This is a genomic window from Mesorhizobium sp. WSM4841 (assembly GCF_055811515.1).
Map to the genome: position 1 here is coordinate 1 of NZ_JBVVQC010000024.1, position 105,009 is coordinate 105,009.

Here is a 105,009-nt window from a genome sequence, read left to right on the forward strand (position 1 = left end):
GGGGGGGCAGCGCGCCCCCGGGGGGTGGCCGGGGGGGGGGCGGGGCGGCTGGGCTCTACGTCAGCCGCCCCCACCCGCCTCGCTCCGCGAGGCACCCTCCCCTCAAGGGGGAGGGAGAGCGTTCATTTTCGCCGCGATATCGCGCAGGATTGCCTCGTCGGCCGCCGCACGCGGCTTCCGCGACGCGACGAGGCAGGCTTGCGAGCGCAGGATGACGCCGTCGGCCAGCACCTTCAGGTGATTGGCGCGCAGTGTCGAGCCTGACGTGGTGATGTCGACGACGATATCGGCCAATCCCGCCGCCGGCGCGCCTTCGGTGGCGCCCAGACTCTCGACGATGCGATAGACCTGGATGCCGTGCTTTTGCGAAAAGAACTGCTGGGTCAGCCGCCAGTATTTGGTGGCGATCCTGAGCCGCCTGCCGTGGCGCTGGCGGAAATCGGCGGCGACATCGTCGAGATCGGCCATCGTATCGACGTCGAGCCAGATGTCGGGCACCGCCACCACGACGTCGGCATTGCCGAAACCGAGGCGGGCGACGATCTCCGCGCGCGCCTCCCAGTCGGCGAGGCTTTCGCGCAACAGATCCTCGCCGGTGATGCCGAGGTCGACCGAGCCCTGGCCGATCTCGCCTGATATTTCGGACGCCGACAGAAACGCCACCTCGACGCTCTCCACACCTTCGATGCGGGCGCGGTATTTGCGCTCGTCGCCGGGCAGGCTGACGGCAAGCCCGGCCTTGGCCAGTACCTCCAGCGCCTGCTCCTTGAGCCGGCCCTTCGACGGGATCGCCAGCGTGATCATTGCGCCTTCTCCCGCAACGCCTCGATGCGGTCGAGCCAGACGGAAAAGCCGACGCCGGGGATCGGCGTTTTCGCGCCGAGCAGCGTCAGCAAGCGGTCGTAGCGGCCGCCGCCGGCCAGCGGGCGGTCGCTGTTTTGCGCCGCGATCTCGAAGACCAGACCGGTGTAGTAATCGAGCGGACGGCCGAAGGCGGCATCGTAGCGGATTTTTGCCGCGGGCAGGCCAAGAGATTCGATCGCCTTGGCGCGTGCGGAAAAATTGTCCAGCGCCGCACCCAGCGAAAGGCCGGCTTCGGCCGCGAAGGTTTCGAGCGCCAGTGCGGCGCCGTCGAGCGCCACATCGATCGCCAGAAAATCCTTCAGCGCCGAAAACGCCGCTTTCGACAGCCGGACGCTGCGCAGTTCGGCCTTCTCGATCAGACGGCGCGCAATGTCGGCCGGCGAGCGTCCGGCCGACGCCGACAGACCCGCTTGCTCCATGCCGCCGGCGATGTGCGACGAAAGCGCTTCCAGATCGCCGTCGATGACAAGCGCGGCGACCGGGCCGGCGAGCTGGCCGTTGCGCGGCGGGTTGGCAAGGTCGGCAAGCGCTGCCTCCAGCATCGCCGCCGAACCGAAGGCCCGCGCCAGCCGCATGCGCCAACCGCGCGGCAGGCCGAGCGCAGCGAGTACCGCTTCGAATATGGTCTGGTCGCCGAGCGTGATCGCCAGTGCCTGGTCCGGCAGCACCAGCGAAAGCAGCGCATGCGCATCGGCCAGCGAACGCGCATCGGCGGCGGCCGTGTCGCTATCGCCGAGATCCTCGATGCCGGCCTGGAAGAACTCATTGCCGCCCTCGCGGCGCTGGCGAAACACCTCGCCGAGATAGGAATAACGGCGCGGCGTGCCGGCCTGGCTGGCGATGTGGTCGAGGCAGACCGGAATGGTGAACTCGGGCCGCAGGCAAAGTGTGAGGCCGGTCTCGCTTTCGGTGAGGAAAATGCGGCGGCGCAGATCCTCTCCCGCCATGTCGAGGAATGGGTCGGCCGGCTGCAGCACCGCCACCTCGACCGCATGGGTGTTTCGCGCGGCGAAGAGTTTTGTGATGTCTGATGCGATGGCGGGGTAGCGGGAGGTCATGGCAGGCGCCCTTCCCTTCTCCCCCTGTGGGAGAAGGTGGATTGGCGCGAAGCGCCAAGACGGATGAGGGGTGCTGGACGGAGCACCGGCGTTGAGTTTCTTCCAACACCCCTCATCCGACCGAGCTTCGCTCGGCCACCTTCTCCCACAAGGGGAGAAGGGAAGACTGGCGTCCTACTTGCCACGCGCCCGCTCCTCGGCCTGCGCCGCAAGTATCTTCCTGACCTCGGCGACCAGCTCGCTTTCCGCCGCCGTCACCTGCGCCGGCCGTGCCGCGCGCCATTCGGCGTTGTCGGCGATTTCAGCCGACATGCGGGCGCCTTCGATCAGATCCTTGATCTGCACCTCGCCTTTGGCGCGCTCGTCGCCGCCCTGGATGATGGCGACCGGGCTGCCGCGGCGGTCGGCATATTTGAGCTGCGCCTTCATGCCGGCGCCGCCGAGATACATTTCGGAGCGGATGCCGGCGGCACGCAGCCCGGCCACCATCTTCTGGTAGCGGCCGAGGCTGTCCGTATCCTTGTCCATGGTGAGCACGACGACCGGTGCGATCACATCTGACGTATCGAGCTTGCCGAGGTTCTTCAGCGCCGTCATCAGGCGTGAGACGCCGATGGAAAAGCCGGTCGCCGGCACCGGCTCGCCGCGGAAGCGCGAGACAAGGCCGTCATAACGGCCACCACCGCCGACCGAACCGAAGCGCACGATTTTTCCCTCTTCATTGGGGATCTCGGCCAGGAGCTCGGCTTCGTAGACCGGACCGGTGTAATATTCGAGGCCACGAACGACCGAGGGATCGATGCGGATGCGGTCCGGACCATAGCCGGCAGCCAGGACAAGCGCTTCAATCTCTTTGAGTTCAGCAAATCCTGCTTCGGCGGTGTGGTTGGCCTCTAGTGCCCTGTTCCATTTTCCTACATCGTTTTTGAGCCTAGCCTCAACGTGTTGGTTGTGAAGAACGACGGCGACAACGAACGCTGCTTGGACTTCGTCTAGCCCAGCCCCCTTTGTGAAATCCCCCTCGCCCTCTTTACCGCCGTCCCAACGACCTTTGCCCAGCAAAAGCTTGACGCCTTCCGGTCCAAACTTGTCCAGCTTGTCGATCGCCCTGAGCACCTGCAACCGGCGACCAATATTCTCATTGCCGCCAAGGTTGATCGCCTCGAGCACGCCATCGAGCACCTTGCGGTTGTTGACGCGGATGACGTAGTCGCCGCGTTTGATGCCGAGCGCCTCCATCACGTCGGCCATCATCATCGCCATCTCGGCGTCCGCCGCCACACCCGGCGTGCCCACAGTATCGGCGTCGAACTGCATGAACTGGCGGAAGCGACCGGGGCCGGGCTTCTCGTTGCGGAACACCCAGCCGGAGCGGTAGCTGCGATAGGGTTTCGGCAGGCGCTCGTAATTCTCGGCGACGAAGCGCGCCATCGGCGCCGTCAGGTCGTAACGCAGCGACAGCCACTGGTCGTCGTCGTCCTGGAACGAGAACACGCCCTCGTTCGGCCGGTCCTGGTCGGGCAAAAATTTGCCCAGCGCATCGGTGTATTCGATCAGCGGCTGGTCGACCGGCTCGAAGCCGTACAGCTCATAGACCGAGCGGATCGTCGCCATCATCTTCTCGACGGCGCGGATATCGTCTGCGCCGCGGTCGACAAGCCCGCGCGGCAGCCGCGCTTTCATCTTTTCCGATTTGTCGGCCATGGCATGGGTCTTTTTGCTAAGTAAAAACTGACTTATTTCGAGTGGGCGTGTCCTAACCGATGGGGCTTGGCGCGGCAAGGGTTTGCCGCCCTGCCTTCTCCCCCGTTCGGATGAGGGGTGCTCCAGCTTGGCATCGACCGCGCTCCGTCCAACACCCCTCAACCGTCTCGGCGCTGCGCGCCGATCCACCTTCTCCTACAAGGGGAGAAGGAAAAAGCTGAAACAATTCCGCCATGAGCGCGGCATCGTACCGACACACTCGCAGCCGATAAAGCACGCCGAAACAAGGGGTTCGGGCCATGACCACGGCACGGAAATTCGACATCATCGACAGCGGCGCCCGCGAGCTGCTCCGGCTGCGGCCGGCCGATCATCATGCACCGAGACCTGCAGCCCAAATGGCGGGACCATTCGAGGTTGCCGCAGACAAGCGTACGGGACCGACCATGCGCGATGCGCTGATAACTGGCCTGCTGGTCATCTATCCGGCCTTCGCCACCGTGGCGGCCATCGTCGCCGGGCTCGTTCTCGCGGGCGCCAGCGGCGCTTGAGTTTTTGAGTGCTCCTTTCCTTCTCCCCTTGTGGGAGAAGGCAAGAAGGATGCTACTTCGGCCGCTTGAACGCCTTGCGCTCCGCCTCGACCTGCTCACGGCAGACGCAGCCCTCCAGATGGTCGTTGACCAGCCCCATGGCCTGCATGAAGGCGTAGACGGTGGTCGGGCCGACAAAGCTCCAGCCGCGCTTTTTCAATTCCTTCGAAATCCGCACCGAGACCGCCGTGGTCGGGTTGGCGCGCAGATGGGCGAGATCGACGATTTCGGGCCGTTCGTCCGGGCTGGGTTCGAACTTCCAGAACCAGGCCGCCAGTGAGCCGGCCTCGTCGGCCAATTCACGCGCGCGCTTGGCGTTGTTGATAGTCGAGACGATCTTGCCGCGGTGGCGGATGATGCCGGCATTGCCGAGCAGGCGCTCGACATCCTCGTCGGTAAAGGCGGCGATCTTGTCGACATCGAAGCCGGCGAACGCCTCGCGGAAGTTCTCGCGCTTGCGCAATATGGTCAGCCAGGACAGGCCCGATTGAAAGCCTTCGAGACAGATCTTTTCGAACAGCCTGCGGTCGTCGGTGACCGGCCGGCCCCATTCATGATCGTGGTAGTGCAGATAATCCGGCAGATTGCCGTGCCAGAAGCAGCGCGCGATACCATCGGGGCCGGCGAGCAGGCCTGTCTTCTCATCCATGGCGGAATTCCATTCGTTAATGCGCCTCAGCGCTGCCTTTACCGCGGCTTTACCAGATTCCTGAACCGGCCGGTAACCACACCGAAAGCTTTACTGACAATGGAGCATTTTACGCATTCCGATTCATGTTTCGGTTGCTGCTCCGCGCCCAATGTCCGCGAACCGGGGACGCTTTTGCGCCCGGCGTGTTCGACGATCAAGGTGCGTTCCGATGAAGACATTTTTGTTCCCGCTGCTCGGCGCGGCAGCCGTGCTGGCCACTGCCGCTACATCCTCCAGCGCCAACGACCGCTATGCTGACAGGCCGCCGGTGATGGTGAGCCCCGACCTTTCGGCGCCCTGGGTGCTGCAGCTTGGCCGCGCGCCGGGCATCGTCCGCCAGAACCGGCAAGAGATGCAAAAGCCGCAGCGCCGTTCTCAACGGCAGGCGCAACCGGCTCAGCTGCACACGGCGGCGATGCAGGCGCCGGCCAAGAAGCGCCTGGTGGCGCGCCCGCAGATCAACCCGATCTACCTGCCGCAGGAAGTCGCCTATGACGGTCCGGAGAAGCCGGGCACGATCGTCATCGATACGAGGGAGAATTTTCTCTACCTAGTCGAGAACAACGGCAAGGCGCGGCGCTATGGCGTCGGCACCGGCAAGCCGGGCTTCGAATGGGCCGGCACGCACAAGATCAGCAACAAGCGCGTGTGGCCGGACTGGCGCCCGCCAGCGGTGATGATCGCCCGCGAGGCCGCCAAGGGCCGCTATCTGCCGACCTATCTTGCCGGCGGCATGGAAAACCCGCTCGGCGCGCGCGCGCTTTATCTCGGCTCGACGGAATACCGCATCCACGGCACCAACCAACCCTGGACGATCGGCGGCGCGGTGTCGTCCGGCTGCATTCGCATGCGCAACGAGGACGTCGTCGACCTCTATGAGCGGGTCGATGTTGGCACGACGGTTGTGGTGATGTAATCTGCAGTTGATTTTATCGTCGATTCTGTCCAGAAGACTCTGGATCATCGGATACGGGGGACGGGCCGTGTGGGGATGCGGTCAGTCACGAAAGGGCAGCGCGGTTTGCCGCGCTGCCCTTTTTGTTTCTGGGAAACGATAGGATCAGGCGTGGCGGGATCAGGCTTGGCCGGTACGTCGCGCCAGAGGTATGGCGGTTCGCATTCTCGCTGCCATTCTTCTCGTTATTTTGCTATGTCGGCTGCAACGCTTCCAGACAAAGGCCTATCTCCATGTCCCTGTCCGATGACAGCCGCTATCTCAAAGGCGGCCCGGTCGCCCAACGCATCATCGCTGCCGTGCGCGAGGATGCAGCGGTCGCCACCGCCGAAGGTTTTCCGCCCAACCTGATATCGATTACCGTCGGCGACACAGCTGCAGTCGATGTCTATGTGCGCAACCAGCGCGCCAAGGCGGCATTGGCCGGTATCGGCTTCGAGGAAAGGCGGTTTGCCGCCGACATCACCGCCGGCGAACTCGAAGCGGCGATCCACGGCCTGAATTCCGATCCGCGCGTCACCGGTATCATCATCCAGCGGCCGGTGCCGGCGCATATCCCGATCAAGATCCTTCAGGCGGCGGTGCATCCGCTCAAGGATGTCGAGGGCATGCATCCGGCTTCGATCGGCAACATCGTCTATAACCAGCTCGACCTCGCGCCGTGCACGGCGGCAGCCTCGGTCGAACTGCTCAAGGAGACCGGTCTCGATCTGAAGGGGCTCGAGGTCGTCATCGTCGGTCACTCCGAGATCGTCGGCAAGCCGATCGCCTTCCTGCTGATGAGCGAGGGCGCGACGGTGACGGTCTGCCATCACATGACGCGCTCGGTGGCAGCGCATGCGCGCCGCGCCGACGCGCTGTTCGTCGCCGTCGGCAGGCCGCGGCTGATCAAGGCCGACATGGTCAAGCCTGGTGCAGCCGTCATCGACATCGGCATCAATGCCGAGACAGGACCGGACGGGGAGAGCCGCATCGTCGGCGACGTCGACGCCGAGAGCGTCAAGGAGGTGGCGTCATGGATCACGCCGGTGCCAGGCGGCGTCGGCCCCATCACAGTGGCGATCCTTTTGCGCAACACGATGGTAGCGCTCAGCCGGCAACGCGCGCGCTACCAGGCGACCTACGGGACGGCGGAGAGGCTCGCGGCGGAGTAGCTGGTGGCGTCACGTGTATTGCGGCAGATGGCATGTGATCCGGCTATCCTCATCCCAAAAGACGTAAAGCATCCCACCGCTGCCCCAGCACAAGCCGGCGAGTGAATCGAACTGAAGAAGAAATTTCATTTTCCGGTCCGTTCCGGGAACGACTGGAAACTGGGGCCCCTGAATCCATGAGGGCAGCCCGCCAAGCCGAAACAGGTTTTGCCTTGAATTGCTTATCCCGTACGACTGCCTGAGCCATCGCTGCGGCGTCGGCGCCAGACGGGCGATGCTCTCCTTGGTCGCTCGTTCGGAAGCGAAGTCATCGGAGGAATGGAACGGCGCGATCGGTGTCGGCACCCCGGCGGCGTTATGGGAATAGTAGGTCGGCTCGAGAGACCCCTCGCAAGTTTCAAGGCGGAGCCGAGGAAATGCGCCTCTTTGCCCTCCAAGATCGTTCAAGGTGACGAGATGCACCAGCCTGTTGCCGCAAGCCGGACAGGTGGCCATCCCCTCGCCGCCAACCGCAAATTACGGTCCTGCCTCCGGCAGGTGCCAGGTGGGATGGTTGCGATGCGTCGGAAACGACATGTCGCTCGGAGCGCCCTCCTCAAAGATGAAGTGATGGCACGCGGGCGGCGAATGAGGATCATCATGCGTCAGCCAGTCTGCGAAATCGGGAATGTCGCCCAAGGTGCTGGCTGGCAACAATTCCGGCGCCTGCAAGGCGACGTGAGCAACCAGATCCTCGACGTCTATTTCGCGTTTCACTTTTCCTTGCAGAAAAAATGCCAGACGGGCCAAATGCGTGTCGTCGAGAAACGAAATCACGTCGTCAATCAGATTGGTCTGGTGAACGTCGGCTTCGACTGCTGCCTTTATCAGCTCAAATAGGAATTCGGACCCGTCCTTGAGATGCAGAGCGATGATTGTCTGGCATTCGCTATAGCGGGCCTGGATCGTCGTGCGCGACCCGTCCGATAGCAACCGAACGATGGTTTCAATCTCTTCGGACTCTGAATCGAGCACTTCTGCATTCTCATTAGTAGGTGGGCCGCAATCAACTCATTCTTGGTGGTTCGCCACCATAGGCCCAGTCGAGCAGTTTTATCGTGTGCACCACCGGCAGCTTCGCAGCCGAGGCGATCTGGGTGATGCAGCCGATGTTGCCGGTGGCGACGATTTCTGCACCCGTCGCCTCGATATTCCTGACCTTGCGGTCACGCAGCTGAGCCGAAATCTCGGATTGCAGGATGTTGTAGGTGCCGGCCGAGCCGCAGCACAAATGCCCCTCGCGCGGTTCGCGCACGATGAAGCCGGCTTTGGCCAGAAGCTCCTTCGGCTGGCGGGTGATTTTTTGGCCGTGCTGCATCGAGCAGGCGGAGTGATAGGCGACGATCGTGCCGGGCTTGCGCACCGGCTCGGGCAGGTCGAGGCTCACGAGATATTCGGTGATGTCCTTGGCCAGCGCCGACACCCGCGCCGCCTTTTCGGCATAGGCCGGATCGAGGCGCAGCATGAAGCCGTAGTCCTTGATCGTGGTGCCGCAGCCGGACGCGGTGATGACGATGGCATCCAGCCCGCCCTGGTCGATCGCGCGTGTCCAGGCGTCGACATTGCGCCTGGCCGAGGCAAGGGCTGCCTCCTCGCGCCCCATGTGATGGACCAGCGCGCCGCAGCAGCCCTCGCCCTCAGGAACCACGACATCGACGCCGAGCCGCGTCAGCAGCGCGATCGTCGTGTCGTTGATGGCGGGATCCAGCACGGATTGTGCGCAGCCGGTGAGAATGGCGACGCGGCCGTTTTTTGTTGCGCCCTGCCCGGCATGGATGCCCGGCGAAGCCATTGGCGAGGCCGCGGGAATCGACGCCGGGGCGAGCTTGAGCATCGCGCCCAGCGGCATCAGCGCCTGGATCTTTTCGAACAGACCGGCGAATGGCTGCGCGAGCCTCGCCAGCTTGAGCGCAGCGCGAAAGCGCGAGGGATAAGGCAGGACCAAGGCCAGCATGGCGCGCGTCAGCCGATCGGGCAGCGGGCGCTTGTACGTCTCCTCGATATGGGCGCGGGCATGGTCGACCAGATGCATGTAGTTGACGCCTGACGGGCAGGTTGTCATGCAGGCGAGGCAGGACAGGCAGCGGTCGATATGGGTGACGATCTCCTTATCGGCGGGGCGGCCGTTCTCCAGCATATCCTTGATCAGGTAGATCCGCCCGCGCGGCGAATCCAGCTCGTTGCCAAGCGTCACATAGGTCGGACAGGTGGCCGTGCAGAAGCCGCAATGCACGCATTTGCGCAGGATCTTTTCCGATTCCGCGACATGCGGATCGGCAAGCTGGGCAGCTGAGAAATTGGTCTGCACGCAAAAAGTCCTTACCGTTTGAGCATGATCTTTTCCGAAAACCGGTTCCCACTTTTCGGGATCATGCTCTACAATCCGAGGAACCAACTTTCCGGGTCTTTGACCGCCTCGCCACGCTGCAGCGCCTGCAGGCCGAGAATGCAGCGGGCGATGAACCAGACGACGACGGCGAAAATCAGCACGACGCCTATCGCCACCATCATCAGCACAACCGAAATCAGGGCATAAAGCAGGCCGATCCAGAAGGTGCGGATCAGGAATGTGTAGTGGCTCTCGACGAAGCCGCCAGCCTTGCCGCGGTTGATATAGGTCAGAACGATGCCGACAATACCGGTGACGCCGATGACGAGGCTGGCGAGATAAAGGATGTAGATGACCAGTGCGTTGGTCGAACCCGGCTCCAGCCAGCGGTCGGTCTGGCGCGGTGCGGGCTTTTTTGAATCAGCCGGGCCTGAATCAGCCGGGCCTGGATTGATGTCGCTCATGATGCTGCTCCCTCGGTTGCCGGGCCAAGAGTAGCAGAGCTTGCCGCCGCCGCCATACGGCCGGGATTGAGGATATTCTTGGGATCGAATTCGGCTTTGAGCCTGGCCGACAACGCTGCCAGTTGCGGCGCCTGCGGCTCGAACACCGGCACAGCGGCGCGATGCGAAGGGGCGGCGCGCACCAGCGTCGCATGGCCGCCGCCATACTGCCTCAGCAGTCCGCGCAGAAGATCGGCTTCGGGATCGCCATGCTCCATGCGCAGCCAGATCAGTCCGCCCTGCCAGTCATAAAAGGCATCGACGGCCGCCTGCATGCGCAGCGCCAGCACCATCTGGTGGCCTTGCGCCGGCGCCATCGACACGCGCCACACCGGCTTTTCGCTGCCGTCGGCAAACGGCGCACAATCGCGGATATCGAGCCAGACGGAGCGCGAGATCTCGCCCGAAATTTCCTTGAACGGCCCGGCTTTTCCGAGCAGGTCTTTCAGCGCGGCGATGCGGTAGGCAACAGACGGACCGAAGCCCTCGATGCGCAGCAATGTCGCCGCGGCGCTGCCGAGACTGCCGCCGGCGACCCGTGCGGCAACGCGTTCGGGAAGATGGGCAGCGCTCGACACTTCGGCGCTGGAGCCGAGCGCCAGCGCCATGGCGGCAGCGGCATGATCGTCGAGCAGGCCGCGCAAAGCGAGCGTGACTTCGGTCTCGGCTGATGGCAGCACCTTGAAGGTGACGTCGGTGAGGACGGCAAGCGTGCCCCAGCTGTTGGCCATGAGCTTGGAGAGGTCGTAGCCGGTGACGTTCTTGACCACGCGACCGCCCGACTTGAACGCCTCGCCCCGACCCGAAACCGCTGCTATGCCGAGAATATGGTCGCGCGCCGCCCCGGCCTTCAGCCGGCGCGGGCCGCAAAGGTTCGCGGCCAGCACGCCGCCGATCGTGCCGCTCTTGCCCCCTTGGCCGAGTTCGCCGCCGAGCAGCGGGCCATAATCCAGCGGCTCGAAGGCGAGCTGCTGGCCGTTTTCGGCGAGCAGTGTTTCGATCTCTGCGAGCGGCGTGCCGGCTTTCGCCGACAGCACCAGTTCGGCCGGTTCGTAGAGCGTGACACCGGAAAGTTTCGACAGGTCGAGCGTGTGTTCGGTCTGCAGCGGACGGCCGATGCCGCGCTTGGAGCCATGGCCAAGAATTTCGAGCGGCGATTCTTCCGCGGCAGCCCAGGCGACGGTGGCGAGGGTTTCGGCGGTGCTGGAGGGGGTGAAGGTGGTCATGGTGAACCTGGGCGCGCATCGACCGCAGACCCCCTCTCCGTCTCGGGCTTCGCCCGAGCCACCTCTCCCCCGCTTAGCGGGGGAGAGGAACCCTTATCCCGGAACGACATTGTCTGAAAATCTTGGGTTCCTCGCCCCCACAGAGTGGGGGAGAGGTGGTTTGCGAAGCAAACCGGAGAGGGGGCAATCATAGGGCGTCACCCCCAATCTTCTTGGCCGCAAAAACGAACCTCAGGTCAGGGGCAGACACGTCTTTAGCCAATCGCCCTTCCAGTGCCGCGAGAATGGTCTCGCAGACGCTCCTCGGTTTTTTCAGAACGTCGAAGTTCCAGAATCGTATCACCGAGAACCCTTCACCGCGCATGAATTCATCGCGCCGTCGATCGTAGGAACTGTCGGCATGCTGACTTCCGTCCAACTCCACGACCAGCCGTTCGCTCCGGCACGTAAAGTCTGCGAAATACGGTCCAATCGGCATCTGGCGTACGAATTTGTACCCGCCTAGCCTTTTGGCCTTCAGTTCGTTCCAGAGGGTCGCTTCCGCCTGATTATCGCCGCGCCGAAGTGCGCGGGCGCGGGCGATTTTTTCCGGTGAACGCCGGCTAGGCGCATCGGTCGCCCCCCTCTCCGTCTCGGGCTTCGCCCGAGCCACCTCTCCCCCGCTTTGCGGGGGCGAGGAACCGCCATTCCGCGACGCTACCATCAAAACCTCGGAATGTCCGGAAACGCCGTCTGGCCGCGATGCACGTGCATGCGTCCGAGCTCGGCGCAGCGCCGCAGCTGCGGAAACACCTTGCCCGGATTGAGCAGATGGTTGGGGTCGAAAGCGCATTTGACCCGCATCTGCTGGTCGAGGTCGATCTGGTTGAACATTTCCGGCATCAGGTCACGCTTCTCCACCCCCACGCCGTGCTCGCCGGTCAGCACGCCGCCGACCTTGACGCAGAGCCGCAAAATGTCGGCGCCGAAACTTTCCGCCTTGTCGAGCTCGCCCGGCACATTGGCGTCATAGAGGATGAGCGGATGCAGATTGCCGTCGCCGGCATGGAAAACATTGGCGACGCCGAGCCCGTATTTTTCGGAGAGTTCGCGCATGCCGTGCAGCACCCGCGGCAGTTCCTTGCGCGGGATGGTGCCGTCCATGCAGTAATAGTCTGGCGAAATGCGGCCGACCGCCGGAAAGGCAGCCTTGCGGCCGGCCCAGAAGCTCAGCCGCTCCTGCTCCGATTGCGAGATGCGGCATGTGGTCGAGCCGTTCCTATAGGCGATCGCCTCAACCAGGCCGATCAAATGATCGACCTCGACGCCCGGCCCGTCGAGTTCGACGATCAGCAGCGCCTCGACATCCATGGGATAGCCGACATGGACGAAATCCTCGGCCGCGTGGATCGCCGGGCGGTCCATCATCTCCATGCCGCCCGGGATGATGCCGGCGCCGATGATGTCGGCGACGCATTGGCCGCCCTGCTCGCTGGTCGGGAAGCCGATCAGCAGCGCGCGCGCCGTCTCCGGCTTCTTCAGTATGCGCACGGTGACCTCGGTGACGACGCCGAGCAGCCCTTCGGAACCGGTCATCACCCCGAGCAGGTCGTAGCCTTCCGCATCGAGATGCTTGCCGCCGAGCCGCACCACCTCGCCGTTCATCAGCACCATCTCGATGCCGAGCACATTATTGGCGGTGAGGCCGTATTTCAGGCAATGCACGCCGCCGGAATTCTCCGCGACATTGCCGCCGATCGAGCAGGCGATCTGGGAGGATGGATCGGGGGCGTAATAAAAGCCCTCCTGCTCGACGGCGGTGGTGATGCCGAGATTGGTGACGCCCGGCTGGGCGACGACGATGCGGTTGGGAAAATCGATCTCGAGAATGCGGTTGAACCTGCTCATCACCAGCAGCACGGCGTCTTCCAGCGGCAGCGCGCCGCCGGACAGAGAGGTGCCGGAACCGCGCGGCACAACGCGGATGTTGCGGTCGTTGCAATATTTCAGCACGCGCGAGACCTGCGCCACCGTTTCGGGCAGCACCACGACCAGCGGCAATTGCCGATAGGCGGTGAGGCCGTCGCTCTCGAAGGCGCGCATCGAATTGGTCGCGTCGACGACGCCCTCGCCGGGCACGATAATGCGCATATCGGCGACGATCTCGTCGCGCCGGCGCATCGTGGCGTCGTCTGGCTTCGGCATCAGCAGGCCGGACATCAACAGTCTCCTTCGATCGACTGGTAAAAATCTTTTACCAGCGGCAGGCGCCTGTTGCAAATCCTGCTTTGGCCGAAATCGGAGCCGACACCTGCACCGCCTTCCGCGGCGACAATCTGCCGCTGCAGTTTTACCCTCTCCCTTGTTTGGACCGGGACATCGCGAACAGGTGTGCGAGGACATCGCGAACAGTTTGGCGCGCTTTGCGCCGGGAGGTTCGAGATGCCATTCGAGGACACGAGCGCGATGTCCCGGTCCAATCACCCCCCTTGTGGGGAGGGTCGCGAACGAAGTGAGCGGGTGGGGGTCGGCGAGAGGGACGCGCTTTATGAGCATCCCCACCCCGTTTCGCAAACTTCGCTTCGCTCAGCTTGCTCGCCGACCCTCCCCACAAGGGGGAGGGTAAGGCTTTTACTCCGCTGCCTGCTTGGCGGGTTCGGAGTGCAGGCGGCGCACACGGCGCACGCCCCACCAGACCAGCAGGATGGCGAGCGGCACCGAGGCGGCGGTGACGACCTCGGGCGCGAAGGCATGGCCGAAGATCGAGGCACCCTTGGCGACGTAGCCGATCAGGCCGACGACATAATAGGAGACGGCGGCGACCGAGAGCCCTTCCACCGTCTGCTGCAGCCGCAATTGCAGGCGGGCGCGATTGTTCATCGACGCCAGCAGATCGCGGTTCTGCTTCTCGACCTCGACGTCGACCCAGGTGCGCAGCAGCGTGGTGGCGCGGGTGAGCTTCGTCGACAGATTGGCCTGACGCTCCTCGACCGAACGGCAGGTGCGCATGGCTGGGGCGACGCGGCGCTGCAGGAATCCGCCCCAGGTGTCGTAGCCGGGCACCGCCTCTTCTTCCAGCGCCTCCAGCCGTTCGCGGACGATGCCGTCATAGGCGCGGCTGGCGCCGAAGCGATAGAGGCTGGAGGCTGCATCGGCCTCCAGTTCGGCGGCAAGCTCGGTCAGGTCGGCAAGCAGCGTCTGGTTGTCGCGGGTTTCGGCGACTTTCATTTCCAGTGTGGTCTGTGCCAGCCTGTCCTCAATGCGGCGCGCGCGACCGGACAGCATCAGCGCCAGCGGCAGGCCAAGCATGGCCAGCGTGCGGTAGGTTTCGATATCGATCAGCCGTTGCGCCAGCGCGCCGGTGCGTGCCGGCGTCAGGCCGCGGTCGAGCACCAGCATGCGGGTCATGCCGTCACCGTCCTGGCGGAAATCGGTGACGATGGCGGCGTTGCCGCGCTCGACCAGCGAATAGCACAGGCTGGTCGGGTCGAAGCCGGCGATCAGCCTTTCGCTCGCCTGCGTCCATTTGCGGATTTCGAGCCTGATGCCGGAAATCACCGTTCCCGGCGGCGAAAACCCGTTGCCGAAAGGCGAACCTTCCTGGCGCTGGCCGCTCTCCGAGAGCGGTCCTTCCCACAGATAGGTGGAGAATTCCGTGTGCCGTTCCCAGCGCAGCGAGCCCTTGCCCCACTTCATCGCGTGGTGGCGGGCATGAGGGTCAGGCACGGCGATGCCGAGGCGCCGCGACAATTCGGAAAGCACGGCTTGGTCGACGCCGGACCCAGCTTCGGTCATGAACGAAAGCTGCACCAGCACGCGCGGTTTCTCGACCAGCGGATGCGGACGGGCGTGAACCTCGCCGAGCGCGCCAGGCCGTCCCTCATGCGCGGGAAAGCCCATGACGCTGCCCTCGACGCGCGGCTGAAATTCGAGATTGGACGGGTCATCTGCCACGGCTGGTCCCCCGGGCTCGGTGCACTCGCGTCCCTCTAGAGCCAATTGCCGGGGGACGCAAACGACAAGTTAGCCGAAAGCGATATGCCTCGACGGGGCTGGACCCGGCCAAGCGGGCGAATTGGATAAATAATTTGACCAGTTGCTGACGCTGGCTTTATCTTGCGCGTCACCGGTTCAATCCCCAGGCATCCCCGTTGAGCGACATTTTCTCCAGGATCGAGCATTCCCGCACCGCCGACGAGGTGGTGCAGCAGATCGAGAGTCTGATCCTCGAAGGCGTTCTGCGCACCGGCGACAGGCTGCCGGGAGAACGCGAGCTGGCGCGCCGGTTCGAGGTGTCGCGGCCGATCCTGCGCGATGCGCTGAAGGCGCTGGAGGGGCGCGGGCTTTTGACCACGCGGCCAGGCGGCGGCACCCATGTCGCCGACGTCATCGGCCAATTGTTCACCAAGCCGGTGACGGACCTGATATCCATGCACCGCAAGGCGGCGACCGACTATCTGGAATACCGCCGCGAGATCGAGGCGGTGGCGGCCGAGTATGCGGCGCGGCGCGTCACATCAGACGACCTGGCGCTGCTCGACCGCATCATGGCGCGCATGGACGAGGCGCACCGGACCGGCAATTTCGACGACGAGGCGGAAGTCGACGTCGAGTTCCACCACGCGATCTGCGAATGCGCGCACAACATCATCCTGTTGCACACGCTGCGCTCGTGCTACCGGCTGCTGTCGGAGGGCGTCTTCCAGAACCGGCTCCTGGTGTTCAACGTGCCGGGCGCGCGCGAAGCGCTGCTCTCGCAGCACCGGGCGATCTACGCGGCGGTGAAGGCCGGCGATCCGGCGGCCGCGCGGCAAGCGGCGATGGACCACATCACCCATGTCGAACGCACCATGGCCGAGGCCGAGCGCAGCGGCGACTGGCAACGTGTGTCGCGGCTGAGGCTGATGCAGCGCTCCGAAGCCGCCGACAGCGAGCCGGCAAGAAAACGCTCGTGAGAGCCGGCTAAGAATTACGACGAATTAACGAACAATCAGCGGGAAGCCCATGAGCATGATCCTTACCATCGCCGATCTCAAGGACCTGGCGCGCCGCCGCGTGCCGAAGATGTTCTTCGACTATGCCGATTCCGGTGGATGGACCGAAAGCACCTACCGGGCCAACGAGGAGGATTTCCAAAAGATCAAGTTCCGCCAGCGCGTGATGGTCGACATGAGCAACCGCTCGCTGGAATCGACCATGATCGGCGAGAAGGTGGCGATGCCGGTGGCGCTGGCGCCGACCGGCATGACCGGCATGCAGCACCCCGACGGCGAGATGCTGGCGGCGCAGGCGGCGGAGGAATTCGGCGTGCCGTTCACGCTGTCGACGATGAGCATCTGCTCGATCGAGGATGTTGCATCAGTGACCAAGAAGCCGTTCTGGTTCCAGCTCTATGTGCTGCGCGACCAGGATTTCGTCCTCAGTCTCATCGACAGGGCGAAGGCGGCGAAGTGCTCGGCGCTGGTGCTGACGCTCGACCTGCAGATCCTCGGCCAGCGCCATAAGGATATCCGCAACGGGCTTTCGGCGCCGCCGCGCTTCACGCCGAAACACATCTGGCAGATGGCGACCAGGCCGGGCTGGTGCATCGGCATGGTGGGGACCAAGCGCCGGACCTTCCGCAACATCGTCGGCCACGCCAAGGGCGTCGGCGACCTCACCTCGCTGTCGTCATGGACGACGGAGCAATTCGATCCGCATCTGTCGTGGAAGGACGTTGCCTGGATCAAGGAGCGCTGGGGCGGCAAGCTGATCCTGAAGGGCATCCTCGACAAGGAAGACGCGCTGATGGCAGCCAAGACCGGCGCCGACGCGATCATCGTCTCCAATCATGGCGGACGCCAGCTCGACGGTGCGCCGTCGTCGATCGAGGTGCTGGAAGAGATCGCCGACGCGGTCGGCGACACGATCGAGGTGCATATGGATGGCGGCATCCGCTCGGGCCAGGACGTTCTGAAGGCGCTGTGCCTCGGCGCCAAGGGCACCTATATCGGCCGGCCTTTCCTTTACGGCCTCGGCGCGCTAGGCAAGGAAGGGGTCACAAAAGCCTTGGAAATCATCCGCAAGGAGATGGACATAACGCTGGCACTGTGCGGAAAGCGTCTGGTAACCGACATGGGCAAGGATCAGCTTCGGCGTTAGACGCCCGTGACGGCATGATCACGGAGATGGACGCATTGACCACCCCCGGCATCCACTTTCTCGACGCGCGCGGACCGGAAGGCATGCGCATCTATGCGGTCGGCGACGTGCATGGCCGGCTCGACCTGCTCGCCGCCATGTACCGACGGATTGCGGTCGAGATCCGCCAGGCGCGGCCGGCCGACTGGCGTGTCATCCATCTCGGCGACTATGTCGACCGCGGCCCGGACTCCAAGGGCGTCATCGATTTCCTGATCGAAGTGCGAAAACGCGACCCGCGCCACCTGATGCTCGCCGGCAACCACGATATCGGCTTTCTCGACTTTCTCGATAGCCCTGATCCGGACGGGCTTTTCATACGCTATGGCGGCATCCAGACCGCGCAATCCTATGGCGTGGCGATCAATGAAGGCGGCGGCGCGTGGTTTGGCAGGTCCGAGGCGGCACTGCGGCAAGGCCATGCCGCGCTGGTCGAGGCCGTGCCGAAAAGCCATGTCGACTTCCTGCAGTCGCTGCCGTTTTCACTGACGTTCGGCGACTTCTTCTTCTGCCATGCCGGCATCCGGCCAGGCATTGCGCTGGAAAGTCAGAGCACGCAGGACCTGATCTGGATCCGCGATGTCTTCCACAACCATTCCGGCCTGCATCCGAAGATCGTGGTGCATGGCCACACGCCGGTGCCCGAGGCAGAAGTGATGGTCAACCGCGTCAATATCGACACGCTCGCCTACCAGACGGGGAACCTCAGCGCGCTCGTTGTCGACGGCGCCGACAAGCGTATCCTGGTGGTGTCAGGCGAGAAGGCTTAAAGCGCGTGGCGCTTCAAGGCTTTGTTTTTCGCGGTCCTGTATCACGCGGGCATATTAAGCCGGTGACACGTTTTCATGGCTGAGCACCATAGCGGCAATCAGTCCTGCTCTTTCAATCATCGTCTGCGCCCCCTGCCGTGTCATTCAACCACCATACAGCCGTCTGTTCTGTTAGAAACATCCTTCTCCAAAGGAAATAGGTCACCAGCTCCAAGCAGGCCAATAACTTTGTCGTCTTTATTGCTTACAGCGGTCTGCTCTGTAGGGTAGACTATATCCCTCATTGCAAAGTACGATTTCGCGAGAGCGCCATTTTGATCCGGATGTATCAATATTGAGAAGGACGACGTTGTGTAATAGCAGACCTCCTCACCAACAGCGTAATTTTCTCTCATGCACGAGACAGATCGGCAGATCGAATTCTCTCCTGCTACTATAATAGCCAGGATCGCCAAGACCCATAAATTTGTTTTGAAGCACCGTCCAATTGTCATTGTTGCACGCGCAGGCCCTTTAGCGCTTGTGAATAAACCTGGTGTCTAGCCCGAAGCGGCATGAGAGTCGTCTAGAACGGACGGGTAAGCGCATCGAAAAAAGCAACTCTTGGGTCACAAGCAGCACGAAGATGGAGCGATTTTACCGCAGAGTCTGAAACAGGCACGAAGCTCTGGGCGAAGTATGACCAGTTATAGAACTGGTTCCCGCCGCCCTTTCTGACCACCAGGACTGCGTGAAACGCGAACTGGTAATCCTCGGAACCACCACCGTTTGTGAACGGCGTTTGCATCCTCAGGCCCGTCAATTCAGCCGATTGCGTGACTGTCTTGGCCCGCCCAAGGTAATCTGCGGGTATCTGTATGCAGTAAGGATATGGACCGGCTACGGCAAGTGCACGCCACTCCACGATCTTCTCGTTGAGGGCGGACCAGAGAAACAGGCCGACAACAGGTCCCGCAACCGACACCACCATCGACGTATGGAGCAGCCTCCCCGCGATCGGGTCATCAGCCCTGCTTGGCGCAAGCACAAGGATCGGCAGATCGACGAGTGCGGCCACCAACATGAATAGTCCGGAGACGTAGCCAAGGTGGGATGTGGTCAATCCCACCAGAGCAACAATCAGACTTAGCCAGAAGTGAACAGCGACGGCTCGCTTCATCAACCGAGATGATGCCGCTTTTCCCAGATGAAGTGCGCCGACCGAGACGGCAAAAGCGATGAGCGGCCCGGAAAACCACAACAATCCCATAAGGACGACGTTACGTGCCCAGCCATAGTCCGCTACCGGGTGGATTGACCAAACAAATATCCATGTCATCCACGTACACCAGCCACAAAGCAGGCTTATGCGGAGTAGCAAAGGTGCAGCCATGTTTCTTCGAGGTTGGATAGCCTCTTTCGACGTGGGGATATTGAGGCTCCGCATGGCTCTGCCATTCTTTCAGACCTCTAACTTGTTATATCCACACAACGTTCACTTTCATCGGAGATATCTTTTGTAAAAGGAGTGACTGCGCCTCTCTCCAAAACTCCAATCACCTTGTATCCTTTGCGAACCACAGTCTGCCAGATGGGAAACGTCTGCCTTATTGAAAAGTAAATTTCAGCAAATCGACCATTCTCTCGCTCTCCTATCAAGTACAATGAGCTTGTGGATTCATAGCAAATCCGGTCGCCGACTTCATATAAGTTTCGCATGCAGGCAACTGATCGGCAAACAGACATTTCTCCAGCGATGATAAAAGTCGCGATAAAAACAATGACCCAAAAAAGCGGGCGAGTTGGGATGAGTGCTTTCATTTTTGTCATACTGGCAGCCCCACATTGCGCATCTTCGCGGACAGTTCCAGCGTATGGCCGGCGTTTACATCGCCGCGCAGGAACTGACTGATTTTTGCATTGAGTTGATCGGTGAGGCTTCTCAGCGAGTAATCATGCCTGATCAGGCGTGGTTCGAGATCATCGACGTGACCCGTTAGAAGCGGCTCCCGGGGGGCAAGCGGACATTTGGGCGGCGATTACCGAGCAATCCCGATTTATAGGGCACGCCCTAGCGAAGCGCGGCGGTGACGCCGTAGCCGTCGACAGCGTTGTGGTTGTTGGCTGCGTCGCCGGCGTAGGTGCCGAAGCCGCACAACACGATGGCCGACAACATGACAAAGGACAGAAGCGCTGCTTTCACGGACGTCATCTCTTGTTGAGCTTTCTGCATCTGTGCACGAGGCGGGTTACGAATGGGTTGAAACGGAAAATGCGTCTCAAGGTTTCGACGATTTCGCGCTTCTAGGCGGTCTCTGTATCGGCGGTGTGTCGCGCGAGTGACACAAAAGGTTCATCGCGTTGCACGGACGATGCAGAGCGCGTGCCTTCTAGGGGAGCGGGCGGCCACAAGCCAAGGAGGAAACATGCCGTCCACAGCGGATTTTTGCCGGCGTGCCAAATATGCAACGTCGGCACCGACAGCCGTCAGATCGTCGCCACCCAGGCGCGGGCGATGGCCAGCCCGGCGGCATCGGCATCCGCTCCGTTGCGGGCCATTTCGTCGTCGAGCCGGTCGCTCCAGTCAGGGTGCCGCTCGGCTATGAGCGGGGCGAAGGCCCGGCTCCAGTCGCGGACCATCGGCCGGTCCGCCTCGAAATGGAACTGGAAGCCATAGACGGCCCGGCCAATGCGAAACGCCTGGTTCTCGGCGACTTCGTTGCCGGCGAGCCGCACGGCATCTTCTGGCAGCACAAAGGTGTCGTCGTGCCACTCGAAGATGGGGAAATTCTCGGGCAGCGCGGCGAACACCGGATCGGCCTTCGCCGCCGGAGTGAGCGAGACCTTGTGCCAGCCGAATTCCGAGGCGCCGCCGATCCGGTTCTCGCCGCCGAAGGCGCGAGCCACCAGCTGGCTGCCAAGGCAGATACCGAGCACGGCGCGATCCTTGCCGGCAAAATCGCGCGTCAGGTCGAGCAGTTCAGGAAAATACGGGCAAATCTCGTCGTCCAGCGCATTCTGGGCGCCGCCGAGCACGACCATGGCGTCGTGCCCAGTGCTGTCGTGCGGCAGCGCCTCGCCACAATAGGGCCGGCGCAGGTCGATATCGGCGCCCGCCTCGACAAGAGCTGCGCCGATCTGGCCAAGGCCCTCACTGTCGAAATTCTGGACCACCAGCACCCGCATCGACAAACCTGCTGACATGAAAATGATGCGACGAGCGATATCATGCTGCCGTCATTCCGGCCAAGATGCGTATTCGGGGAGAAAGCTATGCCACTGCAGAATCGGGTCGACCCGTTCGGCGTCATCCACGCCGTGCCGGAGCGCGGCCTGTTCATGGGCAATCGCGGCATCATCCATGACCCCGAAACGAAGACGCTGCTGAAAAAGCGCTGGGCGCTGCAGGCCTGGATCATCTGCGTCTGCGAATTCCGCGATGTACGGCGCGAGCCGATGGGCCGCAACAGGAATGGTGGCAAGGCCGGCTGGACCGAGCTGTTTTTCCTGGACGAGGTGACCGCGCTCTCGGCCGGGCATCGGCCTTGCTTCTTCTGCCGGCGCGACCGGGCCAGCGATTTCGTCCAGCGCTTCGGCATGGCCTTCGGCATTGCCGAGCCGCGTGCGCCGCAAGTCGACAAGCGCCTGCATAAGGAGCGGCTGGCGTCGGGTGGGCCGGCACCGGTCGTATCTGCAGAAGAGCTTGCCGGGTTGCCGGACGGCGCCATGGTTGCGGACGGCGGCAACGCCTACGCGATGCGCGGCGGCAAGGCACTGCGCTGGTCGTTCGCAGGCTATGGTGATCGCGTGGGGGGCGAACCGGTAGCGTTCGGCGGCTTCGCCGACCGCCCAATCCGCCTGCTCACGCCGACAACCACCGTTTCCGTGCTGAGGCAAGGCTACGAACCGGTCTGGCACGCGAGCGCTGAGGCTTGACGTCAAGGTTTGGCTCGCCCATTCCTCGGCGATGCGCGCCAATTACAAGATGCAGCGGCTGTTCGTGCCGGACGACCTCGGACCGGATATCGAGTTCGAGGCGAGCCCGCAGCATAGCCACTACCTGATGCATGTGCTGCGGCTCGGCGAAGGTGCCGAAGTCCTGTTGTTCAACGGCCGCGACGGCGAATGGTCGGCGGCGATCGCCGCCAAATCAAAAAAGGCGGTACGCCTGAAGGTGCTGGCCTTGCAGCGGCCGCAGCCGCCGCTGCCAGATCTCGTCTACTGCTTTGCGCCGATAAAGCAGGGTCGGCTCGATTATCTGGTGCAGAAGGCGGTCGAGATGGGCGCCGGCGTCCTGCAACCGGTCATCACCCAGCACACGCAAGTGGCAAAGCCCGGCATCGAACGCGTGCGTGCCAATGTCGTCGAGGCCGCCGAACAATGCGGCATCCTGGCGGTGCCGGACGTGCGCGAAGCGGAAAAATTCGAACGCCTGCTGGCCGGCTGGGACAAGGAGCGGCGGTTGATCTTCTGCGACGAGGATGCCTCCACCAACAATCCGCTGCCGGCGCTGCAAGCGCTACGGGAGAAGAAGTTCGGGCTGCTGGTCGGGCCCGAGGGCGGGTTTTCCGACGAGGAACGGAGGATGCTGAGGGCGCTGCCTTTCGTCACGGCCATTCCGCTCGGTCCGCGCATCCTGCGCGCCGACACGGCTGCGGTGGCGGCACTGGCGGTGATACAGGCGACGGTCGGGGATTGGTGATCAATTCCAATTACCCTGTGGCTCAGGATTTTTCGCTTGATCGCCTACTGACATTTCGTCCATCTAGCGCCGGCGGTCGTCCGGCCGCCTACAGCGCCGCGTGTCCTTTCGGACGCGCATAGGACGTTGTAGCACTTGGTTTGGCGCATGATCCCCAGCGAAAATCGATGCCGATTTTCGGGTCATGCGTCGGAGGGCTGTTCATGGCGCGCGACACAACCGATTTCCGGCCGATCGAAGGCGTCGACGAGCTTGTCGAGCATCTGGCTGAAGGCAACAAGCCGCGCGACAAATGGCGCATCGGCACCGAACACGAGAAATTCCCATTCTATGTCGACGGCAATGCGCCAGTGCCCTATGGCGGCGATCACGGCATCCGCGCCATTCTCGAAGGCATGCAGGAAAAACTCGGCTGGGATCCGATCATGGATGCCGGACGCATTATCGGGCTGGTCGAGCCGACCGGCCAGGGCGCGATCTCGCTGGAGCCCGGCGGCCAGTTCGAATTGTCCGGCGCGCCGCTGGAGACGATCCACCAGACCTGCCGCGAGGGCAATGCGCATCTGGCGCAGGTGCGCGAGATCGCCGAGCCGATGGGCATCCGTTTCCTCGGCCTCGGCGGCAGCCCGAAATGGTCGCTGGCCGAGACGCCGAAAATGCCGAAATCGCGCTACGAGATCATGACGCGCTACATGCCCAAGGTCGGCACCAAAGGCCTCGACATGATGTACCGCACCTGCACCATCCAGGTGAATCTCGACTTCGAGAGCGAGGCCGACATGCGCCGCAAGATGCAGGTGTCGCTGAAGCTGCAGCCGCTGTCGACGGCGCTGTTCGCCAACTCGCCGTTCACCGAGGGCCGGCCCAACGGATTTCAGAGCTGGCGCGGCGACATCTGGCGCGACACCGACAACCAGCGCTCGGGCCTGCTCGACTTCTGCTTCTCGCCCGATTTCGGCTTCGCCGACTATGTCGAATGGGCGCTCGACGTGCCCATGTACTTCGTCATCCGCGACAGCCAGTACCACGACATGACGCACGTCACCTTCCGCCAGTTCATGGCAGGTGCGGCCCTCAACGAGATCCCCGACGGGCTGCCGACGATGGGCGATTGGGCGAACCATCTGTCGACGCTGTTTCCCGACGTGCGATTGAAGCGCTTCCTTGAAATGCGCGGCGCCGATGGCGGACCGTGGCGGCGCATCTGCGCGCTGCCGGCCTTCTGGGTCGGGCTGCTCTATGACGCGGCGGCGCTCGACGCGGCCGAGGCGCTGACCTCGAGCTGGACCTATGAAGAAGTGCTGGCGATGCGCAACGCCGTGCCGGAACAGGGCATTTCGGCGCCGTTCCGCAACACGACGCTGCGCGAGATCGCCCGCGACGTGCTCGTCATCTCGCGCATGGGGCTGAAGAACCGCGGCCGCAAGAACCGCGACGGCTACGACGAAACGTCGTTCCTCAGCACGCTGGACGAAGTCGTCGCACGCGGCACCACCAGCGCCGAGGAGCTGCTCTCCGCCTATCATACCCGCTGGGGCGGCTCGATCGAGCCGGTGTTCATGGAATATGCGTATTAACCGTTATGGAAGCGAATAAGGGCGCCGCGCGTCCGTTTGGACCCGCGAAGGACGCTCTAGGTCTCTTTGAGCCTACGCATCGGTGCTTTTCCGAAAATCGATTCCGATTTTCGGGCCGATGCGATAGGCTCGCTCCTACGAGAATTTCCCCGAGGAGAAAACCAATGCCTTCCTTGTTCGACATTCTGGCGCAGGCGCAGAACGGCAATGGCATGCTGGCCCTGGCCCAACAGTTCGGGCTTTCGCAGCAGCAAGCGCAATCGGCGGTCGAGGCGCTGCTGCCGGCCTTTTCACAGGGGCTGAAGCGCAGCACCTCCGATCCTTACGGGCTCGGCGCGTTCATGACGGCAATGGCCAGCGGCCAGCACGCCAAATATTTCGAGGACGCAAGCCGGGCCTTCTCGCCGCAGGGCGTCGATGAAGGCAACGGCATTCTTGGCCATCTGTTCGGCTCAAAAGAGCTGTCCCGCGCCGTTGCCAGCCAGGCTGCGCAGGCGAGCGGCGTCAGCCAGCAGGTCCTGCAGCAGATGCTGCCGGCCGTGGCTTCGATGATGATGGGCGGACTGTTCAAGCAGACCACAAATCAGATGCAGGCAGCAGGCGGATTCGGCGGCGGCGGCAATCCGCTCGGCGAGATCATCGAGCAGATGATGCGGCAAGCTGGCGGCGGCGCACAGGCGCCGGCACCACAGCAGCGCCAGGGGCCGCAGCCCGGCCCGATGGACAATCCGTTCGGCAAGGTGCTGCAGGACATGTTCGGCGGCGCGCAGCAGCCGCAGCAGGCACCCAATCCCTATGGCGACAATCCGCTCGGCAAGGTGCTGCAGGATATGTTCGGCGGCGGCGCGCAACAGCCGCAGCGCGAAGCGCCGCAGCAGCGCGAAGCGCCGCAGCCACAGGCCAATCCGAGCGGCAGGCCACGCAATCCGTTCGATGATTTGTTCGGCAAGATGTTCGAGGCGGGCGCGCAGCAGCGTGACGATTACCAGAAGGGCATGGAATCGATCTTCGATCAGTTCAAGCGAGGCATGGATCGGCGCTAAACCGACGAGGCGGCCGCAATCTGATCTTGAGCGTCGCCCAAAGAAAAATGCCCGATCCTTGGGAGGACCGGGCAGTGTGCAGGCGGGCCGGCGGGGAACCGGCAGGGAGTGGGAGCCTGCGAAATCCTATAGCGCCGCGCACCCCAAGGGCACGCAACCATCGCGATCAGGTCACTTTGCGGGCAAGATCCTCGATCGTGTCTACGCGATCGGCCGCGATGACGCGAAGCCTCTCGGTTGGATCGCGGCCGAACGGCACCTCGATGGCGACGTGGAGATCGGCGCGCGTCAAGCCGATGTCGGCAAGTTCGGCATCCGACATCTCGCCAAGGCGATAGAAGGCGCGGCGGTTTTTCCAGGCGCGGTAGACGTTGGAGATGGTGTTGACCACGCGCGTCGCAATAGCCGGACGCGACGTGATGCGCGAGGTCTCGGTGGCGAAATCAAACGTAGCCATGTCAGTCTCCTTCAGTCGAACGGACGAAGACGGGCGATCGGCGCTGGTAAGCGGCCGTTCCGGTCCCGATTCACATGCCGTCATGTGGACAGTCGTAAATTTGCCATCGTTCGATTGATTAATCCAACGAATGTTTCTAATCTTTAGCATCAACAGCAGTGATGGATGGGAACGATGAAAGCGCCACTCGATCTCGATCAGTTGCAGACCTTCGTCTCAATCGTCGACACCGGCAGCTTCACCCGCGCGGCGGAAGCCGTGCATCGGACCCAGTCGGCGGTGTCCATGCAGATGCGCCGGCTGGAGGAACGGATCGGCAAGCCGCTGTTCGAAAAGGACGGGCGCACCAACAGGCTGACCGAGGAAGGCGACAGGCTGCTCTCCTACGCAAGACGGCTGCTGTTCCTCAATCGGGAAACGCTGGCCGCCTTCGACGACCGGCGGCTCGAAGGCACGATCCGCATCGGCACGCCGGACGACTATGCCGATCGTTTCCTGCCCGAGATCATGGCCCGCTTCGCCCGTTCCAATCCACGTGTCGAGCTGACCGTGATCTGCGAGCCGACGCCGGGCCTGGTCGATCATATCAAGCGCGGCAATCTCGATCTGGCGCTGGTGACGCACAATGACGCACACGGCCAGTCGGAAGTGGTGCGGCGCGAACCGCTGCTGTGGGTCACTTCGGCCAACCACGCCACGCATGAACAGGAAGTTCTGCCGATGGCCTTCGGCCGGCCGAACTGCATCTGGCGGCGGGCTGCGGTCGACGTGCTCGACCGGCAGAACCGCGACTACCGCATCCTGTTCACCAGCTTCTCGGCAACCGTCATCACCGCCGCGGTGCTTTCCGGCCTGGCGATCTCGGTGCTGCCGGAATGCGCGCTGCGGCCCGGCATGCGGGTTCTGGGCGAACCCGACGGGTTCGGCGCGCTGCCCGATTGCCGCATCGGCATCATGCGCGGCCAGACGTCGCGGCCGGAGATCGTCGACGCGCTGGCCCGCCACATTTCGGAAAGCCTCGACAATATTTCCGTGCCGCTCGGCGAAGATACGGGAAGCTTCGACTTCCCGGCATTTGCCTTCTCTAAGACGAAGCGGACCAAGCCGAACCAGATCTCGCCGGGCTGGTGAAAAACCCCCGCAATTGGCCGGCACCGGACACAGCCGTCTTGACGCGGACGGACAACCGCCCCCCAATCGGCCAATGAGCGACGCAGTATCCGAATCACGCACCAACGCCACCGAATACACGGTGAGCGAGATTTCCGGCGCGCTGAAGCGCACAGTCGAGGACGTCTTCGGCAATGTGCGGGTGCGCGGCGAAATATCAGGCTATCGCGGGCCGCATTCCTCCGGCCATGCCTATTTCTGCCTCAAGGACGACCGCGCACGGCTCGACGCCGTGGTCTGGAAGACCGCGATGAGCCGGCTGAAATTCCGCCCCGAAGAAGGCATGGAGGTGATCGCCACCGGCCGGCTCACCACCTATCCCGGAAAGTCCACCTACCAGATCGTCATCGACAATCTGGAGCCGGCCGGCGCCGGGGCGCTGATGGCGCTGCTGGAAGAGCGCAAGCGCCGGCTGCAGGCCGAAGGCCTGTTCGATGCCGGCCGCAAGCGCTTGCTGCCGTTCATGCCGCGCGTCATCGGCGTCGTCACCTCGCCGACAGGCTCCGTCATCCGCGACATCATACACCGGATCAAGGACCGGTTTCCGCTGCACGTGCTTGTCTGGCCGGTACGGGTGCAGGGCGAGACGGCAGGCGCGGAAGTGACCGCCGCCGTCAACGGCTTCAACGCGCTGGCGCAGGATGGCATTATTCCGCACCCCGACCTGTTGATCGTGGCGCGCGGCGGCGGCAGCCTCGAGGACCTTTGGGGGTTCAATGACGAGGCACTGGCCCGCGCCGTCGCCGCCTCACGCATTCCGGTGATCTCCGCTGTCGGCCATGAAACGGACTGGACGCTGATCGACCTGGCGGCGGATGTGCGGGCGCCGACGCCGACGGGTGCCGCCGAAATCGCCGTGCCCGTGCGCGCCGACCTCGAAGTAACACTTGCCAGCCTTGGTGCGCGGCTCAAGACTGCGGCATCGCGCAATTTCGAACGCAAGCGCCAGGCGGTGCGTGCCGCCGCGCGCGCGCTGCCCTCGCCCGACCAGCTGCTGGCGCTGCCGCGCCGGCGTTTCGACGAGGCGACGAGCCGGCTCGGCCGGGCGCTGTCCGTCAGCGTCCAGCGCAAGCGAGCCAGGCTTCAAGCGCAGCGGCTGACGCCGGCCACCCTGTCTCGACGCATGAACGAGGCGCGCACGCTGGCCGGCCGTGATCTCGCCCGTGCGCAGGCGGCGTTCTTCGCCATCGTGCGCGAGCGGCGAACGCGGTTTTCGCGCACCGCGGCGCGGTTGTCGCCCGCGCCGATCGCAAGGCGGCAGAAATTGCAGGCCGATGCCCTGGCGGCGCTGTCGCGGCGACAGGACCGGGTGATTTCGGTGCGGCTCGAACGCTTGCGCGGAAAACTGACCCAGGCCGACCGGCTGCTGGCGACGCTGTCGCACAAGGCGGTGCTGGCGCGGGGCTTCGCCTTGGTGAAAGACGCCGACGGCGCAGTGATCAAGCAAGCTGCGGAAGTGGTGCCGGGTACGGCACTTTCGCTGGAGTTCGCTGACGGAACCGCCGATGCGATTGCGACCAGCGGTACCGCAAGACCGAAAACAATTGCAAAGCCGGCCGCCAAAGCCAAGGAGCCCGGCAATCAAGGCTCCCTGTTCTAAGTGCCCAATGATTATTTTCAGGCGCCCATAATCCCGATGACTTCTGAATGCCCATGACCGGCAATCCACATCACCGGACGCCTTCCGGCAGGTCGCGTGCAAGAGCCTTCGGCATTAGTTTTGACGGCACGCCCGGACCGTTCAACGCCATCACCGATGTGGCTGGCGTTGCGGTTGGCTATTCGACGCTGATTTCGGGCGATGGTGCGCTGGTGGTCGGCAAGGGACCGGTGCGCACCGGCGTGACCGCTATCCTGCCCAGACCGCGCGACGATCTCGCCACGCCGGTCTTTGCCGGTATCTTCAGCCAGAACGGCAATGGCGAATTGACCGGCTCGCACATCATCGAGGAAACCGGTGCCTTCAATTTGCCGATCACCATCACCAACACGCATTCCTGCGGCGTTTCACGCGACGGAACGCTGCGCTGGATGCAGCGCGTGCTGCCGGCCGCGCTCGACAGCGGCTGGGGTCTGCCGGTGGCGGCGGAAACCTATGACGGCTTCCTGAACGACATCAACGGCCACCATCTCAGGTTCGAACATGTCGCCGCGGCACTCGATGGCGCGACCAGCGGATCGATCGAGGAAGGCAGCGTCGGCGGCGGCACCGGCATGATCGCCTTCGCTTTCAAGGCAGGCTCCGGCACGGCATCGCGCATCGTCGAATGGCACGGCCGGCGCTACACGGTCGGCGCGTTCGTGCAGGCGAATTTCGGCAAGCGGAGCAATTTCACCATTCGCGACTTGCGCGCCGGGCCAGATCTCGTGGAACCGGCGATCCGCGAAAGCACGCCGCGCGCCGAAAAGGGCTCAATCATCGGGATCGTCGCCACCGATGCGCCGTTGCTGCCGCATCAGATGAAGCGGCTGGCCCGCCGGGCGCCGCTCGGCGTCGCCATGACCGGCGGCTTCGGCTATCATAGCTCGGGCGATATTTTCCTCGCCTTTTCGACCGCCAACCGCGAGGCGGCGCTGGCGCCGTCAGGCCGCATCGCCAGCGCCGATTTTATCCCGGATACCGACATCGACCCGTTCTTCGACGCCGTGATCGAATGTGTGGAGGAAGCAATCCTCAATGCGCTGGTCGCCAATGACGACATGACCGGGCGCGACGGCAATTTCGTGCCGGCGCTGCCGAAGGCATGGCTCAAGGGCAAATTCGGTGCGAGGCCCAGCGTAGATCTTGGTTGATACTTTCCCCGGGTTCGGCCCGGAATGGCCCTGAAGCTGCGAAGGATTAACCCAAAAGCAGTTCAACGAATAAACGGCCCTAACAAATATCAATTGGAAGACCCATCGTCCAATCGGAGCCATAAGTATGAGCAACCCAGATGGTCCCGCACCCGTACACAAGGCGGTGATGAGACATAGCTCGCCTGAAGTCATCCAGGCCATCTCAGAGGGGGAGGATGTCGATGTGTTAGATCGCGACGGTCGGACGCCGTTGTTTTACGCGACAAAAGACGGAGACACCGCAATCGTCGCTGCACTGATCGAGCGTGGATCGAACGTGAATGTGCAGGACAAGAATCTGGAAACACCGCTGCACTTTGCCGCTCGTGAATATCGGCTCGAAGCGGCGGAACTTCTAGTCAAGGGCGGCGCAGATGTTTCTGCCCAAGACGTTCATGGAAACACGCCCCTGTGGCGTGCCGTGTTTGAATCACGGGGCCGTGGCGAGTTGATCAAGCTCCTTCTCTCAGCTGGCTCAGATAAAACGCTGAAAAACAAGCATGGCTCTTCGCCGGAAGACCTCGCAAAGACCATTGGAAATTACGATATCAGCGCGTTCCTGGGCTGAAAGCCTGCTAGGCTCACTCAGCAGGCAGGTAATGGCGTATGCTGTGCTTCAAATCGCTGGCGCCAGGAACAGACCGTATCACTCGGCAGGCTTGTCCGAATTCTTTTCGTCCTGGTCGGCCTCAGCCGCCTCTTCCAGCCTCGACGCGATAAGTTCCTGAATGTCGCCGACCTCTTCCTGGATATCCTCCAGCGGTATGCCGGCCTCAGCCGCCTTGGCCGCGCATTCCCTGGCGAGGGTCTCGGCCTGCTCCTCGATCCTGTCCAGCGAGGACTGGCAGTGGACCTTTTCGCCGATCCACTCCTGCAAGAACTCGATCGCGTGTTCGCTCATGCTGCTGTTCCCTGGCGGCTGCGCCGGTTGGTAATCATAAACGCCGGCATCCCCGAAAAGATGCACGCTCCTATTCCAACCGAGTCGCCGTCACCCGGCAAGCCGATCTTGCCCAAGCTCCACAGGGCTGACGGAAATCGAAGGTTCAAGGAGCACATTCTAATTCTTGAGGAGATTCTATTTTCTTGAGCAGACTGGCACCGTTGGCTGGGATCATGTCCCGGATCGCGCCATTGTTTCTACTTGCTTTTTTCCGGTAATCCAGTCAATTTGTATGACAATAGATGTCACATACGTGGCACGTTTGCGGCGCCATTCGCTGCGCGATCCTAGGATACGCGGCCAAAGCCGCCGCTATATAGTGACATCCTCAGGCAATGTCGACTCTGCTCGCCATCCTGCTTCTTTCCGCCGCGCCGAGCGTATCTGGATGGCATTTTGTCATCGTCGGGGGCGAGCATATTTCGCCGGAAATCGGGCGGGCGCATTGAGATGCTGAGCAGCTAGGCGCGGTACCTGTGCCAGCGATCCTGTCGCAGTCGCTTCTCGCCGGAGAAATTGCCGGCTTAGCCGGCTCGCCACCCGGGAAGCTGATCCCCTCGGGGAAATGCGTGTTTCCGCAATCGAAAGGTTCGGCCTAAAGCGCGTCGCGTCTGAAGGGATTTCATGCGACGCGCTTTAAGTTTTGTTTTTATGCATGTCGTTGTCCCAAAACCGCTGCGCACCCTCGGGTCAAGCCCGAGGGCAAGCTTTTGGGCGACATGCATTAGCCGCCAACCATGAGCTTGACGACTTCGTCATGGTTGGTCTCCGAGATCTTGCGCTCGCCGGCCTGAACGCCCCGGCGCAGCACGACGATGCGGTCGGAAACGGCGAAAATATCCTGCAGATTGTGCGAGATGAAGATCACGCCCCGGCCTTGCGCCTTGAGCTGGTGGATGAGCGAAATGACCTTGCGCTGCTCCGGGACCCCGAGGGCCGCGGTCGGTTCGTCCATGATCAGGATCTGCGCGTCCCAATAGACGGCCCGGCCGATGGCAACAGCCTGCCGTTGACCGCCGGAGAAATTGCTGACCGGGGCGTCGAGCCGGCTGACATGGAAGTCCAGCCGTCCCATGGTCTGCTTGGCGGCGACGGCCATGGCCTTGCGATCGAGCACCGGCAAGAAACCGAAGGCCTTGCGCATGGGTTCACGGCCGAGGAATATATTGGCGCCGATGGACAAATTGTCGGCGAGCGCGAGATCCTGGTAAATGGTCTCGATGCCTTTTTCGCGCGCCTCCTGCGGCGTCGCGAAGGTGACCGGCTGCCCTCTCAGCAGAATTTCACCGCCGGTCGGCTGAAAGACGCCCGATATCGCCTTGATCAGCGTCGTCTTGCCGGCGCCGTTGTCGCCCGCCAGCGCCACCACTTCGCCCGGCCGCACGGCCATGGAGAAATCGTTCAGCGCCTGCACCGCACCGAAATGCTTGGAAAGGTGTCGGACTTCGAGAAGGGGGGTGGTTTGTTCGGAACTATTCATCCTGGCGAGCTCCACTGAACCGGCGCTGCGCCTGGTCGATAAGGACGGAGATAATGATGACGAGACCGACGGCGATGAACTGCCAGAACGGCTCGACATTGACGAAAACCAGCCCGTATTGAATGACCGCGATCACCAAGGCGCCGGCAACCGTCCCGAAGATGGTGCCGGAACCACCGAACAGGCTGGCGCCGCCGATCACCACCGCTGCGACACTGTCGAGCAGCAAGGGTTCGCCGGCCTGGGCGGCGCCCGCGGTGAAGCGCGCTGCATAGAGCGCGCCCCCGAGGCCGGCGCACATCGCCGAAAGCACGTAGAGGCGCAGGATGTGGCCCCTGATGTCGATGCCGGCGCGACGCGCCGCCTGCACATTGGCGCCGATGGCGTAGTTGTGCTGGCCGAACCGGGTCTGGCTCAGGATGTAGTGCATCACGACGACAAAGACGGCGGCAATGATGACGAGATAAGGCACACCGTAGAACCTGCCGTTGCCAAGCAGCGCGAACCAGGAATTCTGGACCGGTACTGTTGTGCCGCCGGCCAGCAGGAACGCAGCGCCACGCGCCACGCCAAACATGCCAAGCGTGCCGATGAAGGGTGGAATTCTGAGGCGCGAGATCAGCAAGCCATTGATGACGCCAGGCACTCCGGCGACGATCACGGCCGCCAGAATGCCCAACGTCATGGCCAGAGGCACCGGCATGGCGATGCCAGCCATATTCGTGGCGTGGGCCGCAACCACGGCCGCGAGACCCATGATGAAGCCCAGCGAGAGGTCGATGCCTCCCGAAATGATGACGAAGGTCTGCCCGGTCGCCAGCAGCAGCGGCGCCACGGCAAATATTGCAATGGACTGCACGTTGAACGGGTTGAGCACGAAGGTCGCGCCGAAGGAGAGCCTGGACCAGACCTCGAAACAGATGATCAGGCCCGCGAGGAACAGCCAGGCGCGTCCTTCGGCGATGCGTGCGAGCCAACTCCTGGCCGGGTCACCGTGATCCGCCTGAGGAGCGACATGCGTTTCGATTGGTGATGTTGAAGTCATGAATGGTTCCGATCCGCAGAGCGGCCTCCGACAAACAGGGTCAAGAGACCCGGCGCAGGTCTCATTCCGGCAGGCCGGAAGGAGACTGGCTGGACTTATTCGGAATAGAGGTACTTCGAGATGTTCGGGTCGGCGATGTTGGCCTTGTCCATGATCGTAAAGCCGGTGCCGACCGCAACCGGGATCGACTGGTCCGTCAGATGGGCATAGGCCGACATGACGCCGAAATAGCCGATTTCCGCGGGATGCTGGGCAATCGCCACGTCGACAAGGCCGGTGTTGATGTTATCGACAATGCTGGTCGGCGCGTCGAACGCCACGACCTTGACGGTGCCGGTCTGCCCGGCCTGCTGGACGCCATTCGCTGCGCCGAGCGCCGAGAACAGATTTGCACCGAACACCCCAACGAGATCGGGATTGCGCGCGAACACAGCCTGCAGCTGCGAGGCGGCCTTGTTGGCGTCGTTGTCATTGAACTGGGTTTCGAGAACGGTGATGCCGGGATGGTTGGCCGCCATCTCCTTCTTGAAGCCCTCTTCACGCTGGTCGGTAGTCGAAATGCCGGGCTTCACATTCGAAACGTAGACCTTGCCCTTGTCGCCTATGGCCTTGGCCAATGCCCGCGCGGCGATCTCGCCGCCCAGAATATTGTCCGAAGCGATATAGGACAGTGGGAAATCCGCCTCGCCGGCGCCGGTCTGGTAGACGCCGCTGCCGATGAAAGTGTCGACGGTGATCACCGGAATGCCGGCATCGTTGGCCTTGCGGAGCGGCTCGACCAATTGAACCTTGTCGGTCGGCGCGATCAGGATGGCGTCCGGCTTCTTGGCGATGACCGCGTCAAGCACGGGGACTTGCGTTACCGGATTGAAATCCGGGGCGCCCTGGAAAACCAGGGTCACGCCAAGGGCATCGGCTGCCGCCTGGGCTCCCTTGCGCATGGTGATATAAAAGCCGTCGGTGGTAAGACCCGGAATGAGCGCAATGGTGAACTTTTTGTCCTGCGCCAACGCCGGCGTGACCAGCGCCGCTGCGCAGATGGCGAGAGCCGCCAGGACGGCAACAATCTTCTTCATAACATCCTCCTCATGGTGTTGGCAGATTTGCCGTTGCGATCGACATTGAAATGGCCGTCAATTCGTTCCGGCTATGTGAAGTGCTGGCGGCGAGAACCAGGTTCGCCTGCTTGCTGTTATGGGCAGCTTTCCTCCCGAGCGCCCCCCAGTCGTTAGGTCGGCCAGTCGAAACCGACCAGCTGATGCGCAGTCCCGTTCCTAGCCTCCGCAAGGTGCAGGGAACAGCGCCGCTCGGCGCGCATGCTTGCCTAGCCGCAAGGTTGTAACACTTTGCTGAAAGAAATTGCAACCGGGTATTTCCGAGATCGAAACGCTTTCAAACCGGACACCATCTGTCTGCTCCGCAGAGCCCTCACGCAGACTATTGCCCCAACTCCTTGACGACACAACTGATGACTTCGCGGCGGCGGGCTCACGAGCCGCGTCTGATGTCGATCAGTTTGGGATCGATCAGGTGTGCCGATGTCACACATCGGCGTGCCACCATTATCGGGGCAAGAGAGCCTCGAGGATGGCCTGGGCCGTCTTCGTGTCTGTAACCAGCGCGTTGATAAGCCCGGCGCGGACGGCACCGATGATGGCCATCGCCTTCTCCGGCGAGGCGGCAACGCCGATCGACAGGGGGACGGCTCGAAGCTGGGCCGGCGACATTGCGATCATCCGGCCCTCCCCCTCCCACGGGATGAGCGTGCCTTCGGCGTCGAAGTAATGACGGATAACGTCTCCAGCCGCATGAAACAGGGCCTGTTCGCTCAGCGTGGCCGCACTCGCTTCGGGCGGATTGATGGCATGGGGCAGGCCGACGCCGACGATCGCAACGTCGGTCCGGTCCCAAAGCGCGACGCTGTCGCGGATGGCCGCATCGCCGAGGAAGACCTCACGCAACTCGGAGGACGGCAGATAGGGCGCATGGATGAAATGCGGCGTCCCGCCGAACTCTTCGGCGGCGAGCCGGACAAACTCGTTGATCTGAAAATGCGGCGCCTGCTGCTGCATACCGCCGGTGGCAGCGACGGTAAGAACGCCGGGAATGCGAGGCAGGCCTGCCTGGATAACCTCGCGAATGGCTCGCCCCCAGCCAATGGCGACCACGGAGCCGGCCGTCAGTTCCGCTTGCTTGAGCAAGGCGCCGAGCGGCGCAGCGAGGGCCGTCAGCGCACCGGCCGCCGGCGTTTCGATGACCGTCGCGACGCGAAGTCCGAGTCCCTCGACCAATTGCGTGGTGATGCCTTCGGGCGTTGCAAGATCGAGAACCTCGATCCGCACGATGCCCTCTGCTCTCGCCCGCTGCAGGAGACGCGATATCGTCGCGGTGGAGACACCAAGCCGCCGCGCGATATCGACCTGCGACATGTCAGCCTCATAGTGCAGTTTGGCGACCGTATGCAGCATCGTCCGCGATGCGGCCGCATCTTGTGCGGGAGGGACAGCCAGCTTGCAATTCCTTTCAGCAATGTGTTACAGACCTCGACCGATGGCAGTTATCGCGCAAATTCGGCTGACTCGCAACGTGGGCTCGTTTCCACGGCAAATTGCGGGGCCAGGGCCAAATTTCTCGGTTCGATAGCGCATCAAAGCGGCAAATTCTCCCGCCGACAGGCAGGTAAGAACTAAACCTTTCTTGTTCCACGGATCTGCGCCCTGGTGAATGGGCGCGCCAACATCGGACAGAAGACCATGACAAAGATGACGACCGCAGAGTTGCGCGGGTACCAGCAGATATGCGGCCAAGACGGGGCCATCATGGCCATCGCCTGTGACCAGCGTGGCGGCATGCGAACCTTGCTTGCGGCGGATCCTGCAGAACAGGCCAAGATCACCAACGACATGCTCGGCGACACCAAGTCGGACATCACGCGATACCTCGCGAGCCAGGCGTCCTGCGTGCTGCTCGACCCGCTCTGCGCGGTGCCGCGGGTTGTCGATGAAGGGGTGCTGAACCGCGATACGGCTCTGCTCATCGGCCTCGATGCCTCGGGCTTCGACGTCTCGCCCGCCGGTTACCGCCTGTCGCGCCTCGCTCCCGGCATCGGCGCGCGCCGCGTCCGCGAGCTCGGCGGCACCGGCGGCAAGATCATGGTCTATCTCAGGGCCGACAGGCCTGAGGCGAATGAGCACAATGTCGCCATTCTGCGCCAATGCATCGCCGACTTCGCGCAAGAGGACCTCCTGCTCGTCGTCGAGTTCCTGACCTATCAGCTCGAAGGGGAAAGCCTTGAAGACTATACGGCCAAGGTCCCCTGGCTTGTCGAAGAGGGCACCCGGATTTCGCTGGAATGCGGGGCAAAGGTGCTCAAACTTCCTTATCCCGGAACGTCGGAAGCCTGCGCCAGGATCAGCAGCATGGCTGGCGAGGTGCCATGGGCGGTCCTCTCCGCCGGCGTAAACCACGCGACATTCCTGGGCCAGGTCGAGATCGCGATGAGGAACGGCGCGTCAGGCGTCATCGCCGGCCGGTCGTTGTGGAAGGACTGCATCTCGCTTGACCGTGACATTCAGCGGGAAAGGCTTAAGACCATCGCAGTGTCGAGATTGCGCGAGCTTCAGGCGGTGATCGGAAACTACCGGCAGAAGGCCGCTTAGTCCATGACAGGACGTCATGCCTCTTAGTTCGATGGCCATAGGAATCGATATCGGCGGCACCAATCTGCGCGCCGCCCGTATTTCCAGCACGGGCGAAATCCTCGACCGCATTTCCGAGAAAAGCGCGCCGGACCCGGAGCTCGTGCTCTCCCGGATCGCCGAAATGGTGCGCCGGCTCGATTCTCCCGAAGTTGCCGCCATCGGCATCGGCGTCCCCGGACGCGTCGATGCGCGGCTTGGCGCGGTCTTGTCCGGAGGCTATGTCAACCTTGCCTCGATCTCCCTGGCGCAACGACTGGAAAGCCTGGCGGGCAAGCCCGTGGTGATCGACAATGATTGCAACATGGCACTGATCGCGGAAATGGCTCTCGGCGCCGCCAGAGGCCATGAAAGCATCGTCATGTTCACGATCGGGACCGGCATTGGTGGTGCCGTGGTCCAAGACCGGCGGATCGTCCGCGGCAAGGGGACGGCGGGGCAGCTCGGCCATATCACGGTCGACATATCAGGCGAAGCGTGCGTCTGCGGCCGGCGCGGCTGCGTTGAAACCACCAGCTCAGGCACAGCGCTTGGCCGTCACATCGCGCGGGCAGGCCTCGGTCCGGATGTTTCGGTCGATCAGCTTTTTGCCCGGGATGCGGGCGGCGATCCCTTGGCGCGCGGCATACTGGAAGCCTGGGCCGGCCCGCTGCGTGCGGCAATCGATACGACGGTTGCCATGTTCGCCCCTGACCTGGTCGTGCTCGGCGGCGGACTTGGCCTGGCGGCCCACAGGGCGCTTGCCAGGGCTCCCGCCTTGGCTCCGTGGTACCAATGCCCGGTCGAAGCGGCGCAACTGGGTGATGATGCCGGCGTCATCGGCGCCGGTCTGCAAGCGATCGCGACGAAGGCGGCAGTCGCGCCCGTGTCCTTACCATCTGCCCGGCTCGACCCCGGCCGGCTTGCCGTACCCGGCCGGCGTGCCGTGCCCGCCAGGCGCGCCGTGCCCGGCCGGCGTGCCGTGCCCGCCAGGCGCGCCGTGCCCAGCCGGCGCGCCGTGCTCGTCAACGGCATCCCCGCCAGCGGCAAAAGCACCGTTTCGCGCGGCATCGCCGAGCGCATGGGTTGGCCATTGCTCGCGCTCGATACGATCAAGAACCCGTTCCTCGAGGTGCTCGGCGGCGGCGATCGCGAATTCAACCGCACGCTCGGCCGCGCCAGTTACCACGCCATCTGGTCGGTCGTCGGCGAGGCTCCGGCGGGCACCATATTTGTCGTCGACGCCTGGTTCGGCTTCCAGCCGCGCCAGGTGCTCGAGGATCACCTGCGAAGGGCCGGCGTCGAGCAGACCGCCGAAATCTGGTGCCATGCTCCCGGTGGGGTTCTGGCCGAGCGCTATCGCGCACGGCTCGACCAGCGTCCCGCCGGCCATCCCGGCGCGGCCTACATCCCCGAACTGATCGAACTGGCCAAGCGCGCCGAGCCACTGCGGCGCGGACCGCTGTTTGACGTCGACACGACCAAACCGATCGCGTTTGATGCCATCACGCAATGGCTGCAGGCGACGATTGCGGCTGACAGATAGGCAGCGCGGCCGCCCAACAATTCAGTGATTTAGCAAATAAAGCGATGGTACCGTTGGCTGGGATCGAACCAGCGACCTCCGGATCCACAATCCGGCGCTCTAACCATCTGAGCTACAACGGCACGCTTGCCCGAGCGGGATCGAATGGACCGTTCATTCTCCGGGACCCGCTCTGTCGTTCGGCGATGCGTCCATACGGGCTATCGGAGTTTAATTCAAGGCTTTTGGCCGCGCATGACCCGAAAATCAGAATCGATTTTCGGAAAGGATCATGCGCAAAATCCAAAGCTCTACAGCGTCCTTTGCGCGTCCAAGAGGACGCGCGGCGCTGTAGGCAAAGATCGTCACCTTTCGCCGGGCAAAGAAAAAGGCCGGCGGGAGGAGGTGCCGGCCTTTTCCTGTTACAAGCCAGCGGGAGGAGGTGCTGGCTGGTCACCCCGGAGAGCAGAGGGAGGAGGTTCCACCCGCCGGGTATTTGCTTGACCACTATATCTCACATAATCCTCTTCGAAGAAATGCGACCTTTTGTTGCATCTTCGAAATATGCGCAAATATTAGGCGGCCTTAATTTCACTCATCGCCTTCTCGAAGGCGGACTTGATCGGCTTGGAGACGTCCTCGGCCGCCTTGGAGGCGACGGCCTGGAAATCCTTTGCCTGCTCGACGGTCATCTCGACGCGCTTGCGCAGGAATGCGGTCTGCAGCTCGACGACTTCCGACAGCGACTTGGCGCCGATCAGCGCTTCGAAATGCGAAAAGCCGGCTTCGGTATTGGCGCGCAGAGCGGCGATGGTCTTGAGCGACAGGTCGTTGGAAACGGTCTTGGCGGTCTCAAAGGTCGACTCCAGAGCCTTCTGGGTCTCTTCGGCGCCGGTCTTCAGCTTGGCATAGGCCTCTTTCGACTGCTCGACGCCCTTTTCCGCGAAAGCGCGGATCTGGTCGGTGGCCTTGGAAGCGTCGAAGCTCGGGAATTCGACGTTTTCAGCGGTCTTGGTCCTGGACATATTCCATCCTTTGCAGTGGCAGCGGCTTCGACAGAAAGCCGTCTCGTTCATGTATGATGGCAATATAAAGGCAAATTTTGTGCATTGCAATATCTTTGTTGCAGCGCACCATAGAATTTCTCTCCCAGCGTTAACCACGAGGCCAGAGATTCCGGCGGTTGCACGCTATGGCTTGTGGACCTTCGCGCCGTCGGCTTTTATTAACAAAGCGTTAACCGCAAACTGCCGCTGTGTGAGGGCTCCCAAAGCGCATGCCGTCCGAAAACTACTCCTTCCTCGACGTCGCCGTGCTCGACGCGGTCCGCCAGCGCTTTGCCGCCGGCGACGCGATCGCGCTTCTGTCGGCAGACCTCGAACAGGTGATCTGGGCAAACGGACCAGGGGCAGCGGTGTTCGGCTATCCCGACATCGAGGCCATCATCGGCGCCTCGACAGGCTTGCCGCTGATCGCCAGGCGCCAGATCATGGCGACAAGCGGTTTTCCACAGATCGGCCGCGACCGCGCCATCACGCTGCGGCTGGCAACCGGCCTGACCAGCCGCGCGGTTGGCTTTCTGGCCAGCACGGTGACAATGCCTGACGGCGAAAACGCGATTATGCTGGCGGTGCCGGCGGCGCAGACCGGCTCGCGCAGCGCCGCCGAGATCGCCGCTCGGGCCATCAGCGGCTTTACCGAAGACGGTCATTACATCGCCTTCGTCGACGCCAAGGGCAACATCGAGGCCGCTTCCGATGGTTTTTCGGCGCTCGGCATCTTGCCCGAAACGCTGGCAGCGCTTGTGGCCGATGTGGCGCACGAGAGCGACCGCATCGTCAAACGCCTCGTTCCAGGCGGCACCACTTCCTATCCGGCCGGCCTGGCCCGGCTGACGGACGAGCGGCACCTGCTGGTGGTGATCGACGAGGACCGGCTTGACTCCGAAGAAGCCTCTGCTGGCGAGCGCAGCGCGGGGATGGAAACCGCAACCGGTGCGGCGGCGGCCGTTGCCGCAGTCCGGCCAAAGGCAGAACAGGACAATGCGCCGGCAGCAGTCGCGAAGACGGATGCGGCAGAGACAGTCCCGGCAGCCGGCGAAGACACATCGGTGTCGGCGGAGCATGACGTTCCCGATGCCATCGGGCCCGATTCGACCCGGCCCGATTCGACAGGACCTGATTCAACCGCGCCTGATTCGACCGAGCAGGGTCCGGAAGCGGCCGGCGGAATGCCTCCACAGCATGACCATTGGTATTTCAGCGCCAGCGAGGATGAGGCGCAAAAGCCGGGACCGGATGCGTCCGGACATGTCGAGGCGGATGCTTCGGCGGAAAGTTCCGCACAGGATGCCATCAGGGCCGCCTCCCCGACTGAGCGTGCCATCCCCTCGATCGACCGCGCGGCGCCGCCCCTGCGTTTCGTCTGGCGAACCGACGCCGAAGGCAGGTTCAGTGCGCTGTCGCCGGAATTCGCGGAACTCGTCGGCAAGCCTGCCGCCGATGTGATTGGCCGGCGCTTCAGGGACGTCGCGGCCACCTTCGACCTCGATGCGTCCGGCGAGATCGCCGGCCTGCTCGACCGACGCGACACCTGGTCCGGCCGCTCCGTGCTGTGGCCGGTTGCCGGCACCGATTTCAAGATACCCGTCGACCTGGCGGCGCTGCCTGTCTACGGCCGCAGCCGTGCCTTCGAGGGTTTTCGCGGCTTCGGCGTTGCTCGCACCAGCGATGCAGTGGTCGATCCCGAAGCGATCGGTATGGCGCTTGTCCCCAATGCAGAGGCCACCGCAGCTGTGGAGCCGGAAGTCGCCGCAACGCCTGACGAAACCGACCCGTTCCAGGGCGAGGTGCCGGCGCTGACCATCGTGCCGAAGCCGGAGCGGCGCTTTGCCGACAAGGTGATCCGGTTGGCCGAGCACAGGCAGCCGGCCAACGACAAAGGCCTGTCGACGCTGGAACGCAGTGCATTCCGTGAGATCGGCGAGCGGCTCAAGAAGGACAATCCCCCGACCGAACAGCCCGATGCTGCAATACCGGCTGCGGCGGAACCGACCGAAACCGATGTCGAAGACGAGAACGATGTCGCAAGGCTCGACGGCGAGCAGCCGGAAGCAACCGTGTCCGGCATCTCAGGCTCGCTGCTCGATTACGCCGACCGGGACTATGTCGCCGACAACAGCGACGGTGCGCCGGTTTCGGAGCCGGACAAGGCGGCGCAAGAGGTGGTCGAACCCACCGACACGAGTGGTCGATCGACCGCCGCCGAAGACAACGACAGCATGACGGCTGCCGATTTCCGTGACGCAGAAGACGACGAGGATTGGGCGCGGCCCGATGACGACGAAGCCGGTTCGTCAACCGATGACATCGGCGATGCCGGCGACGTGGAGCCGGCGCCGATCGAACCGCCGCGCCTGCCGGTGCCGCCGCTCAAGCTCGAAGGCTTCGTGCCATCGGCTTTTTCGACCGCAGATGACAACAAGGCTCCGGATATCTCGATCCTCGGCAAGCTGCCGGTGCCGCTGCTCATCCATTCCGGCGACGATCTTCACTATGCGAATGAGGAATTCCTCAGCCTGACCGGCTATGACACGCTCGACGATCTGGAGGATGCCGGTGGCCTCGGCGCGCTGTTTGCCGATCCTTACGACGGCAGCGCCCCCGACGGAACCGATCACGCGTTGCGGTTGAAGACACATGACGGTCAGGAGTTCCCGATCGAGGCCATTCTGCGTTCGGTGCCGTGGCGTGGCGGCAAGGCGCTGATGCTGGTCGTGCGCCGTTCCGGCGACGACGAGGCAGCAGCTATTCCGCATGGCGCCGCCGACGACCATACGCAGCCGGACACTTCCGAACTCAAGGCACGCATCGCCGAGATGCGCACCATCATCGACACCGCGACCGACGGCGTCGTGCTGATCGGCCGAGACGGAACGATCCGCTCGATCAGCCGCCCGGCGGAAGCGCTGTTCGGTTTCGACAGCGACGAGGTGACCGGCAAGCCCTTCGTCTCGCTGTTCGCGATCGAAAGCCAGCGCGCCGCGCGAGACTATCTCGACGGACTGTCCGAGCCCGGCGTGGCGAGCGTGCTCAACGACGGCCGCGAGGTGATCGGACGCGAGGCGCAGGGGCGCTTCATTCCGCTGTTCATGACCATCGGCAGCCTGCCCAACGACAGCGGCTTCTGCGCGGTGGTGCGCGACATCACCCAATGGAAGCGGGCCGAAGAGGACCTGACCCAGGCGCGCGCTGTGGCCGAGCGCGCCTCCTCGCAAAAGACCGACTTCCTCGCCCGCATCAGCCACGAGATCCGCACCCCGCTCAACGCCATCATCGGGTTTTCCGAGCTGATGGTCGACGAGAAATTCGGGCCGGTCGCCAATGACCGCTACCGCGACTATCTGCGCGACATCAACCGGTCGGGCAACCATGTGCTCGACTTGGTCAACGACCTGCTCGACATTTCGAAGATCGAGGCCGGCCAGCAGGAGATGGCCTATGAGGCGGTGTCGCTCAACGACACGCTGGCCGAGACAGTGGCGATGATGCAGCCGCAAGCCAACCGCGAACGTGTCATCATCCGCTCCAGCTTCGCCTCACGGCTGCCGGAAGTGGTGGCCGATCTGCGCAGCGTGCGCCAGATCGCGCTGAACATCCTGTCGAATGCCATCCGCTACACGCAGGCCGGCGGCCAGGTGATCGTATCGACAGCTTACGAGATCTCCGGCGACGTCGTGATGCGCGTGCGCGACACCGGCATCGGCATGAGCCAGTCCGAGATCGAGCAGGCGCTCAAGCCGTTCAAACAGATCAACGCGCTGAAGCGTGGGCGCGGCGACGGCACCGGCCTCGGGCTGCCGCTGACCAAGGCCATGGTCGAGGCGAACCGGGCCCGGTTCACCATCAACTCGACCCCCGGCGAGGGCACCCTGGTCGAAGTCGCTTTCCCGTCGACCCGCGTGCTCGCGGATTAGTTAAAAAGAAAGGCGTCCAACAGGACGCCTTGAATGATTGGATTGCTGTTACATCGGGGGCTTGAGCGAATTCAGATCCTCTGGGGATTTAGAGGAACGGGATTTCTCCCTCAAGTTACGCACGACTATCGATGCCGGCCCTTAACAAAACCTTACCGGCGCCGCGAAAAATTTACCAATGTGTACCACTCATGAAATCTAGGTAAATTCGAGCGAGATATTTCGTTAACCATGCTCGGCTGCCGTTTGAACGCGTGACGGTTCTCATGTCTTGGAGATTAGTTGAAGCGTCCATCGCTTCGTCATCCTGGGGTCTCCGCGACGGAGCTTCGCTCCTGCTACGCCCAGGGATGACGAAGTTGAGGAGCTTCGGCCAATCTCGAACGTTTGCGATGGTTCACTCAACGAACCATGAAATCATGGCCACAAAGCAGGCCTGCAACCTGTCAAACTCGCTCACTTCGAGGAACTAATCGGCCAGTTCCGGCAGGTCGCGGAACAGCTCGAGCGCTTCGGGATTGGCCAGCGCCTCCTTGTTCTTGACAGCGCGGCCATGCACCATGTCGCGCACCGCGAGTTCGGTGATCTTGCCCGATTTGGTGCGTGGAATGTCGGCGACGGCGACGATTTTAGCCGGCACGTGGCGGGGGCTCGCGCCGCTGCGGATTTTCGCGCGAATGCGTTTTTGCAGCTCGGCGTCGAGTTCAACGCCCGGAGCCAGCCGCACGAACAGCACAACGCGCACGTCGTTGTCGAAATCCTGGCCGATGCACAGCGCTTCCAGGATTTCCGGCATCTGCTCGACCTGATTGTAGATCTCCGCCGTGCCGATCCGCACCCCGCCCGGGTTGAGCGTCGCGTCGGAGCGGCCGTGGATGATCAGGCCGCCATGAGCGGTCCATTCGGCGAAGTCGCCGTGACACCAGACATTGTCGAAGCGCTCGAAATAGGCTGCGTGGTATTTCTTGCCTTCGGGATCATTCCAGAAGCCGATCGGCATCGCCGGAAACGCCTTGGTGCAGACGAGTTCACCCTTCTCCTGCCTGAGCGGGTGGCCGTCGTCGTCCCAGACATCGACGGCGAGGCCGAGACCAGGCCCCTGTATCTCTCCGGTCCATACCGGTTCGGTCGGCACGCCGAGCACGAAGCAGGAGACGATGTCAGTGCCGCCGGAGATCGAGGCGAGATGCACGTCCGTCTTGATGCCATCATAGACGAAGCGGAAGTCCTCGGGCGACAGTGGCGAGCCGGTGGAGGAGATCGTGCGCACGCTGGAAAGATCATGCGTTTTGATCGGTCTGAGGCCGGCCTTGCGCACGGAATCGATGAATTTGGCCGAGGTGCCGAAATAGGTCATCTTCTCGGCGTCGGCAAAATCGAACAGCACGTTGCCGTCGGGATAGAAGGGCGACCCGTCATAAAGCAGAAGGGTTGCACCCGATGCCAGGCCGGACACCAGCCAGTTCCACATCATCCAGCCGCAGGTGGTGAAATAAAAGAAGCGGTCGCCGTCGAGCAGGCCGGCGTGGAACCGTTCTTCCTTGACATGCTGGATCAGCGTTCCGCCGGCCGAATGGACGATGCATTTGGGGATGCCGGTCGTTCCGGAAGAAAACAGGATGTAGAGCGGATGCGCGAACGGCAACCGTTCGAAGGTTACGAGCTTGGCGGCAAAGGATGAGAGCGCCTCGTCCAGCGCAGTCGCCTTCTCTATGGTCGCCGCCACATCGGTCGACGTGCCGAGATAGTCGACGATCAGGATCTTGCCGACGGTGGGAAGCTTTGCGGCAACCGCCGCGATCTTGTCGGCGACCTCGATCGCCTTGCCATTATACCAGTAACCGTCGGGCGCGATGAAAACGACAGGCTCGATCTGACCGAACCGGTCCAGCACGCCCTGTTCGCCGAAATCGGGAGAACAGGACGACCAGACGGCGCCGATCGAGGCTGTCGCCAGCATGGCCGCGACCGTCTCCGGCATGTTGGGCATCATGGCGGCGATGCGGTCGCCCTGTTTCACCCCGAGCGACAGGAAAAGCTGCTGCAGCCGCGAGGTCAGCGCATGCAGCTCATTCCAGGAGAGCCGGCGCTCGACCTTGTCCTCGCCGCGAAAGACGATGGCATCACCGAGCCCGGTTTTCTTCAACAGGTTCTCGGCGAAGTTCAGCTTCGCGTCGGGAAAGAAGGCGGCGCCGGGCATTTTCTCGCCATCGACAAGCACGCGCCCGCCGCCACTGATCCCGCCACTGGCGCCCTTGTCGCCCACGATCCCGCAAAAATCCCAGACCAGGCTCCAGAATGCCTCGCGATCGTCGATCGACCAACGATGTAGATCGGCGTAGGAGGAAAAAACCTTGCCGGTTGCGGCCGTGGCGGCCTGCATGAAGGCAGTCATCGGCGCGGCGTCGACCTGGTCTTTCGTCGGTGCCCAGAGCGGTACGTCGCCGGCCATGATCGTTCCTCCTTAAAGCACGTCACGTTTGAAGAGATTCACGCGACGCGCTTTAGACTTTTGTTTTTATGTGTGCGTTATCCCAAGACGATTTTGGCGACATGCATTGGCATCGCTTATGCATATCGCGGCGCAGCAGAGCAAGATTTTGTTCGGCCGAGCGACGTGGATGTGCGCAAATGCCATCGCTGGGCCATAAAGACTTGAAATGCGTCAGCCGTGGGTTACACCCGTCGGGCGATTCTTGTCGGAACGGAAGCATACGGGGCGACATGTCATCACCTTTGATCCGGCGCGGAATATGGGCGATCGGCGTTGCCGTGCTCGTCATCGCGCTGGCCGTTGCCGCCCTTCCGCTGGTCGCCTCGACCCGCATCGTGCGCGACCGCATCGCCTGGGAAATGAGTGCATGGAGCGGTTTCAGGGTCAACATCGACGGGGCCCCGCGGATCGAGGTCTGGCCGAATTTCCGGGCCATCCTGTCCGACGTGACGCTTTCGCAATGGACAGAGAGCGACGCGCCGCCTGTGATCGAAGCCGAACGGGTCGAGGTCAATCTCTCCGCCATGGCGGCGTTGCAGGGCGATGTGGTGTTCTCGACGGCGCGGCTGATCCGGCCGACGATCAGGGTTCAACGCGCAGCACATGGATTTTTCCTGCCTGCCCTGCCTTCAGGCGGACGCATCACGCGTTCCATCGACATCGCTCGCGCCGTGGTCAGTGCCAATCCGGCCAAGCCGGACCTGAGCAAGCTGCCGGCTGATCCATTCGGCACCGTAGAGTTCAGGAACGGCCGCGTGGTGACCTCCGTCGATGGCAAGGACGCTGAGATACTGAGCAGCCTGAGCGGACAGGCGAACTGGGGTGCAATGAACAGCAATGCGACGCTGTCGGCGACCGGGATCTGGCGTGGCGAAAGCGTCGCTGTGGATGCCGCATCGTCGAACCCGCTGGTGCTGTTTGGGGGTGGTGCGGCGCCGATGACGCTTTCCTTCAAGGCGCCCCCTGCCAGTTTTTCCTTCGACGGCGTCGCCAGCATGTCCGAGAACGCCTATTTCGACGGCCAGGCGAAATTTGCCGCACCCTCGCTCAGGCGCGTGCTCGAATGGTCGCGGGCCGGCATCGCGCCGGGCGCGGCAATCGGCTCGGTTTCCGTTTCCAGCAAGGTTACGGCGACCTCCGGCCGCATTAAATTCGAAAACACCGAGATCGCTCTGGACGACAATCCGGGAATGGGTGCGCTGGACTTCTCCTTTGGCGAGGCGCGGCCGGTGATCGCCGGTACGCTCGCCTTCGAGACGCTCGACTTGCGGTCCTTTCTCTCCGCCTTCACACCCCTGGCGCCTACGAGCGGCGTTGGCCCCGGCGAAATCGACATAAGCGTCGCCGACCGGATCGATCTCGATCTCAGACTGTCGGCAGCTCAGGCCACCGCAGGCGCTATCCAGCTTGCCGACGTCGCTGCCGCCGCCCAGGTCAAGAACGGTCTTGCCGTCTTCGATATTTCCGATGCATCGGCCTTTGGCGGCAACATCCAGAGCAGTCTTCGTTTCGACCGCAAGCCGGGAGGCACGCAGGTCGAGATCAGGCTGCTCGCCTCCGACATCGACGGCGGCGCTTTTGGCACCGCAGCCGGAATGACGCGACTGGTGCCGATCGGCACGGGAACCGTTTCGGTCATCCTCAAGGGGCCGGGCAGAACCTGGGATTCCATTTTTGAAAACGCCGACGGCTCGGTTTCGGCGAAATTCGGCCAGGGCGCGTTGAGCCGGTTCAACCTGCCGGCGTTTCTCAAACACAACGAACAGGGCGGGTTCTTCGCGCTCGACGATATCTCCGACGGAACGCTGCCGATCGACGGGGCAGAACTCAAGGCGAGCATCTCGAACGGTGTAGCGAAGATCGACAAGGCCGAAGCGAATTCGGCGAAGTACAAGATCTGGCTTTCCGGCATCGCCTCCTACGCCGGGCGCGGGCTGGCGCTGTCCGGCGGCATCATTCAGGCGGACCAGCCAGCCACGCAGACAAATAACCAGGGTCCCAACCAGTCTTCGTTCTTCGTCGGCGGAACGTGGAGCACGCCGTTCATTTCGCCGATAAGCCGCGGGGTTTCCGGAAAGTAGGCAGCGAGGCTGCCGCGGTCGTCGTCAGGAGTGCTTCCTGCCGGCTTTTCACCCACGCTGCGCGGCCTGCTCGTCCCGCTGGCGCTGCACCTCGCGACGCTTGTTGGCGAGCGAAGCGATGATGACGCCGACCGCCACGACCGCGATCAGGATGGTGCAGGCGGCGTTGATCTCCGGCGTCACACCGAGACGAACCTGGCTGTAGATCTTCATCGGCAGCGTGGTGGCGCCGGGCCCTGAGGTGAAGCTGGCGATGACCAGATCGTCGAGCGACAATGTGAACGCCAGCATCCAGCCAGACACAATCGCCGGCATGATGACCGGCAGCGTGATCTGGAAGAAGGTCTTCACCGGCGGCGCGCCAAGATCCATCGCGGCCTCTTCCAGCGAGCGGTCGAACGTGATCAAGCGCGACTGCACGACGACGGCGACGAAGCACATGGTCAGGGTGATATGGGCAAGCGTGACGGTGAGAAAGCCGCGGTCGAGACCGACGGCGACGAAGAGCAGCAGCAGCGACAGGCCGGTGATGACTTCCGGCATGACCAGCGGCGCAAACACCATGCCGGAAAACAGCGTCCGGCCCTTGAAGCGCGTGTAGCGGGTCAAGGTGAGAGCTGCCAGCGTGCCGAGCACGGTCGCCACGGTGGCCGAGATGACGGCGACGCGGGCCGTTACCCAGGTGGCGTCCATGAGGCCCCGGTTGTGGAACAGCGAGACGTACCATTTGGTCGAGAAGCCGCCCCAGACAGTGACCAGTTTCGACTCGTTGAAGGAGAAGACGACGAGCAGGACGATCGGCAGGTAAAGAAAGGCAAAGCCGAGCACGATCGAAGTGATATTGAAGCGGCTCCAAGTCGGGTTCATTTGTCCTGCTCCTGGGCGCGGGCCTGGGCCCGCTGGAAGAGCATGATCGGCACGATCAGCAGCAACAGCAGGATGACGGCGACGGCCGACGACACCGGCCAGTCGCGATTGGCGAAGAACTCGTTCCACAGCGTCTTGCCGATCATCAGCGTCTGCGAGCCGCCGAGCAGGTCGGGAATGACGAACTCGCCGACGGCGGGAATAAACACCAGCAGGCAGCCGGCGATGACGCCAGGCAGCGACAGCGGAAAGGTGATCTTCCAGAAGGCGCTGGTCGGCGGGCAACCGAGGTCCTTGGCCGCCTCGATCAGCGAATAATCCATTTTCTCGAGGGCGGAATAAAGCGGCAGCACCATGAACGGCAGATAGGAATAGACGATGCCGATGAAGATTGCCGTGTAGGTGTTGAGGATGATCAGCGGCTGGCTGATGACGCCGGTGGCGAGCAGCAGCTGGTTGAGCAGCCCCTCGGGCTTGAGGATGCCGATCCAGGCGTAGACGCGGATCAGGAACGAGGTCCAGAACGGCAGGATCACCAGCATCAGCAAAGTCGGGCGCAGCATCGCCGGCGCGCGGGCCATGCCATAGGCGATCGGGTAGCCGACAAGCAATGTCAGCACCGTCGAAATGGCGGCGACAACGACGCTCGTCACATAGGCGTTGACGTAGAGCGCGTCCTGCGTCAGCCATGTGTAGTTATCGATGCTGAGCTGTTTCAGCTGAGCAAAAAAACCGGAAAGCCCATCCCCGAAGCCAAGTACCGGCGTGTAGGGCGGTATAGCGATCGCCGTCTGCGACAGCGAAATCTTGAAGACGATGACGAACGGAATGAGGAAGAAGAAGACCAGCCAGAGATAGGGGATGATGATGACAAGGCGGCCAACGAAGGCCTCGCCCAGTCTGGCCAGGGCGGATTTGCCCGCGTCGGCGGCCCGAGAGCTTGTTGCAGCGGTGACAGCGGCATTCGACATGACCGCCTCTATCGCGTCAGCACGACGCCGGCGTCCGGCCTGAACGACACCCAGGCACGGTCGTTCCAGCTCAGCGGATCCTCGGTGATGCGGGCCGCGTTCATCGTGCTGGCCCGCACCACGTGGCCGTCGTCCAGCCTGACGTGATAGACGGTCATGTCGCCGAGATAGGCGATATCGTAGACCTCGCCTTCGATGGCGTTGACAGCGCCCGCCGGTCTCGTCGAGGATATCTTGATCTTCTCCGGCCTGATGGCGAAGGCGACGGCCGCGCCGGTGGCGGCATCGCCGGCATTCTCGGCCCGGATGGTGATGCCGTTGCCCGCATCGATGCTTGCCGCGCCGGCCTCGCCATGCGCAATCTTGCCTTCGAACATGTTGACGTTGCCGACAAAGCCGGCGACGAAACGGGAGCCCGGCGCCTCGTAGACTTCCGCCGGCGTCGCTACCTGCATCACCTCGCCCTTGTCGATGATGGCGATACGGTCGGCCATGGTCATCGCCTCTTCCTGGTCGTGGGTGACGACGACGAAGGTGAGGCCGAGTGACTGCTGCAGGTCCATCAGCTCGAACTGTGTTTCCTCGCGCAGCTTCTTGTCCAGCGCGCCCAGAGGCTCGTCGAGCAGCAGCACCTTCGGCCGCTTGGCGACCGAGCGGGCAAGCGCGACGCGCTGGCGCTGGCCGCCGGACAGTTGGTGCGGCTTGCGCTTGGCGAACTGCTCGAGCTTGACCAGCTTCAGCATCTCTCCAACGCGCGCCGCGATCTCGGGCTTCGGCATGCCGTCCTGCTTGAGGCCGAAGGCGATGTTGTTCTCGACCGTCATATGTGGGAACAGCGCATAGGACTGGAACATCATGTTGACCGGCCGCCGGTATGGCGGGATGCCGCGCAGATCCTGGCCATCGAGCAGGATGCGGCCGGCGGTCGGCTCCTCGAATCCGGCGAGCATCCGCAAAAGCGTCGATTTTCCACAGCCCGACGCCCCGAGCAGGGCAAAAAACTCGCGCTCGAATATGGTCAGCGACAAATTGTTGACGGCGGTGAAGTCACCGAACTGCTTGGTGACCTTGTCGAACTGGATGTATGGCTTGGCGTTCGGGTCGTTCCACGGCGCGAAATCCCTGCGGATGCTGCCAAGCGATTTCATATCCCACTCCGTCCTGCGTCCTATCCCCAGAAGATTTGACCCCGGCAGCACCTGCCGGGGTCGTTGATTGTCGCTTACTGCCCGGTGACGATCTTGGTCCAGGTGCGGGTGACGACGCGCTGGGTCTTGGAATCGTAGGGGGCGATGGTGAACAGCTTCGCCAGCGTCGCCTCGTCCGGGTAGATCGCCGGATCCTCGAGTATCTCCTTGTTGATGAACTGCTGCGACGCCTTGTTGCCGTTGGCGTAGAAGACGTAGTTGCTCGACTTGGCGATCACCTCCGGCTTCATCATGTAATTCAGGAATTCATGCGCCTCGGCGACATGCGGCGCGTCGGCCGGGATCGCCATCTGGTCAAACCACATTTCGGCACCTTCCTTCGGCACGGAATAGCCGATCTCGACGCCCTGATTTGCCTCCGTCGCACGGTCGCGCGCCTGGAACACGTCGCCCGACCAGCCGACGGCCAGGCAGATGTCGCCATTGGCCAGGGCGTTGATGTATTCCGACGAGTGGAACTTGCGGATGTAAGGCCTGATCTTCAGCATCAGTTCTTCCGCCTTGGCGAAATCGTCCAGCGACGTGGTCTCGGGATCGATACCCAGATATTTGAAGGCGTTCGGGAGGATGTCGCTCGGAGAGTCGAGGACATAGACGCCGCAATCCTTCAGCTTGGTCAGCTTTTCCGGGTTGAAGAACACGTCCCAGCTATCGATCTTGTCGGTGCCGAGCGCTTCCTGCACCTTCTTGATGTTATAGCCGAGGCCGACCGTGCCCCACATGTAGTTGATCGAATATTCGTTGCCGGGATCGTACTTGGCTGTGCGCTCCGAAACGACTTCCCACATGTTGGAAATGTTGGGCAGCTTGGACTTGTCGAGCTTCTGGAACACACCTGCCTGGATCTGGCGTGCGAGGAAATTGGCGGTCGGCACGACGACGTCGTAGCCGCTGCCGCCGGCAAGCAGTTTCGTCTCCAGGAGCTCGTTGGAATCGAAGGTGTCGTAGGTGACCTTGATGCCCGTTTCCTTGGTGAAATCCTCGATAATCGAGCTGTCGATGTAATCCGACCAGTTATAGACATTGACGACGCGGTCCTGGGCATGAGCGCCGAGGGTGAAAAGCGTCAGAAATGCCGAGGTCGCCGAAAGCCAGAATGCTTTGCGGGTCATGAGTGTCTCCTTTGATGAGTGTTCCATCGCCAGCTCGTCGCGGGGCTGCGCGGCTGGGCGTTTGCTTCAGATTATTGGGCTTTCCGACAAGCGACAAGCGCGAACCGCCGACACCCTGGTGGTTCGATGTGCAGCGGCCGAGTCCCCCGTTCCCATGTCGTGATCCAGGTGGCATTCCGGCGCCGTCAAAGGCTCTCGCCACGGCGCGGGCAGGGATACGACGATGTTGTCCGGTCTCGGTCGGGCCGGAGGGGAGACTTGGCAAGATGAGCCTGTCTTGTTGTTGCCGTATTTGCAGCCTGCCCGCGCGGCTGCGCCATTGTCAATGGCTCATCTCGCTTTGGCGCGTGCGCTGCAATCAATTAGGCGACGGCATGCCGGTGACACCCGGCCGCACCGGCCGCGCCTGACGCTTGAATTCGAGCCCGATATGGACGAGCAGCGCCGTGACCACCACCGCGCCGCCAAGGATGGTGCGTCCCGACGGCACCTCGGAATGGATGAGCCAGACCCAGATCGGGCCGAGCATCGGCTCGAAAGTGCCGAGCAGTGCTGCGATCGCTGCTGGAACGAGCCGGGCGCCGGTGGCGAAGAAGGCAAGGCCGAGACCCAGATTGACCACGCCGAATGCAAACAGGAAGCCCATGTCGCTGCTGGAAACGCCGAATTGCGACGCCTGCGACGCGGCGAATGCGGCGGCAAGCATCGTGCCGAGGCAGGTCGCCGGCGTCATGCGCACATGGGCAAAGCGTCGCGTGATGACGGTGGCGATCGAAAACATCACGGCGATGAGCAGCGCCAAGCCGTCGCCGATAGGCGACACGGCGCCATCAAGCGACTCCGATACCATGATGGCAACGCCGGCAATGACGGCTGCAATCGCCACCCAGGTCGCCACGGCTACCCGTTCGCGAAACAGCACCCAGGCAAACAGCGCCGCCAGGAGCGGCACGCCTGCCTGCATCAAAAGGATATTGGCGACGGTGGTGTAGGCAAGCGCCACGACGAACGAGGTCGATGCGGTGGCGAAGCAGAACGCCACGGCAAGGCCGGGCAGGCCCATGCCGCGGAACAACCTTACCGTGCCGTGCCAGCCGTCGCGCCAGATCATGAAGCAGATGAGGAAGGCGGCGGCCCAGACCGAGCGCCAGAACACCACCGTCCAGCTGTCCCCGGCGTCGATGAAACGGGCGATGGCGCCGCCGAAACTCCACATCAGCGCCGACAGGAATATCAACAGGAGCCCGACACGCTCGTCACGCGGCGAGACAGCAGGGGAGACGGCTATCGCTGATGATGAATCGGTCATGAGTGCGACTGTCGGCGATTTCGGGGCAGCACGATGCATAGCGGACGACAGAAACGTGCATTAATCGCGTAACGCAAAGACGAAGGTCGGGCGTGATCCAGCGCCGTATTCCGTTTGGCGCACTGACTAGCGCAGGGACGAGGCAAGACGGTCGGGCGGAGCTGGCAGGGATAGTTTACGATGCGAGGCTGGACGGCTACTGCGTGACAAGAGAAGCCCCGTGACCGACGTAAATAACATGTATAGGGCGACCCATGGATGAGCCATTCTACAAGACGGCTGCGATTGGCTATGACGAGCTGTTCGCCCGCGCAACGAACTCGTTCATCCCATCCTTGCTGAAGGCAGCGCAAATTGCGCCTGCCCATCGGGTGCTCGACGTCGCAACGGGTACAGGAGCAGCAGCGCAAGCTGCAGCGATCGTGGTAGGCCCATCCGGCTCTGTCACTGCCGGCGATATCTCGCCGGCCATGCTCGAATCTGCCAAACGCAATTTGAAGAACCAGCCAATCATCCTCGCAAGGTTTGACGCTCACGCGCTCCCTTACGAGGATTGTCGGTTCGATGCGGTGATCTGTCAGCTTGGGCTCATGTTCTTCTCAGACCCGCTTGGAGCGCTTTCTGAGTTTCGTCGGGTTCTGCGCCCCAACGGCTGGACTGCAGTTAGCGTGACGACGACGCCGGAGCGCTCGCTGTTCGCCAGAATAGGCGCGGTAATCGCCCGTTGCGCACCTGAAAAAGCCGAAAAGCTAAATCGCTTCTTCTCCATCCCTGACGCGACATGCTTGCATTCCTTGCTCCACCGCGCCGGGTTTCAAGAGGTCTATGTCCAGCTTGAAACTCGGCCCATCAAATTCTCATCTTTCGACGATTATTTCAGCGGAATCACCAAAGGAGCAACATTGAGCGGTCAGGAGTATGTCCAGCTTCCTCCAGACATGCAGGTCACAGTGCGCGAGGAAGTCTGGCGCGGGCTGGCTTCGCCGAGCGTTGGAGAGCCGCTGACGATTGAGATGGACGTTCTGATAGGCAGCGGTGGGCGATAGAACAATGCGCCGAGCGCAATTTGATGGAAACGCTGTGCCCGTCACTGGAAATCGAACGCGCTTAGTCCGGTCACCATCTCGTCAAGGCCGAGCGGGCGCGTCACCGGCGGCTCGGCGCGGGCGAGGCAGCCGATGCGTTCACACAGCCGGCAGGCCGGGCCAATCGGCGTGGCCGGATTGGCGCCCTGTCCGGCTTTTCCGGTCGCGGCGGCGGCTGCCCCCGGCAGTGCCGCGCCGTAGACGATCTCGTCACGAAAGCCGATATCGCAGCCCAACAGAAGGGCGGTACGGCGCGGTCGCTCCGAAAACGAGCCTTGCGGTCCTTCGAGCGTGCGGGCGACGCAGAGGAACTCGGCGCCATCGGGCATTTCCACCGCCTCTACGAAGATCTGGCCGGGCTGGGTAAAGGCGGCATGCACGGGAAGCTTCGGACAGCCGCCGCCGAAGCGGCTTTGCGGAAAACCCTGGCTGCCCGCCTTGCGGAAGCGGTTGCCGGCATTATCGACCTCGAGCATGAAGAACGGCACGCCCGGCGTGCCCGGCCGCTGCAGCATGGTCAGGCGGTTCGCCGCCTGCTCGAAGGAGACGCCGAAGCGCGAGCGCAGCACGTCGATGTCGTAACGCGCGCGTACCGCGGCTGCGTGAAAGGATTGATAGGGCATCATCAGCGCGTGGGCGGCGTAGCGGCCAAGCTCGAAGCGGGCAAGCCGGCGGGCTTCATCCGTGGTCAGCTTCAGCGCCTGGATCTCGCTTGCCACCGCGACCGTCATGCGGATCAGGCAGGCCTCCATCGCCACCTCGCGCAACTGATCGAACGGCGACAGGCGCTCGGACAGAAACAGGCGTTGCGAGTGGCGGTCGTAGCGGCGGCGCCAGTTCGGCATGGTGGCGACCGGCAGCACCTTGACGACGATGGCGTATTCGCGCTTCAGCCAGGCCTTCAACGCACCGAACAGATCGTCGCCGGGATCGAGAACCGACGTGAATGCCTCGGCCTCCTCTTCGAGCGCGGCAAAATGGTTCGGCCGGCGCTCGAAAATCTCGTGCACCTCGTCGATCGGCAAGCGGGCGCCGGAGAGTGCCGTCGCTTTGCCCTCACGCGCGAGAAGCTCGTTGAGGTCGGAAAGGCGCTCGGCCTGCTCGCGATAGGCGCGAAACAGTTTTATCACCGCGGCGGAAGCGTTGGGCGCCGCCTCTGCAAGCTCGATCAGTTCCTGGTCACCAGGCAATTCGCCGACCAGCAGCGGGTCTGAAAATACTTCCTTCAAGGCAGCGACCGACCCCCGAGCCTCGCCCTGCAATTCATGCGGGTCGACCTTGTAGACGGATGCCAGCTTGAGGATCAGCTGAACCGTCAGCGGCCGCTGGTTGCGCTCGATGAGATTGAGGTAGGACGGCGAGATGCGGAGCCCTTCGGCCATCGCGGTCTGGGTCAGGCCCTTGGCGCTGCGGATGCGGCGGATGCGCGGCCCGGCGAAGATCTTCTGATCGGCCACTCGTCTGTCCTTGACAGAAATTTACATGACTCTGCACGGCGATGCCATGCCGGCTTTTTTACAATCATGACAAATTTACAGCGTCTAGCTGTCAAACGCAACACAAGTTTTCTCTTATTTTCCAGCCAATCCGCCGGTTTTTCTCGCCTGCTTCGCGCCAGAATGTAAATGCTGTCACACCAAAACGACGCAGAAATCTCCATGAGGCGGCGTTTCCATCCCAGCAGCGATTTACTCGGAGTGACCAATGACCGATTTTTACAACCTCGTCCCCTCGGCGCCGGAAGGCCGCTTCGACGGCATCGAGCGGCCCTACTCGCCGGACGACGTGAAGCGGCTGCGCGGTTCGGTCCAGATCCGGCAGAGCCTCGCCGAAATGGGCGCCAACCGGCTCTGGCAGCTCATCCACGAAGAGGACTTCGTCAACGCGCTCGGCGCCATGTCGGGCAATCAGGCGATGCAGCAGGTCCGGGCCGGGCTGAAGGCGATCTACCTGTCTGGATGGCAGGTCGCCGCCGACGCCAACACGGCATCCGCCATGTATCCGGACCAATCGCTTTATCCCGCCAATGCGGCGCCCGAACTGGTCAAGCGCATCAACCGCACCCTGCAGCGCGCCGACCAGATCGAGACCTCCGAAGGCAAGGGACTTTCGGTCGACACCTGGTTCGCGCCTGTTGTCGCCGATGCGGAAGCCGGCTTCGGCGGACCGCTCAATGCCTTCGAGATCATGAAGGCCTTCATCGAGGCGGGTGCCGCCGGCGTCCACTACGAGGACCAGCTGGCGTCGGAGAAGAAATGCGGCCATCTCGGCGGCAAGGTGCTGATCCCGACCGCCGCACACATCCGCAACCTCAACGCCGCGCGACTTGCCGCCGACGTAATGGGCACGCCGACGCTGGTCGTCGCACGCACCGACGCGGAAGCGGCAAAGCTGCTCACCTCCGACATCGACGAGCGCGACCAGCCCTTCGTCGACTATGGCGCCGGCCGCACGGTGGAGGGCTTCTATCACGTCAGAAACGGCATCGAGCCTTGCATCGCGCGGGCCGTCGCCTACGCGCCCTACGCCGACCTGATCTGGTGCGAAACCTCCAAGCCCGATCTGGCGCAGGCCAAGAAGTTCGCCGAGGGCGTGCACAGGCACCATCCCGGCAAGCTTCTCGCCTATAATTGCTCGCCGTCGTTCAACTGGAAGAAGAACCTCGACGACGCCACGATCGCCAGGTTCCAGAAGGAACTCGGCGCCATGGGCTACAAGTTCCAGTTCATCACGCTGGCCGGTTTTCACCAGCTCAATTTCGGCATGTTCGAACTCGCCCGCGGCTACAAGGCGCGGCAAATGGCGGCTTATTCCGAGCTGCAGGAGGCTGAATTCGCGGCGGAAGCCCACGGCTACACCGCGACCAAGCACCAGCGCGAAGTCGGCACCGGCTATTTCGACGCCGTGTCGATGGCGATCACCGGTGGCCGGTCTTCGACCACGGCGATGCATGAATCGACCGAGCACGCCCAGTTCAAACCGGCGGCAGAATAGCCAGCAACGCAACAAAATAGAGGAACGCCCCAAAGGGGTATGAAGGAGAAGACCAATGGCATCGATAAGCCGCGTCAAGGAACGGGCCGAAGAACAGGCCACCACCATGACCGTCGACCAGCAAGCGACCATCCGCATGCTGGCGAATGACCTGCACAGGCTCAACCAGTCGGTGATGAAGGCGGTCGAGGCCGGTGTGTCGGTGGAGCTGGTGCGCTCGGCACGGCACCATGGCGGCGACGGCAACTGGGGCGACCTGCTGATCCCGGTGATCGTCACCCAGCGGAGCCTCGGCTGACCGAAATCCGACCGAAGCCTGTCGGTGGATCCAGCATCACCTGCGCAGTCTCTGCGCAGGTGATCTGCGTCTGCAGGACCAGTTTGCATAGGGGCAAGAACAGAACTCGCTTTAAATTTTAACGTTTCTTGCGATATTCTGGATATCCGCCATTTCAGCTTGACACAGGCAGCGATCTCACTGCAATTGTTTCTAAAGTTTCAACCCTGCATTGAAACCAGACGAGTGCCCCCACGCTCATGCGCCCCATGAACCGCGACCCCAGAACCGTAAGCCACCTGACTTGGGGGAGCCGGAATGTGGACCCCGAGATGCTCACGGACTTCACCCGCGTGCTCGTCGTCGGGAAGTCGCCGGTCAACCGGGTGGTGGTTTCGAAAATCGTCGAACGATCCGGGCTCAAACCGATCTCGGAATCGCCCGAAACGGCAGCAACGACGTTGCGATCGCTCATTCCCGGAGCTGTCGTCCTCGATGGCGGAGCGGACAACAAGGACTGCGACGCGCTGATGTCCGGTATCGATGCGCTGCGACGCGCCTCGGGCAGGCCGCTTCCCTCGGTGATCCTGCTTTCGACCAAGAACGGCACACCGGAGAGCCTTGGCCTGTCGAGCGTCATCGATGCGGTGGTCGTCAAACCGATCACGACCGAACGGCTGCAGCCGGTGATCGACCACCTGATCGGGCTCGGACGTAACTAGCCAGCATCCGATCCGGCTCACACGCCCTTCCTTGCTTCTTGCGATCGGATCTGGATATCTCTATGTCAGTAGGTGACCGCCTGACAGCGAACCCAGTCCGATGTCCTTTTGCAATTGCGACGCATCTGGGGTAGCAGCTTCGAACAAATCCGCAGGCATGTTCCGACTTCGCGACATGGCTGTCGATATTGGCGGATCATGACATGTCCTCAGAACAGACCATCGCCGCGCTTTGCAGGAAACTCGGACTGCGCATCACCGGTCCGCGCCGCGTCATCATGCGTGTTATATCCGAATCCAGCGACCATCCGGATGTGGTGGAACTCCATCGCCGTGTTGTCGCCATCGAGCCGACGATCGCGCTCGCCACTGTCTATCGCACCGTCAGCCTTCTGCGCGAAAAGGGCATTCTGGAGCGGCACACCTTTGGCGATCGGCGCGCCAGATACGAAACCGTCCCCCGTGAGCATCACGATCATCTCATCAACATCGAGACGGGAGACGTCGTCGAATTCCAGTCGGCGGAGATCGAGCGGCTCCAAGAGGAAATCGCTCGACAGCACGGATTCACGATCATCAGCCACAGACTGGAGATCTACGTGAAGCCGATCCAGAAAACGCGACGCTCTCGTCAATCCGGAGAATGACCGCCCGTTTCTAGCGTTCCTCGCCAATCTCCATTCGGCTCACTTTGAGTGTGGTAACGGCGAAGGCCGCGATGAAGGCGGCGGACAGCATGAGAACGATGGTCGGCGCCGGTGCGCTGTCGATGAAGAAGGACAGATAGACGCCGAGAAACGACGCGGCGACCGCGATCGTCACCGACAGGATCAGCATGGCGCTGAACTTCCTTGTCAGCAGGAAAGCGATGGCGCCAGGCGCGATCAGCATGGCGATGGCCATGATGATGCCGACCGCCTTCAGCGCGCCGACGATGGTGAGCGAGATCAGGCAAAGCAGGCCGTAGTGGAGCAGGTTGACCCGAAGACCAACCGCGCGAGCCTGAGCCGGGTCGAAGGCGTGCAGCAGGAAGTCGCGCCACTTGATCCCGATGATGCCGGCCGTGATCGCAGCAATGAGCCCCGTTTCGACGATGTCGCGCAGGCCGATGCCCAGCACGTCGCCGAACAATATGTGGTCGAGATGCACGTCGGACTGGATCTTTACGTAGAGCACCAGGCCGAGGCCGAACATGCCGGAGAAGACGATGCCCATTATCGTGTCCTGCTTGATGCGGCTGTTGTCCTTGAGGAAGCCGGTGGCGAGAGCGCAGACCATCCCGGCGGCGAAGGCGCCGATCGAATAGGGGAATCCGAGGATGTAAGCGATGACCACGCCGGGAAAGACGGCGTGGCTGATGGCGTCGCCCATCAGCGACCAGCCCTTGAGAACGAGGAAGCAGGAGAGCAGCGCAGTCGGCACGGCGACCAGAACCGAAACAATCAGGGCATTGACCATGAAGCCGAACTGAAAGGGGGTAAGCAGCGTATCGAGGATGCTCATAGGCTAGCCTCCAAGCCCCTCGCCGCGCGGCGGCGGGCTGCCAGCATTCCGTGCTTGGGAGCGAAGAAGAAGGCGGCGAGAAAGATCAGCGTCTGCAGGACGACAATGATGCCGCCGGTGGCGCCGTCGAGGAAATAGCTGGCATAGGCGCCGCTGAAACTCGTGGCCGCGCCGATGACAACCGCGATGACGAGCAGGCGCGGAAAGCGGTCCGTCAGAAGATAGGCGGTCGCGCCGGGCGTCACCACCATGCAGATGACGAGGAAGGCGCCGACGGTCTGAAGCGCGGCGACCGTGGAGGCCGATAGCAGCATGAAGAACATGATCTTGAGCGCGCTCGGGTTGAGGCCGATCGAGCGGGCATGGCTCTCGTCGAAGAAGACCACCATCAGATCCTTCCATTTCACCAGCAGGATGGCGAGCGAGACGAAGCCTATGATGGCGAGTTGAAGCGTGTCTTCCGAGGTGATGGCCAGGATGTTGCCGAGCACGATCGTCTGGATATTCACGGAGGTCGGTGACAGCGACACCATGAACAGGCCGAGGCCGAAGAAAGAGGAGAAGATCAGGCCGATGATGGCGTCTTCCTTCAGCTTGGTGCGCTGGTTGAGGAAGAGCATCGCCGCAGCGGCGAGCCCGCCGGAGAAGAAGGCGCCGATCGAGAAGGGAAGGCCCAGCATATAGGCGCCGGCGACGCCTGGCACGATCGAATGCGAGAGCGCGTCGCCGATCAGCGACCAGCCTTTCAGCATCAGATAGCAGGACAGGAAGGCGCAGACACCGCCGACCAAGGCGGACACCCACATGGCATTGAGCATATATTCGTAGCCGAACGGCTCGAGCAGGACACTCATTCGTCCGGTTCCCGCATCTTCTGCTGCATCGCTCCGTTCTCTCCGTAGAAGACCAGCGGTCGCTCGTCGTCGGTGATGACGGCAAGGCGGCGCTTGTCGTCGTCCTGATGCAGTCCGGCGCCGCCCAGCACGAAATGACGCAAGACGCCGCCGAAAGCCTTTTCCAGGTTCGCCTGCGTGAAGGTCTGGCCTGTCGGCCCGTAGGCAAGGACCGTGTTCCGGAGCAGTACGGCACGGTCGCAGAACTCCGGCACGCTACCAAGATTATGCGTCGAGACCAGCATCACCCGGCCTTCGTCCCGGAGCGCGCGCAGCAGTTCGACGATAGCGTCCTCGGTCCTGACGTCTACGCCAGTGAAGGGCTCGTCAAGCAGGATGACGTGCCCGTCCTGCGCCAGCGCCCGAGCTAGAAAGACGCGCTTCTTCTGCCCGCCCGAAAGCTCGCCGATCTGGCGCTTGCGAAAATCGCTCATGCCGACACGTGCAAGCGCAGCGCTAACCGCCTCGCGATCAGCCGCCTTCGGAAGGCGCATCATGCCCATATGGCCGTAGCGACCCATCATGACGACGTCCTCGACCAGTACTGGAAAGTTCCAGTCGACCTCCTCGGCCTGCGGCACATAGGCGACGACGTTCTTCCTCAGTGCGGCCGCGGCCGGCTGTCCGAGAACAAAAATCTCTCCCTTTGCCAGCCGCACGAAGCCCATAATGGCTTTGAACAGCGTCGACTTGCCCGAGCCGTTGACACCGACAAGTGCCGTGATCGTGCCTGTCGGAATTTCAAAGCTTGCATCGCGCAGCGCCGTGTGGCCGTTGCGGTAGGTGACGGTCGCGCCGCGGACGGCGAGGCCGCCTCCCGCATCCTCGAACGCGGGGGCAAAAGGCGGAACGGCTTCGTTCATTGCGACAGCCCTGCGGCGAGGCCTTTCTGAACCGTATCCGAAGTCACACGCAGCAGGTCGATATAGGTTGGCACCGGGCCGTCCGCCTCGCTGAGAGAATCAACGTAGAGCACGCCGCCGTAATGCACCCCCGTCTCGCGCGCGACCTGCCGGGCCGGCTTGTCCGACACGGTGCTTTCGCTGAAGACGGCGACGATCTTGTTTTCCCTGACGGCGTCGATCACCTTGCGAACCTGCTGCGGGGTGCCTTGCTGGTCAGCGTTGATCGGCCACAAATAAAGCTCCTTCAGCTCGAAATCGCGTGCGAGGTAGGAGAAAGCGCCTTCGCTCGATACCAGCCAGCGCCGGTCCTTCGGGATCGAGGCAAGCTTATCGCGGATCGGCGCGACGGCCGCCTCTATCTTTGCCTTGTAGGCTTCTGCATTGGCCTTGTAGGTCTCGGCATGCGCCGGATCGTGCTCGACGAAGGCATCGCGGATGTTGTCGACGTAGATCAGCGCGTTTGTCGGCGACATCCAGGCATGCGGGTTCGGTTTCCCAGTATAGGGTCCCTCGGCGATGCTCATCGGTTGGACGCCCTCGGAGATGATAGCGCCTGGCACGTCGCTGAGATTCTGGAAGAATTTTTCGAACCAGAGTTCGAGGTTGAGCCCGTTCCACAGAATGAGCTGTGCGCCCTGCGCCCGCTGAATGTCGCCCGGCGTCGGCGCGTAATTGTGGATCTCCGCTCCCGGCTTGGTGATCGATTCCACGATTGCTGCGTCGCCCGCCACGTTCTTCGCCATGTCGGCGATAACGGTGAAGGTCGTCACGGCCTTGAACTTTTCCTGCGCTTTCGCTGGGCTTGAAGCAACTGCGGCAGCGAACACTGTAGCCATCAACCCGACGACAACCAATCGCCCGTATCTCTCGATCATCAAAATCTCCTGTCGCGATTTACTCGCATGTCCCGCCGCGCTTGTCGCATATTCTGCAATTGCGACTGATTTGCAAGTAGAAAACGGTTTTGCATCGTGGATTGTACACGGCCGCGCGATGGAGGTCAGCGACAGCGCGGCCCTTGGCGAAGCGGACAACAAGGATTGCGATGCGCAATGTCCGGCATCGATGCGCTGCGGCGCACGTCCGGTTCGACGCCGGGACAAGCAATCAGCTGGCTTTCCCGATGCTTTCGACCAGCCCGGGCAGTTCCGAGAGATCGGCTATCTGGCGGAAGCGAGGCGCGGTGACCGGCGGCTCGACATGTTCCAGCACCCAGGTCAGCTCATGCGGCACGTGGATACCCCAACTGCCGGCCTCGATGGCCGGCACCACGTCCGACTTGAGCGAATTGCCGACCATCATGCTTTTTTCGGCGCCATCACCGTGGCGGCTGAAGATGCTGCTATAAGTAGCGGGGCTCTTGTCGCTGACGATCTCGACGGCATCGAACAGGTCGCCGAGGCCCGATTGCGCCAGCTTGCGTTCCTGATCGAAAAGGTCGCCCTTGGTGATCAGCACCAGGCGATACGCGCCCGCCAGCTTTTCAACGGTTTCGCGCGCATGGGGCAGCGCCTCGATCGGATGGCCAAGCATCTCGCGGCCCGCCGCAAGAATCTCGGCGATGACCGAGGCCGGCGCGCGGCCCTCGGTAATCTCGATTGCCGTTTCGATCATCGATAGGGTAAACCCCTTGATGCCGAAGCCGTAGACGGCGAGGTTGCGCTTCTCCGCCTCCAGCAATCTTGCCGAGATGTGCTCCTCCTCGGCATGATCGGCGAGCAGCGCGGCAAAGCGCTTTTCGGTCATGCGGAAGAACTGCTCGTTCTGCCAGAGCGTGTCGTCGGCATCGAAGCCGATCGTGGTCAATTCATGATTGTTCTGCATTCGATGTCTTCAACCGAGGTCATTGAACTTGCGTCGAACCTAAGCTGCTTGGGGCGGTTTTCAACTGGGCAGGCGAACGCAACCGCGCTCCCCTTCCCTTCCATCGCCGGCCCCGGCTATACTCCCAAATCCGCAACCCAATCTGGTGAATGATGCCGCCTGCAAAAAAGGAAGTCCGTCCGTCGAGCCGCGGAGGACGTATCCGCACGCCTGCCTTCGTGAAAAATCAACGTGGTGTGAAAAACTGGAAGGAAGTCGGCGCCTGGCTGGCATGGCGCGGCATCGAGGATATCGAATGCATCACGCCCGACCAGGCGGGTGTTGCGCGCGGCAAGATGATGCCGTCGAAGAAATTCACCTCCAACACCTCGCTGGCGCTGCCTTCGGCGGTGTTCATGACGACGATCTCCGGCGGCTACCCGGAAGACGGCAACGGCTTCCACTATCCGGAGGACGACGGCGACCTCAAGCTGATGCCGGACCTTTCGACACTGACCGTGGTGCCGTGGGAAGAGGACCCGACGGCGGCGGTCATCTGCGATCTCGTCCACCAGGACGGCCGCTCGGTCGAGTTCACGCCGCGCAACGTGCTGAAGCGTGTGCTTGCCGCTTACGACAAGCGCGGGCTGAAGCCGGTGGTGGCACCCGAGATCGAGTTCTACCTGGTGCGCAAGAATCCCGATCCGGACTACCCGCTGACGCCGCCGGTCGGGCGTTCGGGACGGGCGATCGGCGGTGGCGCCGGCTATTCGATCGCCGGCGTCAACGAGTTCGACGAACTGATCGACGACATCTACCATTTCTCCGAAAGCCAGGGCCTGGAGATCGACACGCTGATCCACGAGGAAGGCGCCGGCCAGCTCGAGATCAATCTGCGCCATGGCGATCCGATCGAACTCGCCGACCAGGTGTTCATGTTCAAGCGCACCATCCGCGAGGCGGCGCTGAAGCATGAGATCTACGCCACCTTCATGGCCAAGCCGATCCAGGGGCAGCCCGGGTCGGCCATGCATATCCACCAGTCGATCATCGACAAGAAGACCGGCAAGAACGTCTTTTCTGCCGAGGACGGCTCGGAAACCGAAGCCTTCTTCCATTTCCTCGGCGGCATGCAGAAACATGTGCCGAACGCGCTGGTAATGTTTGCGCCCTACGTCAATTCCTACCGCCGGCTGACGCAGTCGGCTTCCGCGCCGGTCAACAACAAATGGGGCTACGACAATCGCACCACCGCCTTCCGCGTCCCGCGCTCCGACCCGGCAGCCAGGCGCGTCGAGAACCGCATCCCCTCATCCGACGCCAATCCCTATCTGGCGCTGGCCGCATCGCTCGCCTGCGGGCTGATCGGCATGACCAACAAGATCAAGGCCGAACCGCCGGTTCTCACCACCGCCAACGAGGCAGAGATCGACCTGCCGCGCAGCCTGCTCGAAGCCGTCGACCTGTTCGAAGCCGACGAGGAACTCTGCGCGCTGCTCGGCAAGTCGTTTGCCGCAACCTATGCGGCGATCAAGCGGGCGGAATTCGAGACCTTCATGGAAGTGATCAGCCCGTGGGAGCGGGAGTATCTGTTGTTGAATGTGTAGGAGGGGAGTAGGGGAGTAGGGGAGTAGGGCGAATGGCTGAGAAAACGGGTTCTTACAAGGACTTAATAGTCTGGCAGCAGGCAATGGACCTTGCGGTGGCTGTGTACGGCGCGACGAAATCCTGGCCGAAGGAGGAGCTTTATGGACTGACCAGCCAAGTGCGGCGCGCGGCAAGCTCGGTGCCGGCGAACATAGCGGAAGGCTATGGCAGAGAGGTCAGGGGTTCCTATCAGCAATTCCTCCGTATCGCTCAAGGGTCACTGAAGGAACTGGAAACTCAGCTTCTGATCGCTGAGCGTACCGGCATCACGCCGAATGCCACCGCGGCGCCATTGTTGGCGAGCACCGAAAGTGCAGGAAAGCTTCTTCGACTTCTAATCCGCAAACTTTCAGCCGACTAGCATCTCCCCTCCCCTATTCCCCTATTCCCTTACTCCCCTACTCCCCTATTCCCCTACTTGAGCATCATGCCCTACCAATCCCCAATCTCCCCCGGCCGCTCCTGGTATGAGGACACGGCCGGGCCGCGGCCCGAATATCCGGCGCTCGACGGCGACCGGACATGCGACGTCGTGATCGTCGGCGGCGGCTTTACCGGCCTGTCGGCGGCGGCACACCTCGCCAAGGCCGGCAGCAATGTCGTGCTGATCGAAGCGCATCGTTTCGGCGACGGCGCATCGGGCCGCAATGGCGGCCAACTCGGCACCGGCCAGCGCGCCTGGGCCGAGGAACTGGAGGCGGAATACGGCTTTTCCCGTGCCAAGGCGCTGTTCGACCTCGCCGAAGAGGCCAAGGCGCATCTCCTCGAGTTCGCCGCCGCCAACAAGATCGAGATCGACTACATGCCCGGCCAGATGTCGGTGGCGCACAAGCAGCGCTATGTCGACGATTACAAGGCACATGCCGAGATCATGGCGAACCGCTTCGGCTACCCGCACATCACCTTCATGGACGCCAAGGAGACGGCGGAGCGGCTGGGCTCGGCGCGCTACTTCGGCGGCACCCGCGACACCGGCACCGGGCACATCCATCCGCTGAAGCTGGTGATCGGCACGGCAAAGGTGGCGGCGCAGTCGGGCGCGCAGCTGTTCGAGCAGACGCCGGCAATCGACATCGCATCGCTTGGCGGCAAGGTCAGAGTTACGACGCCGAAGGGCACGATATCAGCCGAGAAATGTCTGATCGGCGTCAACGCTCATGGCGGCACGCTCGAGCCGATCAGCGCCGCGCACATCATGCCGATCGGCTCCTTCATCGGCGCGACGGTGCCGCTGGGGGCTGACACAAACGTGCTGCCGGGCGGTGAGGCGGTCGATGATTCCCGCTTCGTCGTGCGCTACTTCCGCAAATCGACGGATGGGCGGCTGCTGTTCGGCGGGCGCGAGATCTATGCCGTCAACGATCCGAAAGACATCCATGTCCACATCCGCCGGCAGATCGCCGAGCTTTACCCAGCACTGAAGGACATCGAGATCACCCATGGCTGGGGCGGTTATGTCGGCATCACGATGCCGAGAAAACCCTTCGTGCGCGAGGTGATGCCCAATGTGATCTCGGTCGGCGGCTACTCTGGCCACGGCGTCATGCTGTCGAACTTTTTCGGCAAGCTCTATGCCGAAACCGTTGCCGGCAACCGGGACCGGCTGAGGCTGATCGAGGACCTGAAAATCCCGTCCTTTCCCGGTGGCCGGCGCTTCCGCGCGCCTCTGCTGTTTCTTGCGCTCAACTGGTATGCCTTAAGAGACCGTATCTAACCATAGGTTGCAAAATCCCTTGCAAGTTGCAGAATCTCTCGCAAAGGTGCAGAATCCGCCCGGCAAGGGCGCAGTGATGCCACAATCGCTGGCAAAGGATGCGGGCTCAGGGCAGTTGAATAGGGAGTTTGCGGGCCTGCCCGCGTTGGTTTGGGACCGATGCCGACCAATTGCCGGTTTTCCCTGCATAGGTCGTAAGAACGTCGGCCCGCAAATGGAGGTTGTAAGAGTGAGAGAGCCCTTCAGTTTCGGCGCGCCGGAACGACGGCGCTTTGCGGTGCAGTTTGGCTACGACATGCAGCCCAGGTTCTGGCGGCAAATCCGGTCGAACCTGCATCTGGTCATCGCCGCGTTTGGCACAGCAGCGCTGCTTAGCGTGGCAGCGGTGGCGCTATGGCTGGCATTGCCGGCCGACGAGAGCCAAGCGGTCGCGAGTCCCGAGCAGATCGTTTCAAGCATTGCGGTAAAAACAACAAGGATCGTGCCGGCCGCGGCCGCGAGGGTCGCCGCGGCGCAGCAGGCTGCGAGCAAGACCGATGCGATTTCGCCGGCGGTGGTTGCAGCGAAGGCCGAGATAGCGGCGCTGGCGCCCAATGATCCTCGCTGGACAGGATCGGGACCGAAGACCACACCCGGCCAGATGGCAGGCAAGGCTGAAAAAACGGTAGACAAGCCGCCCGCTGCGGCGGCTCTCGCCGATCCGGCAGCGAAAACCAAAGTGGCAGCATTGCTTGCCAAAGTCGCTGCTCCCAACAAGACGGCGACGGACGGTGCGCCAACCGCCGCCATCCCCACCCCGAAGCCGCTGCCGGCCGCGACACAGAAGGATGGCACCCAGGCCAAAGTCGAGGCCAAGCAAGCAAGCGCGGCAGACACCGGACGCATCCTCAGGGGCGTCACCATGCGCACCGGTCCGAAGAACAGTGCGGCCGCCATCGTCACCATTCCCGCCAAGACCTCGGTTCAGGTGATGGGCTGCAAGAAATGGTGCCAGATCGTCTACAACGGCAAACGCGGCTGGATCTACAAGAGCTTCGTCAAGACCGGCGCCTAATGCATGTCGCGCAAAAGCATGCCCTCGGGCTTGAAGGTGCGCAGCGGTTTTGCGACAACGACCTGCGTAAAAACAAGAACCTAAAACGCGTCGCATGAGTCCATTCAAAGGCGACGCGCTTTAGGGGCCGGTCAGCCCATCCTTTGACGTTGCCCACGGCTCATTTGGCTGCCGCAATCAGCCGCCGGGGTGCGAAGAGCGATCAAGTCAACTTGAACCCGACAGCGCCGGACGGCTCAGATACACCGTCCACCGTCGACTTCCAGCGCCACGCCAGTGATGAAGGCCGCCTCGTCCGAAGCCAGCCAGAGCGCCGCGTTGGCTATGTCGAGCGGCGTCGAAAGCCGGCCAAGCGGGATCGACGCACGGAATTTCTCGCGGATTTCGGGTGTGTCGGCGCCCATGAATTTTTCCAGCATGCCGGTCTCGCCGGCGACCGGGCAGAGGCAGTTGACGCGGATGTTCTTCGGCGCGAGTTCCACCGCCATGGATTTGGTCGCGGTGATCGCCCAGCCCTTCGACGCATTGTACCAGGTGAGGCCGGGCCGCGGCCTGATGCCGGCGGTCGAAGCCGTGGTCAGGATAACGCCGCCGCCTTGCCTATCCATGACCGGCACAACCGCCAGAGCGGCGTGGTAGATCGCCTTCATGTTGACGGCCGTGATCAGGTCGAAGGTCGTCTCGTCGACCTCGAGCATATCGCTGTTGCGATGGGTGTAGCCGGCATTGTTGACCATGATGTCGATGCGGCCGAAGGCGCTCCTTGCGGCATCGACCATCTCATCGAACTCGGAACGCAACGAGACGTCGGTCTGGGTCCAGATCGCCGCCCGGCCGATTTCGTTGGCGACGCGTTCGGCGCCCCTGGCGTTGAGGTCGGCAACAACGACGCTCGCGCCCTCTTCGGCAAAGCGCTTGGCCATGCCCTCGCCGAAGCCCGACGCGGCACCGGTGATAATGGCAACTTTGTTTTTCAGGCGCATGGCTTTCTCACCCATGATTGAAGACGATCGCTCGGGCAGCCGCCGGCAATGGCCGCCGAAAGATCAATATAGCCTCGATTTCTCCTTTGGCTTTCACCTCGATCCCGCTCTATGCTGCAATTGCGAAGGCCTCCCGGAACACCTCACCGACAAGCCGCCGGGTTGCGCCAGTGTCAAGGGCACACCTCGGGACCAATCGGTAAAACCCGATTGGCCTTGGGGTGTGGCGTCGTGGCACTGGAAAATCTAAATCGATTAGATTATATCGACCGCGTCACAGCGACCGGCGTCAAAGCGGACAGACCATGACCAGCCAGATCATTCCCGTCGACCCTTTCGACTTCATCATTTTCGGCGGCACCGGCGATCTTTCGGAACGCAAGCTTTTGCCGTCGCTGTATCACCGCCAGCGCGGCCATCAGTTTTCCGAACCGACGCGCATCATCGGCACCTCGCGCTCGAAGATGAGCGACGAGGAATTCCAGGCTTTCGCCAGGCAAGCGATTTCCGACCATGTGAAGCCGGCCGATATCGACGCCACGGAGCTGAAGACGTTTCTTGGCCGGCTTTCCTATGTCTCGGCCGACGCGACGACCGGCTCGGGCTTCGACAAATTGAAGAAGGCGATCGGCGACAGCGAATGCATCCGCGCCTTCTACCTGGCGGTGGCGCCGGCGCTGTTCGGCGAAATCTCGCACAAGCTGAAAGAGAACGGGCTGATCACGCCGAACTCGCGCATCGTACTGGAGAAGCCGATCGGGCGCGATCTCGCCTCGGCGCGCGAGCTCAACGATCTGGTCGGCGACGATTTCCATGAAAGCCAGATTTTCCGCATCGATCACTATCTCGGCAAGGAGACGGTGCAGAACCTGATGGCGCTGCGCTTTGCCAATGCGCTCTACGAGCCGCTGTGGAATTCGGCCAATGTCGACCATGTGCAGATCACCGTGGCTGAGACCGTGGGCCTCGAAGACCGCGTCACCTACTACGACAAGGCCGGTGCGCTGCGCGACATGGTGCAGAACCACATGCTGCAGCTTCTCTGCCTCGTCGCCATGGAGGCGCCGTCGTCGATGGACGCCGATGCCGTGCGCGACGAAAAGCTAAAGGTGTTGCGCGGGCTGAAACGCATCAACGGCAACGAAGCGCCCAAGCACACGGTACGCGGCCAGTACCGTGCCGGGGCCTCGGCCGGCGGGCCAGTGAAAGGTTATGTCGAGGAGCTCGGCAAGAACAGCAACACCGAGACCTTCGTTGCGCTCAAGGCCGAAATCGGCAACTGGCGCTGGGCGGGCGTGCCGTTCTACCTCAGGACGGGCAAACGGCTGGCGACACGCGTTTCGGAGATCGTCATCGAATTCAAGCCGATCCCGCATTCGATCTTTGGCGACAGCGCTGGGCCGATCTCGGCAAACCAGCTGGTCATCAGGCTGCAGCCCGACGAAGGCGTCAAGCAGTTCATCATGATCAAGGATCCGGGGCCTGGCGGCATGCGGCTGCGCCAGATCCCGCTCGACATGAGCTTCGCGCAATCCTTCGACGGCCGCGCGCCCGACGCCTATGAACGACTGATCATGGACGTCATCCGTGGCAACCAGACACTGTTCATGCGCCGCGACGAGGTCGAGGCAGCGTGGAAGTGGATCGACCCGATCCAGGACGCATGGGAAAGCGCCAGGCAGGAGGCGCAGGGCTATACGGCCGGCACATGGGGCCCCTCGGCTTCGATTGCGCTTATCGAACGCGACGGGCGGACATGGCACGAGAGCAATTGAACAGCGCCGCCTATAGCTGGCACGCGTTTGCCGAACGCCAGGACCTGGCGGCAGCACTTGCCGGCCACGTCGCAGGCCGCCTGACCAATGCAATCGCTGAGCGCGGCACGGCATTGCTCGCCGTTTCCGGCGGCACGACGCCGGCGAAATTTTTTGCATCGCTTTCGAGTATCCCGATCGCCTGGAACAAGGTCACGGTGACGCTGGTCGACGAGCGTTGCGTGCCGGCCTCCTCTCCGCGCTCCAACGCCGGGCTGGTCGCTGCCAATCTTTTGCAAAACGCCGCCGCAGCCGCACGTTTCGTGCCGCTCTATCAGGAGGCAGCAAGCACCGGCGATACGTTGGTGGCCGACAGCAGGATGTTGCGGTCGCTGCCCTGGCCGCTCGATGTGGTCGTGCTTGGCATGGGAGCCGATGGCCATACCGCATCGTTTTTTCCGGATGCCGGCAATCTGGAAAAACTGCTCGACCCGTTCTCGGAAAGGGTTGTGCTCCCGGTTCACGCAGCAAGCGCCGGCGAGCCGCGCCTGACGCTGTCGCTGGCGCGGATCGTCAGGGCCGGCTTCCTCGCACTGCACATCGAAGGTGAAGACAAGCGCAAGGCATTCGAGAGCGCGATGGCATCGGAAACGCGAAAACCCATTCGTGCCGTGCTCGACGCAGCCGAGAGGCCCGTAGAGGTTTTCTGGGCACCCTGATTTCAACTTGCCGAGGGTCCCGGCAGATAGCCGGACGGCGTTTGCGGGACCTCGCCTGAAAGGATCGACGCCATGACCGCGAGACGCGACATCGAAGCCATCACCGAGCGCATCCGCCAACGCTCCAGACCAGGGCGCGAGACCTACCTCGGCCGCATCGCCGAGGCCTCGAACCGCACCGCCAACCGGGCCGTGCTTTCCTGCGGCAATCTCGCCCATGGCTTTGCCGTCTGCAGCCCTTCGGAGAAGGTGGCGCTGGGCGGCGATCGGGTGCCGAACCTTGGCATCATCACCTCCTATAACGACATGCTGTCGGCACATCAGCCTTTCGAGACATTTCCGGCGCTGATCAAGGACGCGGCGCGCGAGGCCGGCGGCATTGCCCAGGTCGCCGGCGGCGTGCCGGCTATGTGCGACGGCGTCACGCAAGGCCAGCCCGGCATGGAGCTGTCGCTGTTCTCGCGCGATGTGATCGCCATGGCCGCGGCGATCGGCCTATCGCACAACATGTTCGACGCGGCCGTCTATCTCGGCGTCTGCGACAAGATCGTGCCGGGGCTGGTGATCGCGGCGCTGACCTTCGGCCATCTGCCAGCGGTGTTCGTCCCGGCCGGGCCGATGACGACGGGTCTGCCCAACGACGAGAAGGCCAAGGTCCGCCAGCTCTATGCCGAAGGCAAGGCGGGAAGGGCCGAACTGCTCGAGGCCGAATCCAAATCCTATCACGGACCGGGGACCTGCACCTTCTACGGCACGGCGAACTCCAACCAGATGCTGATGGAGATCATGGGCCTGCACACGCCGGGCGCCTCCTTCGTCAACCCCGGCACGCCGCTGCGCGACGCGCTGACCCGGGAGGCGACGAAGCGGGCGCTGGCGATCACCGCGCTCGGCAACGCCTACACGCCGGTCGGCCGGATGATCGACGAGCGCTCGATCGTCAACGGCATCGTCGGCCTGCATGCCACCGGCGGATCGACCAACCACACCATCCATCTGATCGCCATGGCGGCCGCAGCCGGCATCGCCATCACCTGGCAGGATATTTCGGACCTTTCGGAAGCCGTGCCGCTGCTGGCGCGGGTCTATCCGAACGGCCTTGCCGACGTGAACCATTTCCACGCGGCCGGCGGTCTCGGCTTCCTGATCCGCGAACTGCTTGACGAGGGCATCCTGCACGAGGACGTCCAGACGGTCTGGGGCGAAGGGCTGCGGCCTTATGCAGTCGAGGCCAGGCTGGGCGCCGATGGCGGCGTGGTGCGCGAGGCCTCGCCCCGCGAAAGCGGCGACGAGAAGGTTCTGGCGCCGTTCAAGAAGGCGTTCCAGCCGACCGGCGGGCTAAAAATGCTTTCCGGCAATCTCGGCCACGCCGTCATCAAGACATCGGCGGTGAAACCGGAGCGACGTGTCATCGAGGCGCCGGCCAAGGTTTTCGACAGCCAGCAAGGGCTCAACGAGGCGTTCAAGGCCGGCACATTGATCGGCGATTTCATCGCCGTCATTCGCTTCCAGGGGCCGAAAGCCAACGGCATGCCGGAGCTGCACAAGCTGACCACCGTGCTCGGCGTGCTGCAGGATCGCGGCCAGCATGTGGCGCTGGTCACCGACGGGCGCATGTCGGGCGCCAGCGGCAAGGTGCCGGCGGCGATCCATGTGACGCCGGAGGCAGTCGAGGACGGGCCGATCGCCAGGATCCATGACGGCGACATCATCAGGCTCGACGCCGACGCCGGAACGCTGGAAGTTTTGGTGCCCGCCGGCGATTTCGCGCTGCGGCGAGCGGCGGACAGCGATCTTGTCGCCAATGAATTCGGCTTCGGCCGCGAGCTTTTCGCCGGGTTCCGGCAAATGGTTGGGCGTGCCGACCACGGCGCCAGCGCCTTCGGAAACAACGTGGCGGAATTTGCGCTGCAGTGAAAAAGGGCGGCTCGTGGTCGCCCTTTTGCCGGCGTCGAACTGCGTCCTTACTGAACCGTCAGCTCGGCTCGCTCGCCGGCTGTGATGGTCACCGTGCTTTCCTTTGAGCTGTTGTCCAACCTCTCCGAGACGACCGCGTAGTCGCCGGCCGGAAGCGCCGCCTGATATTTCTCGTCATAGGCGTAGCCGAGCGATTTGCGGTTGCCGTTGATGTCCTTCTTCGGATCGAAAATCTCGATCTTCGAAGCCCCTGGCGCGGTGATCGCCAGCACGCCGGCATCGATGGCGATCTTCAGATCCTGATGCTCACCCTCCTTGACGCTGAACGGCTGCGCGACGACGGCAAGGTCGACCGTCGCCGTCAGCACATAATCATCGGGCGGCAGATCGAACTTGCTGTCGGGGCCATAGGCATGAGCCACCTCTTGCCTCGTTCCGTCGATCTTCTTTTTTGCCTTGAACACCTTGAAGCCAATGCCCGAGCCGTCGGCCTTGTCGCCGCCGGCAGTGTAGTAGGCGTTGGCAACGACATGGCCGACGCCGACGATGATATCCTTGTCGACGACCTTGCCGGCAGTGAGCGGGATGGTTTCGGTGACCTCGCCCTGCCCGATCCTGACCGTCACTTTCTGGTCGCCGGCCGGCAACACGACCTTGGTGTCGCCATAATAGGTCGCGGGCGTATCGACGCCCGGATAGGCGATCACGACAGCCGCACCATCGGCCACGTCGGCTCCCTCACTTGGCCGCGGATGAATGATGAGCGTGCCGGCATTCAGCGTAAGGAGGGGTTTGTAGACCTGGCCCGCCTCGACCGTTATCTTCTGTTCGGTCCTGGCCTCGCCATAGCGTGCGACAATTATGTAGTCGCCCGGCTCCAGATTGCCTTTGTAGGCCCCGTATTCGGTGGTGACGTAGTCGCCGCGCGTGCCGTCGGACTTTGCCTTGTAGATCTCCCAGGAATTGCCGTCGGTGACGGGATCGCCGCCCTCGGCGAACACCACGGCCGGCATGAAGTTGGACTTTTCCGGCTCGGGAGCCGGCTGCGGCGCAGGGGCTGATTCGGGTGCAGGTGCGGCGGCGATGGTTTCGACCAGCGCGTCCCGCAGCGCTTGCTCGTCGGACGCCTGGATGTATCTGCCGCCGGTGTTGTCGGCGAGGCAAGCAACCTGCCTGCCCTCGTCCGCGCTCAGACCGAAGCCGACTACGTCTACGGTGAAGTCGACGCCGGCAGCCTTCAGTTCCTTGCCGAGCGCACACGGATCGCCATTGCAGGTCTCGAGCCCGTCGGTGATCAGGATGACGGTGGCCTTGTCCTCGGTGTATTTCAGCGCCTCGGCCGCTTGGCTTACGGCTGATGTCAGCGGCGTCTTGCCGAGGAATTTCAGGCTGTCGGCGGCAGCGGAAACAGCAGCTGCCGAGCCGGCCTGCGGCGGCACGATGAGCTCGATATCCTCGCAACTGCCCTTCTCGCGATGGCCATAGGCCATGAAGCCGATTTCCCTATCGGCGGGGACCGACTGCAACACCGTTCGCAGCGATTCGCGGGCGATTTCGAGCTTGGGCCTGCCGTCGATCTGCGCCCACATCGAACCGGAAGCATCGAGAATGAGGATGACCTGGTCGGCAGCAAGGCCGAGCGTCGTCATCCACAACAGGAGGATCGCCGCAGCGATGCTCCGTGCAAGTCCCGCCATGAAAATCCCCCCAGTCAGTCTTTGCCAGTCAGGGGGGCGAAGCTATTTGACGCCGCGTCAGGACACAAGCCCGGACGCCGGGCGTGGGAAGGTTGGCCACAACTCTTGAGCCAAACCACTCAGTACGTCGTGCGACGCTCTTCGGAAGGCGGCCGGCCGAACTGCAGCCGATAGCTCTGGGCAAAATAGGAGTGTGAGGTGAAGCCGGTGGCGATCGCCACGTCGAGGATCGGCATGTTGGTCTGGCGCAGCAATTCGCGCGCCCGCTCGAGCCTGAGCCGCATGTAATAGCGGCCGGGCGTCACCGTGAGGTGACGCAGGAACAGCCGCTCGACCTGGCGCACCGACAGGCCGGCCGACTTGGCGAGCTGCACCGCCGACAGCGGCTCGTCGAGATGATCGGCCATCAGCTCGACGATGCGGCGCAACTTTTCCGATTTGCCGGTCAGGTCGCGCTCAGGACCGACGCGCTGGCGATCTCCGGCAGAGCGGATGCGCTCGTGCTGGAACTGGTTGGCGACGCCGTTGGCGAGGCTCGAGCCGAAATCGCCGCGCACGATCTCCAGCATCAGGTCGATCGAGGTGGTGCCGCCGGCGCAGGTGTAGCGCTTGCGGTCGATCTCGAAGACATTGCCGGTGCAGTTGATGTCGGGAAACCGCTCGACGAAGCCGGCGCGGTTTTCCCAGTGGATGGTGCAGCGATAGCCTTCGAGCTGGCCTGCCTCGGCGAGCAGATAGGAGCCGACCGACAGTGCGCCGAGCGCGTTGCCGCGCCTGCCCCAGCTGCGCAGCGCCGCCAGCACCTTGCTCTTGCCGGGAAACTCCGTCGTCAGCCCGACCGAGACGAAAAGGATATCGACCGGCGGCAGATCGGCGACAGCGTAGTCGATCTTGAGCGGCAGGCCGTTGGAGGCCATGACGGCATCGCCGTCGGCCGACACCGTCGTCCAGCCATAGAAGTCGTGGCCGAGCAGCCGGTTCGCCGATCGGAACGTGTCGATTGCGGCGGCCAGCGAGAACATGGAAAACTTGTCGACCAGCAGGAACCCGAACTGCCGGCCGCCTTGAACGGGATCGTTCGTGACCAGCCGCTCTGAGGGAACAGTGAGGTTCGGCAAAGCTTTGGGCTTTCCAGGTTCAGAAAGACGGCCGTTTCAATCCGGCCGCGAGATAGGCGGAAGCTAGCGTGTTGGCCATCAGCATGGCAATGGTCATCGGTCCGACGCCGCCAGGCACCGGCGTAATGGCGCCGGCCGTCTTCGCCGCTTCCGCATAGGCGACGTCACCGACGAGGCGGGTCTTGCCTTCGCCCTTTTCGGGTGCCGCGATGCGGTTGATGCCGACGTCGATGACGGTGGCGCCTGATTTGACCCAGTCACCCCTGACCATTTCGGGTCTGCCGACAGCGGCAACGAGAATGTCGGCGGTGCGCGCCAGTGCAGCCAAGTCCTTCGTGCGGCTATGCGCGATGGTGACGGTGCAGTTGGCGGCAAGCAGAAGATTGGCCATCGGTTTGCCGACAATGTTGGAGCGGCCGACGACCACCGCATTGAGCCCGGAAAGATCCTTGCCGCGCACACGCTCGATCAGCAGCATCGAGCCGGCCGGCGTACAAGGCACGAACGCCGTCTCCAATTCGCCGGTGCCGAGCTTGCCGACATTGATGAAGTGGAAGCCGTCGACATCCTTTTGCGGCGCTATTGCCTGGATGACCTTGCCCGCGTCGACATGGCCAGGCAGCGGAAGCTGCACCAGTATGCCATTGATGGCCGGATCGGCGTTGAGTTCGCCGATGATATCAAGCAGCTCCTGTTCGGAGATCTCGGCCGGCAGCGTGTGCTGGACCGAATGAAAGCCGCATTCCTTGGCGGTGCGGGATTTGGAGGCGACATAAACCTGGCTCGCCGGATCCTCGCCGACGATGACCACGGCAAGACCGGGCTTGTGCGCGCGCTTTTCCATCAGTTCGATCGTCAAGGCCTTGACGCGCCGCACCACGTCTTCGGCGACGCTCTTTCCGTCAATCAACTCGGCCATGAACCACCCTCAACATCGTTCAACTTCGGGGGGCATTTTCACGAAAACCCGACCGGGCAATCCCGTCAAAGCGCCGTCTTATGCCGCTAACTCGAAACCGATGGCTTTTATTCTATTCGGCGCTCAGAAATAGCGCCGCGATCGGCTTTCGGTGAGTTCGCGAACCGCTTCGCGGAAATCGCGCAGGCTGGCTCGGATCTCCTCGATGGAGGCTTGCTGTTCAGCGGCCTCCGAAGCCTGATTTGCCTTGTCCGACGAGGCTCGAGGATAGACCGGCTGCTGCTGCGGATGAGGTACCTGTCCGGCATGGGGCGGAACGGGCGGCGACGCCTGGTATGCTTTGTCTTCAATGGCTGTCCGGCGCTCTTGTGCCCTGCGGCGCGGCCGCGAATTGGCGGTTTCGCGCAGGCTCGCATAAGCGCCGCGCGTGGCGCCCAGACCGACAACAGAGGCGAGGCCCGCCAGCAGGCCGGCAAGCACCGTCACGGCGCGCGACGGTCCGTTCGGCTCGAGCGGGGCGAAGGCCTTGGAGATCACGTTGATATTGGCGGTGTTGATGTCCTTCTGCTCGCCGGTTTCCTTGGCGCGCAGAAGATATTGCTCATAGACGGAGCGTTTGGCGGCGGCCTCGCGCTCCAGTTCGCGCAGGGTAACCAGGTCGCTGTTGACGTCGCCGCTGCGGACCTTCAACTGCGCCAGCCGGGAGGCCAGATCCTGTTCGAGCTGCACGGCGCGCCTCAGGTCGACCTGCAACGACGAGGCGATGCGGCGCAGTTCCCCGGCGATACGCTCGCGCAAGCCGGCAAGCTGGGCATTGAGCGCCTGGAGCTCGGGATGGCGCGGCCCGAACCGGATCGCGGCGCGGTCGGCCTCCTGCTTGAGCGTCGCATATTGCGAGCGCAATTCGCTCATGGTGTTGGAGTTGATCTCCTCCGGCAAGGTGCCGCTCAGAGCCGAATTCACGTCGATCGAGCGCGCCGACGCAGCGCGGGCGTTGAGTTCCAGCGTGCGCGCGCGGGCGATGGCAAGCTGCTGGTTGAGCTTGAGCATCTCGTCGTCGCTGATCAGATGGCCTTGTGCGTCGACGAGATCGTGCGCGGCCCTGAAATCCTCGACCTTGCGCTCGGCCACTTCCACGCCCTTGCGCAGTTCGTCGAGCCTGCCCGTCAGTTCGTTGGTCGCGCGGCCAGCGGTGTCGGACTGGATCTGACCGAAGGTCTGCAGGAAAACGTCCGTCATCGTGTTGGCGATGAGCGCCGACTTCTCGCCATTTTGCGTGGTGGCGCTGACGGAGATGACGAAGGTCTTGCCGCCGCGCTCGACCGAAAGGCTCTCCGCCAGATTGGCGACGGCCAGCGCACGGCGGCGGCCCTCATCGGCACCCGGCCCGTCATTGCGCGACAGCATCGACCGCATGAGCGTCATCACGCCCAGGCCGTCGGAACCTTGCCCGTTGAACTCCGGATCGTTGACGAGATTGAGCTTGTCCACGACCTTGTTGAGAACGGTGCCGAAGGTGAGCACGCGAACCTGGTTTTCGACGATGGCCAGCGTGGCGTCGGACGCAACCACCGATTGGGTAAGATCGCGGTCGGTGAGCTTCAGGTCGCGCGGGTCGACGATCAGCTCTGCGGTGGCTTCGTATTTCTTCGGCGTCGACAACGCGATCGCGACGCCAAGCGTGGCGCCCAGTATCGTCATGGTAACAATCAACAGCTTCGACCGGGCAACGCCGCGGACCACCTGCATCGGATCGATCAACGGCTTCCATCCGCCGTCGTCCTCACGGGAAGACCGCTGCTCGTCGCTTCGAGGCTCGAACGTTGCATATCGTGGATCGGACGCGGGATACCGAGGTTCGAATGCGTATCGCGGATCGAACGCGGTATGTCGAGGATCGGCATCGGAACGGCGGTCCTCGGAAGCGCCGGCAGCAAACGGCTCCTCCCGCAGCCTGGCGTCCGCACGGTCCGCGTCAACGGCATCGTCGGTCTCAGGCGGTATCCGGGCGGCCGAAGCGGATGCATGGTCGGCTTGAAACTGGCTTGTTTCATCGCTTGCCGAGAATTCCGGAGGCATCCGGCGTTCCGGGGTCACCGAGGGCTCCGGGATTGCCGAAAATTCCGGATGCGCTCGCTCCTCGCGGAGTGAGCGCGCGAGACGATGGCGCGTTGCGGCGTCTTCGCGCCATGACGGGTCCGCCCGATCCCCGATCGAAACCAGCGATGGTTCTTCTTCGCCGCGCATCGCCTGGCCGAGCGCCAGCAAGGACCGCTCGTGCTTCCAATCTTCACGGTTTTGCCTGTCGACCATTGTCGTGGAGCTTGCCCTTGGCGGCTTGGACGCGCGCGGTCAGCCATTCGTTAATCCACGCTAAACAAGCATAGGAAACAAAAGGTTAATTTCCCTGCCTTGAAGACAAGGTTTCCCTCTTCGGTTGTGTCTTTCTTGAACGCAACGAAAGCACTCAGAACCGCGCATTAACTTTCCAGCCTATGCTGTCTCGACACATGACTCAGGCTAGCAACATCCCGCAAAGGCGGCCCCTCGCCCGGATCGGCGCTTTCGTGGCCAAGCGACGGAGGCTGGTTCGCGACTATTTTTCGGCGATCAGCGGCGCGGCCGGGCGGCTGGTGTTTTCGCTCGCCTATTTCATCGCGCTGGCCAACACGCTGTCCATCGCCGAGTTCGGCATGTTCGCCACCGCGTCGGCGGCCGCTAACTTGGGTTCTTCACGCGGTTTGTTTTGCGCCACTCCTCGTACTCCCCGCGGGCATCGTCATGCAGCGGATAATAGCGTTGCAACGGCGCACCCTCCATGAGCTTCACTCGCGAGAACTCCTCCCAATCGTGATGCTTCTGTGATTCTTCGATCACCTTTGCGGCCATTGCGACGGGAAGCACCACCACCCCGTCGTCGTCGGCGACGATGATGTCGCCGGGGATCACCGTGACACCGCCGCAGGCAATCGGAACGTTGACGGCATTGGGATAGATGCTGGTTTGCACATGATAATTTGGCGTCCAGCCGCGCAGCCATAGGGGCAGATCGAGCTTTTCAACATTGGGCCGGTCGCGCATGCATCCATCGATGACGATGCCGGCGCCGCCCCTGCCTTTGAAATAGGTCGACATCATATCGCCGAAGACGCCCGAGCTCATGTCGCCGCGCGCGTCGACCACGACCACATCGCCCTCCTGCGCGTGGTAGAGCACGTGCCGGGTTGCGTCTCCGGATCGGCATATTCTCCCTCGGTGAAGAGGTCCGGCCGCTGCGGCATGAACTGCAGCGTCAGTGCCGGCCCGACGATCGACTTCCCGTGGTTCTGCGCCACCGGTCCCACCATATGCGGATTGCGGAAGCCCATGTGGCCAAGCGTGCCGGCGACCGTCGCGGCGCCGATCTCCCGGAGCGCGTCGATCAGGTCTTTAGGCGGCCGCGTGATGTCGGAAATATGCGTCATTATGGACTCCGGTTGAAAGGGAACTACCAGTTCGTCACAGAACCGTCGCGGCGCTTAAGGTGAGGCGCTTCCCAGAAACGCAAACTCTGCGCCTGGACCGCCTCCTCGTTGACCTCGACGCCGAGCCCCGGCAGATCGCCGACCGGATAGTTGGTCCCGTCGAGCCGTGGTTGCACGGGGAAGAAGTCGGAATTGTCGAAGCCCAGCTTTGTTTCGGGTTCCCTGGTCTCGAGCCACGTGAAGTTGGCTACCGCTGCGGCGAGATGCACGGTCGCGGCCGTGCACACCGGACCAAGGGGATTGTGCGGCATCAGATCCACATAGTGCGCCTCGCTCCAGCCAGCGACTTTCATCGCCTCGGTGAGCCCACCGACATTGCAAACATCGAGCCGGTTGAACTGATGGATACCGCGCTCGATGTAGGGCAGGAACTGCCACTTGCTGGCAAATTCCTCGCCGATGGCAAAGGGGATGTCGGTCATCGTACGCAGGGATTCGTAGGCCTCCGGTGTCTCGTCCCGTATCGGCTCCTCGAGGAAATCAAGCACGCCGCGGCCGAGCTTGTTGCAGAAGCTCGCCGCCTCGGCCACCGACAACCGATGATGATAGTCGATGCCGAGGACAACGTCGTCGCCCAGTGCCTCGCGCGCCTTGTTTAGCATACTCGCGGTAGCGCCGATCGACTCGCGCGGCTCGAAGATGTCCCTGCTGTTTTGCCCGACGGGGAAGAAGCGGATCGCCTGCCACCCCTGTGCGCGTAGTTCGCGGGCTCGTTCGATGGCAACATCGCCTTCGGCCTCGTCCCCGGTCGAGGCGAAGGTGGGAATGCGGTCGCGCTGCTTGCCGCCTAGCAGCTCGTAGACCGGCACCCCCAGCGCTTTGCCCTTGATGTCGTGAAGGGCGATGTCGATGGCGGAAATCGCCGCCTGCAGAACTCGCCCGCCCTCAAAATACTGGCTGCGATAAACCTCCTGCCAGATCCGACCAATCTGCATCGGGTCGCGGCCGATGAGAAACTCGCGATAGTGCTCGACCGCGCCGGCCACCGCCCTCTCGCGACCACTCAAGCCGCTCTCGCCCCAGCCGAAGATGCCCTGGTCGGTCTCGACCTTGACGAGCATCTGGTTGCGCGTTCCTACCCACACTGGATAGGGCTTGATCGCGGTGATCTTAAGCTTCTCAGTCATCCACGCCCACGTTTCAAACGCATCCGCCCTGTCTTAGTTGGCGCCCTGTCTCAGTTGGCCTTGAGGGCCATTTCGGTTTCGCCGTCGAACAGATGCATCCGTTGCTGGTCGAACTCGAGCCAGATCTGTTCATCGGGCGCGACGGCAATGTTCGGCGGCACGCTGACGTTGACGATGGCGCCGGACAGGAACGCCTGCACGAAGGTGACGTCTCCGGTCGGCTCCACCGTGTAGGCCTTGGCCGGAATGGCACCGGGTACCGCGCTCTTGTGCAGCTTGATCGTCGAGTGACGTGCGCCGAGCACGACTTTCCTGGTCGTTGCCCTTGCGACCTTCTGGGCGTTGCGCGGCGAGAGCTCAAAGCTCCAGCCCTCCGCGCCGGTCAACACAGAGTTGCCGTTTGCCGTCGATGCCTGCAGCGGAATAAGGCTCATCGCCGGGCTGCCTATGAAGCTGGCGACGAACATGTTGACGGGATGGGCAAAGACCTGCGCCGGTGAATCGTATTGCTGCAGGTAGCCGCCGTTCATCACCGCCATCTTGTCGGCCATGGTCACGGCTTCGAGCTGGTCGTGCGTCACATAGATGATCGTCGCCTTGAGGTCTTGGTGGAAGCGCTTGATCTCCGACCGCATCTGCACGCGCAGTTTGGCATCGAGGTTAGAGAGCGGCTCGTCCATGAGGAACACCGCGGGGTCGCGGACAAGCGCACGGCCCAGGGCCACCCGCTGCTGCTGCCCGCCCGAAAGTTCGCGTGGCTTGCGCTCGAGCAGGTGCGTCATGTCGAGCACTCGCGCCGCTTCCTTGACCTTCTTGTCGATCTCGTCCCTAGGCAGTTTGCGCATCTGCAGCGGGAAGGCCAGGTTCTTGTAAACCGATTTCTGCGGATAGAGCGCGTAGTTCTGGAACACCATTGCGATGTCCCGGTCCTTGGGGTCGAGGTCGTTGACCACCCGGTCGCCGATGACGATGTCGCCCGATGTGATCGGGATCAGCCCCGCGACGAGATTGAGCGTGGTTGTCTTGCCGCAGCCTGAAGGGCCGACGAGCGCAACGAACTCGCCGTCATTGACCGTCAGCGACACGTGGTTGACAGCTTTGAAGCTGCCATAGGACTTGACGAGATCTTTGAGGACCACGTGGGCCATCGGCAACTCCCTAGTGCTTGACCGCGCCTTCTGTAAGGGCGCGTACGAAGTATCGTTGCAGGACGAGGAACAGCACCACGACGGGCACGCTCATCATGAAGCTGGCCGCCATCAGGCCTGGAAAGTCCGTCGTATTTTCCGAGAAGAAGCGCTGGATGCCGACCGGCAGTGTCAACTGGTCGTTCTTGGTGAGGAAGGTGTAGGCGTAGATGTACTCGTTCCACGCGCCGATGAACGAATAGATCGCGGTGGCGATGATCCCCGGCGCCGAGAGCGGCATCACAATCAAGATGAAGGCCTGGAACCGCGTTGCCCCATCGATGCGCGCCGCCTGCTCGAGCTGCACCGGAATGTTGTCGTAAAAGCCCTTGAGCAACCAGATCGCCAGCGGCAGGCCGAAGGTCAGATAGGTGAGAATCAGCGAGCCATGCGTGTTCATCAACCCGAGCAGGCGCATCAGGATGAACAGCGGCACGAGAAAGATCACCGCCGGGAACATGTTGCGCAGCAGCACGGCAAAGAACAGGAAGTTCCGGCCGGGGAAACTGAAGCGCGAAAACGCGTAGGCCGCAGGCACGGCGACGATCACCGACAGGATTGTCGTGACGGTCGACACGAAAAGGCTGTTCCAGAAGAAGCGGAGGAAGTCCTGGCCGACGCTGTTCTGGGGATCGAGCAGTTTCTCGTAGCTGGCGAGGGTAGGTTCGTCCGGCCACCATTGCGGCGGGAATTCCATCGCCGCGAACCCGGATTTGATCGAGGTGATCAGCATCCAGATCATCGGCACCGCGGTGTAAAGCAGCATGAACGCGAGGAAGATGCGCCCGGTCCACCGCCATCCGTCGACGCGCATCCGGCGACGGCTCAAGGCTCGCGGGGCTGTGTCGGCAGTCGTGCTCATGCGCTCCCCTCTTGCCGCTCGTTACCGCTTAGCGCACGGACGTAGAAGTAGCCGAGCGTCATCAGGGTGAGGAACAGGAGCACCGAATAGGCAGATGCCACGCCCCAGCGCTGCCGGCCGAAGGCGAGCTCATAAATGTGGGTGATCCAGATATGCGATGCGTTGGACGGCCCGCCGCCGGTCATGATCCAGGGGATGATGAAGGAATTGAAGTTGGCCACCGCGAGCAGCAGGATCGTCACCGTCGAGACGTTGCGCAAGTGCGGAAAGGTGACGTGCCAGAAGCGCTGCCAGGCGCTGGCGCCGTCGACCTGCGCGGCGCGCAGCAACTGCTCGGGCACGGTCTGCAGTCCGGCCATCATCATGATCATGGCAAACGGAAACTCGCGCCAGATATTGACGACGATCAGGGAAGGCAGCACCGTGCTGACGCTGTCGATGAAATTCGGCGGTCGGTCGGCCAATCCAAGGCCGACCAGCACCGCACCGATGATCCCGAAGTCCGAATGATAGATCCACTTCCAGATATAGGAGGCGGCGACCGCGCTGATGACCCAGGGAATGATCAGGATTGCGCGCAGCACACCGCGGCCGACAAACTCGCGGTGGAGCGCCAGCGCGGTGGCAAACCCCAGGACAAAGGCAATCAAAGTGGAGCCCAGCGTCCAGATCAGAGTGTTCCAGGTGACTCTCCAGAACACCTCGCTGGTAAGGATGGTCGCGTAATTGTCGAAGCCGATGAAGGTCTTGTCGCGAAGTTGCAGGCCAGGCGGCGTCTTAAAGAACGACAGCTCGATCGTGTAGTAGATCGGATAGGCGATGACGACGAGCATCACGGCGATCGCAGGGAGCACGTACGCGTAGTCGGCGCGATGCTCCCATATCTCGCGTAACACGCCGGACCTGCCGGATTGCAATCTTCGGCGAGCCTCGGCCTTGCCGGTCACGATCGTCACTATGGCGCGCCCTTATTTCTTCTGAACGAACCGGCTGCACTATCGGTGCAGCCGGTCAGGCCTGGACTAAAGCGCGTCGCGTTTGATCGGCCTCACGCGACGCGCTTTAGGTTGCTGTTTTATGCATGTCGTTATCGCAAAACCGCTGCACACCCTCGGGTCAAGGCCCGAGGGCATGCTTTTGCGCGACATGCATTAGAGTCCGCCCATCAGGTCTCTTACCTTCTTGGCCGCGTCGTCCGCTGCCTGGTCGACGGTCATCGCTCCGGTCAGGGCATTCTGCAGCATGTCCGGGACGATGATGTTCATGATCTCGGGGGCCTGCGGCAGCGCTGGGAACGGGATGCCATATGGCAGCATCGAGGTCGTCACATCGAGGAACTTGATGTTGTCTAGGCGTTCCTTCATCCATTTGGTCTTGAAGCCGTTAAGGTTGCCCGGGTTCGAGCCTGCGTAGGCCATCTTCAGCGACCATTCAGGGCTCGTCCACATGCAGATGATAGCCTTTGCAGCCGGCTCGTCGACCTTGCCGCCCTCGACATATTCAGGCTTCAGGATGTGAATGTTCGAGCCGCCGAACACGACTGCGCGCTTGCCGTCGGGGCCAGTGGGAATCAGGCCGTAGCGCATGTTGTCGATGACGGTCTGCGCCTTGTCCTTGTCGGCGCCCGTCGCCTTCTTCTGCAGGTCGAGCATGACGTCGTAGTCGGATGGATGCGAGATCATCATGCCGAGCTGGCCGGCGAGGAACAGGGGCTGGTTATCGGCCTGCTGGTTGGTGAGCGCCGAAACCGGAACCGACTTGTCGCGAACATACATGTCGTACGAGGCTTGCAGCGCGGCCTTGCTCTGCGGGCTATCGAGATTGACCTGCTCATAGGTCGGGTTCGCGGTGGCTTCGTCGAAGACGCCGCCGCCATAGGCCCACAGCTGCGGCATGAAGCGGTAGGGCGTATTGCCGGCATTCTTGCGAGCCACGAGGCCGTAACCGGCAATGCCGAGCTTGTCGTGGATCTGCTTGGAATACTTGACGACGTCGTCCCAGGTTGCCGGAGCCTTGTCCGGATCGAGGCCCGCACGCTTGAAGATGTCGGCGTTCCAGATGAACGCCATCGTCTCGTTGTTGGTTGGAATGCCGTAGGTCACCCCCTCCCAGGTCACGGCCTTCATGGCGCCGGGCCAGAAGTCCTCGGTGGAATACCCCACATCCTCGGGTTTGAGCGGCTCCAGGTAGCCTTTTGAGGCGAACTCGGTACCACCCAGGATTTGCAGGCGGACCGCCATCGGCGCTGCATTGCCCAGGAGCGCCGTGCGGAACTTGTCAAGAAGGTCGTTATAGGTGAGGGCTTGTTCCTCGAGCTGGACGTTCGGATAGGTCTTGCGGAAAGTCTCGAAGAAATCCTTGTAGTACTCGCGCAAAAGATCGGGGTCGCCCTCGAACACGCCCTGATACCAGAAAGTCAGTCGCCCCTTGTAGTCGAGGGGGGTGACCTTGGCGCAATCGGCCGCCGTGTCAAAATCCTGTGTGCCCGCAATGGAGCGCACATATTCCGGCGACCACTTGGTCAGGTCGACCGGCGGCGCACCGAGCGCCGATGTGGACATCAGCGATGCCATCAAAGCAGTGGCGACAGTGCCGCGCAGGACCGCACTGCCGAGCGTAATCCTCGTCATAGTATCCTCCCTGGTTCTCCATGCCGCCCTGCGCCGAGGCAAAGCGGTCTAGCTCGTTCGACCGCGGGACGCCTTTCTGTTCTATGTACCCCTTCGGTCATCTTATACGTTTTCAGATCATGGATTGCCTGTCAACGCGTTGGATCGTACATTGTTTGTGAAAACCGTGTGTGATATCGGGCAGGGTATGTATTTGATTAGGGGAGCCGGTCTTGGCCGAAACAGGTGATTTTAAAGCCAAGCCACCGGTGGAGACTGACCCCATGGGGGCCTCCAGCGAGGGCGCCTCGCTTTATGAACTGATCAGGGAAGACATCATTGAGGGACGGCTCGCCGCCAACGAACGGCTTGTGGTCACCGATCTCGCCCGGCGTCACGGCACCTCGACCAACCCCGTGCGCGAGGCCCTGCAACTCTTGCGCGGGGAGGGTTTTGTCACCTTTCTCCCCAACCGCGGGGCGCGCGTCCGACCCATAGATCAGGATTTTGTCCGGGATATCTATGAAATCGGTGTTTTGATTGAGCCGGCCCTGACGCGATGGTTTGTGAATATGGCGACCGGCGAGGACATCGCAGAACTCGAACGTCTCGAAGGCCTGATTGAAGAGAACAACTTTGCCGACACCTTGAGGCACAGTGAGCTTGATACCGCTTTCCACACCGTGATGTACCAGCGGCACTATAACCGCCATGCCGCCGAACTTTGGTGGAAGCATCGCGAAGTGCTGCGAGCCGTCAGCCGGCGTTTCAATTTCACGCTTGCGCGGCGTGCCGCGATCATTCGCGAGCACCGCGAACTCATCGCGCACATAAAAGCGGGAGAAGCCGACAAGGCGGCCGAACTCGTTTCCCGCCATGTCGAGGGTTCCGGCCGGCATATTCTCGAACAGATGCGTGCGCGCAACGCCGCTCGGGCCGGATAGGAACGAAGGTCCAGTCTTGAACATCGTTAGCCCTGACGATTTCAGATAAAGGAATTGAGATGAAAATCACGAGCATTCGGCCGTGGCTGATCAAGTCCGATGCTTCCTATTGGGGAGAGTTCCTGTTCGTCGAAGTGACGACCAATGAGGGGGTGAGTGGCTGGGGAGAGATCACCACCACTACAAGGCTCGCCAACCGCGCTCTCTGCACGATCCTGCGGCAGATCGGTGTCGCCGTGACAGGCGAGGATCCAGCGCGTATCGAGCATCTCTGGCACAAGATTTTTCGCAGCTTCACCTACATGGGCAGCCGCGGCGCCGCCGTCGAATGCGTGAGCGCCATCGATATAGCCCTCTGGGATATCCGGGGCAAAGTCCTCGGTAAGCCGATTTACGAGCTGCTGGGCGGACCAGTACGCGATGAAATCGCGCTCTACACCCATCCCAACCAGGCCAAATTCACCAGCAAGGAGGCTGTGGTCCGCGAAATTCTAGACATCGTCGAGTCCGGACACACTGCGCTCAAGTTCGATCCATACCCCCACCAGGGCCGCAGCGCCGATGGCCTGCCCCGCGAACAGCGAGACGGCTACCTCGATGGCAGCATGACCCGCAAGGACGAACGCGAAGCCGCCGAACTCACGGCTCTGATCCGCGAAACGGCGGGGCCTGACGTCGACATTCTCATCGATGCGCATGGCCGCTTCGACGTTCCCACCGCCATTCGCCTCTGTCGGAGCCTCGAGGAAGCCGGCCAGATCGACTGGTTCGAGGAGCCCTGCCCGCCCGAGAGCCTTAACGCCCTCAAGCAGGTGCGTGAGAAGGTCAGTGCCGCCATCTCGTGGGGCGAGCGCGGCCACACGAAATGGGATTTCGTGCCGGTACTCGAGAACAGGCTCGCTGACTACATCATGCCGGACGTCACCTGGACCGGCGGCATTACCGAACTCAAGAAGATTTCTGCCCTATGCGAAGCCTATTACGTCCCGGTCTCGCCACATGACGCCGCGGGACCGATCAACGTGGTTGCGGGAGCGCAGGTGATGATGACCGTTCCTAATTTCTACAAGCTTGAAACGTCGGAGTGGAACCTGGGCAAATACGATCACCTCATCGACAGACCACTCGACGTCTCGAACGGCAGCCTCAAGCTGACGTCGAGGCATGGCCTCGGTATTGAGATGAACCGCGACTACCTGCAGGCCCACGAGATTGAGCTGGGCTAGCAACGCTCTATGCCGGCCCGGCGTGCGGGCGACAAGCCCCATCCACCAGAACGAGGATAAGTCATGGCAAAGACGGGTGGCGCCGACGAGGCGCTCAATCGGGTGAACGCGAACTCTAAGCCATCCCAGCTTCGCATCACCGACATGCGGGTAGCCGAAATCGTCGGCGCGCCGTTCACCTCAACCCTGCTCAAGATTTACACCAACCAGGGCATCGTCGGGCTTGGCGAGGTGCGCGACGGCGCCAGCGCCACCTACGCGCTGATGCTGAAGAGCCGGCTGCTTGGCGAGAACCCTTGCAACATCGACCGCCTGTTTCGCCGGATCAAACAGTTCGGCGGACACGGCCGGCAAGGCGGCGGCGTCTCGGCGATCGAAATCGCGTTATGGGATCTCGCCGGCAAGGCCTATGGCGTGCCCATCTACCAGATGCTCGGCGGCCGGTTTCGGGAGAAGGTGCGCCTCTATTGCGATACCGACGCTACCGTGCCGAGCGGCACCGAGACCGGCAAGCGCCTCAAGCAGCGCATGGCGCTCGGCTTCACCTTCCTCAAGATGGATCTGGGGCTGATGCAGATCGCCGATGTCCCCGGTGCGGTCGTGTCTCCTGCCGGCTCACTTGAAGGGTACCGGGTCCAGCCCGGCCGCGGCCCGGTCAAGACTCTTGAAGAGCGACGCGCCCGCAACGCCGCCTACGATTTGCATAACGTCCCCCACCCGTTTACCGGCCTCCACTTTTCCGACAAGGGCCTCGACTTGCTTGAGCAGTACATTGCCGAGGTTCGCGAAATTATCGGCATGGACGTTCCGCTCGCCATCGACCACATCGGCCATATCTCGATGCAGAACGGTATTCGCCTCGCCAGGCGGATTGAAAAATACGTGCCAGCCTGGCTCGAGGATGTGATCCCATGGCAGTACACCGAGCAGTACCGACAACTGCAGGACGCCACTACGGTGCCGATCTGCACCGGCGAGGACATCTACCTCAAGGAGGGCTTCGAACCTCTGCTCAAGAGCGGCGGCCTGTCCGTTATCCACCCAGACCTGCTCACCAGCGGGGGCATCCTCGAGACCAAGAAGATCGGCGACATGGCGCAGGACCACGGCGTCGCTATGGCGATCCATATGGCAGAAAGTCCAATCGCCGCAATGGCCGCGGCACATGTCGCGACAGCGACCGAAAACTTCATGGCGCTCGAATACCACTCTGTCGATGTCGACTGGTGGGACGATATCGTCACCGGCGTTCCCAAGCCGCTCGTGAAGGACGGCTTTGTCACTGTTCCGGACAAGCCGGGCCTAGGGATTGACGACGTCGTCGACGAGGTGATCTCGCAGCATCTGCAGCCGGGTGTCACCGGCATCTGGCAGCCCACGGATCACTGGGACAACGAGTATTCCTGGGACCGCACCTGGAGCTGAGGCGAAAGAACCGAACATGAAGATCACCGACCTCCGCTGTGCCGTTATCGGCAAGCATCCCATCGTTCGCGTCGTCACCGATGAGGGCCTCTATGGCCTGGGCGAGGTCGAGTACACCAAGCCCTACCTCAAGCCGTGGGTTCTGCATTTTCGCGAGGCGCTGATCGGCGAGGACCCGACCGACGTCGAGCGGGTGATGCTGAAGATCCGCCAACGCGGCTCTTTCAAGCCCTATGGCGCGGCGGTAAGCGCTATCGAGCATGCGCTGTGGGACATTGCCGGCAAGGCCGCAGGCGTGCCGGCCTACAAACTGCTTGGCGGCAAGGTGCGCGACAAGGTGCGCGTCTACAACGGCTCGATCCGCCAGAAACGCACGGGCGACCGGCCGGAAGATTACGCCGCTGACGTCAAATGGATGATGGAGCAGCCGCAGAACTTCTTCATGATCAAGCAAGGAATCTCGTTCCACTCCAACATGAAGGACACCATCGAGGGCTTCCATTACGGCGTGACGCAGAAGAAGGCCGGCTATCACGGTGCCATGGATCAAGGCGTGATCAGCGAGCGCGGTTTCAATCATATGCTCGACTGCGTGATCGCGATGAAGGAAGTGCTGGGCGACAAGGTCAGCCTGGCGCTCGACTGCGGCCCGGGCTGGATGCTGCCCGATGCGATTAAATTTGCTCGCGCGGTCGAGAAGTACAACTTGATGTGGCTCGAGGACATGCTGACCGGCGACTATGTGCCGTGGGTCAATCCGCAGGCCTATCGGGAGCTGACCACCTCCACCTCGACGCCAATCCATACCGGCGAGCAGATCTACCTGCGCCACAATTTCAAGGAGCTGATCGAAACGCAGGCGGTCCGTATCATCGGTCCGGACCCGGCCGATGTCGGCGGCATCGCCGAGCTGAAATGGGTCGCCGAGCACGCCCATATGCACTCGATCCTGATGGCGCCGCACGGCACCGCGAACGGCCTGCTTGGCCTCGGCGCGTTGATCAATGTCTGCGCCACCTTGCCCGCCAACTATATCGCCTTCGAATATCCGAGCGCCTCCGATCCCTGGTGGGAGGACCTCGTAATCGGCCTGCCGTCGCAGATCGTGACGGACAGCATGGTGGATCTGCTGGAAGCACCGGGGCTGGGCCTCGATATCGACGCCGAAGCAGCCCGAAAGTATCTCAGGCAAGAGGATGCGGGCTTCTTCGACTGAACCATCCTTATTGCCCCACCCTGCACCACGCGGACCGCGTCACGCAAATTGGCATCCAGAATGACCGTTTTGGGCCGGAAGCGGAACGTCCGCTTTCGGGATGATGGGGCTAGAAAGCCGACCTTTTCATCCAGGGTAGTGCCGACCGCTTTGCGCCAGAAGCTGGCCTCCGTGATTTCATGTCCAAATATCGCGTTTCAGATCGGATACCTTAGGAACGCCGTTGGCGAGGGTAGCGACGGCATCGACAACGATGGACATAGCGAAGTCGACATCGACACAGGGCGGCTTCGGCCGCCCCTGCCCCACGTTTGATGGCAACGGATGACGTTCAGGGCTCTGTAGCACGGCGGCGACGAGCCCGACACGATGTCGCAGGCGAATCCACGCGACGGGCACCAAGGGCCGTCTCCGACTCTATGTTCCCTTCACGATTCTCGGCTTAATTGGTCGGCGGGATTGAGCCGCACTCTCAAGGGCCAAGGCCAGCCGCTTCTCGTCTTCGATGGCGCGATCGACTGCCTCGATTTCCTCTTGGAGCTCCTTTAGCTCAGCTCCGTAGCTGGAGCCGTCGCTGTCCCCGATCTGAAAGCCACTTGCCCGCATTGCGTCGCGGGTATGGTGCACGTTACGGACTCCTTCGCGTCGAGTCGCGACCAGGATTTCCCTAAACTCTCCAAGACGTTCAACGTGATTGCGAGTCATTGCGTTCTCCTATTTCGTCGTCATCGGCGCTGACGGCGATTCAGCACGGCTAAAACTTACGGCGCAGAAGGTTTAAGCGACTCTAAGAGATACGCTCGACAAAGCATGAATGCGGAAGCTCAAATTTGACCGTCTTGCAATAAAGTGGAGCGCGGGAGCAGGAAATTGGCTTGGGACCCGACCGATCACCGACCAGGGTGCTAGACTCTTCGGCCAAGCGCGTCTGCTGCTCGGCGCGCTTGCTGGTCCATCCAGCTGCCGATTCTGGATCGCGAGGGTCCGTTTCTGAGCGCACAGCGACGCTGGTCTCGATGTCCGATAAGGGCGCATTGCTGCTCGAGAGCATAGTGGGCCGTAAGCAGTCCGGCAGCTATCAGGAAGCGGCGCAACAAAGCGGCCGTTCTGTTGACGGCCCCTTTGCGGACTCAAAAGCAGGGTTCACAGACGAAGTGAGAACGATAGTGTGGATCCTCTAACAGCGTGCCAAAGCCGAGAAGAAATGCTCCCTGTGCGAGCACAACTGCCACAGCCATGATGCCAACTCCTGAAGCCAGTTTGCAAGCCAAGCCGACCGATGAGAAAAGCGCCAAGGGCGTATCAATGCAACGATTGCGGCTGATGCCAGCAGAATAAAGCTGGAACGCCTAAGACCACGGCGTGCATCTCCAGCATAAGGGCGAACGGAGTATCCGCTTTTATCATCGGCTTAATCTCCCCTAAAACCTGACGGCATTCAAGATCGCGACTCCAATGACTGAAGGGTTAGCATTCCACCATTTATAACCTGCCATTGGCGCTGGGCGCGGGATTTAGGCTGCCGCGGATCGGACACCGCCGGCACCGGCGAGTCGTCCAACGATCTTGCTCAGCGTTCGCAGCGTCCAGGCCAGCGGCGCCAGAACCATCCTCAGCAGAAAAGCCAGGACAAGACAGAGTATAAGGTAGGCCGCAAAGGCGCCGAGCCAGGCCGGGAGACCTGCTTGTTCGGCTATCCAACCGGCCGCGTTTGTCAGAAGGTGAGGTCGCGTGATCGCCACATAGGGAAGTGTGACGACGGCGGCGACACCGGCTGCGGTACCGACGGCGGAAAGCGATTGGAACGCACCTTTGCCTGCAGCCCTCAGATGTGCTATCCGCACAGTTCCGCGACCAGCTGCGGCCACCGGTGCCCTCGCAACGCGCAATGCCTTGGCTGCGGCGCCTATGCCCCCGACGACGATTGCCGCATCGAAAGCCGCCCAACCCATCTCGCGCCAGGTCGGAAGCCGCTCGCCGCGGGTGATCACCCCTTCCAGATCGGAAACGCCGCCCAGGACTATGTTCTTCGCACCAAGCAGCGTGCGGGTGAACTGTCTGCGGACTGCTGTTCCGTCAACGATCTCGAACTCCGACAGCATCTCATGCCCGCGATCCTTGAGCTCGTGAATGGCAATAAGCCCATATTGCTCCGGCGAAATCTCGGCGAGGCCGAATCCCACCTGCCGGTCGCCCCACAGGCTCGAGAGGCTCTGACCGACGGTTTCCTGCAACAAGTACTGCGACGATCCATTCTTCACGAAGTAAGCAATCACCGGCACGACCGGATGGCCGAGACGGTCGAAAACCTCCACGAAATCCGCATCCTCGCCATAGACGAGGAACACTCTGGCTGCATCGTCGCCATATTTCGCCGCTGCCTCATGCCAGCCGAGCCCGCCTGCCGCGCAGGCTGCAAGAACCCATGGCCGAGCCTGCTCCACAGCTTTGCTGCTGAGCGGGCAACGGGTGTCGTCCCGGCGAACTTCCTCTGCCAGCGCGGCTCGCATGACCTCATCCTCGAAGTGATGGGGCTCCCGCCATTCCCATCTGAGCGTCAGGACGATCGCCACAACGAGTGAGGCTGCTAGCAGATATCTCATTCTCAAGGGGGCATCCTCCCGCAGTCATGTCATGCCAAGACGTGCCGAAGCTATCAGCCAATCCCGATGAAGCGATCGTTAGTTCTGGGATGTGGTGGAAATTTGCTGGAGGGTGCGCCGACAGCGGACGTTCCGTTTTCCACCAACCTCGCTGTTCATGGTCATTCTATTTTGGGCCGAGATCGGTCCGGCAGCTTCTGGACTCCAGAAATCGATAGCAGACATCCGATCAGTTTGGATTGAAGTCTCCAACTGACCCCTTCCAGACCTTCGCGAGCGTTGTCGCAAAGGGCTCGAACCGAGCCATTCGCGACATTCCCAGGATTGAGTGACCTGACTTTTTACCTGTGTCAGCGCAATCCCTCAGGCCGCCTCCCCGGTTCAATCGGATGTAGAATACTTTCATTCTCCGCGCCGATGGACGCGGCAGGGTTCCGTCCCCTGCGGAATCCCAATCTCACTCCTCAGCATGCGCTAACCTGCGCATGACATTGATGCCGTCGGACGATGCATCCGGGCTTCGCCCTGCGCTTGCTCGGTGCTAATCTGTCTCGGACTACACGGAGCGTGTCATGGACATTGCCGGGTGGCTCTCGAGCCTTGGGCTCGGCAAATATAGCAGAACCTTCGCCAGGAACGAGATCACGCCCGAAGTGCTCCCGCATCTCTCGGATGCGGACCTCAAGACGCTGGGGCTGCCGATGGGCCCAAGGAAGCTCGTGTTGGCGGCGATCGCGGAGCTTGGCAAGCGCGGTATGGGGGATCCCGCCACAGCGGCCCGAATTGAACCGATCCCTGGAAGTGGTCCACCGCCTCGCCCGGAAGCTGAACGCCGTCAGTTGACGGTAATGTTTGCTGACTTGGCCGGATCGACTGCGTTGTCGGGTCAGCTCGACCCGGAAGAAATGGGAGAGGTGATCCGGGCATACCAGAATGCGGTGGCTGCCGAGATCACGCGTGTGGATGGCCATGTGGCGAAGTACATGGGCGATGGAGTGCTGGCGTATTTCGGCTGGCCGCGTGCACATGAGGACGAGGCCGAGCGAGCAGTGCGGGCCGGGCTTGCCATTGTCGCATCTGTCGCCGAGCTGGCGACGCCCGCGAAAGTGCCGCTGGGGGCGCGAGTGGGCATCGCCACGGGTCTGGTGGTGGTAGGCGACTTGATCGGCGAAGGTGCAGCGCAGGAGGAGGCGGTGGTCGGCGAGACGCCGAACCTGGCGGCACGCCTGCAAGCACTTGCCCAGGTTGGCAATGTGGTCGTGGCTGGAACGACCCGGCTGCTGCTTCGCGAGCTGTTCGAGCTGGTTGATCTTGGCACCCACGATCTGAAGGGGTTCGCCCAGCCGGTGCAGGCATGGCTGGTCATGGGCGAGAGCCGAGCCGAGGGCCGCTTCGAGGCGCTGCACGGGATGCGCCTCACGTCGCTGGTCGGCCGCGATCAGGAGGTAGCCTTGCTCCTCGACCGCTGGCGGCAGGCCAAGGATGGCAGGGGCCAGGTCGTACTGCTGTCCGGCGAGCCTGGCATCGGCAAGTCCCGCATCGCGATCGCATTGCGCGAGCGGCTCGGCGAGGAATGTCTGTCGCTGCGCTATCACGGCTCGCCCCATCGCACAAACAGCGCTCTGTTCCCGGTGCTGGACCAGCTGCGTCGGGCTGCGGCCTTCAGGCACGAGGATGCGCCGGAGGTGAAATTGGCCAAGCTGGAGGCACTGCTTACCGCGGCTGAGCCTGACCCGAAATCGGCGATCCCGTTGATCGCTGAGTATTTGGCGATCCCGACAGGCGACCGCTACCCGGTGCCCAAAGTCGCCCCGGAACAGAAAAAGGCGAAGACGTTTCAGGCGCTGCTCGCCCAGCTTGAGGGCCTCGCGGCCAAGCAGCCGGTGCTCATGACGGTCGAGGATGCTCACTGGTTCGATCCCACCAGCCTTGAGCTGTTCGATCGCATTGTCGATCGGATCGAGCGGTTGCCGGTACTGCTGGTTGTTACCTTCCGGCCCGAGTTCGCGCCACGCTGGACCGGCCGACCGTATGTGACGCTGCTGACACTCAGTCATCTCCAGCGGAACGAAAGCGCAACACTCATTGACCATCTCACTGGCGGCCGGCCGCTTCCCGGCGAAGTGCAAGCGCATATTCTCCGCAAGACCGAAGGCGTGCCGCTATTCGTCGAGGAACTCACAAAGACCGTGCTCGAATCCGGTCTGCTCCGCGATGCCGGTGAGCACTATGAGCTTGCCGGCCCGCTTCCACCGCTCGCCATCCCCTCGACGCTGCAGGACTCGCTCCTGGCTCGCCTTGATCGATTGTCGCCGGTTAAGGAAGTGGCGCAAATCGGCGCTGTTATCGGCCGCGAGTTCAGTTACGAATTGCTTGAAGCGACGGCACGGATGGACGAGCCGAAGGTCAGGACCGCTCTGGACGAACTTGTCCATGCCGAACTGGCTTTTTGTCGCGGCAAGCCTCCGGACGCCATCTATACCTTCAAGCATGCACTCGTGCGTGATGCCGCCTACGAGTCGCTACTGAAGAGCCGACGCCAGCAACTCCATTGCCGGATCGCCACGCTCCTCCGTGATCGCTTTCCCGAGCGAGCAGAGGCGGAACCGGAGGTTCTCGCCCACCATGCTACCGAGGGCGGACTGTTCGATGATGCGGTGTCGTCCTGGTACAAGGCGGGCCTCCGCGCCAATCGTCGCTCGGCCCACAACGAAGCCGTTGCGCACCTCTCAAAAGGCCTTGACCTCCTCGCCCAACTCCCCGACAGCCGGGCCCGCGACGATCGCGAGATCGATCTGCAGCTTGCGCTTGGCATACCCTTGGCATCGCTCAAGGGCTATGGGTCTGCCGGGGCCGTCGCCGCCTATACGCGAGCCTGCGAGCTATGTGCCGAACTGGGCAGCGAGACGTCCAAATCCTTCCCCGCGCTGCGCGGCCTGTGCACCGGCCACCGGGCCCGGGGGCAGATGCACACGGCCACCGCCCTCGCTGATAAACTGATCGACATCGCCCGACAATCGGGCGACCCGTCCCTGCTGCTGGAGGCCCACCACGTCAATTGGACGACGCAACACGCGCTCGGCAAGTGGCGCTCGGTGTACGAGCACACCGACAAGGGTCTTCTCCTCTATCGGCCAGAACACTTCTCGCACGCCTTCGTCTATAGTGGCCACGACTCCGGCGTGTGCGCAGCTGCCAAGCAGGGCGTCAGTCTGTGGATGCTTGGCTTTCCGGATCAGGCGTTGGCCCGGGCGCGAGAATCCATTGCCCGGGCCCGCCAACTGCCTCATCCGCCCAGTTTGGAGCACGCTCTCTATTATGCCACCGTGCTGCACTACTTTCGCCGCGACGCCGCGGCGGCTCGGGAGGTAGTCGCGGCGAGGCTTCAATTGGCGCACGAGGTATCTCCGGCCTGGGTCCCCCATATCAGTCTGCAGTTGGCAATGATCGAGGCCCTCGAGAGCGCACAGCAAGTTCCAGCCCCCGTCACCGCCGCCCCGCCGCCGCTGCCAAACGAAATCCTCGGTGACGTCGAAGGAAAGGGCCTTTTTCTCTGTCTTTTCGGATGCGTCTGCGAACTGGCGGGCGACGTCGACACGGGCCTGAGCATGCTGCTGCCAGCAATATCCGAGGCGGAGGCTACTGGCGCGCGCCTTTGGGAGTCGGAATTCAGCCGGCTCGCTGGAAATCTTCTGCTCCTGGCAAAACCCCGTGACTCCGAACAGAGCGAGGCGCATTATCGTCGCGCCATCGAGATCGCTCGCGAACAGCAGGCGCGATCACTGGAGCTGCGCGCGTCGACTTCGCTGGCCCGCCTGTGGGCCGACCGCGGCGATCGGCAAGAAGCCTACGACCTGCTCGCGCCGACCTACGCCTGGTTCACGGAAGGCTTCAACACGCGCGACTTGATCGATGCGAAGGCGCTTCTGGATAAACTGTGCAACGTGGGGATCGCGCCAAAGCCATAATGGGAGCGAGCCATGACCTTCTATAGGAGTAATGGGAATCGTGTTCCGTATCACATCCGGAAAATAGCTGAAGGGGTAAAGGCGGGAAATTTCGACCGCCGCGAATTTCTTGCGATGGCCAGCACCTTCGGCGCTTCGACCGCGATGGCTTACGGAATGCTCGGCTTGGCCGCTCCGAGCAAGGCGCTTGCCCAGGAGACGCCGAAAAGGGGCGGCGTTCTGAAAGTTGCGATGAACGTGAGGGATCCCAAGGATCCACGCACTGCCGATTGGTCCGAAATCGCCAATGCCGAGCGCCAGACGCTTGAGCCGCTGGTGAAATACACGCGCGACTTCACTTTCGAGCCCTATCTGCTCGAGAGCTGGGAAGTAAATGACGAAGCGACCGAATACACGCTGAAGGTTCGGCCGAACGTCACCTGGAACAATGGCGACACGTTCAACGCCGACGACGTGATCTTCAACTTCACCCGCTGGGCCGACAAGAGCGCCGAAGGCAATTCGATGCCTGGCCGTCTCGGCACACTGGTCGACGAAGCGTCCGGCAATCTGCGCGAAGGGTCCATCACCAAGGTCGACGAAATGACCGTCAAGCTCTCGCTGACGAAGTCGGACATCGGCCTCATCCCGAACCTGTGCGACTATCCCGGCCTGATCGTGCATCACTCCTTCGATGAGACCGGCGCCAACTTCGTCCAGAACCCGATCGGCACTGGCCCGTTCGAACTCGTTTCCTACGATGTCGGCAGCAAGGTCGTTTACAAGCGTCGCGAAAACGGCGCCTGGTGGGGCGGCGAGGTCATGCTCGACGGCGTTGAGTTCATCGACTACGGCACCAATCCTTCAGCCATGGTCTCAGCCTTTGAAGCCGGCGAGGTCCACACCAACCACGAGACCACGGCCGACTATGTGCCGATACTCGATGCGCTCGATCTGGTTAAATCGGAAGTGGTCACCGCCTCGACCATCGTGGCGCGCACCAACGTCGCTAACAAGCCGTATGACGACCAGAAGGTCCGTAACGCCCTGCAATTGGCGGTCGATAATGCGGTGGTGCTCCAACTCGGCTACGGCAACGCCGGCACTGTGGCTGAAAACCACCATGTCTGCCCGATCCATCCGGATTATGCGGAGCTGCCCAAGGTGACCCGCGACATCGAAAAGGCCAAGGCAATGATGGCGGAAGCCGGTCAGGCCAACTACGAGCACGAGCTGATCACGGTCGACGAGGACTGGAACAAGAACACGGGCGACGCGATCGCCGCCCAGCTCCGCGAGGCCGGCATCAAGGTCAAGCGCACCGTCATTCCTGGTTCGACCTTCTGGAATGACTGGACGAAGTATCCGTACTCGATGACCAACTGGAACATGCGCCCCCTCGGCATCCAGGTAATCGCCATCGCCTACCGCACCGGCGAGGCTTGGAACGAGGCGGCCTATTCCAATCCGGACCTCGACGCCAAGATCGGCGAGGCGCTGTCGATCGCCGATGCCGAGAAGCGCAAGACGGTGATGGCCGACATCGAGAAGATGCTCCAGGATTCCGGCATCATCATCCAGCCTTACTGGCGCAAGCTCTACAACCACTCGGTGGCCGCGGTGAAGAACCACGGCATGCACCCGACCTTCGAGCACGACTTCGGAAAAGTATGGCTCGACGCCTGAGCCAGAGGACTGGGATCGAGTTGGGCAATGACATCACCAATCTCGTAAACCTTGAACGGGGCTACTAAGGGCCCGTATGGCAATAACTGCTTCAGTTCCTTGACGGGATTCGGCCAATTGCCGCGGCCTAATGAACCTAATCGATTCCATAATTTCTGTACGGACCCTAAGTGCGGGCTCAGAATCCACTCTTAGTCCGTTAGTGGCGCGACCGCGACCCCCAGAGGGTCGTCAACAATGTCTGCTTTCAGGCAGTGGCAACAGTCACCTCAATGGCCGACATCGGCGCAACCGCGACCACTCGAATCGTTCTAGCAATGTCCGCTTTCAGGAAGTGACAATGCTGACGTCAACGTCCGAGATGCGCAAAGCTGTCATTCGTGGCCGACCGCTTTGATCTGCGGACTTGTCGATTGGTTGCACTGGCGCTTCCGTCGGACGAAGATTGACCGGCGGGATGAGTGGGCGTGGCTGTCTGTTGTCATCCGAGTCCTGCAGGGGGAGCTAACCAGCGGACCGGGCCCACTGGTGTAGCGAAACTACGCACTCGTCTGCATCGAGCTCAGTAGGCGTCGCTCTTCTTCGACAATATAATCGCGGATGACTGGGACATCGTCACGGCGAGTCGAGATCAGTATCTGGAAGACAAAATTTGAACCGTTTAGGAAGCCGAGTTCGGCCGACGCCAGATAAAAATCCCACATACGGCAGAAGCGTTCGCCCATCATGGCGACTGCCTCCTCGCGCCTGGCCTCATAACCGAGACGCCAATTGTGGATCGTCCAGTAATAGTGCAGCCGCAAATTTTCGCAGTCGGCGCACCAGATCCCCGTGCGCTCCAACGAGGCAAACACCTCTGACAAAGCCGGCACATACCCACCTGGAAAGATATACTTGCGGATGAACGGCGCCGTCGTACCAGGCGGTGACATGCGTCCGATCGCATGAACCAATGCGAAGCCACCCTCCTTCAACAATCTATTAATGATCGTGAAATAGCTGTCGAAATGAACGACGCCCACGTGCTCCATCATTCCGATCGAGACAACACGGTCAAACTGTCCGCTGACCTCGCGATAGTCGACCTCGCGAAAATCGATCTGGTGAGCGACCCCGGCCTCGATCGCTCGAAGCCGAGACGCCGCCAATTGCTCCGTCGAAACGTTGATCGCCGTGACCTTCACGTCGCAATACTTGGCGAGATAGATGGCGAGAGCGCCCCAGCCTGAGCCGATTTCCATCACATGCATGCCCGGCTCTAGCTTGAGCTTCGCGGCAATGTGGCGATGCTTGTCCATCTGCGCTTGCTGCAGACTGTTGTCCGGTGCCGTGTAATAGGCGCACGAATAGGTCATTGTCTCGTCGAGCCATAGCTCATAAAATTTCGTCGGGATGTCGTAGTGATGCTGAACGTTTTTGGCGGCGAGACCGAGTTTGTTGTTCTGCTGGCGCCGGCGCAACGCACGCCAGACTTTCCGCAACGCCTTCTGAACAGGGTGGGCTGCCAACCCAGTGCGGTTGACGGAAAAAAGTGACAAGAGGTCAAATGCATTGCCACCGTTCTCGATCACCAAGCGGCCATCCATGTAGGCTTCGGCCGCCTTCAGTTCCGGATTGAAGAAGATCTCGCGTTCGACCGCTTTGTCGGTTAGGCGGATCGTCACGTCGGGCCCATCCTGTCCACTGCCGAAGGCTTGCCTGAAACCGTCCTCGAATATGACAGTCAGGCGCCCGTTTTTTACAAAACGGGAGAGCAGATTTGGCAGCAGACGCATTGTGGCTCGTTTCTCCTCATTTGCCCCGTAAGTATGACTACCCGGTGTCGGTACATCAATACCGACCTGGGGGCGGAGGGGGACCGGACTTCAGAAGTCTCCTCCCAATGCCGAAGTAGCGACTCATCCGGGCAGCCTGCCCGCGATCAGAAATGTCTGCTTCTGGCGCAATAAGATGTCCAGGGTGGTCGCCGGCAGCGTCTGCTATCCGGCAATCGCAAAGATCGCCTCAAGGGCGGACATCGGGCGCAAAGCAGCCATGCCGCCGTCGCGTGTGAGACTCTGCTTCGGGTCACAAGCAGAACAGCAGCCCCCTACGGCTCGTCCCTCTCATCGCGCAAATTAGCCACAACGCGGCGGTTCTGTGACCTGCAGGCGGTGTCGGGGCAGTCGCGGACGAGCCTGTCCTTGCCGTAGCCCTTGGCCCACATGCGGTTGCGGTCTATGCCGCCGGCGGCGAGGTAGTCCATCACCGCATCGGCGCGCTGCTGCGACAGCGCCGTTTCACTTGCGCCGGGATCGTCGGCGAAACCCTGCAGCTTGAGCAGCCAGCGCGGATGCTTTGCTAACCAGGCGATCTGGGTGTCGAGGGTGGCCTTGGCGACAGAATCGAGCGCGGCCGAACCTTGCGTGAAATAGGTGCGGCGGCCGACATTGAGGATAAAATCCTCCTCGCTGCCCGGCTGCACGTTCTGGAAGCCGGCAACCTCGGTGTTGGTGATGTCGGGCGTGGAAGGGGCCAGCGTGTTGCTGGTCGAGCAGGATGCGGCCAGCACCAGCAGGCCGGCGGCGAGCAGCCGGCGCGTGTTTTCAATCATGCGGTTCATGAGGCGCCAATCATTCGACAGTGGTGGAAGCGGGCGCCTGGTCGGCGATGTGCGGCAGGACCTGCACCGCGGTGCCGATCGGGCAGCGCTGGTAGAGGTCGATGATGTCTTCCGGGAACATGCGGATGCAGCCGCTGGAAGCGTCGGTGCCGATGCTCCATGGCTCCAGCGTGCCATGCAGGCGGTAGCCGGTGTCGGCGCCGTTGCGGTGCAGATAGAGCGCGCGCGGCCCGAGCGGATTGTTGGACGCGCCGCCTGCGACCATGTGCGGTAGGTCCGGCCTGCGCTTACGCATTTCGGGGGGCGGGACCCATTGCGGCCACAGCGCGCGGCGGTCGATCGTCGCGCGGCCGTACCATTTGAAGCCGTCCTTGCCGACGCCGACGCCGTAGCGGATGGCGGTCTTGTTTTCCATGATGATGTAGAGGAAGTGGTGGCGGGTATCGACCACGACGGTGCCGACCGGCTCGCTGCTGAAATACTTGACGATCTGGCGATGCCATTTCTTGTCGATCTTGGCGAAGTTGGTCTTGCGATAGACAAAATTGTTGTCGCTGGCGGTACCGGCGAAAAAGGATTTTGCCGCCGCGGCTTGAGCAATATTGCTGGTTGCACCCACCGCGACCAGCGCCAGGCCGCCGAGCACGACACCCCTGCGTGATAAAACCATCGGCAATATTCCCCCCCATGCCAAAAGCCTGGCGGACCATAGTTGAGAATTACTTCGCCTCAAAGTGGAAAATGCTGCGTTGCTTCAGTCCGCCGTGTCCGGACATTCGGCAATTTGGCGGCGAGTGACCGAATTGTGACAATCTTGCCGAGGACGAACGTCTAACCTAAACCCCATCCAGGACCTCAACCAAATTGGCGCGACTGTTTGGGACCGGGCGTAGTTGCGACGTTTGCCCTATCCGGACGTGTGAGCAATGCCGTGGGCAACCGTGATGCGTGTATTTTTTCGTTCGGTTGCTGCGATGATCGTGATGTCCGGCGTGGCAGGTTGCACAAGCATTTCTTACTACGCACAATCCTTGAAGGGTCACGTGGAGATCATGGCGGCGCGCCAGGATGTCGAAGAGCTGATCGACGATCCGTCGACCCCTGGGACATTGCGCGCTCGAATGGCATCGGCGAGCGCCATCCGACAGTTTGCGATAGATGAACTAGCGCTGCCGGACAACAATAGCTACCGTAGCTATGTTGACGTTGGTCCGGACGCGGTGACATGGGCCATCTTCGCCGCGCCGGAATTCTCGCTGACGCCACGAACATGGTGCTTTCCGGTGTTCGGATGCGTTCCGTACCGAGGATACTTCTCCAAAAGGTCTGCGATTGAAACCGCTGTCGAACTTCAGAGACAGGGCCTGGACGTCTATGTGACGGGCATCACTGCATATTCCACGCTCGGCTGGTCAAGTGACCCGCTGCTAAGCACCATGCTCAGCCAAGATGAAGCGGGTCTTGCAGGGCTAGTTTTCCACGAGCTGGCCCACCAACGCGTCTATGTGAAGGACGATTCCGCATTCAACGAGGCATTCGCTGTCGCCGTCGAAACAACCGGCGTGAGAAAATGGCTGCGCGCGGCTGGTGATACCGGCGACTTGCGCCGTTACAAAGCCGACCGAAAGCGCAGGACCGAATTTCTTGCGCTGGTATCGCACACCCGGGACGAGCTAGCGCACGTCTATGACGACTCCAATACCTCGGACCAAAAGCGGGCCGCAAAGACAGCCGCGATCGAACGGCTGCGGATGCGCTACCGAGAGATGCGCGACAGTCGCTGGCGTGGATACCGGGGATACGATGTCTGGTTCGATGCTCCGATTAACAACGCGAAGCTCGCCGCGACTTCCGTTTACGGTGATCAGGTGACGACGTTTCTCCGCTTGTTCGATTTGTGTTCGGGCGACTATCCAAGGTTCTACGCGTTGGTTCGACGGATCGGCGCGTTAGACAAATCTGACCGCGCCGAAGCGCTCAAGGCGGCAGATTCATGCGATTGAGCCGGTCAAATCCGAAGGCCAGAAGCGGCGCATCGGTCGCTGATGTACTCGGCAGCCGGCGCAGGTGATTGAATTGACCATTTGTCGGCCGATTTCCTAGGTATTTTGACGTCGGCGGGGCCGGAAGCCGCATGTCGGCCTACAGAAGCCAAAAGCGGGCTTGCCTGAACTCCCCGCGGGATCCTGGACCACAATGATTGCCGGCGGGCCGTCGCGCCTCAGCGTGCGCCCCTACGAGGCCGAAAACCTCACGCTCACGCCGCGCTGCCGAAAATAAGCCTGCATTAGCTTGCGGCCCGAACGGTTGTTCTGCGCCAGCCTGGTCGGATCGAACACCGCTTGTTCTATCCCCTCTCGCGTCAGCGCTGCTTTGAGCGCCGCGATATGTGCGTCGATGTCGGCATTGTTCGCCTGGAGCGATGCATAGATGCTGTCGGTCGCCTCGGCCACGGTCGGCTCGCTCACGGGGGGTACTCCTTTGGCTATTCGGGCGGCGGCTTAGCACAGATCAGCGGCTTCGCCGATACCGATAAGACGGCTAGATGGGCGGCAACAGTGTTCCTTGGGGGCGGCCCGATGCGCATCGTCGAGATATTCCGTCGCGGCCAGCAGCCCAGATCCCGTGCGCCACCGAGGCACCAGGCCGCATGACGAGATGCCCGTCACATTACCCAAAATGAGCCCGATCCGCCCTGCATTCCGGGATAATGTCGCTTTGCACCAGGCTTTGCCGAACACGGCAAAATCGCCGCGACACAACCGCAGACGAGTTGTTTGCGTCAAGTTCTGCAAAAATGGCGTGGCATTCAGCGGTGACGTTGGCGTGTCCGCCGCGCAGCCCCCGTGTTTAGC

Annotated in this window: 90 protein-coding genes, 1 tRNA gene and 2 pseudogenes; 40 read left to right on the forward strand and 53 right to left on the reverse strand. The window is 62.3% G+C overall.

Translation table 11 applies throughout. The annotated features are described in order from the left end of the window. Positions 1-102 precede the first annotated feature (102 nt). The 3 genes from hisG to hisS form a co-directional block, all read right to left on the reverse strand. On the reverse strand, positions 103-804 hold the full coding sequence (hisG, locus tag AC0L14_RS23910; RefSeq protein WP_473750914.1) for an ATP phosphoribosyltransferase: 702 nt from the start codon (positions 802-804) through the stop codon (positions 103-105). Then, positions 801-1,922: an ATP phosphoribosyltransferase regulatory subunit gene (locus AC0L14_RS23915; RefSeq protein ID WP_473750915.1), complete on the reverse strand. Its 1,122-nt coding sequence runs from the start codon at positions 1,920-1,922 to the stop codon at positions 801-803. The genes hisG and AC0L14_RS23915 overlap by 4 nt, the downstream gene beginning before the upstream one ends. 174 nt (positions 1,923-2,096) lie before the next feature. Then, positions 2,097-3,626 (reverse strand): histidine--tRNA ligase, encoded by a 1,530-nt coding sequence (gene hisS / locus AC0L14_RS23920; protein WP_473750917.1) that lies wholly within the window; start codon positions 3,624-3,626, stop codon positions 2,097-2,099. Positions 3,627-3,925: 299 nt separating this feature from the next. Here hisS and AC0L14_RS23925 point away from each other — a divergent pair, with 299 nt between their 5' ends. Then, positions 3,926-4,177, forward strand: coding sequence for a hypothetical protein (locus AC0L14_RS23925; RefSeq protein ID WP_473528091.1), 252 nt, complete (start codon positions 3,926-3,928; stop codon positions 4,175-4,177). 52 nt (positions 4,178-4,229) lie between these two features. Here the strand turns inward: AC0L14_RS23925 and AC0L14_RS23930 are convergent, their stop codons facing one another. Then, positions 4,230-4,865, reverse strand: a complete 636-nt coding sequence (locus AC0L14_RS23930; protein WP_473528092.1) for a DNA-3-methyladenine glycosylase I — start codon at positions 4,863-4,865, stop codon at positions 4,230-4,232. A gap of 211 nt (positions 4,866-5,076) precedes the next feature. Between AC0L14_RS23930 and AC0L14_RS23935 the strand changes: the two genes are divergently transcribed. Both AC0L14_RS23935 and AC0L14_RS23940 read left to right on the forward strand, forming a co-directional pair. After that, positions 5,077-5,823 carry a L,D-transpeptidase gene (locus tag AC0L14_RS23935; RefSeq protein ID WP_473487137.1) on the forward strand — a complete coding sequence of 249 codons (747 nt, stop codon included), beginning with the start codon at positions 5,077-5,079 and terminating at the stop codon, positions 5,821-5,823. A gap of 272 nt (positions 5,824-6,095) precedes the next feature. Then, positions 6,096-7,016 carry a bifunctional 5,10-methylenetetrahydrofolate dehydrogenase/5,10-methenyltetrahydrofolate cyclohydrolase gene (locus AC0L14_RS23940; protein WP_473528093.1) on the forward strand — a complete coding sequence of 307 codons (921 nt, stop codon included), beginning with the start codon at positions 6,096-6,098 and terminating at the stop codon, positions 7,014-7,016. A gap of 516 nt (positions 7,017-7,532) precedes the next feature. On the opposite strand, the gene AC0L14_RS23945 is transcribed toward AC0L14_RS23940, so the two are convergent. The 7 genes from AC0L14_RS23945 to AC0L14_RS23975 all read right to left on the reverse strand — a co-directional run bounded on the left by AC0L14_RS23945 (position 7,533) and on the right by AC0L14_RS23975 (position 15,046). Continuing rightward, positions 7,533-8,030 carry a hypothetical protein gene (locus AC0L14_RS23945; RefSeq protein WP_473528094.1) on the reverse strand — a complete coding sequence of 166 codons (498 nt, stop codon included), beginning with the start codon at positions 8,028-8,030 and terminating at the stop codon, positions 7,533-7,535. Positions 8,031-8,061: 31 nt separating this feature from the next. Then, positions 8,062-9,363 (reverse strand): glycolate oxidase subunit GlcF, encoded by a 1,302-nt coding sequence (gene glcF, locus AC0L14_RS23950; protein WP_473487140.1) that lies wholly within the window; start codon positions 9,361-9,363, stop codon positions 8,062-8,064. 68 nt (positions 9,364-9,431) lie between these two features. Continuing rightward, a complete protein-coding gene (locus AC0L14_RS23955) occupies positions 9,432-9,848 on the reverse strand; it encodes a DUF4870 family protein (RefSeq protein WP_473487141.1) in 417 nt (138 codons plus the stop codon). Then, positions 9,845-11,113 (reverse strand): FAD-binding protein, encoded by a 1,269-nt coding sequence (locus AC0L14_RS23960; protein WP_473750920.1) that lies wholly within the window; start codon positions 11,111-11,113, stop codon positions 9,845-9,847. Before AC0L14_RS23960 ends, AC0L14_RS23955 begins: the two co-directional genes overlap by 4 nt. A 187-nt stretch (positions 11,114-11,300) precedes the next feature. Next, on the reverse strand, positions 11,301-11,765 hold the full coding sequence (locus tag AC0L14_RS23965; RefSeq protein ID WP_473750921.1) for an endonuclease domain-containing protein: 465 nt from the start codon (positions 11,763-11,765) through the stop codon (positions 11,301-11,303). A 50-nt stretch (positions 11,766-11,815) separates the two neighbouring features. Continuing rightward, positions 11,816-13,312: an FAD-linked oxidase C-terminal domain-containing protein gene (locus tag AC0L14_RS23970; RefSeq protein WP_473639045.1), complete on the reverse strand. Its 1,497-nt coding sequence runs from the start codon at positions 13,310-13,312 to the stop codon at positions 11,816-11,818. A gap of 411 nt (positions 13,313-13,723) precedes the next feature. Continuing rightward, positions 13,724-15,046: a DUF3422 family protein gene (locus tag AC0L14_RS23975; protein ID WP_473528098.1), complete on the reverse strand. Its 1,323-nt coding sequence runs from the start codon at positions 15,044-15,046 to the stop codon at positions 13,724-13,726. A 197-nt stretch (positions 15,047-15,243) separates the two neighbouring features. Between AC0L14_RS23975 and AC0L14_RS23980 the strand changes: the two genes are divergently transcribed. From AC0L14_RS23980 to AC0L14_RS23990, 3 genes are read left to right on the forward strand one after another with little or no spacing between them, the layout of a single operon-like run. Further along, positions 15,244-16,047 (forward strand): FadR/GntR family transcriptional regulator, encoded by an 804-nt coding sequence (locus tag AC0L14_RS23980; protein WP_473487145.1) that lies wholly within the window; start codon positions 15,244-15,246, stop codon positions 16,045-16,047. A 49-nt stretch (positions 16,048-16,096) separates the two neighbouring features. Beyond that, positions 16,097-17,233, forward strand: coding sequence for an alpha-hydroxy acid oxidase (locus tag AC0L14_RS23985; RefSeq protein ID WP_473750923.1), 1,137 nt, complete (start codon positions 16,097-16,099; stop codon positions 17,231-17,233). Between the two features lie 35 nt (positions 17,234-17,268). Beyond that, complete coding sequence (locus AC0L14_RS23990) at positions 17,269-18,042, forward strand: metallophosphoesterase (RefSeq protein ID WP_473487198.1); 774 nt, start codon at positions 17,269-17,271, stop codon at positions 18,040-18,042. 565 nt (positions 18,043-18,607) lie between these two features. On the opposite strand, the gene AC0L14_RS23995 is transcribed toward AC0L14_RS23990, so the two are convergent. Continuing rightward, positions 18,608-19,360: a hypothetical protein gene (locus AC0L14_RS23995; RefSeq protein ID WP_473750925.1), complete on the reverse strand. Its 753-nt coding sequence runs from the start codon at positions 19,358-19,360 to the stop codon at positions 18,608-18,610. A gap of 131 nt (positions 19,361-19,491) precedes the next feature. Beyond that, on the reverse strand, positions 19,492-19,851 hold the full coding sequence (locus AC0L14_RS24000) for a hypothetical protein (protein WP_473750927.1): 360 nt from the start codon (positions 19,849-19,851) through the stop codon (positions 19,492-19,494). A gap of 44 nt (positions 19,852-19,895) precedes the next feature. Between AC0L14_RS24000 and AC0L14_RS24005 the strand changes: the two genes are divergently transcribed. Continuing rightward, entirely contained in the window at positions 19,896-20,021 is a 126-nt protein-coding gene (locus tag AC0L14_RS24005; protein ID WP_473750929.1) for a hypothetical protein, read from the forward strand. A gap of 71 nt (positions 20,022-20,092) precedes the next feature. Here AC0L14_RS24005 and AC0L14_RS24010 read toward each other — a convergent pair whose 3' ends face one another. Further along, complete coding sequence (locus tag AC0L14_RS24010) at positions 20,093-20,224, reverse strand: hypothetical protein (protein WP_258124092.1); 132 nt, start codon at positions 20,222-20,224, stop codon at positions 20,093-20,095. A 284-nt stretch (positions 20,225-20,508) separates the two neighbouring features. After that, the gene (locus AC0L14_RS24015; protein ID WP_473750962.1) at positions 20,509-21,207 is read right to left on the reverse strand and encodes a type 1 glutamine amidotransferase; all 699 of its coding nucleotides are present in this window, start codon (positions 21,205-21,207) and stop codon (positions 20,509-20,511) included. 87 nt (positions 21,208-21,294) lie between these two features. On the opposite strand from AC0L14_RS24015, the gene AC0L14_RS24020 reads away from it, so the two are divergent. The 4 genes from AC0L14_RS24020 to AC0L14_RS24035 all read left to right on the forward strand — a co-directional run bounded on the left by AC0L14_RS24020 (position 21,295) and on the right by AC0L14_RS24035 (position 25,343). Next, positions 21,295-21,957 carry a hypothetical protein gene (locus tag AC0L14_RS24020; protein WP_473487147.1) on the forward strand — a complete coding sequence of 221 codons (663 nt, stop codon included), beginning with the start codon at positions 21,295-21,297 and terminating at the stop codon, positions 21,955-21,957. Positions 21,958-21,988: 31 nt separating this feature from the next. Continuing rightward, complete coding sequence (locus AC0L14_RS24025) at positions 21,989-22,723, forward strand: 16S rRNA (uracil(1498)-N(3))-methyltransferase (protein WP_123146723.1); 735 nt, start codon at positions 21,989-21,991, stop codon at positions 22,721-22,723. A 203-nt stretch (positions 22,724-22,926) separates the two neighbouring features. Next, positions 22,927-24,300, forward strand: coding sequence for a glutamate--cysteine ligase (locus AC0L14_RS24030; protein WP_473750931.1), 1,374 nt, complete (start codon positions 22,927-22,929; stop codon positions 24,298-24,300). A gap of 164 nt (positions 24,301-24,464) precedes the next feature. Next, complete coding sequence (locus AC0L14_RS24035) at positions 24,465-25,343, forward strand: DUF937 domain-containing protein (protein ID WP_473528103.1); 879 nt, start codon at positions 24,465-24,467, stop codon at positions 25,341-25,343. A 166-nt stretch (positions 25,344-25,509) separates the two neighbouring features. Here the strand turns inward: AC0L14_RS24035 and AC0L14_RS24040 are convergent, their stop codons facing one another. Next, positions 25,510-25,800, reverse strand: coding sequence for a DUF1127 domain-containing protein (locus AC0L14_RS24040; RefSeq protein ID WP_095491361.1), 291 nt, complete (start codon positions 25,798-25,800; stop codon positions 25,510-25,512). A gap of 174 nt (positions 25,801-25,974) precedes the next feature. Here AC0L14_RS24040 and AC0L14_RS24045 point away from each other — a divergent pair, with 174 nt between their 5' ends. The 5 genes from AC0L14_RS24045 (at position 25,975) to AC0L14_RS24065 (ending at position 30,373) form a co-directional block, all read left to right on the forward strand. Beyond that, positions 25,975-26,931 carry a LysR substrate-binding domain-containing protein gene (locus AC0L14_RS24045; RefSeq protein ID WP_473487150.1) on the forward strand — a complete coding sequence of 319 codons (957 nt, stop codon included), beginning with the start codon at positions 25,975-25,977 and terminating at the stop codon, positions 26,929-26,931. 73 nt (positions 26,932-27,004) lie between these two features. Next, the gene (xseA, locus tag AC0L14_RS24050; protein WP_473750934.1) at positions 27,005-28,570 is read left to right on the forward strand and encodes an exodeoxyribonuclease VII large subunit; all 1,566 of its coding nucleotides are present in this window, start codon (positions 27,005-27,007) and stop codon (positions 28,568-28,570) included. Between the two features lie 53 nt (positions 28,571-28,623). Beyond that, positions 28,624-29,763: a DmpA family aminopeptidase gene (locus AC0L14_RS24055; protein WP_473639042.1), complete on the forward strand. Its 1,140-nt coding sequence runs from the start codon at positions 28,624-28,626 to the stop codon at positions 29,761-29,763. 24 nt (positions 29,764-29,787) lie between these two features. Beyond that, a complete protein-coding gene (locus AC0L14_RS24060; protein WP_473487153.1) occupies positions 29,788-29,943 on the forward strand; it encodes a GH-E family nuclease in 156 nt (51 codons plus the stop codon). Then, positions 29,891-30,373: an ankyrin repeat domain-containing protein gene (locus AC0L14_RS24065; protein WP_473487154.1), complete on the forward strand. Its 483-nt coding sequence runs from the start codon at positions 29,891-29,893 to the stop codon at positions 30,371-30,373. The genes AC0L14_RS24060 and AC0L14_RS24065 overlap by 53 nt, the downstream gene beginning before the upstream one ends. Positions 30,374-30,451: 78 nt before the next feature. Here AC0L14_RS24065 and AC0L14_RS24070 read toward each other — a convergent pair whose 3' ends face one another. The 5 genes from AC0L14_RS24070 to AC0L14_RS24090 form a co-directional block, all read right to left on the reverse strand. Next, a complete protein-coding gene (locus tag AC0L14_RS24070; protein WP_258122049.1) occupies positions 30,452-30,706 on the reverse strand; it encodes a hypothetical protein in 255 nt (84 codons plus the stop codon). A gap of 766 nt (positions 30,707-31,472) precedes the next feature. Continuing rightward, complete coding sequence (locus tag AC0L14_RS24075; protein ID WP_095519375.1) at positions 31,473-32,228, reverse strand: ATP-binding cassette domain-containing protein; 756 nt, start codon at positions 32,226-32,228, stop codon at positions 31,473-31,475. Beyond that, the gene (locus AC0L14_RS24080; protein WP_473487156.1) at positions 32,221-33,273 is read right to left on the reverse strand and encodes an ABC transporter permease subunit; all 1,053 of its coding nucleotides are present in this window, start codon (positions 33,271-33,273) and stop codon (positions 32,221-32,223) included. The genes AC0L14_RS24075 and AC0L14_RS24080 overlap by 8 nt, the downstream gene beginning before the upstream one ends. Before the next feature lie 95 nt (positions 33,274-33,368). Next, complete coding sequence (locus AC0L14_RS24085) at positions 33,369-34,349, reverse strand: ABC transporter substrate-binding protein (RefSeq protein WP_473750938.1); 981 nt, start codon at positions 34,347-34,349, stop codon at positions 33,369-33,371. Positions 34,350-34,835: 486 nt separating this feature from the next. After that, a complete protein-coding gene (locus AC0L14_RS24090) occupies positions 34,836-35,741 on the reverse strand; it encodes a sugar-binding transcriptional regulator (protein WP_473528107.1) in 906 nt (301 codons plus the stop codon). A 285-nt stretch (positions 35,742-36,026) separates the two neighbouring features. Here AC0L14_RS24090 and AC0L14_RS24095 point away from each other — a divergent pair, with 285 nt between their 5' ends. Beyond that, the gene (locus AC0L14_RS24095; protein ID WP_473528108.1) at positions 36,027-36,932 is read left to right on the forward strand and encodes a tagatose-bisphosphate aldolase; all 906 of its coding nucleotides are present in this window, start codon (positions 36,027-36,029) and stop codon (positions 36,930-36,932) included. Positions 36,933-36,948: 16 nt separating this feature from the next. After that, complete coding sequence (locus AC0L14_RS24100) at positions 36,949-38,496, forward strand: ROK family protein (RefSeq protein WP_473528109.1); 1,548 nt, start codon at positions 36,949-36,951, stop codon at positions 38,494-38,496. 45 nt (positions 38,497-38,541) lie between these two features. Here AC0L14_RS24100 and AC0L14_RS24105 read toward each other — a convergent pair. Together AC0L14_RS24105 and AC0L14_RS24110 are read right to left on the reverse strand one after the other, a co-directional pair. Beyond that, positions 38,542-38,618, reverse strand: a tRNA-His gene (locus AC0L14_RS24105). Between the two features lie 432 nt (positions 38,619-39,050). Continuing rightward, positions 39,051-39,500 carry a phasin gene (locus AC0L14_RS24110; RefSeq protein ID WP_473528110.1) on the reverse strand — a complete coding sequence of 150 codons (450 nt, stop codon included), beginning with the start codon at positions 39,498-39,500 and terminating at the stop codon, positions 39,051-39,053. A 251-nt stretch (positions 39,501-39,751) separates the two neighbouring features. On the opposite strand from AC0L14_RS24110, the gene AC0L14_RS24115 reads away from it, so the two are divergent. After that, on the forward strand, positions 39,752-43,450 hold the full coding sequence (locus AC0L14_RS24115) for a PAS domain S-box protein (protein ID WP_473528111.1): 3,699 nt from the start codon (positions 39,752-39,754) through the stop codon (positions 43,448-43,450). Between the two features lie 469 nt (positions 43,451-43,919). Here AC0L14_RS24115 and AC0L14_RS24120 read toward each other — a convergent pair whose 3' ends face one another. Then, positions 43,920-45,902 carry an acetoacetate--CoA ligase gene (locus AC0L14_RS24120; protein ID WP_473528112.1) on the reverse strand — a complete coding sequence of 661 codons (1,983 nt, stop codon included), beginning with the start codon at positions 45,900-45,902 and terminating at the stop codon, positions 43,920-43,922. A gap of 272 nt (positions 45,903-46,174) precedes the next feature. Here AC0L14_RS24120 and AC0L14_RS24125 point away from each other — a divergent pair, with 272 nt between their 5' ends. Further along, the gene (locus AC0L14_RS24125) at positions 46,175-48,025 is read left to right on the forward strand and encodes an AsmA family protein (protein ID WP_123146706.1); all 1,851 of its coding nucleotides are present in this window, start codon (positions 46,175-46,177) and stop codon (positions 48,023-48,025) included. 48 nt (positions 48,026-48,073) lie between these two features. Here AC0L14_RS24125 and AC0L14_RS24130 read toward each other — a convergent pair whose 3' ends face one another. The 5 genes from AC0L14_RS24130 to AC0L14_RS24150 form a co-directional block, all read right to left on the reverse strand. Then, positions 48,074-48,892: an ABC transporter permease gene (locus AC0L14_RS24130; RefSeq protein ID WP_473487166.1), complete on the reverse strand. Its 819-nt coding sequence runs from the start codon at positions 48,890-48,892 to the stop codon at positions 48,074-48,076. Beyond that, a complete protein-coding gene (locus AC0L14_RS24135) occupies positions 48,889-49,863 on the reverse strand; it encodes an ABC transporter permease subunit (RefSeq protein WP_473528113.1) in 975 nt (324 codons plus the stop codon). Before AC0L14_RS24135 ends, AC0L14_RS24130 begins: the two co-directional genes overlap by 4 nt. Positions 49,864-49,871: 8 nt before the next feature. After that, on the reverse strand, positions 49,872-51,011 hold the full coding sequence (locus AC0L14_RS24140; protein ID WP_473528114.1) for an ABC transporter ATP-binding protein: 1,140 nt from the start codon (positions 51,009-51,011) through the stop codon (positions 49,872-49,874). A gap of 74 nt (positions 51,012-51,085) precedes the next feature. Then, positions 51,086-52,183: a polyamine ABC transporter substrate-binding protein gene (locus AC0L14_RS24145; protein WP_473528115.1), complete on the reverse strand. Its 1,098-nt coding sequence runs from the start codon at positions 52,181-52,183 to the stop codon at positions 51,086-51,088. A 358-nt stretch (positions 52,184-52,541) separates the two neighbouring features. Further along, on the reverse strand, positions 52,542-53,492 hold the full coding sequence (locus AC0L14_RS24150) for a DMT family transporter (RefSeq protein ID WP_473750942.1): 951 nt from the start codon (positions 53,490-53,492) through the stop codon (positions 52,542-52,544). 254 nt (positions 53,493-53,746) lie between these two features. Here AC0L14_RS24150 and AC0L14_RS24155 point away from each other — a divergent pair, with 254 nt between their 5' ends. Next, positions 53,747-54,538 carry a class I SAM-dependent methyltransferase gene (locus tag AC0L14_RS24155; RefSeq protein ID WP_473528117.1) on the forward strand — a complete coding sequence of 264 codons (792 nt, stop codon included), beginning with the start codon at positions 53,747-53,749 and terminating at the stop codon, positions 54,536-54,538. Between the two features lie 41 nt (positions 54,539-54,579). Here the strand turns inward: AC0L14_RS24155 and AC0L14_RS24160 are convergent, their stop codons facing one another. Further along, positions 54,580-56,034, reverse strand: a complete 1,455-nt coding sequence (locus AC0L14_RS24160) for a helix-turn-helix domain-containing protein (RefSeq protein ID WP_473528118.1) — start codon at positions 56,032-56,034, stop codon at positions 54,580-54,582. Positions 56,035-56,281: 247 nt separating this feature from the next. Between AC0L14_RS24160 and aceA the strand changes: the two genes are divergently transcribed. From aceA to AC0L14_RS24180, 4 genes are all read left to right on the forward strand, one after another. Then, positions 56,282-57,571 (forward strand): isocitrate lyase, encoded by a 1,290-nt coding sequence (gene aceA, locus AC0L14_RS24165; protein WP_123146699.1) that lies wholly within the window; start codon positions 56,282-56,284, stop codon positions 57,569-57,571. A 55-nt stretch (positions 57,572-57,626) separates the two neighbouring features. Then, positions 57,627-57,869, forward strand: coding sequence for an SMc00767 family acetate metabolism repressor (locus AC0L14_RS24170; protein ID WP_077379645.1), 243 nt, complete (start codon positions 57,627-57,629; stop codon positions 57,867-57,869). A 311-nt stretch (positions 57,870-58,180) separates the two neighbouring features. Next, positions 58,181-58,570, forward strand: coding sequence for a response regulator (locus AC0L14_RS24175; RefSeq protein ID WP_244602699.1), 390 nt, complete (start codon positions 58,181-58,183; stop codon positions 58,568-58,570). A 203-nt stretch (positions 58,571-58,773) separates the two neighbouring features. Next, a complete protein-coding gene (locus tag AC0L14_RS24180; protein WP_095491384.1) occupies positions 58,774-59,217 on the forward strand; it encodes a Fur family transcriptional regulator in 444 nt (147 codons plus the stop codon). Positions 59,218-59,227: 10 nt separating this feature from the next. Here the strand turns inward: AC0L14_RS24180 and AC0L14_RS24185 are convergent, their stop codons facing one another. The 5 genes from AC0L14_RS24185 to AC0L14_RS24205 all read right to left on the reverse strand — a co-directional run bounded on the left by AC0L14_RS24185 (position 59,228) and on the right by AC0L14_RS24205 (position 63,695). Next, positions 59,228-60,073: a metal ABC transporter permease gene (locus AC0L14_RS24185; protein WP_473528119.1), complete on the reverse strand. Its 846-nt coding sequence runs from the start codon at positions 60,071-60,073 to the stop codon at positions 59,228-59,230. Next, complete coding sequence (gene sitC / locus AC0L14_RS24190) at positions 60,070-60,927, reverse strand: iron/manganese ABC transporter permease subunit SitC (RefSeq protein WP_473528120.1); 858 nt, start codon at positions 60,925-60,927, stop codon at positions 60,070-60,072. Before sitC ends, AC0L14_RS24185 begins: the two co-directional genes overlap by 4 nt. Beyond that, positions 60,924-61,829 (reverse strand): manganese/iron ABC transporter ATP-binding protein, encoded by a 906-nt coding sequence (locus tag AC0L14_RS24195; protein ID WP_473750943.1) that lies wholly within the window; start codon positions 61,827-61,829, stop codon positions 60,924-60,926. Before AC0L14_RS24195 ends, sitC begins: the two co-directional genes overlap by 4 nt. Then, the gene (locus tag AC0L14_RS24200; protein WP_473528122.1) at positions 61,826-62,746 is read right to left on the reverse strand and encodes a metal ABC transporter substrate-binding protein; all 921 of its coding nucleotides are present in this window, start codon (positions 62,744-62,746) and stop codon (positions 61,826-61,828) included. Before AC0L14_RS24200 ends, AC0L14_RS24195 begins: the two co-directional genes overlap by 4 nt. A 232-nt stretch (positions 62,747-62,978) precedes the next feature. After that, positions 62,979-63,695: an HAD family hydrolase gene (locus tag AC0L14_RS24205; protein WP_473528123.1), complete on the reverse strand. Its 717-nt coding sequence runs from the start codon at positions 63,693-63,695 to the stop codon at positions 62,979-62,981. A 149-nt stretch (positions 63,696-63,844) separates the two neighbouring features. Between AC0L14_RS24205 and AC0L14_RS24210 the strand changes: the two genes are divergently transcribed. From AC0L14_RS24210 to AC0L14_RS24225, 4 genes are all read left to right on the forward strand, one after another. After that, entirely contained in the window at positions 63,845-65,281 is a 1,437-nt protein-coding gene (locus AC0L14_RS24210) for a glutamine synthetase family protein (RefSeq protein ID WP_165848439.1), read from the forward strand. A 32-nt stretch (positions 65,282-65,313) separates the two neighbouring features. Beyond that, positions 65,314-65,682 carry a four helix bundle protein gene (locus tag AC0L14_RS24215; protein WP_473528124.1) on the forward strand — a complete coding sequence of 123 codons (369 nt, stop codon included), beginning with the start codon at positions 65,314-65,316 and terminating at the stop codon, positions 65,680-65,682. Between the two features lie 66 nt (positions 65,683-65,748). Continuing rightward, entirely contained in the window at positions 65,749-67,035 is a 1,287-nt protein-coding gene (locus AC0L14_RS24220) for an NAD(P)/FAD-dependent oxidoreductase (protein WP_473528125.1), read from the forward strand. A 229-nt stretch (positions 67,036-67,264) separates the two neighbouring features. Next, positions 67,265-68,089, forward strand: a complete 825-nt coding sequence (locus AC0L14_RS24225) for an SH3 domain-containing protein (RefSeq protein WP_473750944.1) — start codon at positions 67,265-67,267, stop codon at positions 68,087-68,089. Between the two features lie 236 nt (positions 68,090-68,325). Here AC0L14_RS24225 and AC0L14_RS24230 read toward each other — a convergent pair whose 3' ends face one another. Further along, complete coding sequence (locus tag AC0L14_RS24230; protein WP_473750945.1) at positions 68,326-69,072, reverse strand: SDR family oxidoreductase; 747 nt, start codon at positions 69,070-69,072, stop codon at positions 68,326-68,328. Between the two features lie 305 nt (positions 69,073-69,377). Here AC0L14_RS24230 and zwf point away from each other — a divergent pair, with 305 nt between their 5' ends. The 3 genes from zwf (at position 69,378) to edd (ending at position 73,462) form a co-directional block, all read left to right on the forward strand. Further along, positions 69,378-70,847: a glucose-6-phosphate dehydrogenase gene (zwf, locus tag AC0L14_RS24235; RefSeq protein WP_473750946.1), complete on the forward strand. Its 1,470-nt coding sequence runs from the start codon at positions 69,378-69,380 to the stop codon at positions 70,845-70,847. After that, on the forward strand, positions 70,829-71,545 hold the full coding sequence (gene pgl, locus AC0L14_RS24240; RefSeq protein WP_473750947.1) for a 6-phosphogluconolactonase: 717 nt from the start codon (positions 70,829-70,831) through the stop codon (positions 71,543-71,545). The genes zwf and pgl overlap by 19 nt, the downstream gene beginning before the upstream one ends. Positions 71,546-71,617: 72 nt before the next feature. Next, entirely contained in the window at positions 71,618-73,462 is a 1,845-nt protein-coding gene (gene edd, locus AC0L14_RS24245; protein WP_473750948.1) for a phosphogluconate dehydratase, read from the forward strand. Between the two features lie 47 nt (positions 73,463-73,509). Here the strand turns inward: edd and AC0L14_RS24250 are convergent, their stop codons facing one another. From AC0L14_RS24250 to AC0L14_RS24265, 4 genes are all read right to left on the reverse strand, one after another. Continuing rightward, positions 73,510-75,159 carry a vWA domain-containing protein gene (locus AC0L14_RS24250; RefSeq protein WP_473750949.1) on the reverse strand — a complete coding sequence of 550 codons (1,650 nt, stop codon included), beginning with the start codon at positions 75,157-75,159 and terminating at the stop codon, positions 73,510-73,512. Positions 75,160-75,278: 119 nt separating this feature from the next. Further along, on the reverse strand, positions 75,279-76,277 hold the full coding sequence (locus AC0L14_RS24255; protein WP_473487183.1) for a GlxA family transcriptional regulator: 999 nt from the start codon (positions 76,275-76,277) through the stop codon (positions 75,279-75,281). 19 nt (positions 76,278-76,296) lie between these two features. Continuing rightward, positions 76,297-77,196 carry a bifunctional methylenetetrahydrofolate dehydrogenase/methenyltetrahydrofolate cyclohydrolase FolD gene (gene folD / locus AC0L14_RS24260; protein WP_473750950.1) on the reverse strand — a complete coding sequence of 300 codons (900 nt, stop codon included), beginning with the start codon at positions 77,194-77,196 and terminating at the stop codon, positions 76,297-76,299. A gap of 123 nt (positions 77,197-77,319) precedes the next feature. After that, positions 77,320-79,509: a GumC family protein gene (locus AC0L14_RS24265; protein WP_473750951.1), complete on the reverse strand. Its 2,190-nt coding sequence runs from the start codon at positions 79,507-79,509 to the stop codon at positions 77,320-77,322. Between the two features lie 197 nt (positions 79,510-79,706). On the opposite strand from AC0L14_RS24265, the pseudogene AC0L14_RS24270 reads away from it, so the two are divergent. Continuing rightward, a pseudogene (locus AC0L14_RS24270) lies at positions 79,707-79,913 on the forward strand (lipopolysaccharide biosynthesis protein); the annotation flags it as partial. A 1-nt stretch (position 79,914) separates the two neighbouring features. Here the strand turns inward: AC0L14_RS24270 and AC0L14_RS24275 are convergent. The 6 genes and pseudogenes from AC0L14_RS24275 to AC0L14_RS24300 all read right to left on the reverse strand — a co-directional run bounded on the left by AC0L14_RS24275 (position 79,915) and on the right by AC0L14_RS24300 (position 86,526). Continuing rightward, positions 79,915-80,660, reverse strand: a pseudogene (locus AC0L14_RS24275) (ribonuclease activity regulator RraA). Between the two features lie 23 nt (positions 80,661-80,683). After that, the gene (locus AC0L14_RS24280) at positions 80,684-81,847 is read right to left on the reverse strand and encodes a mandelate racemase/muconate lactonizing enzyme family protein (RefSeq protein WP_473487190.1); all 1,164 of its coding nucleotides are present in this window, start codon (positions 81,845-81,847) and stop codon (positions 80,684-80,686) included. A 50-nt stretch (positions 81,848-81,897) separates the two neighbouring features. After that, positions 81,898-82,995, reverse strand: a complete 1,098-nt coding sequence (locus AC0L14_RS24285; RefSeq protein WP_473750952.1) for an ABC transporter ATP-binding protein — start codon at positions 82,993-82,995, stop codon at positions 81,898-81,900. Between the two features lie 10 nt (positions 82,996-83,005). Then, the gene (locus tag AC0L14_RS24290; protein WP_473750953.1) at positions 83,006-83,896 is read right to left on the reverse strand and encodes a carbohydrate ABC transporter permease; all 891 of its coding nucleotides are present in this window, start codon (positions 83,894-83,896) and stop codon (positions 83,006-83,008) included. Next, on the reverse strand, positions 83,893-84,852 hold the full coding sequence (locus tag AC0L14_RS24295) for a carbohydrate ABC transporter permease (RefSeq protein ID WP_473750954.1): 960 nt from the start codon (positions 84,850-84,852) through the stop codon (positions 83,893-83,895). The genes AC0L14_RS24290 and AC0L14_RS24295 overlap by 4 nt, the downstream gene beginning before the upstream one ends. 195 nt (positions 84,853-85,047) lie before the next feature. Next, positions 85,048-86,526: an ABC transporter substrate-binding protein gene (locus AC0L14_RS24300; RefSeq protein WP_473750955.1), complete on the reverse strand. Its 1,479-nt coding sequence runs from the start codon at positions 86,524-86,526 to the stop codon at positions 85,048-85,050. Positions 86,527-86,738: 212 nt separating this feature from the next. Here AC0L14_RS24300 and AC0L14_RS24305 point away from each other — a divergent pair, with 212 nt between their 5' ends. From AC0L14_RS24305 to AC0L14_RS24320, 4 genes are all read left to right on the forward strand, one after another. Then, complete coding sequence (locus AC0L14_RS24305) at positions 86,739-87,449, forward strand: GntR family transcriptional regulator (protein WP_473750956.1); 711 nt, start codon at positions 86,739-86,741, stop codon at positions 87,447-87,449. 59 nt (positions 87,450-87,508) lie between these two features. Continuing rightward, on the forward strand, positions 87,509-88,675 hold the full coding sequence (locus AC0L14_RS24310; RefSeq protein WP_473638172.1) for a mandelate racemase/muconate lactonizing enzyme family protein: 1,167 nt from the start codon (positions 87,509-87,511) through the stop codon (positions 88,673-88,675). Between the two features lie 63 nt (positions 88,676-88,738). Next, positions 88,739-90,100: a mandelate racemase/muconate lactonizing enzyme family protein gene (locus AC0L14_RS24315; protein WP_473528139.1), complete on the forward strand. Its 1,362-nt coding sequence runs from the start codon at positions 88,739-88,741 to the stop codon at positions 90,098-90,100. A 16-nt stretch (positions 90,101-90,116) separates the two neighbouring features. Further along, complete coding sequence (locus tag AC0L14_RS24320) at positions 90,117-91,316, forward strand: mandelate racemase/muconate lactonizing enzyme family protein (protein ID WP_473528140.1); 1,200 nt, start codon at positions 90,117-90,119, stop codon at positions 91,314-91,316. 417 nt (positions 91,317-91,733) lie between these two features. Here AC0L14_RS24320 and AC0L14_RS24325 read toward each other — a convergent pair whose 3' ends face one another. Both AC0L14_RS24325 and AC0L14_RS24330 read right to left on the reverse strand, forming a co-directional pair. After that, complete coding sequence (locus AC0L14_RS24325; protein WP_123146674.1) at positions 91,734-92,021, reverse strand: hypothetical protein; 288 nt, start codon at positions 92,019-92,021, stop codon at positions 91,734-91,736. A gap of 809 nt (positions 92,022-92,830) precedes the next feature. Further along, positions 92,831-93,919 carry a hypothetical protein gene (locus tag AC0L14_RS24330; protein WP_473750957.1) on the reverse strand — a complete coding sequence of 363 codons (1,089 nt, stop codon included), beginning with the start codon at positions 93,917-93,919 and terminating at the stop codon, positions 92,831-92,833. Between the two features lie 572 nt (positions 93,920-94,491). On the opposite strand from AC0L14_RS24330, the gene AC0L14_RS24335 reads away from it, so the two are divergent. Together AC0L14_RS24335 and AC0L14_RS24340 are read left to right on the forward strand one after the other, a co-directional pair. After that, on the forward strand, positions 94,492-97,887 hold the full coding sequence (locus tag AC0L14_RS24335; protein ID WP_473750958.1) for an adenylate/guanylate cyclase domain-containing protein: 3,396 nt from the start codon (positions 94,492-94,494) through the stop codon (positions 97,885-97,887). Positions 97,888-97,899: 12 nt separating this feature from the next. Continuing rightward, positions 97,900-99,552 (forward strand): ABC transporter substrate-binding protein, encoded by a 1,653-nt coding sequence (locus AC0L14_RS24340; RefSeq protein WP_473750959.1) that lies wholly within the window; start codon positions 97,900-97,902, stop codon positions 99,550-99,552. Between the two features lie 539 nt (positions 99,553-100,091). Here the strand turns inward: AC0L14_RS24340 and AC0L14_RS24345 are convergent. The 3 genes from AC0L14_RS24345 to AC0L14_RS24355 form a co-directional block, all read right to left on the reverse strand. Continuing rightward, on the reverse strand, positions 100,092-101,327 hold the full coding sequence (locus AC0L14_RS24345) for a class I SAM-dependent methyltransferase (RefSeq protein ID WP_473488589.1): 1,236 nt from the start codon (positions 101,325-101,327) through the stop codon (positions 100,092-100,094). Between the two features lie 314 nt (positions 101,328-101,641). Continuing rightward, a complete protein-coding gene (locus AC0L14_RS24350) occupies positions 101,642-102,154 on the reverse strand; it encodes an OmpA family protein (RefSeq protein WP_473488588.1) in 513 nt (170 codons plus the stop codon). Positions 102,155-102,164: 10 nt separating this feature from the next. Then, on the reverse strand, positions 102,165-102,824 hold the full coding sequence (locus AC0L14_RS24355) for a L,D-transpeptidase (RefSeq protein WP_473750960.1): 660 nt from the start codon (positions 102,822-102,824) through the stop codon (positions 102,165-102,167). 256 nt (positions 102,825-103,080) lie between these two features. Between AC0L14_RS24355 and AC0L14_RS24360 the strand changes: the two genes are divergently transcribed. Then, the gene (locus AC0L14_RS24360; protein WP_473750961.1) at positions 103,081-104,157 is read left to right on the forward strand and encodes an aminopeptidase; all 1,077 of its coding nucleotides are present in this window, start codon (positions 103,081-103,083) and stop codon (positions 104,155-104,157) included. A 231-nt stretch (positions 104,158-104,388) separates the two neighbouring features. Here the strand turns inward: AC0L14_RS24360 and AC0L14_RS24365 are convergent, their stop codons facing one another. Next, entirely contained in the window at positions 104,389-104,622 is a 234-nt protein-coding gene (locus AC0L14_RS24365; protein WP_292180813.1) for a hypothetical protein, read from the reverse strand. A gap of 33 nt (positions 104,623-104,655) precedes the next feature. Beyond that, on the reverse strand, positions 104,656-105,009 hold a 354-nt coding region (locus AC0L14_RS24370), incomplete at its 5' end, for a hypothetical protein (protein ID WP_473750963.1).

What these genes read in the sequence shown, in the direction of transcription:
- hisG (WP_473750914.1), bottom strand. Translation starts at nt 804, where the DNA reads ATGATCACGCTGGCGATCCCGTCGAAGGGCCGGCTCAAGGAGCAGGCG.
- AC0L14_RS23915 (WP_473750915.1), bottom strand. Translation starts at nt 1,922, where the DNA reads ATGACCTCCCGCTACCCCGCCATCGCATCAGACATCACAAAACTCTTC.
- hisS (WP_473750917.1), bottom strand. Translation starts at nt 3,626, where the DNA reads ATGGCCGACAAATCGGAAAAGATGAAAGCGCGGCTGCCGCGCGGGCTT.
- AC0L14_RS23925 (WP_473528091.1), top strand. Translation starts at nt 3,926, where the DNA reads ATGACCACGGCACGGAAATTCGACATCATCGACAGCGGCGCCCGCGAG.
- AC0L14_RS23930 (WP_473528092.1), bottom strand. Translation starts at nt 4,865, where the DNA reads ATGGATGAGAAGACAGGCCTGCTCGCCGGCCCCGATGGTATCGCGCGC.
- AC0L14_RS23935 (WP_473487137.1), top strand. Translation starts at nt 5,077, where the DNA reads ATGAAGACATTTTTGTTCCCGCTGCTCGGCGCGGCAGCCGTGCTGGCC.
- AC0L14_RS23940 (WP_473528093.1), top strand. Translation starts at nt 6,096, where the DNA reads ATGTCCCTGTCCGATGACAGCCGCTATCTCAAAGGCGGCCCGGTCGCC.
- AC0L14_RS23955 (WP_473487141.1), bottom strand. Translation starts at nt 9,848, where the DNA reads ATGAGCGACATCAATCCAGGCCCGGCTGATTCAGGCCCGGCTGATTCA.
- AC0L14_RS23960 (WP_473750920.1), bottom strand. Translation starts at nt 11,113, where the DNA reads ATGACCACCTTCACCCCCTCCAGCACCGCCGAAACCCTCGCCACCGTC.
- AC0L14_RS23970 (WP_473639045.1), bottom strand. Translation starts at nt 13,312, where the DNA reads ATGTCCGGCCTGCTGATGCCGAAGCCAGACGACGCCACGATGCGCCGG.
- AC0L14_RS23985 (WP_473750923.1), top strand. Translation starts at nt 16,097, where the DNA reads ATGAGCATGATCCTTACCATCGCCGATCTCAAGGACCTGGCGCGCCGC.
- AC0L14_RS23995 (WP_473750925.1), bottom strand. Translation starts at nt 19,360, where the DNA reads ATGACATGGATATTTGTTTGGTCAATCCACCCGGTAGCGGACTATGGC.
- AC0L14_RS24000 (WP_473750927.1), bottom strand. Translation starts at nt 19,851, where the DNA reads ATGACAAAAATGAAAGCACTCATCCCAACTCGCCCGCTTTTTTGGGTC.
- AC0L14_RS24005 (WP_473750929.1), top strand. Translation starts at nt 19,896, where the DNA reads ATGGCCGGCGTTTACATCGCCGCGCAGGAACTGACTGATTTTTGCATT.
- AC0L14_RS24015 (WP_473750962.1), bottom strand. Translation starts at nt 21,207, where the DNA reads ATGCGGGTGCTGGTGGTCCAGAATTTCGACAGTGAGGGCCTTGGCCAG.
- AC0L14_RS24020 (WP_473487147.1), top strand. Translation starts at nt 21,295, where the DNA reads ATGCCACTGCAGAATCGGGTCGACCCGTTCGGCGTCATCCACGCCGTG.
- AC0L14_RS24025 (WP_123146723.1), top strand. Translation starts at nt 21,989, where the DNA reads ATGCGCGCCAATTACAAGATGCAGCGGCTGTTCGTGCCGGACGACCTC.
- AC0L14_RS24030 (WP_473750931.1), top strand. Translation starts at nt 22,927, where the DNA reads ATGGCGCGCGACACAACCGATTTCCGGCCGATCGAAGGCGTCGACGAG.
- AC0L14_RS24035 (WP_473528103.1), top strand. Translation starts at nt 24,465, where the DNA reads ATGCCTTCCTTGTTCGACATTCTGGCGCAGGCGCAGAACGGCAATGGC.
- AC0L14_RS24040 (WP_095491361.1), bottom strand. Translation starts at nt 25,800, where the DNA reads ATGGCTACGTTTGATTTCGCCACCGAGACCTCGCGCATCACGTCGCGT.
- AC0L14_RS24045 (WP_473487150.1), top strand. Translation starts at nt 25,975, where the DNA reads ATGAAAGCGCCACTCGATCTCGATCAGTTGCAGACCTTCGTCTCAATC.
- xseA (WP_473750934.1), top strand. Translation starts at nt 27,005, where the DNA reads ATGAGCGACGCAGTATCCGAATCACGCACCAACGCCACCGAATACACG.
- AC0L14_RS24055 (WP_473639042.1), top strand. Translation starts at nt 28,624, where the DNA reads ATGACCGGCAATCCACATCACCGGACGCCTTCCGGCAGGTCGCGTGCA.
- AC0L14_RS24060 (WP_473487153.1), top strand. Translation starts at nt 29,788, where the DNA reads ATGGCCCTGAAGCTGCGAAGGATTAACCCAAAAGCAGTTCAACGAATA.
- AC0L14_RS24065 (WP_473487154.1), top strand. Translation starts at nt 29,891, where the DNA reads ATGAGCAACCCAGATGGTCCCGCACCCGTACACAAGGCGGTGATGAGA.
- AC0L14_RS24070 (WP_258122049.1), bottom strand. Translation starts at nt 30,706, where the DNA reads ATGAGCGAACACGCGATCGAGTTCTTGCAGGAGTGGATCGGCGAAAAG.
- AC0L14_RS24075 (WP_095519375.1), bottom strand. Translation starts at nt 32,228, where the DNA reads ATGAATAGTTCCGAACAAACCACCCCCCTTCTCGAAGTCCGACACCTT.
- AC0L14_RS24080 (WP_473487156.1), bottom strand. Translation starts at nt 33,273, where the DNA reads ATGACTTCAACATCACCAATCGAAACGCATGTCGCTCCTCAGGCGGAT.
- AC0L14_RS24085 (WP_473750938.1), bottom strand. Translation starts at nt 34,349, where the DNA reads ATGAAGAAGATTGTTGCCGTCCTGGCGGCTCTCGCCATCTGCGCAGCG.
- AC0L14_RS24090 (WP_473528107.1), bottom strand. Translation starts at nt 35,741, where the DNA reads ATGCTGCATACGGTCGCCAAACTGCACTATGAGGCTGACATGTCGCAG.
- AC0L14_RS24095 (WP_473528108.1), top strand. Translation starts at nt 36,027, where the DNA reads ATGACAAAGATGACGACCGCAGAGTTGCGCGGGTACCAGCAGATATGC.
- AC0L14_RS24100 (WP_473528109.1), top strand. Translation starts at nt 36,949, where the DNA reads ATGCCTCTTAGTTCGATGGCCATAGGAATCGATATCGGCGGCACCAAT.
- AC0L14_RS24110 (WP_473528110.1), bottom strand. Translation starts at nt 39,500, where the DNA reads ATGTCCAGGACCAAGACCGCTGAAAACGTCGAATTCCCGAGCTTCGAC.
- AC0L14_RS24115 (WP_473528111.1), top strand. Translation starts at nt 39,752, where the DNA reads ATGCCGTCCGAAAACTACTCCTTCCTCGACGTCGCCGTGCTCGACGCG.
- AC0L14_RS24120 (WP_473528112.1), bottom strand. Translation starts at nt 45,902, where the DNA reads ATGGCCGGCGACGTACCGCTCTGGGCACCGACGAAAGACCAGGTCGAC.
- AC0L14_RS24125 (WP_123146706.1), top strand. Translation starts at nt 46,175, where the DNA reads ATGTCATCACCTTTGATCCGGCGCGGAATATGGGCGATCGGCGTTGCC.
- AC0L14_RS24130 (WP_473487166.1), bottom strand. Translation starts at nt 48,892, where the DNA reads ATGAACCCGACTTGGAGCCGCTTCAATATCACTTCGATCGTGCTCGGC.
- AC0L14_RS24135 (WP_473528113.1), bottom strand. Translation starts at nt 49,863, where the DNA reads ATGTCGAATGCCGCTGTCACCGCTGCAACAAGCTCTCGGGCCGCCGAC.
- AC0L14_RS24140 (WP_473528114.1), bottom strand. Translation starts at nt 51,011, where the DNA reads ATGAAATCGCTTGGCAGCATCCGCAGGGATTTCGCGCCGTGGAACGAC.
- AC0L14_RS24145 (WP_473528115.1), bottom strand. Translation starts at nt 52,183, where the DNA reads ATGACCCGCAAAGCATTCTGGCTTTCGGCGACCTCGGCATTTCTGACG.
- AC0L14_RS24150 (WP_473750942.1), bottom strand. Translation starts at nt 53,492, where the DNA reads ATGACCGATTCATCATCAGCGATAGCCGTCTCCCCTGCTGTCTCGCCG.
- AC0L14_RS24155 (WP_473528117.1), top strand. Translation starts at nt 53,747, where the DNA reads ATGGATGAGCCATTCTACAAGACGGCTGCGATTGGCTATGACGAGCTG.
- aceA (WP_123146699.1), top strand. Translation starts at nt 56,282, where the DNA reads ATGACCGATTTTTACAACCTCGTCCCCTCGGCGCCGGAAGGCCGCTTC.
- AC0L14_RS24170 (WP_077379645.1), top strand. Translation starts at nt 57,627, where the DNA reads ATGGCATCGATAAGCCGCGTCAAGGAACGGGCCGAAGAACAGGCCACC.
- AC0L14_RS24175 (WP_244602699.1), top strand. Translation starts at nt 58,181, where the DNA reads ATGCTCACGGACTTCACCCGCGTGCTCGTCGTCGGGAAGTCGCCGGTC.
- AC0L14_RS24180 (WP_095491384.1), top strand. Translation starts at nt 58,774, where the DNA reads ATGTCCTCAGAACAGACCATCGCCGCGCTTTGCAGGAAACTCGGACTG.
- AC0L14_RS24185 (WP_473528119.1), bottom strand. Translation starts at nt 60,073, where the DNA reads ATGAGCATCCTCGATACGCTGCTTACCCCCTTTCAGTTCGGCTTCATG.
- sitC (WP_473528120.1), bottom strand. Translation starts at nt 60,927, where the DNA reads ATGAGTGTCCTGCTCGAGCCGTTCGGCTACGAATATATGCTCAATGCC.
- AC0L14_RS24195 (WP_473750943.1), bottom strand. Translation starts at nt 61,829, where the DNA reads ATGAACGAAGCCGTTCCGCCTTTTGCCCCCGCGTTCGAGGATGCGGGA.
- AC0L14_RS24200 (WP_473528122.1), bottom strand. Translation starts at nt 62,746, where the DNA reads ATGATCGAGAGATACGGGCGATTGGTTGTCGTCGGGTTGATGGCTACA.
- AC0L14_RS24205 (WP_473528123.1), bottom strand. Translation starts at nt 63,695, where the DNA reads ATGCAGAACAATCATGAATTGACCACGATCGGCTTCGATGCCGACGAC.
- AC0L14_RS24210 (WP_165848439.1), top strand. Translation starts at nt 63,845, where the DNA reads ATGATGCCGCCTGCAAAAAAGGAAGTCCGTCCGTCGAGCCGCGGAGGA.
- AC0L14_RS24215 (WP_473528124.1), top strand. Translation starts at nt 65,314, where the DNA reads ATGGCTGAGAAAACGGGTTCTTACAAGGACTTAATAGTCTGGCAGCAG.
- AC0L14_RS24220 (WP_473528125.1), top strand. Translation starts at nt 65,749, where the DNA reads ATGCCCTACCAATCCCCAATCTCCCCCGGCCGCTCCTGGTATGAGGAC.
- AC0L14_RS24230 (WP_473750945.1), bottom strand. Translation starts at nt 69,072, where the DNA reads ATGCGCCTGAAAAACAAAGTTGCCATTATCACCGGTGCCGCGTCGGGC.
- zwf (WP_473750946.1), top strand. Translation starts at nt 69,378, where the DNA reads ATGACCAGCCAGATCATTCCCGTCGACCCTTTCGACTTCATCATTTTC.
- pgl (WP_473750947.1), top strand. Translation starts at nt 70,829, where the DNA reads ATGGCACGAGAGCAATTGAACAGCGCCGCCTATAGCTGGCACGCGTTT.
- edd (WP_473750948.1), top strand. Translation starts at nt 71,618, where the DNA reads ATGACCGCGAGACGCGACATCGAAGCCATCACCGAGCGCATCCGCCAA.
- AC0L14_RS24250 (WP_473750949.1), bottom strand. Translation starts at nt 75,159, where the DNA reads ATGGCGGGACTTGCACGGAGCATCGCTGCGGCGATCCTCCTGTTGTGG.
- folD (WP_473750950.1), bottom strand. Translation starts at nt 77,196, where the DNA reads ATGGCCGAGTTGATTGACGGAAAGAGCGTCGCCGAAGACGTGGTGCGG.
- AC0L14_RS24265 (WP_473750951.1), bottom strand. Translation starts at nt 79,509, where the DNA reads ATGGTCGACAGGCAAAACCGTGAAGATTGGAAGCACGAGCGGTCCTTG.
- AC0L14_RS24280 (WP_473487190.1), bottom strand. Translation starts at nt 81,847, where the DNA reads ATGACTGAGAAGCTTAAGATCACCGCGATCAAGCCCTATCCAGTGTGG.
- AC0L14_RS24285 (WP_473750952.1), bottom strand. Translation starts at nt 82,995, where the DNA reads ATGGCCCACGTGGTCCTCAAAGATCTCGTCAAGTCCTATGGCAGCTTC.
- AC0L14_RS24290 (WP_473750953.1), bottom strand. Translation starts at nt 83,896, where the DNA reads ATGAGCACGACTGCCGACACAGCCCCGCGAGCCTTGAGCCGTCGCCGG.
- AC0L14_RS24300 (WP_473750955.1), bottom strand. Translation starts at nt 86,526, where the DNA reads ATGACGAGGATTACGCTCGGCAGTGCGGTCCTGCGCGGCACTGTCGCC.
- AC0L14_RS24310 (WP_473638172.1), top strand. Translation starts at nt 87,509, where the DNA reads ATGAAAATCACGAGCATTCGGCCGTGGCTGATCAAGTCCGATGCTTCC.
- AC0L14_RS24315 (WP_473528139.1), top strand. Translation starts at nt 88,739, where the DNA reads ATGGCAAAGACGGGTGGCGCCGACGAGGCGCTCAATCGGGTGAACGCG.
- AC0L14_RS24320 (WP_473528140.1), top strand. Translation starts at nt 90,117, where the DNA reads ATGAAGATCACCGACCTCCGCTGTGCCGTTATCGGCAAGCATCCCATC.
- AC0L14_RS24325 (WP_123146674.1), bottom strand. Translation starts at nt 92,021, where the DNA reads ATGACTCGCAATCACGTTGAACGTCTTGGAGAGTTTAGGGAAATCCTG.
- AC0L14_RS24330 (WP_473750957.1), bottom strand. Translation starts at nt 93,919, where the DNA reads ATGAGATATCTGCTAGCAGCCTCACTCGTTGTGGCGATCGTCCTGACG.
- AC0L14_RS24335 (WP_473750958.1), top strand. Translation starts at nt 94,492, where the DNA reads ATGGACATTGCCGGGTGGCTCTCGAGCCTTGGGCTCGGCAAATATAGC.
- AC0L14_RS24340 (WP_473750959.1), top strand. Translation starts at nt 97,900, where the DNA reads ATGACCTTCTATAGGAGTAATGGGAATCGTGTTCCGTATCACATCCGG.
- AC0L14_RS24345 (WP_473488589.1), bottom strand. Translation starts at nt 101,327, where the DNA reads ATGCGTCTGCTGCCAAATCTGCTCTCCCGTTTTGTAAAAAACGGGCGC.
- AC0L14_RS24350 (WP_473488588.1), bottom strand. Translation starts at nt 102,154, where the DNA reads ATGAACCGCATGATTGAAAACACGCGCCGGCTGCTCGCCGCCGGCCTG.
- AC0L14_RS24355 (WP_473750960.1), bottom strand. Translation starts at nt 102,824, where the DNA reads ATGGTTTTATCACGCAGGGGTGTCGTGCTCGGCGGCCTGGCGCTGGTC.
- AC0L14_RS24360 (WP_473750961.1), top strand. Translation starts at nt 103,081, where the DNA reads ATGCCGTGGGCAACCGTGATGCGTGTATTTTTTCGTTCGGTTGCTGCG.